116 protein-coding genes, 2 pseudogenes and 1 other annotated feature (2 of these 119 running past the window's edge) are annotated in these 115,343 nt (G+C 41.1%); of the genes and pseudogenes, 98 read left to right on the top strand and 20 right to left on the bottom strand.

Annotated elements, in window-relative coordinates:
- Window positions 1-1,520: the 3' portion of a pyruvate oxidase gene (locus tag LF822_RS04830; protein WP_253922811.1), read on the top strand. Its footprint begins 202 nt before the window's first position; only the last 1,520 of its 1,722 coding nucleotides appear in the window; the start codon falls outside the window, past its left edge; its stop codon occupies window positions 1,518-1,520.
- Between the two features lie 91 nt (window positions 1,521-1,611).
- Here the strand turns inward: LF822_RS04830 and rnjA are convergent, their stop codons facing one another.
- The gene (rnjA, locus tag LF822_RS04825) at window positions 1,612-3,279 is read right to left on the bottom strand and encodes a ribonuclease J1 (protein ID WP_253922810.1); all 1,668 of its coding nucleotides are present in this window, start codon (window positions 3,277-3,279) and stop codon (window positions 1,612-1,614) included.
- A gap of 3 nt (window positions 3,280-3,282) precedes the next feature.
- Complete coding sequence (locus LF822_RS04820; protein WP_253922809.1) at window positions 3,283-3,492, bottom strand: DNA-dependent RNA polymerase subunit epsilon; 210 nt, start codon at window positions 3,490-3,492, stop codon at window positions 3,283-3,285.
- 421 nt (window positions 3,493-3,913) lie between these two features.
- Between LF822_RS04820 and LF822_RS04815 the strand changes: the two genes are divergently transcribed.
- Complete coding sequence (locus tag LF822_RS04815; RefSeq protein WP_371925827.1) at window positions 3,914-4,687, top strand: Cof-type HAD-IIB family hydrolase; 774 nt, start codon at window positions 3,914-3,916, stop codon at window positions 4,685-4,687.
- A gap of 42 nt (window positions 4,688-4,729) precedes the next feature.
- Here LF822_RS04815 and def read toward each other — a convergent pair whose 3' ends face one another.
- A complete protein-coding gene (gene def, locus LF822_RS04810) occupies window positions 4,730-5,284 on the bottom strand; it encodes a peptide deformylase (protein ID WP_253922808.1) in 555 nt (184 codons plus the stop codon).
- A 181-nt stretch (window positions 5,285-5,465) separates the two neighbouring features.
- Between def and LF822_RS04805 the strand changes: the two genes are divergently transcribed.
- The 6 genes and pseudogenes from LF822_RS04805 to lpdA all read left to right on the top strand — a co-directional run bounded on the left by LF822_RS04805 (window position 5,466) and on the right by lpdA (window position 11,367).
- Window positions 5,466-6,128, top strand: a complete 663-nt coding sequence (locus LF822_RS04805; RefSeq protein ID WP_253922807.1) for a YkyA family protein — start codon at window positions 5,466-5,468, stop codon at window positions 6,126-6,128.
- A gap of 444 nt (window positions 6,129-6,572) precedes the next feature.
- The gene (gene pdhA, locus LF822_RS04800; RefSeq protein ID WP_253923466.1) at window positions 6,573-7,616 is read left to right on the top strand and encodes a pyruvate dehydrogenase (acetyl-transferring) E1 component subunit alpha; all 1,044 of its coding nucleotides are present in this window, start codon (window positions 6,573-6,575) and stop codon (window positions 7,614-7,616) included.
- 3 nt (window positions 7,617-7,619) lie between these two features.
- Window positions 7,620-8,597 (top strand): alpha-ketoacid dehydrogenase subunit beta, encoded by a 978-nt coding sequence (locus tag LF822_RS04795; RefSeq protein WP_253922806.1) that lies wholly within the window; start codon window positions 7,620-7,622, stop codon window positions 8,595-8,597.
- A 28-nt stretch (window positions 8,598-8,625) separates the two neighbouring features.
- Window positions 8,626-8,793 (top strand): annotated as a pseudogene (locus LF822_RS23015) (biotin/lipoyl-containing protein); the annotation flags it as partial.
- A 228-nt stretch (window positions 8,794-9,021) separates the two neighbouring features.
- Window positions 9,022-9,954 (top strand): annotated as a pseudogene (locus LF822_RS04790) (dihydrolipoamide acetyltransferase family protein); the annotation flags it as partial.
- A gap of 3 nt (window positions 9,955-9,957) precedes the next feature.
- Window positions 9,958-11,367: a dihydrolipoyl dehydrogenase gene (gene lpdA, locus LF822_RS04785; RefSeq protein ID WP_253922804.1), complete on the top strand. Its 1,410-nt coding sequence runs from the start codon at window positions 9,958-9,960 to the stop codon at window positions 11,365-11,367.
- Window positions 11,368-11,398: 31 nt separating this feature from the next.
- Here the strand turns inward: lpdA and LF822_RS04780 are convergent, their stop codons facing one another.
- The gene (locus LF822_RS04780; protein WP_253922803.1) at window positions 11,399-11,797 is read right to left on the bottom strand and encodes a hypothetical protein; all 399 of its coding nucleotides are present in this window, start codon (window positions 11,795-11,797) and stop codon (window positions 11,399-11,401) included.
- 302 nt (window positions 11,798-12,099) lie between these two features.
- Here LF822_RS04780 and LF822_RS04775 point away from each other — a divergent pair, with 302 nt between their 5' ends.
- Complete coding sequence (locus LF822_RS04775) at window positions 12,100-12,414, top strand: hypothetical protein (RefSeq protein WP_253922802.1); 315 nt, start codon at window positions 12,100-12,102, stop codon at window positions 12,412-12,414.
- On the opposite strand, the gene LF822_RS04770 is transcribed toward LF822_RS04775, so the two are convergent.
- On the bottom strand, window positions 12,361-13,890 hold the full coding sequence (locus LF822_RS04770) for a glycine betaine uptake BCCT transporter (protein ID WP_253922801.1): 1,530 nt from the start codon (window positions 13,888-13,890) through the stop codon (window positions 12,361-12,363). The two genes, LF822_RS04775 and LF822_RS04770, sit on opposite strands and share 54 nt — an antisense overlap.
- A gap of 591 nt (window positions 13,891-14,481) precedes the next feature.
- Between LF822_RS04770 and LF822_RS04765 the strand changes: the two genes are divergently transcribed.
- Complete coding sequence (locus LF822_RS04765) at window positions 14,482-15,324, top strand: polysaccharide deacetylase family protein (protein WP_253922800.1); 843 nt, start codon at window positions 14,482-14,484, stop codon at window positions 15,322-15,324.
- Between the two features lie 192 nt (window positions 15,325-15,516).
- Window positions 15,517-15,630 carry a GapA-binding peptide SR1P gene (locus LF822_RS04760; protein WP_253922799.1) on the top strand — a complete coding sequence of 38 codons (114 nt, stop codon included), beginning with the start codon at window positions 15,517-15,519 and terminating at the stop codon, window positions 15,628-15,630.
- A 28-nt stretch (window positions 15,631-15,658) separates the two neighbouring features.
- On the opposite strand, the gene LF822_RS04755 is transcribed toward LF822_RS04760, so the two are convergent.
- The gene (locus tag LF822_RS04755; RefSeq protein WP_253922798.1) at window positions 15,659-17,128 is read right to left on the bottom strand and encodes an aminotransferase class I/II-fold pyridoxal phosphate-dependent enzyme; all 1,470 of its coding nucleotides are present in this window, start codon (window positions 17,126-17,128) and stop codon (window positions 15,659-15,661) included.
- Window positions 17,129-17,264: 136 nt separating this feature from the next.
- Here LF822_RS04755 and LF822_RS04750 point away from each other — a divergent pair, with 136 nt between their 5' ends.
- The gene (locus LF822_RS04750; protein WP_253922797.1) at window positions 17,265-18,224 is read left to right on the top strand and encodes an NAD(P)H-dependent flavin oxidoreductase; all 960 of its coding nucleotides are present in this window, start codon (window positions 17,265-17,267) and stop codon (window positions 18,222-18,224) included.
- Between the two features lie 16 nt (window positions 18,225-18,240).
- Window positions 18,241-18,522, top strand: a complete 282-nt coding sequence (locus LF822_RS04745) for a UPF0223 family protein (RefSeq protein ID WP_253922796.1) — start codon at window positions 18,241-18,243, stop codon at window positions 18,520-18,522.
- A 207-nt stretch (window positions 18,523-18,729) separates the two neighbouring features.
- Here the strand turns inward: LF822_RS04745 and LF822_RS04740 are convergent, their stop codons facing one another.
- Window positions 18,730-19,356: a YktB family protein gene (locus LF822_RS04740; RefSeq protein WP_253922795.1), complete on the bottom strand. Its 627-nt coding sequence runs from the start codon at window positions 19,354-19,356 to the stop codon at window positions 18,730-18,732.
- Between the two features lie 179 nt (window positions 19,357-19,535).
- Between LF822_RS04740 and LF822_RS04735 the strand changes: the two genes are divergently transcribed.
- Both LF822_RS04735 and LF822_RS04730 read left to right on the top strand, forming a co-directional pair.
- Window positions 19,536-19,724 (top strand): hypothetical protein, encoded by a 189-nt coding sequence (locus tag LF822_RS04735; protein ID WP_253922794.1) that lies wholly within the window; start codon window positions 19,536-19,538, stop codon window positions 19,722-19,724.
- Window positions 19,725-19,818: 94 nt separating this feature from the next.
- Window positions 19,819-20,637, top strand: coding sequence for an inositol monophosphatase family protein (locus tag LF822_RS04730; protein ID WP_253922793.1), 819 nt, complete (start codon window positions 19,819-19,821; stop codon window positions 20,635-20,637).
- A gap of 15 nt (window positions 20,638-20,652) precedes the next feature.
- On the opposite strand, the gene LF822_RS04725 is transcribed toward LF822_RS04730, so the two are convergent.
- On the bottom strand, window positions 20,653-20,826 hold the full coding sequence (locus LF822_RS04725) for a DUF5325 family protein (RefSeq protein WP_253922792.1): 174 nt from the start codon (window positions 20,824-20,826) through the stop codon (window positions 20,653-20,655).
- Window positions 20,827-20,965: 139 nt separating this feature from the next.
- Here LF822_RS04725 and LF822_RS04720 point away from each other — a divergent pair, with 139 nt between their 5' ends.
- Window positions 20,966-21,346 (top strand): YlaH-like family protein, encoded by a 381-nt coding sequence (locus tag LF822_RS04720; RefSeq protein WP_253922791.1) that lies wholly within the window; start codon window positions 20,966-20,968, stop codon window positions 21,344-21,346.
- A 33-nt stretch (window positions 21,347-21,379) separates the two neighbouring features.
- Here LF822_RS04720 and LF822_RS04715 read toward each other — a convergent pair whose 3' ends face one another.
- Window positions 21,380-21,583 (bottom strand): YlaI family protein, encoded by a 204-nt coding sequence (locus LF822_RS04715; RefSeq protein ID WP_253922790.1) that lies wholly within the window; start codon window positions 21,581-21,583, stop codon window positions 21,380-21,382.
- A gap of 130 nt (window positions 21,584-21,713) precedes the next feature.
- Between LF822_RS04715 and LF822_RS04710 the strand changes: the two genes are divergently transcribed.
- The gene (locus LF822_RS04710; RefSeq protein WP_253922789.1) at window positions 21,714-21,998 is read left to right on the top strand and encodes a hypothetical protein; all 285 of its coding nucleotides are present in this window, start codon (window positions 21,714-21,716) and stop codon (window positions 21,996-21,998) included.
- A 25-nt stretch (window positions 21,999-22,023) separates the two neighbouring features.
- On the opposite strand, the gene LF822_RS04705 is transcribed toward LF822_RS04710, so the two are convergent.
- The gene (locus tag LF822_RS04705) at window positions 22,024-22,608 is read right to left on the bottom strand and encodes a YhcN/YlaJ family sporulation lipoprotein (RefSeq protein ID WP_253922788.1); all 585 of its coding nucleotides are present in this window, start codon (window positions 22,606-22,608) and stop codon (window positions 22,024-22,026) included.
- Between the two features lie 94 nt (window positions 22,609-22,702).
- Window positions 22,703-23,197 (bottom strand): hypothetical protein, encoded by a 495-nt coding sequence (locus LF822_RS04700; protein ID WP_253922787.1) that lies wholly within the window; start codon window positions 23,195-23,197, stop codon window positions 22,703-22,705.
- Between the two features lie 90 nt (window positions 23,198-23,287).
- Between LF822_RS04700 and glsA the strand changes: the two genes are divergently transcribed.
- From glsA to LF822_RS04640, 12 genes are all read left to right on the top strand, one after another.
- The gene (glsA, locus tag LF822_RS04695; protein WP_371925852.1) at window positions 23,288-24,217 is read left to right on the top strand and encodes a glutaminase A; all 930 of its coding nucleotides are present in this window, start codon (window positions 23,288-23,290) and stop codon (window positions 24,215-24,217) included.
- A gap of 83 nt (window positions 24,218-24,300) precedes the next feature.
- Entirely contained in the window at window positions 24,301-24,582 is a 282-nt protein-coding gene (locus LF822_RS04690) for an Fpa/YlaN family protein (RefSeq protein WP_371925826.1), read from the top strand.
- A gap of 164 nt (window positions 24,583-24,746) precedes the next feature.
- Window positions 24,747-25,937: a putative lipid II flippase FtsW gene (gene ftsW / locus LF822_RS04685; RefSeq protein WP_253922785.1), complete on the top strand. Its 1,191-nt coding sequence runs from the start codon at window positions 24,747-24,749 to the stop codon at window positions 25,935-25,937.
- Window positions 25,925-29,368, top strand: coding sequence for a pyruvate carboxylase (gene pyc, locus LF822_RS04680; protein ID WP_253922784.1), 3,444 nt, complete (start codon window positions 25,925-25,927; stop codon window positions 29,366-29,368). Before ftsW ends, pyc begins: the two co-directional genes overlap by 13 nt.
- A gap of 468 nt (window positions 29,369-29,836) precedes the next feature.
- Entirely contained in the window at window positions 29,837-30,772 is a 936-nt protein-coding gene (cyoE, locus tag LF822_RS04675; protein WP_253922783.1) for a heme o synthase, read from the top strand.
- 81 nt (window positions 30,773-30,853) lie between these two features.
- Window positions 30,854-31,921: a cytochrome c oxidase subunit II gene (gene coxB, locus LF822_RS04670; RefSeq protein WP_253922782.1), complete on the top strand. Its 1,068-nt coding sequence runs from the start codon at window positions 30,854-30,856 to the stop codon at window positions 31,919-31,921.
- Between the two features lie 35 nt (window positions 31,922-31,956).
- The gene (ctaD, locus tag LF822_RS04665; RefSeq protein WP_253922781.1) at window positions 31,957-33,825 is read left to right on the top strand and encodes a cytochrome c oxidase subunit I; all 1,869 of its coding nucleotides are present in this window, start codon (window positions 31,957-31,959) and stop codon (window positions 33,823-33,825) included.
- The gene (locus LF822_RS04660) at window positions 33,825-34,445 is read left to right on the top strand and encodes a cytochrome (ubi)quinol oxidase subunit III (RefSeq protein ID WP_253922780.1); all 621 of its coding nucleotides are present in this window, start codon (window positions 33,825-33,827) and stop codon (window positions 34,443-34,445) included. Before ctaD ends, LF822_RS04660 begins: the two co-directional genes overlap by 1 nt.
- 5 nt (window positions 34,446-34,450) lie before the next feature.
- A complete protein-coding gene (gene ctaF, locus LF822_RS04655; RefSeq protein ID WP_253922779.1) occupies window positions 34,451-34,774 on the top strand; it encodes a cytochrome c oxidase subunit IVB in 324 nt (107 codons plus the stop codon).
- 165 nt (window positions 34,775-34,939) lie between these two features.
- Window positions 34,940-35,839, top strand: a complete 900-nt coding sequence (gene ctaG / locus LF822_RS04650; protein ID WP_253923464.1) for a cytochrome c oxidase assembly factor CtaG — start codon at window positions 34,940-34,942, stop codon at window positions 35,837-35,839.
- A gap of 79 nt (window positions 35,840-35,918) precedes the next feature.
- Window positions 35,919-36,374: a DUF420 domain-containing protein gene (locus LF822_RS04645; RefSeq protein ID WP_253922778.1), complete on the top strand. Its 456-nt coding sequence runs from the start codon at window positions 35,919-35,921 to the stop codon at window positions 36,372-36,374.
- Window positions 36,375-36,491: 117 nt separating this feature from the next.
- Window positions 36,492-37,034, top strand: coding sequence for a GNAT family N-acetyltransferase (locus LF822_RS04640; RefSeq protein WP_253922777.1), 543 nt, complete (start codon window positions 36,492-36,494; stop codon window positions 37,032-37,034).
- 47 nt (window positions 37,035-37,081) lie between these two features.
- On the opposite strand, the gene ytvI is transcribed toward LF822_RS04640, so the two are convergent.
- On the bottom strand, window positions 37,082-38,140 hold the full coding sequence (gene ytvI / locus LF822_RS04635; protein ID WP_253922776.1) for a sporulation integral membrane protein YtvI: 1,059 nt from the start codon (window positions 38,138-38,140) through the stop codon (window positions 37,082-37,084).
- A gap of 106 nt (window positions 38,141-38,246) precedes the next feature.
- Window positions 38,247-38,615, bottom strand: coding sequence for a YugN family protein (locus LF822_RS04630; RefSeq protein WP_253922775.1), 369 nt, complete (start codon window positions 38,613-38,615; stop codon window positions 38,247-38,249).
- A 215-nt stretch (window positions 38,616-38,830) separates the two neighbouring features.
- On the opposite strand from LF822_RS04630, the gene LF822_RS04625 reads away from it, so the two are divergent.
- The 4 genes from LF822_RS04625 (at window position 38,831) to LF822_RS04610 (ending at window position 40,561) form a co-directional block, all read left to right on the top strand.
- Window positions 38,831-39,259, top strand: coding sequence for a CBS domain-containing protein (locus LF822_RS04625; RefSeq protein WP_253922774.1), 429 nt, complete (start codon window positions 38,831-38,833; stop codon window positions 39,257-39,259).
- Window positions 39,260-39,356: 97 nt separating this feature from the next.
- Window positions 39,357-39,728 carry a YlbD family protein gene (gene ylbD / locus LF822_RS04620; protein WP_253922773.1) on the top strand — a complete coding sequence of 124 codons (372 nt, stop codon included), beginning with the start codon at window positions 39,357-39,359 and terminating at the stop codon, window positions 39,726-39,728.
- A gap of 73 nt (window positions 39,729-39,801) precedes the next feature.
- Window positions 39,802-40,236 carry a YlbF/YmcA family competence regulator gene (locus LF822_RS04615; protein WP_253922772.1) on the top strand — a complete coding sequence of 145 codons (435 nt, stop codon included), beginning with the start codon at window positions 39,802-39,804 and terminating at the stop codon, window positions 40,234-40,236.
- Window positions 40,237-40,285: 49 nt separating this feature from the next.
- Window positions 40,286-40,561 carry a YlbG family protein gene (locus LF822_RS04610; protein WP_253922771.1) on the top strand — a complete coding sequence of 92 codons (276 nt, stop codon included), beginning with the start codon at window positions 40,286-40,288 and terminating at the stop codon, window positions 40,559-40,561.
- Window positions 40,562-40,639: 78 nt separating this feature from the next.
- Here LF822_RS04610 and LF822_RS04605 read toward each other — a convergent pair whose 3' ends face one another.
- Window positions 40,640-41,029, bottom strand: a complete 390-nt coding sequence (locus LF822_RS04605; protein WP_253922770.1) for a DUF7147 family protein — start codon at window positions 41,027-41,029, stop codon at window positions 40,640-40,642.
- A gap of 344 nt (window positions 41,030-41,373) precedes the next feature.
- On the opposite strand from LF822_RS04605, the gene rsmD reads away from it, so the two are divergent.
- A complete protein-coding gene (gene rsmD, locus LF822_RS04600; RefSeq protein ID WP_253923463.1) occupies window positions 41,374-41,922 on the top strand; it encodes a 16S rRNA (guanine(966)-N(2))-methyltransferase RsmD in 549 nt (182 codons plus the stop codon).
- 12 nt (window positions 41,923-41,934) lie between these two features.
- Window positions 41,935-42,417: a pantetheine-phosphate adenylyltransferase gene (coaD, locus tag LF822_RS04595; protein ID WP_253922769.1), complete on the top strand. Its 483-nt coding sequence runs from the start codon at window positions 41,935-41,937 to the stop codon at window positions 42,415-42,417.
- Between the two features lie 4 nt (window positions 42,418-42,421).
- On the opposite strand, the gene ylbJ is transcribed toward coaD, so the two are convergent.
- Window positions 42,422-43,531, bottom strand: a complete 1,110-nt coding sequence (gene ylbJ / locus LF822_RS04590) for a sporulation integral membrane protein YlbJ (RefSeq protein ID WP_253923462.1) — start codon at window positions 43,529-43,531, stop codon at window positions 42,422-42,424.
- 253 nt (window positions 43,532-43,784) lie between these two features.
- On the opposite strand from ylbJ, the gene LF822_RS04585 reads away from it, so the two are divergent.
- Window positions 43,785-44,576, top strand: a complete 792-nt coding sequence (locus tag LF822_RS04585) for a patatin-like phospholipase family protein (protein WP_253922768.1) — start codon at window positions 43,785-43,787, stop codon at window positions 44,574-44,576.
- 2 nt (window positions 44,577-44,578) lie between these two features.
- On the top strand, window positions 44,579-45,592 hold the full coding sequence (locus LF822_RS04580) for a SepM family pheromone-processing serine protease (RefSeq protein ID WP_253922767.1): 1,014 nt from the start codon (window positions 44,579-44,581) through the stop codon (window positions 45,590-45,592).
- A gap of 154 nt (window positions 45,593-45,746) precedes the next feature.
- Here the strand turns inward: LF822_RS04580 and LF822_RS04575 are convergent, their stop codons facing one another.
- Entirely contained in the window at window positions 45,747-46,961 is a 1,215-nt protein-coding gene (locus LF822_RS04575; RefSeq protein WP_253922766.1) for a nucleotidyltransferase, read from the bottom strand.
- Window positions 46,962-47,193: 232 nt separating this feature from the next.
- Between LF822_RS04575 and LF822_RS04570 the strand changes: the two genes are divergently transcribed.
- The 4 genes from LF822_RS04570 (at window position 47,194) to LF822_RS04555 (ending at window position 49,341) form a co-directional block, all read left to right on the top strand.
- Window positions 47,194-47,718 (top strand): YceD family protein, encoded by a 525-nt coding sequence (locus LF822_RS04570; protein ID WP_253922765.1) that lies wholly within the window; start codon window positions 47,194-47,196, stop codon window positions 47,716-47,718.
- A gap of 43 nt (window positions 47,719-47,761) precedes the next feature.
- Window positions 47,762-47,935 carry a 50S ribosomal protein L32 gene (rpmF, locus tag LF822_RS04565; RefSeq protein ID WP_253922764.1) on the top strand — a complete coding sequence of 58 codons (174 nt, stop codon included), beginning with the start codon at window positions 47,762-47,764 and terminating at the stop codon, window positions 47,933-47,935.
- Window positions 47,936-48,041: 106 nt separating this feature from the next.
- The gene (locus tag LF822_RS04560) at window positions 48,042-48,809 is read left to right on the top strand and encodes an enoyl-CoA hydratase/isomerase family protein (protein WP_253922763.1); all 768 of its coding nucleotides are present in this window, start codon (window positions 48,042-48,044) and stop codon (window positions 48,807-48,809) included.
- Between the two features lie 61 nt (window positions 48,810-48,870).
- Window positions 48,871-49,341 (top strand): RsfA family transcriptional regulator, encoded by a 471-nt coding sequence (locus tag LF822_RS04555; protein WP_253922762.1) that lies wholly within the window; start codon window positions 48,871-48,873, stop codon window positions 49,339-49,341.
- Between the two features lie 50 nt (window positions 49,342-49,391).
- Here the strand turns inward: LF822_RS04555 and LF822_RS04550 are convergent, their stop codons facing one another.
- A complete protein-coding gene (locus LF822_RS04550; RefSeq protein WP_371925825.1) occupies window positions 49,392-49,871 on the bottom strand; it encodes an N-acetyltransferase in 480 nt (159 codons plus the stop codon).
- 152 nt (window positions 49,872-50,023) lie between these two features.
- Here LF822_RS04550 and LF822_RS04545 point away from each other — a divergent pair, with 152 nt between their 5' ends.
- The 39 genes from LF822_RS04545 to pyrE all read left to right on the top strand — a co-directional run bounded on the left by LF822_RS04545 (window position 50,024) and on the right by pyrE (window position 93,747).
- Window positions 50,024-50,890 carry a 2-dehydropantoate 2-reductase gene (locus tag LF822_RS04545; RefSeq protein WP_253922761.1) on the top strand — a complete coding sequence of 289 codons (867 nt, stop codon included), beginning with the start codon at window positions 50,024-50,026 and terminating at the stop codon, window positions 50,888-50,890.
- The gene (locus tag LF822_RS04540) at window positions 50,887-51,267 is read left to right on the top strand and encodes a DUF3397 domain-containing protein (RefSeq protein WP_253922760.1); all 381 of its coding nucleotides are present in this window, start codon (window positions 50,887-50,889) and stop codon (window positions 51,265-51,267) included. Before LF822_RS04545 ends, LF822_RS04540 begins: the two co-directional genes overlap by 4 nt.
- Before the next feature lie 88 nt (window positions 51,268-51,355).
- Window positions 51,356-52,981: a bacillithiol biosynthesis cysteine-adding enzyme BshC gene (gene bshC / locus LF822_RS04535; protein WP_253922759.1), complete on the top strand. Its 1,626-nt coding sequence runs from the start codon at window positions 51,356-51,358 to the stop codon at window positions 52,979-52,981.
- A 158-nt stretch (window positions 52,982-53,139) separates the two neighbouring features.
- On the top strand, window positions 53,140-53,571 hold the full coding sequence (gene mraZ / locus LF822_RS04530; protein WP_253922758.1) for a division/cell wall cluster transcriptional repressor MraZ: 432 nt from the start codon (window positions 53,140-53,142) through the stop codon (window positions 53,569-53,571).
- A gap of 22 nt (window positions 53,572-53,593) precedes the next feature.
- Complete coding sequence (gene rsmH / locus LF822_RS04525) at window positions 53,594-54,571, top strand: 16S rRNA (cytosine(1402)-N(4))-methyltransferase RsmH (protein ID WP_253922757.1); 978 nt, start codon at window positions 53,594-53,596, stop codon at window positions 54,569-54,571.
- On the top strand, window positions 54,568-54,936 hold the full coding sequence (ftsL, locus tag LF822_RS04520; RefSeq protein ID WP_253922756.1) for a cell division protein FtsL: 369 nt from the start codon (window positions 54,568-54,570) through the stop codon (window positions 54,934-54,936). The genes rsmH and ftsL overlap by 4 nt, the downstream gene beginning before the upstream one ends.
- 21 nt (window positions 54,937-54,957) lie before the next feature.
- A complete protein-coding gene (locus LF822_RS04515) occupies window positions 54,958-57,090 on the top strand; it encodes a penicillin-binding protein (protein ID WP_253922755.1) in 2,133 nt (710 codons plus the stop codon).
- Between the two features lie 83 nt (window positions 57,091-57,173).
- A complete protein-coding gene (locus tag LF822_RS04510) occupies window positions 57,174-59,099 on the top strand; it encodes a stage V sporulation protein D (protein ID WP_253922754.1) in 1,926 nt (641 codons plus the stop codon).
- Window positions 59,100-59,183: 84 nt separating this feature from the next.
- On the top strand, window positions 59,184-60,659 hold the full coding sequence (locus tag LF822_RS04505; RefSeq protein ID WP_253922753.1) for a UDP-N-acetylmuramoyl-L-alanyl-D-glutamate--2,6-diaminopimelate ligase: 1,476 nt from the start codon (window positions 59,184-59,186) through the stop codon (window positions 60,657-60,659).
- Window positions 60,659-62,017, top strand: a complete 1,359-nt coding sequence (locus LF822_RS04500) for a UDP-N-acetylmuramoyl-tripeptide--D-alanyl-D-alanine ligase (RefSeq protein WP_253922752.1) — start codon at window positions 60,659-60,661, stop codon at window positions 62,015-62,017. Before LF822_RS04505 ends, LF822_RS04500 begins: the two co-directional genes overlap by 1 nt.
- Before the next feature lie 25 nt (window positions 62,018-62,042).
- Complete coding sequence (mraY, locus tag LF822_RS04495) at window positions 62,043-63,029, top strand: phospho-N-acetylmuramoyl-pentapeptide-transferase (RefSeq protein ID WP_253922751.1); 987 nt, start codon at window positions 62,043-62,045, stop codon at window positions 63,027-63,029.
- Window positions 63,026-64,375, top strand: coding sequence for a UDP-N-acetylmuramoyl-L-alanine--D-glutamate ligase (gene murD / locus LF822_RS04490; RefSeq protein WP_253922750.1), 1,350 nt, complete (start codon window positions 63,026-63,028; stop codon window positions 64,373-64,375). Before mraY ends, murD begins: the two co-directional genes overlap by 4 nt.
- Window positions 64,376-64,434: 59 nt before the next feature.
- Window positions 64,435-65,538 carry a stage V sporulation protein E gene (gene spoVE, locus LF822_RS04485; RefSeq protein ID WP_253922749.1) on the top strand — a complete coding sequence of 368 codons (1,104 nt, stop codon included), beginning with the start codon at window positions 64,435-64,437 and terminating at the stop codon, window positions 65,536-65,538.
- Window positions 65,539-66,330: 792 nt separating this feature from the next.
- Window positions 66,331-67,140: a cell division protein FtsQ/DivIB gene (locus tag LF822_RS04480; RefSeq protein WP_253922748.1), complete on the top strand. Its 810-nt coding sequence runs from the start codon at window positions 66,331-66,333 to the stop codon at window positions 67,138-67,140.
- 353 nt (window positions 67,141-67,493) lie between these two features.
- The gene (gene ftsA, locus LF822_RS04475) at window positions 67,494-68,786 is read left to right on the top strand and encodes a cell division protein FtsA (protein WP_253922747.1); all 1,293 of its coding nucleotides are present in this window, start codon (window positions 67,494-67,496) and stop codon (window positions 68,784-68,786) included.
- Window positions 68,787-68,856: 70 nt separating this feature from the next.
- Window positions 68,857-70,008 carry a cell division protein FtsZ gene (gene ftsZ, locus LF822_RS04470; RefSeq protein ID WP_253922746.1) on the top strand — a complete coding sequence of 384 codons (1,152 nt, stop codon included), beginning with the start codon at window positions 68,857-68,859 and terminating at the stop codon, window positions 70,006-70,008.
- A gap of 317 nt (window positions 70,009-70,325) precedes the next feature.
- The gene (gene spoIIGA, locus LF822_RS04465; protein WP_256521508.1) at window positions 70,326-71,267 is read left to right on the top strand and encodes a sigma-E processing peptidase SpoIIGA; all 942 of its coding nucleotides are present in this window, start codon (window positions 70,326-70,328) and stop codon (window positions 71,265-71,267) included.
- Window positions 71,268-71,286: 19 nt separating this feature from the next.
- Window positions 71,287-72,003: an RNA polymerase sporulation sigma factor SigE gene (sigE, locus tag LF822_RS04460; protein WP_253922744.1), complete on the top strand. Its 717-nt coding sequence runs from the start codon at window positions 71,287-71,289 to the stop codon at window positions 72,001-72,003.
- A gap of 83 nt (window positions 72,004-72,086) precedes the next feature.
- Window positions 72,087-72,866, top strand: a complete 780-nt coding sequence (gene sigG, locus LF822_RS04455; RefSeq protein WP_253922743.1) for an RNA polymerase sporulation sigma factor SigG — start codon at window positions 72,087-72,089, stop codon at window positions 72,864-72,866.
- A 101-nt stretch (window positions 72,867-72,967) separates the two neighbouring features.
- A complete protein-coding gene (locus LF822_RS04450; protein WP_256521506.1) occupies window positions 72,968-73,264 on the top strand; it encodes a YlmC/YmxH family sporulation protein in 297 nt (98 codons plus the stop codon).
- Between the two features lie 33 nt (window positions 73,265-73,297).
- Window positions 73,298-74,089 carry a peptidoglycan editing factor PgeF gene (pgeF, locus tag LF822_RS04445; protein WP_253922742.1) on the top strand — a complete coding sequence of 264 codons (792 nt, stop codon included), beginning with the start codon at window positions 73,298-73,300 and terminating at the stop codon, window positions 74,087-74,089.
- 21 nt (window positions 74,090-74,110) lie between these two features.
- Window positions 74,111-74,779, top strand: coding sequence for a YggS family pyridoxal phosphate-dependent enzyme (locus LF822_RS04440; protein ID WP_253922741.1), 669 nt, complete (start codon window positions 74,111-74,113; stop codon window positions 74,777-74,779).
- A 23-nt stretch (window positions 74,780-74,802) separates the two neighbouring features.
- The gene (locus tag LF822_RS04435) at window positions 74,803-75,261 is read left to right on the top strand and encodes a cell division protein SepF (RefSeq protein ID WP_253923459.1); all 459 of its coding nucleotides are present in this window, start codon (window positions 74,803-74,805) and stop codon (window positions 75,259-75,261) included.
- Between the two features lie 3 nt (window positions 75,262-75,264).
- Window positions 75,265-75,534, top strand: coding sequence for a YggT family protein (locus tag LF822_RS04430; RefSeq protein WP_253922740.1), 270 nt, complete (start codon window positions 75,265-75,267; stop codon window positions 75,532-75,534).
- Between the two features lie 85 nt (window positions 75,535-75,619).
- Entirely contained in the window at window positions 75,620-76,393 is a 774-nt protein-coding gene (locus LF822_RS04425) for a YlmH family RNA-binding protein (protein ID WP_253922739.1), read from the top strand.
- Between the two features lie 85 nt (window positions 76,394-76,478).
- Complete coding sequence (locus LF822_RS04420; RefSeq protein ID WP_253922738.1) at window positions 76,479-77,021, top strand: DivIVA domain-containing protein; 543 nt, start codon at window positions 76,479-76,481, stop codon at window positions 77,019-77,021.
- A gap of 52 nt (window positions 77,022-77,073) precedes the next feature.
- Window positions 77,074-77,293: a binding site (T-box leader), on the top strand.
- Between the two features lie 48 nt (window positions 77,294-77,341).
- Entirely contained in the window at window positions 77,342-80,092 is a 2,751-nt protein-coding gene (gene ileS, locus LF822_RS04415) for an isoleucine--tRNA ligase (protein WP_253922737.1), read from the top strand.
- Between the two features lie 472 nt (window positions 80,093-80,564).
- Complete coding sequence (gene lspA, locus LF822_RS04410) at window positions 80,565-81,038, top strand: signal peptidase II (RefSeq protein WP_253922736.1); 474 nt, start codon at window positions 80,565-80,567, stop codon at window positions 81,036-81,038.
- Window positions 81,035-81,943 carry an RluA family pseudouridine synthase gene (locus LF822_RS04405; RefSeq protein ID WP_253922735.1) on the top strand — a complete coding sequence of 303 codons (909 nt, stop codon included), beginning with the start codon at window positions 81,035-81,037 and terminating at the stop codon, window positions 81,941-81,943. Before lspA ends, LF822_RS04405 begins: the two co-directional genes overlap by 4 nt.
- A gap of 158 nt (window positions 81,944-82,101) precedes the next feature.
- Window positions 82,102-82,644, top strand: coding sequence for a bifunctional pyr operon transcriptional regulator/uracil phosphoribosyltransferase PyrR (gene pyrR, locus LF822_RS04400; RefSeq protein ID WP_253922734.1), 543 nt, complete (start codon window positions 82,102-82,104; stop codon window positions 82,642-82,644).
- Window positions 82,645-82,778: 134 nt separating this feature from the next.
- Complete coding sequence (locus tag LF822_RS04395) at window positions 82,779-84,164, top strand: solute carrier family 23 protein (protein WP_253922733.1); 1,386 nt, start codon at window positions 82,779-82,781, stop codon at window positions 84,162-84,164.
- Between the two features lie 133 nt (window positions 84,165-84,297).
- On the top strand, window positions 84,298-85,203 hold the full coding sequence (locus LF822_RS04390; RefSeq protein WP_253922732.1) for an aspartate carbamoyltransferase catalytic subunit: 906 nt from the start codon (window positions 84,298-84,300) through the stop codon (window positions 85,201-85,203).
- The gene (locus LF822_RS04385) at window positions 85,178-86,470 is read left to right on the top strand and encodes a dihydroorotase (protein WP_253922731.1); all 1,293 of its coding nucleotides are present in this window, start codon (window positions 85,178-85,180) and stop codon (window positions 86,468-86,470) included. The genes LF822_RS04390 and LF822_RS04385 overlap by 26 nt, the downstream gene beginning before the upstream one ends.
- Window positions 86,451-87,545: a carbamoyl phosphate synthase small subunit gene (locus LF822_RS04380; protein WP_256521499.1), complete on the top strand. Its 1,095-nt coding sequence runs from the start codon at window positions 86,451-86,453 to the stop codon at window positions 87,543-87,545. Before LF822_RS04385 ends, LF822_RS04380 begins: the two co-directional genes overlap by 20 nt.
- Window positions 87,538-90,738 (top strand): carbamoyl-phosphate synthase large subunit, encoded by a 3,201-nt coding sequence (carB, locus tag LF822_RS04375; RefSeq protein WP_253922730.1) that lies wholly within the window; start codon window positions 87,538-87,540, stop codon window positions 90,736-90,738. Before LF822_RS04380 ends, carB begins: the two co-directional genes overlap by 8 nt.
- Complete coding sequence (locus LF822_RS04370) at window positions 90,738-91,499, top strand: dihydroorotate dehydrogenase electron transfer subunit (RefSeq protein ID WP_253922729.1); 762 nt, start codon at window positions 90,738-90,740, stop codon at window positions 91,497-91,499. The genes carB and LF822_RS04370 overlap by 1 nt, the downstream gene beginning before the upstream one ends.
- Complete coding sequence (locus LF822_RS04365) at window positions 91,499-92,404, top strand: dihydroorotate dehydrogenase (protein WP_253922728.1); 906 nt, start codon at window positions 91,499-91,501, stop codon at window positions 92,402-92,404. Before LF822_RS04370 ends, LF822_RS04365 begins: the two co-directional genes overlap by 1 nt.
- Window positions 92,391-93,131, top strand: coding sequence for an orotidine-5'-phosphate decarboxylase (gene pyrF / locus LF822_RS04360; RefSeq protein ID WP_371925823.1), 741 nt, complete (start codon window positions 92,391-92,393; stop codon window positions 93,129-93,131). Before LF822_RS04365 ends, pyrF begins: the two co-directional genes overlap by 14 nt.
- A complete protein-coding gene (gene pyrE / locus LF822_RS04355) occupies window positions 93,118-93,747 on the top strand; it encodes an orotate phosphoribosyltransferase (protein WP_253922727.1) in 630 nt (209 codons plus the stop codon). Before pyrF ends, pyrE begins: the two co-directional genes overlap by 14 nt.
- Before the next feature lie 652 nt (window positions 93,748-94,399).
- Here pyrE and LF822_RS04350 read toward each other — a convergent pair.
- The gene (locus LF822_RS04350) at window positions 94,400-96,109 is read right to left on the bottom strand and encodes an Rqc2 family fibronectin-binding protein (RefSeq protein ID WP_253922726.1); all 1,710 of its coding nucleotides are present in this window, start codon (window positions 96,107-96,109) and stop codon (window positions 94,400-94,402) included.
- Between the two features lie 109 nt (window positions 96,110-96,218).
- Between LF822_RS04350 and LF822_RS04345 the strand changes: the two genes are divergently transcribed.
- From LF822_RS04345 to spoVM, 14 genes are all read left to right on the top strand, one after another.
- Complete coding sequence (locus LF822_RS04345; RefSeq protein ID WP_253922725.1) at window positions 96,219-97,100, top strand: YicC/YloC family endoribonuclease; 882 nt, start codon at window positions 96,219-96,221, stop codon at window positions 97,098-97,100.
- A 69-nt stretch (window positions 97,101-97,169) separates the two neighbouring features.
- A complete protein-coding gene (gene remA, locus LF822_RS04340; RefSeq protein ID WP_253922724.1) occupies window positions 97,170-97,433 on the top strand; it encodes an extracellular matrix/biofilm regulator RemA in 264 nt (87 codons plus the stop codon).
- 12 nt (window positions 97,434-97,445) lie between these two features.
- On the top strand, window positions 97,446-98,066 hold the full coding sequence (gene gmk / locus LF822_RS04335) for a guanylate kinase (RefSeq protein WP_253922723.1): 621 nt from the start codon (window positions 97,446-97,448) through the stop codon (window positions 98,064-98,066).
- Window positions 98,063-98,290: a DNA-directed RNA polymerase subunit omega gene (gene rpoZ, locus LF822_RS04330; protein WP_253922722.1), complete on the top strand. Its 228-nt coding sequence runs from the start codon at window positions 98,063-98,065 to the stop codon at window positions 98,288-98,290. Before gmk ends, rpoZ begins: the two co-directional genes overlap by 4 nt.
- 91 nt (window positions 98,291-98,381) lie before the next feature.
- Window positions 98,382-99,584 (top strand): bifunctional phosphopantothenoylcysteine decarboxylase/phosphopantothenate--cysteine ligase CoaBC, encoded by a 1,203-nt coding sequence (gene coaBC / locus LF822_RS04325; protein ID WP_253922721.1) that lies wholly within the window; start codon window positions 98,382-98,384, stop codon window positions 99,582-99,584.
- Window positions 99,584-101,995, top strand: a complete 2,412-nt coding sequence (gene priA / locus LF822_RS04320; RefSeq protein ID WP_253922720.1) for a primosomal protein N' — start codon at window positions 99,584-99,586, stop codon at window positions 101,993-101,995. The genes coaBC and priA overlap by 1 nt, the downstream gene beginning before the upstream one ends.
- 18 nt (window positions 101,996-102,013) lie before the next feature.
- Complete coding sequence (fmt, locus tag LF822_RS04315; protein ID WP_253922719.1) at window positions 102,014-102,958, top strand: methionyl-tRNA formyltransferase; 945 nt, start codon at window positions 102,014-102,016, stop codon at window positions 102,956-102,958.
- Window position 102,959: 1 nt separating this feature from the next.
- Window positions 102,960-104,306 (top strand): 16S rRNA (cytosine(967)-C(5))-methyltransferase RsmB, encoded by a 1,347-nt coding sequence (gene rsmB, locus LF822_RS04310; protein WP_253922718.1) that lies wholly within the window; start codon window positions 102,960-102,962, stop codon window positions 104,304-104,306.
- A gap of 29 nt (window positions 104,307-104,335) precedes the next feature.
- Window positions 104,336-105,103, top strand: coding sequence for a Stp1/IreP family PP2C-type Ser/Thr phosphatase (locus LF822_RS04305; RefSeq protein ID WP_253922717.1), 768 nt, complete (start codon window positions 104,336-104,338; stop codon window positions 105,101-105,103).
- Window positions 105,096-107,183, top strand: coding sequence for a Stk1 family PASTA domain-containing Ser/Thr kinase (gene pknB / locus LF822_RS04300; protein ID WP_256521714.1), 2,088 nt, complete (start codon window positions 105,096-105,098; stop codon window positions 107,181-107,183). The genes LF822_RS04305 and pknB overlap by 8 nt, the downstream gene beginning before the upstream one ends.
- A gap of 12 nt (window positions 107,184-107,195) precedes the next feature.
- A complete protein-coding gene (gene rsgA / locus LF822_RS04295; protein WP_253922715.1) occupies window positions 107,196-108,077 on the top strand; it encodes a ribosome small subunit-dependent GTPase A in 882 nt (293 codons plus the stop codon).
- Window positions 108,078-108,080: 3 nt separating this feature from the next.
- Entirely contained in the window at window positions 108,081-108,722 is a 642-nt protein-coding gene (rpe, locus tag LF822_RS04290; RefSeq protein ID WP_253922714.1) for a ribulose-phosphate 3-epimerase, read from the top strand.
- Between the two features lie 246 nt (window positions 108,723-108,968).
- Window positions 108,969-109,619, top strand: a complete 651-nt coding sequence (locus LF822_RS04285) for a thiamine diphosphokinase (RefSeq protein WP_253922713.1) — start codon at window positions 108,969-108,971, stop codon at window positions 109,617-109,619.
- 47 nt (window positions 109,620-109,666) lie between these two features.
- Window positions 109,667-109,747 (top strand): stage V sporulation protein SpoVM, encoded by an 81-nt coding sequence (gene spoVM, locus LF822_RS04280; protein ID WP_101843841.1) that lies wholly within the window; start codon window positions 109,667-109,669, stop codon window positions 109,745-109,747.
- A 42-nt stretch (window positions 109,748-109,789) separates the two neighbouring features.
- On the opposite strand, the gene rpmB is transcribed toward spoVM, so the two are convergent.
- On the bottom strand, window positions 109,790-109,978 hold the full coding sequence (gene rpmB, locus LF822_RS04275; protein WP_253922712.1) for a 50S ribosomal protein L28: 189 nt from the start codon (window positions 109,976-109,978) through the stop codon (window positions 109,790-109,792).
- 233 nt (window positions 109,979-110,211) lie between these two features.
- Between rpmB and LF822_RS04270 the strand changes: the two genes are divergently transcribed.
- A complete protein-coding gene (locus LF822_RS04270; protein ID WP_253922711.1) occupies window positions 110,212-110,574 on the top strand; it encodes an Asp23/Gls24 family envelope stress response protein in 363 nt (120 codons plus the stop codon).
- A 34-nt stretch (window positions 110,575-110,608) separates the two neighbouring features.
- Entirely contained in the window at window positions 110,609-112,273 is a 1,665-nt protein-coding gene (locus LF822_RS04265) for a DAK2 domain-containing protein (RefSeq protein WP_253922710.1), read from the top strand.
- 60 nt (window positions 112,274-112,333) lie between these two features.
- On the opposite strand, the gene LF822_RS04260 is transcribed toward LF822_RS04265, so the two are convergent.
- Entirely contained in the window at window positions 112,334-113,602 is a 1,269-nt protein-coding gene (locus LF822_RS04260; protein WP_253922709.1) for an NCS2 family permease, read from the bottom strand.
- A gap of 196 nt (window positions 113,603-113,798) precedes the next feature.
- On the opposite strand from LF822_RS04260, the gene sdaAB reads away from it, so the two are divergent.
- Both sdaAB and sdaAA read left to right on the top strand, forming a co-directional pair.
- Window positions 113,799-114,461: an L-serine ammonia-lyase, iron-sulfur-dependent subunit beta gene (sdaAB, locus tag LF822_RS04255; protein ID WP_253922708.1), complete on the top strand. Its 663-nt coding sequence runs from the start codon at window positions 113,799-113,801 to the stop codon at window positions 114,459-114,461.
- A gap of 27 nt (window positions 114,462-114,488) precedes the next feature.
- Window positions 114,489-115,343: the 5' portion of an L-serine ammonia-lyase, iron-sulfur-dependent, subunit alpha gene (gene sdaAA / locus LF822_RS04250; protein WP_253922707.1), read on the top strand. Its footprint extends 30 nt past the window's final position; 855 of the gene's 885 nt are visible here — the first part of the coding sequence; the start codon lies at window positions 114,489-114,491; its stop codon lies off the right edge, out of view.

The raw sequence follows: 115,343 nt of genomic DNA, 5'->3' as shown, positions 1-115,343 counted from the left end.
AACTGGGGGTATGTATGTCTATTGCGGGTCCCGGGGGAATACATCTTCTCAATGGATTGTATGACGCCAAAGCGGATAAGGCTCCCGTCTTAGCGATTGTAGGTCAGGTGAATAGTGAGGAAGTAGGGACCGGTGCTTTTCAGGAAATAAATTTAGAAAAAATGTTTGACGATGTTGCCGTGTTTAATAAAAGGGCTCAGACTGAAAAGCAGCTGCCAGATCTATTAAACCAGGCCATTAGAGAAGCCTATACTCATAAAGGTGTAGCAGTTCTGGTTGTACCTGATGACCTGTTTGCAAAAAAGCATTCCTACGACGTGAAGCTGACTTCTAAAAGCTACTATCGTCCTGAAATCAGTCCTCAGCCCCGTCATCTGGATGAAGCAAAAACACTGATCCAAAATGCAAATAAACCTTTAATTCTAGCGGGGAAGGGAGCCTCAGAAGCAAAAACTGAATTAATTAATTTTGCTGAAAAAATAAAGTCCCCGATTATATTAAGTTTACTGGGGAAAGGGGTTATACCCGATCATCATCCTTATTGTCTCGGACAGCATGGTCAGCTGGGTACAAAACCCGCCTACCATGCTATGAAAGAATGTGACCTCCTTATTTTGGTCGGCACGCAGTTTCCTTATCGTGACTTTCTGCCTGATGAAGTGAATGCTGTTCAAATTGATAATAAACCAGAGCACTTAGGGAAATATTACCCTATCACAGTAGGGTTGGCGGGGGATGCTAAAGAAACCCTTGACAAGTTAACTTCCATCATACCTGAAAACGAGGACGCCTCTTATCTTGAGAAATACCAAGAAAAAATGAAAAAGTGGAGTGTTTCACTTCAGGAAGACAAACGTTCTTCAAAAGAGCCGCTGCATGCACCTCAAGTGATGTATCACCTTGAAGAGGTGATGAAGCCTAATGCAGTCATATCAGCGGACGTAGGGAATGTGACAGTATGGGTATCACGTTATCTGCCATTAATTGATCAACGTTTCCTTATATCAGGGTGGTTAGCAACCATGGGAAGCGGACTGCCCGGCGCACTTGCAGCTCAGAAGGCTTATCCTGAGCGTCAAGTAGTGGGGATCAGCGGTGACGGTGGTTTTTCAATGGTGATGCATGATTTCGCAACTGCGGTACAGCAGCAGCTTCCAATTAAGATGGTGGTCTTAAATAACAGCAAAATAGCGATGATTAAATATGAGCAGGAACAGTTGGGACATCTTAATTATCAGACAGATCTGGGAGATGTGGATTTTGCCAAATTCGCAGAAGCGTGTGGGGGAGAAGGTTATCGAATAGAAACTTATGAAGATTTATCTACAAAAATGAAGCAGGCTTTTCTATCGAAAAAACCTGCAATTATTGATGTCGTCATTGAAGATCAAGCCCCTTTACCTGGTCATATTGATTATCAGTCAGCTGCCAATTTTTCTAAATATATTATTAAAAACTTTTTTGAATCAGGGGATTTGGATCTCCCTGATATGAAAGAAGCGGTCAAGCGTTTATATTAAATGACTCTTTCCAAAAGAGGTTCTGATTTGACGCATACTGAATAATAGAAAAGCACTCCGCATTATTTAGCGGAGTGCTTTTTCCTTTGAATTATACTTCCATTATAATCGGAAGAATCATTGGGCGGCGTTTCGTTTTCTCGAATAGAAATGGTGCAATTGTGTCTGTTATTTCGTTTTTAATTTCCGACCACTGTGTAGTCTTACGCTGCATTACTTTATCAACATGTGTGCTGACCAGCTTCTGGGCTTCTTTTATAAGATCTTCTGATTCTCTCATATATACGAAACCACGAGATATAATATCAGGTCCGGAAGCGATTTTGAATTCCTTCATATTGATGCTGACTACAACTATTACGAGACCCTCTTCAGAGAGGATGCGGCGGTCTCTTAACACGATATTTCCAATGTCGCCAATTCCGCTTCCGTCAACATAAACGGAGCCTGAAGGGACTTTGCCTGCGATCATGGCTTCATCTTTACCTAGTGCAAGAACATCACCATTATCCATCACAAAGCAGTTCTCAGGGTCGAGTCCGCAATCTTCACTTAGCTTCACGTGCTCTTTTAACATGCGGTATTCACCATGAATTGGCATGAAATATTTAGGCTGAATGAGACGAAGCATAAGCTTCATTTCTTCTTGACTTCCGTGACCGGATGTATGAATATCGTTCAGCGGTCCATGAATAACATCTGCTCCGGCGCGGTACAGCTTGTTAATTGTTCGGCTGACACTGATCGTGTTACCAGGGATTGGGGAAGAGGAAAACACGACAGTATCTTTAGGCTGAATTTGAATTTGCCGGTGTGTACCATTTGCAATTCTTGATAATGCAGCCATAGGCTCACCTTGTGATCCTGTACACAGGATAGTTACTTCATGAGCAGGAAAACGATTAATCTGATTGGCTTCAATAAACGTATCTTTAGGGGCTTGAATGTATCCCAATTCCTGCCCGATTCGAACAGAATTCTCCATACTTCTGCCAAACACGGCAACTTTACGATTATACTTCACCGCCGATTCTATTACTTGCTGCAGGCGGTAAATATTCGATGCGAAAGTTGCGAATATTAATCTTCCTTCCACGCGGGTGAAAATATCTTCAATACTCTGGCTTACGACTTTTTCGGACTTCGTAAATCCAGGGACTTCACTATTCGTGCTATCAGACAATAGTGCAAGCACACCTTCTTTACCAAGTTCAGCCATACGTGCAAGGTTTGCTGGTTCTCCAACAGGGGTGAAGTCGAATTTGAAATCTCCAGTGTGTACAACATTACCAGGAGGAGTTTTCACTACGACACCATAAGAATCAGGGATACTATGCGTCGTACGGAAGAAAGAAACTGATGTTTTGCGGAATTTAATTACATCGTCTTCCTGAATAGTATGCATTTTAGTGCTTCTAAGCAGACCGTGCTCGTCCAGCTTGTTGCGAAGTAAACCTGCAGCTAATTTCCCGGCATAGATGGGAATATTAACTTCACGCAGCAGGTAAGGAATACCTCCAATATGGTCTTCGTGACCGTGCGTAATAAACAGGCCTTTTATTTTGTCTTCATTTTGAATGAGGTAAGTGTAATCCGGGATAACATAATCAATTCCCAGTAATTCGTCTTCAGGAAATTTAATTCCTGCATCAATGAGGATGATTTCGTCTTGGAATTGCACAGCGTATGTGTTTTTACCGATTTCACCTAGTCCGCCAAGAGCGAACACGGCAGTCTGATCATTCTTTACAAACTTCATACGTTATACATTCTCCACTTTGAAATCTTCATTTTGTTTCTCATATTCCAAATGTTCCTCATTTAACACCTGGATATATTCAATATTCAATTTCTTTTCAAATAACTTCTCACGTACTTCTCTCTCTGAGCCCGCTTCTACATACATCGCTGATGTACGTTCGCGAACAGGAACTTCCTGAGAAAGCTCCTGATACAAAACTTTGTAAATCATTCCTTAATCTCTCCTAACTAGATATAATTTCCATTTGAGTTCTAAATTTAATGATAGCACGAATTATTAAATGTAATCGTAGACAAACACTTCTGGTGAAAATTAGTCATATTCCGCTATATGACGTAAAAATTTAAGCATAGCTCTTACGTTCCATGATCTTTTTCCAACGTTTCCGAAGCTTTCTTCTTAGACGCTTCATCATGTGCATCCATCTCCTTTCACCGATGAAGAAAGACACTAAAAACGTTAAACCGCCCAATCCCTGTTACCTATAGTATAATACGGATTGCTATAGAAAGAAACATTTAGGCATGATCAATTTGTTTTTATCTTTCGTAAAACTTCTCAAATATATCCGCTCATGCTAAAGTATAGCCAGTGTGTAATATATGTTATTGGAACTTTTGGAGGGGATTAGATGATGAGAAAGATTGCTTTTTTTGATATTGACGGTACATTGCTGAATCATGATAAAGAGCTTCCTGCCGAGACGATTCAAGCTGTTAAAGAGCTTCAAAATAATGGGGTTTACTGTGCAATTGCTACAGGGCGTGCTCCTTTTATGTTTGAACAAATAAGAGATACGCTTGGAATCGATTCCTTTGTAAGCTTTAACGGACAATATGTCGTTTTTGAAGGGCAGACTGTTTATACAAACCCGCTGCCCCATGAACAGTTAGAAAATCTATATTTAGATGCTCAATCTCATGGGCATCCGATGGTATTTATGAATCACAAAGGAATGAGGGCCTCGGAGCCTAATCAACCGAGCATTGATGAAAGCTTAAGCTCTCTTCATTTTAAATATCCACCTGTCGATGAAGAGTTTTATAAAAATAATGAATTATACCAGTCATTAATTTTCTGTAAGGGAAATGAAATCGATCATTATAGAGATTATCATCAACATTTCGATTATATTCGCTGGCATGAATACTCTTGTGATGTACTGCCTGGCGGGGGTTCAAAAGCTCAAGGTATTACTCAGCTGATAAATGCTGCCGGTCTGAAAATTGAAGACACCTATGCTTTTGGAGATGGTTTAAATGACATTGAGATGATACGTGATGTAGGAACCGGTGTTGCTATGGGAAATGCAGTAGATGCTACGAAGCAGGTGAGTGATTACGTTACTGATGATGTAGCAGATGGCGGACTCGTAAAAGCGATCTATGAATTAAAGCTCTTGTAATTGAAAGAAAAGCCTGTTCCTACTCGAACAGGCTTTTCTTTATCAGCGGTCAACAGCTATGGCACCATCAGGCTCTTTAAAAGGGTTGTCGTCATCAATATGATCGTAAAACATTATACCATTTAAATGATCAATCTCATGCTGAAAGACAATGGCTGCAAAGTCCTTAAGTCTAAGCTTTACTTCATTACCTTCTAGGTCCGTTCCTTTAATCGTGATTCGGCGGTACCTTGGTACATATCCAGGTACTTCCCGGTCAACCGAAAGACATCCTTCTCCTGTAGACAGGTACGTGCGCTCTACTGAATGACTGGCGATTCTTGGGTTGAATAAACCGTAGCTGAACAGTTTGTCGTTTAAATCATAAAAATGTACAGCCATCATGCGTTTATTCACATTTATCTGCGGCGCAGCAAGACCAACTCCAGGGCGGAGACCGTACCTTTCACAAACTTGCTCATCCTGGCTGTTTTTTAAGTACTTCAGCATCTCTTCCAGTGTAGCTTTATCTTCATCAGAAGCAGGCAAAGCTACTTCTTCGGTAACTTTTCTTAAAGCGGGATGACCTTCCCGGACAATATCTTCCATCGTGATCATTTTCGACATCCTTTCTGTAGACACATTCCAAATTAGTTTAACATAGAAGAATAAACATTTGACTCACATATTTATTATTTAAATAATACTTCCAATCCTTTCAATTTGACCCTTTTTATTATAATATTGATGGTACGATTTAGAAAATACATAGCAATATACGATCATGAGGGGGAGACACGTGCGTTATTTAAAGACCTTCACGCTGTTTGGGGCTGCAATTTTTATTATGACCGGCTGCTCCAGTCAGTCACCTGAGGAACAAATGTATGAGCACATGGAAGAAGCGGTAAGCTTAGAAGAAGAATTCAGACAACAGCAGGATCCGCTTCAGGAGTTAGAGCAGGAAGAGGAAGAGATCTATAATCAAATTATAGAGATGGATTCAGAAGAAATGGAAGATATACAAGAGTTGTCTTCTGAAGCGGCTTCTATAGTAGAAGAACGAAAAGAGCGGATTGATACTGAGAAGGAAAGCATCGATGAAGCTAAGGAAGAATTTGATGAAGTGGAATCTCTTATCAGCGATTTAGAAGAGGAAGAAGCAAAGGAGCAGGCTGATGAGTTAGTCGATGTTATGAACAACCGTCACGACTCTTATCAGACATTATATGAGGCTTACCAGAGGGCATTAGATTTAGATAGTGAGCTTTATGAAATGATGCAGGAAGAGGATTTAACTAAAGATGAACTTCAAGGAAAAGTAGATGAGATTAATGAAAGTTATAATGAAGTAATTGAAGCCAATGAAGTTTTTAATGAATATACAACAGAATATAATGATGGGAAAAAAGAATTCTATGATGCAGCCGACCTCGATGTGAATTATGAGGATGCTGAGTAATAGTAAAACCAGCTGCTTGAGAACAGCTGGTTTTTTTATTTGCATCTTCATTTAAAAAAACGTAAAATTAATACAGGTCAAAAATATGAGTAGTACAGTGTCGCGATGATCGATTGAATCATAGGTGCCTTTGAGCAGTAATCTCTCTTAGTTGTCTTTGTGATTATTTAATTACCGAGTTATTGACGGCTGGGAAAGATTGAGCTAAACTACAGTAGGAAATTACATTGTACCAATTAACAATTTACTGAAATTGTAACAGTTACACTCGAAAACCTGCTAGGATTAATAAAGTTTGGTTACGGGTAAAACCTTAAGAGGAAATCGGTACAGGTTTTTTACTTTTTTGGGAACGCTAAATTCAGCATCCAAATTTTAAAAATAGAAAGGAAGAGGTGGATCACTTTGAAACGAGTTCTCGAGAACATCGAAAATCAGTTTGAAATGTTTCAAATCCTTAATGAAAAAGGCGAAGTCGTTAATGAAGACGCTATGCCTGATCTATCCGACGAAGATTTAAAAGAAATTATGAAGCGTATGGTTTATACAAGAATTCTAGACCAGCGTTCAATTGCACTTAACAGACAAGGACGTCTAGGGTTCTATGCTCCTACAGCTGGACAGGAAGCTTCACAGCTGGGGAGTCAATTTGCTTTGAAGCAGGAAGACTTTATCCTTCCTGGTTACCGCGACGTGCCTCAATTAATCTGGCAAGGGCTTCCTTTGTATCAAGCATTTTTATTCTCACGCGGACATTTCAAAGGAAATCAAATGCCTGAAGGAGTAAACGCAGTCAGCCCGCAAATTATTATCGGAGCTCAAATTACACAGGCTGCTGGTGTTGGTCTTGGATTTAAGAGACGCAAAGAAGATGCAATTGCAATTACTTATACAGGTGACGGCGGTGCTTCTCAAGGGGATTTCTACGAAGGAATTAACTTTGCAGGTGCTTTTGGTGCCCAGGCGGTATTCGTTGTGCAAAACAACCAATTCGCAATTTCTGTACCAGTTGATAAGCAGTCAGCTGCCCAAACTATCGCACAGAAAGCTGTTGCTGCTGGTATCGAGGGGATCCAGGTAGACGGCATGGATGTTCTTGCTGTATACGCTGCTACTAAAGAGGCCCGCCAGCGTGCAGTAGATGGTGAAGGTCCTACATTGATTGAGACAATGACTTACCGTTATGGACCACATACGATGGCCGGAGACGATCCAACACGTTATCGTACAGAGGATATGGACACTGACTGGGAAGAGAAGGATCCAATTGTACGCTTCCGTAAATTCCTTGAAGCTAAGGATCTGTGGTCTGAAGAAGAAGAAAATAAAGTAATCGAACAAGCGAAAGAAGAAGTTAAAGCAGCTATTAAAGAAGCGGATAATACACCTAAACAAAAGGTAACTGACCTTATGGATAATATGTACGAAGAGCTTCCTTCAAACTTGAAAGAACAGTATGAAGAATACAAGGAAAAGGAGTCGAAGTAGATCATGGCACAAATGACAATGATTCAAGCCATCACTGATGCGATGCGCACAGAACTAAAAAATGATGAAAACGTGCTTGTTTTCGGTGAAGATGTTGGTCAAAACGGCGGCGTATTCCGTGCGACTGAAGGTCTTCAAGATGAATTCGGCGAAGAACGAGTATTTGATACACCGTTAGCTGAATCCGGAATTGGCGGTATATCAATAGGACTGGCATTAACAGGGTTCCGCCCGGTACCTGAAATTCAATTCTTTGGTTTCGTATATGAAACTATGGATGCGATCAGCGGACAGATGGCACGTTACCGCTACCGTTCAGGGAACACTCGTCCAATGCCAATTACTGTTCGTTCTCCTTTTGGCGGTGGTGTACACACACCTGAACTCCATGCAGACAGTCTTGAAGGCTTGATGGCTCAACAGCCTGGACTTAAAGTAGTTATTCCTTCAAATCCTTATGACGCAAAAGGACTTCTTATTCAGTCCATCCGCGACAACGACCCGGTTATCTTCCTGGAACACATGAAGCTTTACCGTTCCTTCCGTGAAGAGGTGCCTGAGGAAGAATACACGATTGAACTTGGAAAAGCAGAAATCAAACGCGAAGGTACTGATGTGACCCTTGTTGCGTATGGTGCTATGGTTCACTCATGCCTTAAAGCTGCGGAAGAGTTAGAAAAAGACGGTGTTAGTGCTGAAGTGATCGACCTTCGTACAGTGTCTCCAGTCGACTATGAAACAGTTTTAGCTTCTGTAGAGAAAACTAACCGTGCCGTAGTAGTTCAGGAAGCACAGAAACAAGCCGGAATCGCTTCAAATATTGTTTCTGAAATTCAAGAAAAAGCTATCTTACATTTAGAAGCACCAGTCCTTAGAGTGACCGCCCCTGATACTGTTTATGCGTTCACTCAAGCTGAAGAAGTTTGGCTTCCAAACCACAACGATATCGTAGAAAAAGTAAATAAAGTAGTTAATTTTTAATCATCTCTAATAATAGGAGGTAATACCTGTGGCGTTTGAATTTAAATTACCTGACATTGGTGAGGGTATCCATGAAGGTGAAATCGCTAAATGGTTTGTTAAACCGGGCGATGAAGTAAAAGAAGACGATGTCCTATGTGAAGTACAAAATGACAAAGCTGTTGTAGAAATCCCTTCCCAGGTTGATGGAACTGTTAAGGAAATTCACGTAGATGAAGGTGAAACAACAACTGTAGGTACAGTGATCATTACGATCGACGATGGTTCTGAAGATTCAGCTGATGAATCTCAAGAGGAACAAAAAGAAGAGCCTAAAGAAGAAAAAGAAGAAAAAGAAGAAAAAGAAGAAGCCCCTAAAGAAGAAGCGGATGATAAGAAGGAAGAACAGCCTGCAGCTGAAGCGGAGGATGAAGACGCTGATGATGACAAGCGTGTGATTGCGATGCCTTCTGTAAGGAAATATGCACGCGATAACGATGTAGACATTCGTAAAGTACAAGGATCCGGTAAGAATAGCCGTGTACTTAAAGAGGATGTCGACAGTTTCCTAAGCGGAGAGCAGACATCTGCTACTAAAGAAGAAGCTTCTGAAGACAAACAAGAATCAGCATCAGCTGAAACTGGTGAGCAGCAAGCACCTGCAGCAGGCGAAGCTTATCCTGAAACTCGTGAGAAGATGAGTGGAATTCGTAAGGCAATCGCTAAAGCGATGGTTAATTCCAAGCATACTGCTCCTCACGTTACGCTTATGGATGAAGTAGACGTTACTGAATTAGTCTCCCACCGTAAGAAATTTAAAGCAGTAGCAGCAGAGCAGGATATTAAACTAACTTATCTTCCTTATGTTGTTAAAGCACTCGTTTCAACACTTAAGAAGTATCCAGTCCTAAATACTTCTCTAGATGACAATACGGATGAAATTATTCAGAAACACTATTATAATATTGGTATTGCAGCTGACACGGACAAGGGACTTCTTGTACCTGTAGTTAAAGATGCTGACCGTAAGTCAATCTTCTCTATCTCTAGTGAAGTAAATGAATTGGCTGTGAAAGCTAGAGATGGTAAGCTGGGATCAGACGAAATGAAAGGTGCATCTACAACGATCACCAATATTGGTTCTGCAGGCGGTCAATGGTTTACACCTGTAATTAATCACCCTGAAGTAGCTATTCTTGGAATCGGACGTATTGCAGAGAAACCAGTTGTTCGCGATGGTGAGATTGTTGTAGCTCCAGTACTTGCAATTTCCTTAAGCTTTGACCACCGTATGATTGACGGTGCGACAGCTCAACATGCAATGAATAACATCAAGCGTTTACTGAACGATCCACAACTTATTATGATGGAGGCGTAAAGTATGGTAGTAGGAGATTTCCCAATTGAGTTAGACACATTAGTAGTAGGAGCAGGACCTGGAGGCTATGTAGCTGCCATCCGTGCTGCTCAAACAGGTCAAAAGGTTACGATCGTTGATAAAGGTAACCTTGGAGGCGTTTGCTTAAATGTCGGCTGTGTACCTTCAAAGGCACTTATTCAAGCTGGTCACCGCTTTGAACATGCTAAAGGCGCAGATGACATGGGCATCAAATCTGAAAATACAACTGTTGATTTCTCTAAAGTCCAGGAATGGAAAAGCGGGGTAGTTGACAAGCTTACAGGCGGTGTAGAAGGCCTGTTAAAAGGAAACAAAGTAGATATCGTAAAAGGTGAAGTTTACTTTGTAGACAAAAACACAGTACGTGTTATGGATGACAAGAACTCACAAACTTACACGTTTAACAACTGCATTATTGCGACGGGTTCTCGTCCTATTGAGATTCCATCTTTCAAATTTTCAGACCGTGTCATCGATTCCACAGGTGCTCTGGCATTGACTGAAGTTCCAAAGAAAATGGTTGTCATCGGCGGAGGGTACATTGGTACTGAGTTAGGTACAGCCTATGCAAACTTCGATACGGAAGTAACCATCCTTGAAGGAACTAAAGACATTCTCGGAGGATTTGAAAAGCAGATGTCTTCATTAGTTAAACGCCGTCTTAAGAAAAAAGGTGTAGACATAGTAACTAACGCTATGGCTCAAGGCGTAGAAGAAACAGATGATGGTGTAACCGTTAAATATGAAGTAAAAGGCGAAGAAAAATCAATTGAAGCTGATTATGTACTTGTTACTGTCGGTCGTCGTCCAAATACAGACGAAATCGGTCTGGAAGAGCTGGGCCTTGAGATTAGTGACAAAGGCGTTATTAAAATTGATAAACAGTGCCGTACCAGTATCGATAACATCTATGCGATCGGTGACATCGTTGATGGACCTCCGCTTGCACACAAAGCCTCATATGAAGGTAAAATCGCGGCTGAAGTTATTGCGGGAGAAAAATCCGAGATTGACTATCTTGGTATCCCTGCAGTGGTTTTCTCTGATCCAGAATTGGCTTCAGTGGGATACACGGAACAGGAAGCTAAAGATGCCGGATATGACATAAATGCTTCTAAGTTCCCATTTGGCGCTAACGGACGTGCCCTTTCTCTTAACGATAGTGATGGTTTTCTTAAACTCATCACACGTAAAGATGATGGTCTTGTGATCGGTGCTCAAGTTGCAGGTCCTAACGCAAGTGATATGATTGCTGAATTAGGGCTGGCTATTGAAACAGGTATGACAGCAGAAGACTTGGCGCTTACCATTCATGCTCACCCGACTCTAGGTGAGATTACTATGGAAGCTGCTGAAGTTGCGATGGGACAGCCTATTCATATAACAAAATAAGTCATAAAATAAACTCCTAAGCCTTGTGGGCTTAGGAGTTTTGGTTATTTGTTATAGCTACTGTATTTTCCAGGGTATCTATGATGTCAGTCGGACTCGTATTCTTACCTGTTACTGTTTGAATAGGTTTTCCATCTTTATATATGATTAATGCGGGTAATTGATCACTTGTAATATCTATATCACTCGTATGGACTGTAGACTCCTGGAACGAAAGATATTCCTCTTCTTCTTGATTTGTTTTCCAATTTAAGAGGGCGGACATGTATTCATTAGCCTGTTCTTCATCATCTTGGTGAGTATAAAGGTTTATCTCGTAGCCGGAAGGTTTAGCACTGATGACCTTGATATTTTCACCGCTGGACGTACAGCTGGATAACAGGCTTATACATAAACAGGATATAAGTATGTTTATGACAAATCGTTTCATTCCGTTCCACTCCTTCTATATCTAAAAGTGTATCAGAGGGATTGGAGAATCTGTTTGTTGTTATCTAATTGTTACGATAATGAAAAAGCGCTGTTTCCTGTTTAACTGTATTGTTATTTACATTATATCTATGTAAAAAGGCTGTTGAAAAACTTAGCCGGAATTAAGAGTTTAGTTTCTTGAACGGAAAGCCTATTCGGTTTGCGACCCCCGTGACCTCTCCTGACTGCTTTGCCAGCAGCTGTGTGGTCGATTTTTTCGTTAAAAGTAACTAGCTTGCCCCATTGAATTAAGGAGTCTGATTGAAAGACTTTGCTCTTGGTCAGGCAATGAATATTTACACTTATAGTTTCTCGACAGTTTTTTTGTGGACTGCAGGCATACATTCAATTTCATTGGCAGGACAAATGGATTTATCATATGATGTTGAGTGTAGCTTCGCAGATTCAAAAGAATGGCAAGGGGCCGGCGGTTCCCGGCGTCAGGACAACAATTGCATGAAACCGCTGTTTTTCGAAAAGCTGAAAAAGGCTGCCCTCCATACTGGAGAGCAGCCTTTTAGTTTATTTTTTCTTAAGCCCAACTCTTTTTCCTTCATTCTGAAATTCCTTAAATAAGGAGATACACATGAGGATCATGATAAACGTAAATGGAAATGCAGCTATAATTGCTGCTGTCTGTAATGAATTCAAACCGCCCTGCCATAATAGAATAGCAGCAGCTCCTGCTTGAATAATACCCCACACAAACTTAACTTGTAAAGAAGGGTTTAAGCTTCCATTCGTTGTCTGCATCCCTAATACAAAGGTGGCAGAGTCAGCAGAGGTAATAAAGAATGTGCTGATTAATAATAGACCAATGATGGTCATTACGCCTCCAAGCGGGATATGCTGAAGGGTGGAGAATAAAGCAACTTGTTCACCTAATTCACTTACGTCTGAGTAAATATCTACACCCTCGAAGAATTCAAGGTTGATTGCTGTCCCTCCAAACACAGAAAACCACAGCGCACCAAAGATTGTCGGTACAAGGAGTACACCTGAGATAAACTCCCGAATAGTACGGCCTTTGGAAACACGGGCAATAAACGTACCTACAAATGGTGCCCAGGAAATCCACCATGCCCAGTAGAAAATCGTCCAATCGGCAACCCACGTATCATCTTCTGAGAATGGGGTCATCCTAAAGCTCATATAAGGCAGATCGCGAACGTATAAACCGAAAGTGGATGTAAAATAATCCATAATAAAGTTTGTCGGTCCAGCAAATAGGAGGAAGAACATAAGCAGTAAAGCTAATACTATATTTGTATTACTTAAATACTTAATTCCCCTGTTCAGCCCCGTCATAGCCGAAGTCATAAACAGTATGGTTACTATTACAATAATAATCAGCTGCAACGTAAATGTATTTTCTATCCCATCAAATGAGAAGGATAAACCACTGGCGATTTGAAGGGCTCCCAGCCCAAGGGAAGTAGCTACACCGAAAATTGTAGCAAATACAGCGATAAAGTCTACTGCTGTTCCAATTGGCCCTTTAACTTTTTTTTCACCGAGCAGAGGGGTAAGAGCTGCGCTGATAACACCTGGAGCACCTTTTCTGAATTTAAAGTAAGCCAGGGCGAGAGCTAATACTGCGTAAATCCCCCATGGATGGAAGCCCCAGTGGAAGAAGCTGTACTTCATCGCTTCTCTTGCGGCTGTCTGCCCCTGCCCTTCCGTATCTAAACCAGGTGGTGCATGGAAGTGAGAGAGGGGTTCTCCAGTGCCCCAGAATACAAGTCCAATACCCATTCCGGCACTAAACAGCATGGCGAACCATGTGATATAAGAGTATTCAGGCTCGTCCTCTTCTTTTCCTAATTTAAGCTTTCCGTATTTAGAAAAAATTAAATAAATAGCAAAAATAAGGAATCCGGTGGCTGATAGTAAGTAGAACCAACCAAATTTGTCTGTTATGAACCCTTGCACGTTTGTTGTAACATCAGAAAGGTTCGCAGATTGCAGCATAGAGTCAGGGAGTATTCCCCAAACAATAAATAGAAGAGCTGCAACAACAGAAATGTAAAACACTTTCGAGACTTGTTGCATACCAAACATCCTTTCTTGAGTTTTCGGGTGCTTATGTGGTGATGTATTCCCGGATATGTCCGTACCTTCAAGTGAACTGACATCTCACTTTTCATTGTGGTCACCAGTTTGTACATAAGACCCGTTTTTAAGTTGAAGCTTAGTTTCTAATAAATAGCGCGGCGTATATTTATTATTCGCCGCGGCTAATCATTCATGCGCTATATTCAAAAGGAGGACTTAGAATATAGGTTAAAATGAACCATGTAGAGGAATATTGTTGAACATTGATAAGGGTTGAAAAGTGAGATGATGGTACCAATAGTTATAATACCCACCCTCATATGAAATGAAACAATTGAAGTGTCGAACCTTGTTGAATTGTTTCAGGATGTGCACGAACAAAATAAAAAAGCCCTTCAACTACAGACCATTTAACAGGATAAATCTTTTCCTGAGCCGGTGTCAACAATTTTGAATTAAGAAAGTAATGTGGTTCATAAGTCACAATTTCACATTATACCCGAATATTTTTAATTATGATAGTGAAAAAATGAACATTTACTTTATAATAAGAAATATACATATTTAGTAAATTAGGGGGATCTTTGGATGGGAAGGATTTTAAGTTTATTGTTGGCCTTGGTAATATTAGCGAGCTGCAGTGATGGGCAGGCGCAGAAAAGTAATGCGAATCAAGAAGATGAAGGTAATACCACTGAAGAGAACGAGGAAACAGATGAGGAGAATAATAATGAAGAAAGTACCGATCAAAAGAAAGAAGAGGAGGAAAGTGACGAAGTAGAAGAAGATCAAGAGCCGGAACCTCGATACATAATGAATGAAGCATGGTCTTTTGAACCAATTGACGATGCTGCAAAAGATGTTGTTTTGTTAACTTTTGATGATGCTCCAGACAAATATGGGCTGGAAATCGCACAAACTCTGCATAAATTAAATGCTCCGGCGATTTTTTTCGTAAATGGTCACTTTATTGATACTGAAGAAAAACGAAAGGTATTAAAAGAAATACATGAATTAGGTTTTCCAATCGGAAACCATACGATGACCCATGCGTCTTTACAGGAAATCTCTGAAGAGGAACAAGAGGCAGAAATTCTAGACTTGAATGACGAAATCGAAGAAATAACAGGTGAGCGTCCGAAATTCTTCAGGGCACCTTTTGGTCAAAACACGGAATTAACTGAGCAGATTGCTGAAGATGAAGAGATGCTGTTAATGAATTGGACATATGGGTATGATTGGGAAGCAGACTATCAAGATGCTGATTCATTGGCTGATATTATGGTAAACACTGAATTACTAGTACCCGGGGCTAACTTGTTGATGCACGATCGGGAATGGACGGCAGAAGCAGTGCCGGAGATAGTAGATGGGTTTAAAGAAAAAGGATATGAGTTATTGGACCCTGATTATATTCAAATAGAAGAATAAATGCTGAAAAAGAATGGTGTAACTGCCGTTCTTTTTTTTATTGGTCAGTCATATATTAAAGAAAACCACTTAATAGTATGACACATTTTATAAAAAGTTATACTAAAAGGGTTGTAATTTTTATTGTGACATATTAAAATAAGCATACAGTGAAAGCGAATACAAAAATTAAAAAAAGGATGGGATGTAGAAATGGGTACGATCGTCTGCCAGGGTTGTCAAAAGGTAATTGAGCATTTTGAAAATGAAAAAGTATCTACTCTTTACAGTAAATGTCCTTCTTGTAATAAACCTTCGAAAAAGTAAAAAAAACTCTCCAGCCGGAGAGTTTTTTTTATTTAAAGGCACGATGCTCTTTGATGACCTGAATTGTTTCTAATGTATCATCTTCTAAACCCTGGACGGGGAGGCCCGCCTCAATATTCTCATTAATGTAACTAATGTTTTCTTTGGTAATAATTTCACCTGGTATAAATATAGGTATGCCCGGTGGGTAAACCATAAGAAATTCCGCACTTATGCGGCCTTCTGATTCAGCGAAAGGAATTGTTTCAGTGGATGAATAGAAGGCTTCTCTAGGCGATAAAGCTAATAAAGGTATATCGGGAACACTAACTTGTATTTCATGTAAAGTAACTTCTGAAATTGATTCTGAAGCTAATTGACTCAATGATTCGATTAAACTATTGACCTCTTTTAGAGTATCACCTGAAGTGATGATACACAGAATGTTGTATAAGTCGGATAGTTCTACTTCAATGTTATAATGTCTCCTTAGCCAGACTTCTGCATCATAGCCAGTTATTCCTAATTGTTTAACTGAAATAATCAGTTTCGTAGGGTCGTAATCAAAGGCAGCTGGTGAACCTAATAATTCTTCTCCCACACAATATAACCCTTTAATGTGATTGATGTTCCCTCTTGCGTACTCTGCGAGTTTGATTGTCTGTTCTGCCAACTTTTTTCCATTAACAGCTAAATGCCTGCGTGCTGCATCTAAAGAGGCAAGTAATAAATAGGAAGTGGACGTTGTTGTTAACATAGAGAGTACCGTCTGTACGCGCTCATGTGTTACTAGACCATCCTTTAGATTTAATACTGAGCTTTGAGTCAGTGCGCCCCCGAGCTTGTGAACACTGGTTGCTGCTAAGTCTGCGCCTGCCTGCATTGCGGAAGCTGGAAGCTTGTCATGAAAATGAATATGCACGCCATGGGCCTCATCGACCAGGACAGGCATAGTAAAACTGTGTGCAATTTGAACAATTTGATTTATATCGGCTGTCACACCGAAGTAAGTCGGATTGATGACAAGCACTGCCTTAGCGTCAGGATGGGCTTCGCAGGCATGCTTTACAGATTCAGGGGTGATTCCATGAGAGATGCCCAGCTGTTCATCTAAGGCAGGATGGACAAATATTGGAACTGCGCCCGAAAAAATAATTGCAGAGGTTACCGATTTATGAACATTCCTCGGTACTATAATTTTGTCCCCGGGATGACAGACACTCATGACCATTGTCATGATAGCTCCTGAGGTACCTTGCACGGAGAAGAAGGTATAATCAGCTCCAAAAGCATCGGCAGCCAGTTCTTGAGCGTCCTTTATTAAACCGTGAGGATGATGCAGGTCGTCTAATGGTTCAATATTAATTAAATCCATTGCCAGGGATTGGCTGCCCATAAACGAGGCGAATTCTTGATCCATCCCTTTCCCTTTTTTATGCCCGGGAATATGAAATTGAATAGGGTTATTAGCTATATGATTTTTAAGCCCTGTAAATAAAGGGGTTGTTGTCTGATCCATACTGGTCCACCTCTTTGAAATAAGTAAGATTCACGGATAAAAGCAAGTGAATTATAGCAAAGTTCGAGGAAAGTAGCTAGCTTTTTAATAGAAAGCAACTTCATGATAAACTTTAATAAAAGGAGAGTGATCATAAGTGAACTGGAAAACGAGAATAACAGATCTGCTGGAGATCAAGTATCCTATTATACAAGGAGGATTAGCTTATTTAGCATACAGTGAATTAGCTGCGGCTGTGTCTGAAGCCGGTGGACTTGGGCAGATTACGGCAATGAGTATGAATGATGAAGACCAGCTGAGGGAGGAAATACATAAAGTGCGAGCGGGAACGGCCAATCCCTTTGGTGTTAATTTTGCCATCGGCCAGCATGGCAGGCTCTATCGTAAAATGGTAGAGACCGCTATTGAAGAAAAGGTGCCGGTCATTTCCATAACAGGAGGCAACCCAGAGCCCATTCTGGAAATGGTGAAAGGAACGGGTATTAAGGCTCTTGTACTTGTCGCTGCCAAACGACAGGCGGTAAAGGCTGAAAAGCTGGGAGCTGATGCGGTAATGGTTGTAGGACAGGAAGGCGGGGGACACATAGGACGTGAGGACGTCAGCACCTTTGTTTTAACCCCCCAGGTAGTTGAAGCTGTCAGTATCCCTGTTATCGCCTCAGGCGGCATTGGCGACGGTCATGGTTTAATGGCTTCTCTGGCTTTAGGGGCGGAAGGAATAGAAATGGGGACAAGGTTTATTGCCACTAAAGAATGTGTTCATGCTCATCATTCCTATAAAGAAGCTTTAATACAAGCGGATGAAAACTCTACAATTGTAATTAAACGTTCTCTTGGTTCTCCCGCAAGGGCATTAAGAAATAAGTGGACCGAACAAATTGTAAAATATGAAAAAAATCAGCCAGGTTATGAATTTTTGCGGCCGTATATAAGTGGGCATACGAATAAAAAGTACATTTACGATGGAGAAGATTTACTTGGATTCGGGTGGGCCGGTCAAGTAGCAGGAAGAATTCATGATGTTCCATCAGTAAATGAACTTTTTCATCGAATAATAAGTAGAGCAGAATCTATTCGTAATCAATGGAGCAACTAATGAGGGGAGTGTTACGGTGGGTTATCAGTATCCTATCGATGAAGCATTTTGGTCGAAAGAAGAAATCGTAGATGTTGTGAATTTTTATTCCATGATTGAGCAGGCATACGAGTCTAGTGTTAAAAAAGAAGATTTGATCAAGTCTTATACAAGGTTCAAGCAGGTGGTCCCCTCTAAAAGTGAGGAAAAGCAGCTGTTCAGCCGGTTTGAAAAAGAATCAGGTTATTCTGGTTACCGAACGGTTAAGAAAGCAAAAGACTTGTCGGAAGGTCAGCGGGTGAAAATGAGTAAATCATAAAGTGTCTAAAGCTTGCAGAGAAGGTCTAATACTCTCTGTAAGCCTTTTTTGTATACTACAGATAAAGAAATGGCAACAGTCATTCGAATAGTACGGAAGAATGTTTCTAGGAAACAACCCGTTATCCTGGTCGAATGGCGGAACTCACTATAAAATAAGGCTGTCGATTTTCTCGACAGCCTGAACAGAACCTGGTAAAGGATTTTTTTATTTCGTATATCGATATAGAGGCTGAAGTGTTTCAAATGTCCAGCGGCATAAGTTGATGAATTGATCGCCATCTCTAAGACGATCGTCATCTCTGTTAAGTGTTAAGCCGCACAGAAGCTCGGCTTTTTTAACATCTTTGAGCCTTTCAAGCATTTGTGTAAGCTTTTTACTGTCTACTTCATTATGAGGAAGAGTATCTGGTTTGGTATGGTCTATTGACCAGACAAAATGGTCAGGAACTGAAGACAATACTTGTTTTTTATTCTTAAGCAGTGTTTTGGCGAAGTCTTCCTTTATAGGACTTTCATATATCACTGCAAACCAAATGAAAACGTGGGTCCCCCACATACCAACCTGAAAATGAGGAAGCTTCTTATATCCTCTCTTGTTTGCGGCTATGGCAGCCCATGTATCATTTGGGGGATTGGTCGTTCTTCTGGCATGCTTAGCCACGTGAACGAACATTTCGTCTCCAGTCATGGCGGTAAGATCTGGAGCTAAATCTGAAGCGATGGCTTCTAGTTTTGGGGAAACATTGTCTCTAAGAGCTTCCATCCGTTCTTCTAACCCGGGGATTGAAAATACTTCAAAATCTTGTTGTGTAAAACCAGTAAAACTACTCATTTATCTCAACTCCTATTTAATCTACACAAAATTTTAACACAACGAGTAAAATGGATTAAGTAATGTGTTTAGAAGGTTTTAGTAATGCGAAAATGGGTTATAAATAAGTAATCTTATCGAAACTTCAGGAGCTTATGGTCATATATATAACTAAGGGTTGAAAAAGGGAGGAAAGACCAGTGAAACACGTTATGGAGGCATTGCGTAAAAGAGAAGCTGAAGAAAGGCTCCCCGTAATCCGCATGGAGATTGACTACGAACTGGTAACATTGCACGACGCTATGGAAGCGGAGGACAAGGAACAGATTGATAGATGTAAAGTTCGTTTATCAGAGCTTCATAAGCAGCTCATGGAATGGTCTGGGTAATAAGGGCACCGCTCATGGCTGCTCTTTTTTTGTTAATTCCTCATTATGTTGATATGATAAAGAAATACTATGTGTGAAGGAGCCGGACTAGTTTATGGAAAGTAATACGAGAGATCATCTTTTCGAAAAGGCTAAAGAATTCGTATATGAGGCAGGTCAGCGTATTAAAGATCAAATTGATCAGCCTAGAAAAATTGAAACAAAATCCAATCCAAACGATTTAGTAACAGAAATGGATCAGAATACAGAAAAGTTTTTTGCGGAAAGCATAAGAAATGAATTTCCTGAACACCGTCTGTTTGGTGAAGAAGGATTCGGGGATGATATCAAAGACCTGAACGGCATCGTATGGATAGTCGATCCGATTGATGGAACGATGAATTTCGTACACCAGAAACGTAATTTTGCTATTTCAGTCGGTATTTATGAAGATGGTGTAGGAGAAATTGGTGTGATTTACGACGTAATGGGAGGAGCTTTATACACGGCAGTCCGTGGTGGAGGAGCGTTTAAAAACGAAACTCCAATGAAAATGAACGAGACAAAAGTGCTGGAAGAAACAATATTAGCTTTAAATACAACGTGGTTAATTCCAGAAAATCCTCATGTAGAACACAAAGGCGTCGAAGCACTCGTTAAGAGAATTCGCTCTACGAGGTCCTATGGGTCCGCTGCATTAGAATTTGTTTATGTTGCAGAAGGGATTATAGATGGGTATTTAACGATGACGTTAATGCCGTGGGACATTGCAGCCGGCAGAATCATTGTTAATGAAGCAGGAGGCATTGTTACGACTGCAGACGGCGAGGAGCTGGACATGCTGAATAAAACAACCGTGCTCGCCAGTCATCCCGATATTCATAGTGAGATCGTTGAGAATTATGTAGATCTTAAACAACGAAAAAAACGCTGATTGTTCAGCGTTTTTTTATGTTCCCTGCTGTCTTTTTTTAGAGATCCCAAATCCCATAAGACCAAATCCAGCTGCCAGAAACAAAAAGGCCAGCCAAAATATTTCCTGCCCCAGTGCAAACCCTACAGAGATAAATGCTAAAATGACAAAGAAAGCCAGTACAATTGAATTCCAATTAATATTTTTCATAATTTCACCCCTACGCTCATTTATTATAAATGAATTTGATCGTAATGAAAACGATTGTAGTTATTTTATAAGGTAGCATTATTGATTTACATTTAGTATGATATGAAAAGGACAATACGTGCAGATAGGGGGGGACTGTATGACTGATATGTCGACATTAGAAGTTCCGGCTGATTTATGGCCGATCGCTGATTTGTTTTTTAGCGGGTTAGGGAACGAAGTAAATTTAAATGATGAGGGAGAAGTGTCTATGCTTTTCCGTTCATTTTTGTGGCTTTATCTCGTGACGGCTGCATTAGCGATTATTACCTTTAAGCTAGGTTTTGCGAGAAAACTGCCTGTATTAAAAAATATAGTGGTATATTCTGTACTTATTATTGGCACATTTTTATTAACCTTGATACTGGGATTGAATTTACCAGTTGCCGAAAGCCTGCTTGTTGCAGCACTGATTTTAGGAATTTACCGGCTGCGGTTACATAAAGAACGAAGTGCCCGCCAGCAAGGTCAACAATTATAAAATCCCCAAAACCGAGAAGGCTTTGGGGATTTTCTACGTCAAATGTTTTTCCTTTTTGATTTCTCTATTGAATTGGAAGCGGCCAGTGCTTATTCTTTTTTCTGTATTAACTTTAATACGCTCATAGCAAGATGGACACATATAAGTGGTGATCTTGCGGTTGCGAAGTCTCTTAGCCTGTAAACAATAGCTGTCAATCGTTTCAATGGAATCACAAAGTACACATTTTACACGCATAACGATCACCCCTTCTTGATATTTCGTACTCTTATCATATCACGAAATGAATGAACACGCATTTAAGGTTTTAAGTGAATTGGTTAAGGGAAGACTTTATTTATACAGCAGTTAAAGAAAGGATGATAGTGTGAAGAAACGTTGGATTATTTCTGCTATAGGAGCTGCAGCAGGTGGGGCAGCAGCATATTTCATGAAAGACGAATCAAAACGACAACAAGTGACTGACAAAGCTAAATCATTGCAGGGACGTTTTAAAAAGAAAGAGGATCTGCCGATTGAAGAAGCGGGGCAGCCTGAACTTTCAGATAATGAAAACGCAAAAATGGTTTCTGAAGGATCTCAGTTCGGGGTTCAGTACTATAATGATCTAACCGAAAAGGAAAGAGAAATCATTGAAAAAAGCAACAGCTAAATCCCTATAGGATTTAGCTGTTTTTTTAGTGATCAGAGGATTGGTCTTTTTGTATGTCATCCATTTCCTGTTGGTCTTCTTCTGGAATAGATTCTTTACTTTGGTCGTCATCCGAAGGCACTTCTTCTACAGGTCCCTCTGGTAAATAACGGGCAATAATCTGGCTTAATTCATCAGTAACTGCTTCTACTGGATGCCCTTCAGACATCTTTTCACCTAAGTCTCTTATACGTTCTACACCGTCAGCATCAGCAATAATTACTGCATTCTTCCCATCAGGATCATCTTCGAGTGCCTCGGCTACAGAGTATTTAATAACACCGACTCGTGATCGATCTAAATCTTTATCTACGTCGATCCCTACAACTGCATATCTGCCTGCGACTAAAGCCGTGGCGTCATAAACGTCAGGGACTTCTACTGCTAATTTAGCCAGGTGCCTGGCGGTTTCTTGATTTGTCTTCTCTTCAGGCTCGACGGGATCTGAATTCGTAACATACTGCATATTTGAGTCTGTATTCTGCGGTTTTTCCTGCAGCAAAGAATCACCCTCCTGCTGCTGACATGCCGCCAGAAAAATTAATCCGGTTAGAAGTATTACACGTTTCATTAGGAACCCTCGCTTCTTTTTGTATAGTTTGCGGAGTTCCTGGACATTTATACAGAAAAAGACAGCATTTGAAGCTGTCTTTAAAAGATGAATTTTATTGAAAAATGATTTCTTTGATTCCAGTCAACGGGATTTGATGTTCACCTTGATCAACGAAATATAAATGTACGGGACCATCTTCTTTTAATGGTTTTCCATCCTTAGAAAATAATAATAAACCTTCAGCAAAGCGGTCGGCATTTACAGAATGGTTTCCATCCTCGGTTACGAGTACAGCCTCTGTAACAGACGACTCCGGTTCGCTGTTATGAATAAAAGGTTTAATAGGCATCATAAATGATTCCGTAAATATCCTCTCTTTTTCTTTTCGGTGTAAGCTTTTATTAACCGGAGGGTTCAGCTTCTGTTGATATACTTCACGATCGAACCGCTGGGCTTTCTTTTTTAAATCACTTTCGATTTCTACGTCTGCTTCTCTGGTTTCCGGGTGGAATACTTCGTCGTAGCTTTTCTTACGGTCATCAAAAATCCAGACCGTAGGATCTAAAGTGATAGGGAATTTTACTTTTCCTTTAATTTGAACGATCAAAAGGGGTGCCACCTTTCTAAATTAAATTGTGTGCCATACACAGAATAGCAAATAATGAAGCCGATTTCACTATAAGGAGTTGTTAAGGTGATAGAAAAACTTGATGAAAATACACTCGAAAGCTGGCTGGACAACGTAAGAGAATACGCATTTGACGGTCATGTAGCAGATTATATACCTGCATTATCCAAGCAGAATCCCGAAAAACTGGCTGTATCTATTTATTATTTAGATGGAGAATGCGTTTATGCCGGGGACCATCAAGAGTGCTTCACTCTTCAAAGTATCTCTAAGGTGATTTCGCTTGCCCTTGCGCTTATTGATAACGGAGAAGAGTATGTATTTCAAAGGGTCGGGATGGAGCCTTCTGGAGATCCTTTTCATTCTATTTACAGACTGGAACAGCACAGACCTTCTAAACCGCTGAACCCTATGATTAATGCTGGAGCACTCGCTGTAACTAACATGATCAGAGGGCAGAATGCTGACGAAAAAGTAGGACGTTTGTTAAGCTTTATGCATGAAATGACTGATGACCGAACCATTAATATAAATGAAGCGGTGGCGGAATCAGAATTTCAATCTGCTTATTTAAATCGGTCGCTCCTTTATTACCTGCGGCAGCATGACGTTATTAAAGGTAATATTGAAGAAACCCTGGATGTGTATACGAAGCAATGCTCCATTGATGTGAATGTATGTCAATTGTCCCGGATAGGAGCTTTGTTTGCTAATGAAGGAAGGGATCTGCATTCAAACAGGCAGATTATCCCTAAACATTTCGCGCGAATATGCAAGACGTTTATGGTAACCTGCGGTATGTATGATGCTTCAGGTGCTTTTGCCATTAAGGTAGGAATTCCAGCCAAGAGCGGAGTTTCAGGTGGAGTGATGGCTTCGTTAAATCATTTTGGGGGGATTTCGGTCTACGGTCCGTCTCTGGATAAAAAAGGAAATAGTGTAGTTGGTCTAAAATTACTAGAGATTTTATCTAATCGTTATGACTTATCAATATTTTAATAACGGTTTTATTCAGTTGTTGCATTTTTTTGCGCAAGACGATACTATTAATAGAAGATAGAATGTAAACGGAGGGGATCTTGATGTTGTCTGATGTGGCTGTGGATCACCAGGAAAAGGCCTACGCCCTTCTAAAAGCTGATGCTGATAAAATTTTACGTTTAATAAAGGTGCAAATGGACAATTTAACTATGCCTCAATGTCCATTATATGAAGAAGTTTTAGATACACAAATGTTTGGTCTTTCACGTGAAATTCATTTTGCTGTTCGACTGAATTTAATCAGTGAAGAAGAAGGCAAGTCTATTTTAGATAATCTTGAAAAGCAACTCAATGTCTTGCATGAAGCTGCTCAGAATTCATGAGAGACAAACTCAAATTGCGACAATATTTGTTGCGGTTTGAGTTTTTTTATACAAAAATGTGAAGATCACTGACGGATTCTATGAATCTAGTATGATATTACGACAAAAAAGAAGGTATTTGAAGATGAAACAAGAAATTTATATGTTAGTAGGGATGAATAATTATGATGCAGCGATTAAAAACCTATGACTTCACCTTATTGTTTGCACCCATTGCATTGGTGGCATTTGGTAGTCTGATGATTTACAGTGCAAGCATGGTTTATGGACCAGTCCGGTTCGGGGTAGACAGTAATCATTACTTATTTAAGCAGATCCAATGGGTTTCTGTGGGAATAATACTTATGCTCGTTGCATCCGCCTTTCCTTATCGGCACTTAAAGAGAATGTCCAAAGTGTTGGTGTTAGTAATGATTATTTCTTTAAGCGGCCTGTTCTTTTTTGGGACTACGGTTAATAATGCACAGTCGTGGTATAACCTCGGCTTTATGAACTTTCAGCCTGCGGAATTTGCTAAATTAGGATTAATTATTTATTTAGCTTCTGTTTATGCAAAAAAACAAAGCTATATTGATGATTTTACGAAAGCGGTTATGCCGCCGCTCATTTTAACAGGCTTTTTATTAGCTTTAATTGTCCTTCAACCCGATATCGGGTCAGCTGCTGTGTTAGGAATGATCGCCACAGTTGTTATAATGAGCTCGGGAATCAGGTGGAAACATATCTTAATTTTGGCCAGCGTTACTGGAGGTGTGCTGCTGCTGGCTGCAACTCAAATGATTACCGACGAGCGGATCCAGCGTTTTACTGGTGCCTATGAACCCTTTAATACTCCGGATTCCGACGGGTATCAGCTCGTTCAGTCCTATGTTGCTATAGGTACGGGCGGTTTATTTGGTGAAGGGCTGGGACAAGGGGTTCAAAAGCTAGGATATCTGCCCGAACCACATACTGACTTCATTATGGCCGTAATTGCAGAGGAGTTAGGCTTTATCGGTGTAATAATTACAGTAGGCCTTCTGGCTTTAATAATCTTGAGGGGGCTTTATATTTCATGGAAGTGTAAGGATCCATTTGGTGCATTATTAGCCCTCGGGATTTCGTCGATGTTTGCTATCCAGTCATTTATAAATCTTGGGGCCATGAGCGGTCTCCTGCCTATTACAGGTGTGCCTCTACCATTAGTAAGTTACGGGGGTTCATCGCTGCTTATCATGATGCTTGCTTTAGGTGTGCTTAATAACGTTGCAAGAACTGTTAAAGCAAAAGAGTCAGAAAAACAAAAAACGTATGAACCAATTAGACAGCCTGTTCATCGTACAAATAACCAAGGAGTGAAATCATGGCAGAATTGAAGAAGATCAATAAAGTTCTTGTCGCCAATAGAGGCGAAATTGCAATTCGTGTATTTCGTGCATGTACAGAGTTAAATATTCGTACTGTTGCTGTTTATTCTCAGGAAGATACCGGCTCTTTCCACAGATACAAAGCAGATGAAGCTTATTTAGTTGGAAAGGGAAAGAAACCAATCGATGCTTACTTAGATATCGAAGGGATTATTGAGGTTGCTAAGAGTGTAGATGTCGATGCGATCCACCCGGGATATGGGTTCCTCTCAGAAAATATCCACTTTGCCAGGCGCTGTGAAGAAGAAGGTATTACTTTTATCGGTCCTACCAGCCAGCATTTAGATATGTTCGGTGATAAAGTCAAAGCAAGGGATCAAGCTATAGCCGCAGATATTCCTGTAATTCCTGGAACCGACGGACCGGTTAATGGACTTGATGAAATACGATCGTTTGGTAATAATCATGGGTATCCTATTATGATAAAAGCTGCCATGGGCGGCGGCGGACGTGGAATGCGCATTGTTCGGAGTGAAGAAACTTTACAAGAAGGCTATGACCGGGCCCGTTCTGAAGCTAAAGCGGCGTTTGGCAGTGACGAAGTGTATGTAGAAAAATTGATTGAAGAACCTAAACATATTGAAGTACAGATCTTAGGGGACTTCGACGGTAATATTATTCATTTGTTTGAACGTGACTGTTCAGTACAGCGCCGTCACCAGAAAGTAGTCGAGGTGGCACCGAGCGTCTCTTTAAATGAATCTCTAAGAGAAACAATTTGTGACGCTGCTGTAAAACTGATGGATAATATTAAGTACGTAAATGCAGGAACGGTGGAGTTCCTCGTAACAGGGAATGATTTTTATTTTATAGAAGTAAATCCGCGTGTCCAGGTTGAACATACCATTACAGAAATGATTACAGGCGTAGACATAGTCCAGTCCCAAATTATGATTGCAGAAGGATATAATCTTCACGACCATCCTGTCTCTATCCCTAAACAGGAAGAAATCATCACTCACGGTTATGCTATTCAGTCACGGGTGACAACAGAAGACCCGCTAAATAACTTTATGCCGGATACAGGTAAGATTATGGCTTACCGAAGCGGCGGCGGCTTCGGGGTCAGACTTGATGCCGGAAATGGTTTTCAAGGGGCTGTGATTTCTCCTTTTTATGATTCGCTGCTTGTTAAGCTTTCTACGTGGGCGCTGAGTTTCGACCAGGCCGCTCATAAGATGGTAAGAAACTTAAAAGAATTCAGGATCCGTGGAATAAAAACTAATATTCCGTTTTTAGAAAATGTCGTTCAGCATAAGCAGTTCCTCTCTGGAGAATACAACACAACGTTTATCGATCGTTCTCCTGAGTTGTTTGTTTTTCCAAAACGAAAAGACCGTGGCACGAAGATGTTAACTTATATTGCTGACCGTACAATTAATGGATTCGAGGGGCAGGGAAATCGTAAGAAACCAACCATTCCTACTCCGAGAATTCCAAAAGTGAAGCACTCAGAATCTATTCCAGAAGGAACGAAACAAATTCTTGATAAAGAAGGTCCGGAGGGATTAGCATCCTGGCTTAAGAATCAGAATGATGTTCTCTTGACTGATACGACGTTTAGAGACGCCCACCAGTCATTGTTAGCGACCCGGGTAAGGACGAAGGATCTGCAGACAATTGCTGAGCCTACAGCACGCTTGTCGCCTGATCTGTTCTCATTAGAAATGTGGGGTGGGGCAACCTTTGATGTATCCTATCGTTTTTTAAATGAAGACCCTTGGGAGAGACTATTGAAATTGAGAGAAAAGGCACCAAATATACTCTTCCAAATGCTTTTGAGAGCGTCGAATGCGGTGGGCTATAAAAACTACCCCGACAATCTCATTCGAGAATTTGTGGAAAAAAGCTCAAATGCAGGAATTGATGTGTTTAGAATCTTCGACAGCTTAAACTGGGTTGAAGGGATGAAGCTCACGATTGATGCTGTCAGGAAGAATGATAAAGTAGCTGAAGCAGCAATGTGTTACACGGGGGATATTCTGGATTCTTCAAGACCTAAATACGATCTGCAATATTACAAGAAAGTGGCTAAAGAACTGCAAGAAGCAGGAGCTCATATTCTTGGCATTAAGGATATGGCCGGTCTCCTAAAGCCTGAAGCAGCTTATCAACTAATATCCTCCTTAAAAGAAGCTATAGATATTCCGATACATTTACACACTCATGATACAAGTGGTAATGGAATCTTTACTTATGCAAGAGCTGTTGAAGCAGGGGTTGATGTAGTCGATGTAGCTGTGGGAGCTATGGCAGGATTAACATCCCAGCCAAGTGCAAACAGTCTTTACTATGCAATGGAGTCCAAGGAACGCAAGCCCCGTATAAATATTTCGGCATATGAGGAATTAGGTCATTACTGGGAGGATACTAGAAAATATTATACTGATTTTGAAAGTGGAATGATGGCCCCTCATACAGAGGTCTATCATCATGAGATGCCCGGCGGCCAATATAGTAATTTGCAACAGCAGGCTAAGGCTGTCGGACTGGCTCATCGCTGGGACGAAGTGAAACACATGTACCGACGGGTAAATGATATGTTTGGGGATATTGTCAAAGTTACTCCTTCCTCAAAGGTGGTGGGAGACATGGCCTTATTTATGGTTCAAAATGACTTGAATGAAGATGACATTTATGAGCGCGGCGATTCATTGGCTTTCCCGGATAGTGTTGTGGAATTATTTCAGGGCTTTCTCGGCCAGCCTTACGAGGGATTCCCTGCTGAACTGCAGCGAATTATCCTAAAAGGGAGAGAACCTATCAATGTAAGACCTGGAGAGCTTTTGGATCCTGTAGATTTTAATAACCTTCAAGAGACTTTGTTTCACAAACTCGGCAGACAGGTAACCAGTTTTGATATGATCAGCCATGCTCTCTATCCAAAAGTATTTATGGACTATCAGAAGTTTATTGAAGAGTTCGGTGATATGTCGGTCCTTGATACTCCAACTTTCTTCTATGGTATGAGGTTAGGAGAAGAAATTGAGGTGGAGATTGAACAAGGAAAAACGTTAATTGTAAAACTTGTGTCAATCGGTGAAGCACAAAAAGATGGAACGCGGAACGTTTATTTTGAATTAAACGGGCAGCCTAGAGAAGTTGTAATAAAAGATCAAAATATCACTTCTGCTGTAGAAGAACGTCCTAAAGCAGATAAATCCAATGAGAAACATATAGGCGCAAGCATGCCTGGTACTGTAATCAAAGTTATTACTGAAATTGGTGAAAAGGTTAAGAAAGGTGATCATCTTATGATTACAGAAGCAATGAAGATGGAAACCACAGTACAGGCACCCTTTGACGGTGTAATTAAAAATATATACATTCATAATAACGAGGCGATTCACGTCGGTGACTTGTTAATTGAGTTTGAATAAATTAGTGGTAAGAAGCTTGTAGAGGAACCCTCATCTCTGCAAGCTTCTTTTGTATGGCTGTCAGGCGAATACAATCCATTTTTACGGACGAACGACCGGGACTTTTCGTAATATTCATTGCGGAATTCCTGGTCCCTGCTATTCGACATTGCTTATTATTTTACTTTAAAAGTAATAACAACATAATAGGAGAATAAGTAAAAGGGGAAAGAAAGGGTAAACATAAATACTAAAAGCCCTTGCATTGTTTAAATAACTTTGCTAGAAATATATAGGTATGAATCTTTACTGAGAGCTTCACAATTTTGTCACAAAAAAATAAAATTGTAATGTAGAAATAGATAGAACGATGATAACATGGTACAATTATTTTGATGTTTCTTGACAAGGTTACATTTTTTACAAGAAACGAAGAATGCTTTTGAAGTGAAAGTTTCAGCGAGCAGTAGAAGGAGGGAAGATATCTCTATGGACAATCCTAGAACAGTTGATACAACAGCAACACAGGTCATGAACGCGGCTGTCCGTGAAACCTCATTACTGGCTGATATTAAGAGTTTAATAAAAGTTGGTATTATAAATTCAAATCTTATCACGACTTTTACCGGGTTTTGGCTGGCTGTATATTATACGGGAGCCAGTTTTACAGATCAATGGTTAACCTTCTTGCTGACTATGCTCGGAACCGCTTTCGTAATTGCTGGTGGCTGTATTTTAAATAACTGGTATGATAGAGACATCGACCATTTAATGTCGAGAACTGAAAGCAGACCCACAGTAACTGGGTCTATCCCTTTAAACGTTATAAAGTGGATGGGGATTGGTGTTTCCTCCGTTGGTATTGTGGTTTTATCTTTTACTACGATTCCCGCAGCACTATTTGGAGCGTTTGGCTGGTTTACCTACGTTGTCCTGTATACGATGTGGTCAAAGAGGAAGTATACAATTAACACAGTAATTGGCAGCTTCTCTGGAGCAGTGCCGCCTTTGATTGGCTGGGCAGCTGTAGAACCAAGTTTACAATTAGAAGCGATTATGTTGTTTCTTATCATGTTTATCTGGCAGACTCCTCATTTCTTAGCATTAGCTATGAAAAAGAAGGATGAATATAAAGCGGCAGGAATACCAATGCTTCCTGTTGTCCATGGTTTTCGTATGACAAAAAGGCAGATAGTTATTTATGTAGCATGTCTGCTTCCTTTACCAATTTATTTAGCATCACTTGGAACCGTGTTTCTGGTTGTTGCCTTTGCTTTATCTCTAGGTTGGCTGATCTTGGGTATCGCAGGGTTCTTTATGAAAGATGACTATAAATGGGCAACCTGGATGTTTGTTTATTCTCTAAATTATTTGACTATCCTGTTTTTAACAATGGTATTAGTAACACTTCCGTTATTTTATTAATGAAACTGGCTCATGATGTCATGGGCTGGTTTCTAATAATATATAGTTTTTCATTAAAAAGAGAAAGAGAGGTATTACTTAATGAGAGGTTGGATGGGAAAGTTCCGGTCATTCTTCTTGTTTGGCGCACTAACCATTCTGTTATCAGGGTGTGGGGTGGATAACCTTAGTGCACTAAAACCTAAAGGGTATGGCTCGGATTTATTATTTGATCTTATGATGATCAGTATCGCTATCATGCTGTTTGTATTTGTAATAGTAATGGCGATCTACACGTTTGTACTTATTCGTTATCGTCAGAAGAAAGGTCAAGAAGACTTTATTCCTAAACAAACTGAGGGAAATAAAGCTCTTGAAGTGATCTGGACAGTTATTCCAATCATTCTATTATTAGTATTGGCAGTACCAACTGTACAAGCTACTTTTGACCTTGCTGATGAGTCCACTAAAGGTGATGACGGAGTTACGACAATTGAAGTAACCGGAAATCAGTATTGGTGGCATTTCAGCTATCCGGACGATGAAATCTCTACAAGTCAGGATCTCTATATTCCTACTGGTGAAAGAGTATACTTAGATATGAAATCGAGTGATGTCATCCACTCCTTCTGGGTACCTTCTATAGCAGGGAAAATGGATACAAACCCTGGAGATAATGACAACACTATGTACTTAGAAGCATATGATGAAGGCGTTTACTGGGGCCATTGTGCTGAGCTCTGTGGAGAGTCTCATTCCTTAATGGACTTTCGTGTTATTGCTGTGAGCCCTGATGAATACGACCAGTGGAAAGAAGATATGCAGAATGTTGATCCTGAAGCAGATGCGGAAACAGCGGACGCACAGGAAGGGCAGGCTTTATACGAAGATAATTGCATGAGCTGTCACGCGATTGGAGATGGTGCTGCAGGGCAGGGTCCTAATTTAACCAACTTTGCCAATCGAACGAAGATCGCAGGGATCTTAGAACCAACCAAAGAAAATTTAGAATCCTGGATCGTTAACCCTGAGGAAGTTAAGCCGGGAAATCAAATGCCTGCTAACTTAGTATCAGAAGATGAAGCAAGTCAAATTGCTGAATATTTAATGGAGCTTGATCATTCAGATATAGGGTCAAATGCTTCCGATGAAGAAGTAGAAGAAGAATAACACTACATGTGAAGGCTTTAAAGGGAGGTTAAAGCGTGAGTACTGCAATGTCACAAAATCGTGGGCTCGGCGCTGCGATTTGGGATTATCTAACAACAGTTGACCACAAAAAGATTGCACATCTTTATTTGGTTTCTGGCGGACTGTTTTTCTTAATCGGCGGGCTTGAAGCGATGTTAATACGTATACAGCTGATGCAGCCAGATAATAATTTTATTTCAGCTGGCTTATACAATGAAATGATCACTATGCATGGTACAACCATGATTTTTCTGGCTGCCATGCCGCTTATCTTTGCGTTGATGAACGCAGTGGTTCCTTTGCAAATAGGAGCCAGAGACGTAGCATTTCCATTTTTAAATTCTCTCGGATTCTGGCTGTTTCTGTTTGGAGGAATTATGCTTAACGTTTCGTGGTTTACCGGAGGAGCTCCGGATGCCGGCTGGACAAACTATGCCCCTTTATCAACCGTTTCACCTGGTCATGGGGTTGACTACTATGTCATGGGGCTTCAAATTTCAGGAGCGGGGACATTAATCGGTGGTATTAACTTTCTTGTAACTATAGTTAATATGCGTGCTCCTGGAATGACGTACATGCGTATGCCTTTATTTACTTGGGCTTCCTTTGTAACAAGTACATTAATTTTATTTGCATTTCCTGCTTTAACTGTAGGATTGTTCCTTATGATGTTCGACCGCATGTTCGGCTCAGTATTTTTTGATACAGCTGCAGGTGGAAACGCCATCATTTGGGAGCATTTATTCTGGATTTTTGGACACCCTGAAGTTTATATCCTGATATTGCCGCTGTTCGGCGCCTTTAGTGATATATTCTCCACGTTCTCGAAGAAGCGTTTATTCGGATATTCTGCGATGGTTTTCGCCACCGTACTCATTGGGTTCCTTGGCTTTATGGTATGGGCCCACCACATGTTTACCGTTGGTATGGGACCAATTGCTAACTCCATATTTGCAGTTGCGACGATGGCCATTGCTGTCCCGACTGGGATAAAGATCTTTAACTGGATGTTTACGATGTGGGGCGGTAATATTCGAATGACCTCAGCTATGCTTTGGTCAATCGCATTTATTCCTTCTTTTACTATTGGAGGAATGACTGGTGTAATGCTGGCAGCAGCTGCAGCAGATTATCAATACCATGATACTTATTTTGTCGTTGGTCACTTTCACTACGTTATTGTAGGAGGAGTCGTGTTTGGATTATTTGCCGCTCTTCATTACTGGTGGCCGAAAATGTTCGGTAAGGTACTAAATGAAAAATTAGGCAAGCTGGCTTTCTGGCCCTTTTTCATTGGCTTCCACTTAACATTCTTTATTCAGCACTTCCTTGGTTTAATGGGAATGCCACGCCGTTACTGGGTATTCCTGGAGGGGCAGGGTCTGGAAGCAGGAAACATGATCAGTACCATTGGTGCGTTCCTAATGGCACTGGGTACGATTATATTCATAATCAATGTAGTTTACACTGCAGTGAAAACTGAAAAAGTCAGCGGGGATCCGTGGGACGGCAGAACACTTGAGTGGTCTATTCCATCACCGCCGCCGCATTATAACTTTGTACAAACTCCGCTGGTTCGCGGACTTGATCCGTTATGGGTTGAGAAAAGTGAAGGTAAGAAAGGTATGACTCCTGCTGAACCTTTAGGTGATATTCATATGCCGAACGCCTCTATTTTACCTTTCATGATGTCATTAGGCTTGTTTATTGCCGGCTTTGGATTTATCTATCAAGTGGATGATAAAGGCTGGTTAGCTCTTGTATTTATCGGAATGGGTATTACACTCGGCTCCATGCTTACCCGCTCACTTAAAGATGATCTGGGTCACCACATTCATAAGGCTGATCTTGAAAAAGATATTGAAAAGGGGGCTGGTCAATAATGAGTCATGAAGATGTATTGAACCCTAAACAATTGCCACATGATCCAGAAAAAGCCACCCTCGAGGGTAAAAATAAATTTGTAGGTTTTTGGTTCTTCTTAGGTGGAGAAACTGTACTATTCGCCTGCTTGTTTGGAACATATTTAGCTCTGAACCGTTCAACATCCGGCGATAACACACCTGAACATTTATTTGGACTTGAGTTAGTTTTTATAATGACCATGCTTCTGTTAACAAGCTCGTTGACGAGTGTTTATGCGATGTATCATATGAAGAACAATGATTTTAGAAAGATGCAGATCTGGTTAGGCATTACTGTAATATTAGGACTCGGATTTTTAGGTTTTGAAATTTATGAATTTGTGCATTATATTCATGAGTACGAATTTACATTTCGTTCTTCCGCTTTTGGATCAGCCTTCTACACGTTAGTAGGATTTCACGGAGGTCACGTGTTATTTGGTTTAAGCTGGATTGTAGCGTTAATGATTCGTAACTCTAAACGCGGTATTAATCTCTACAACGCCCCTAAATTTTACATCGCCAGCTTATACTGGCACTTTATCGACGTTGTCTGGGTATTTATCTTTACCGTTGTTTACTTGATGGGAGTGGTATAAAAATCATGGCCAATCACTCAAATATGACCCAAGAGCAGAATAAGTTTGTTAAAAAACAGCACAAAGAAGAGATGAAACAGCAGGTTATCAGCTTTGCATTAATGATTCTCTTTACACTTATTGCATTTGGAATGGTATTGCTTGAAATCGGTTCAGTATTTCTAGTACCAACCCTCCTGCTATTAGCTGTCATCCAAGTTTTGTTCCAGCTCTATTATTTCATGCATATGAAGAATAAAGGACATGATATGGTAGCTGTAATGATGTATGGCGGCTTAAGTGTAGCCATTCTTACAATCATCACATTCACTACAATCATCTGGTGGTAAAAGTAAGAGACCGGGACTCCGGTCTCTTTTTTGCGGTAAATACTGGAGCTGCATGGTTATGTCTAATTTATGAACAATTAAAAAAACTGATGAGGAAGGCTCGTTTTTTCCTGAAAATTTCGTTAGAATAGAAAAGAATCCTTTAGAAAATGAGGTGTGATGCCTGTGTGGTTAGAGCTGCAGATTTTTGGATTTAGGGCTTTGTGGAGTCCTTTCTATTTACTCTTTATACTTATTATTTCAGCGCTCTATTTTTATATAACCGGTCCTAAGCGTAAACAGAGTGAAGAACGACCTACCGTCAGCCAGCAGACTATGTTTTACGGGGGAATGCTTTTACTTTATATCATAAAAGGGTCTCCTGTCGATTTACTGTCCCATATTATGTTTACAGCCCACATGACTCAAATGGCACTGTACTACCTGCTGTTTCCTATTTTAATCATTAAAGGAATACCGGTCTGGATATGGCACAAATTATTTGCTGTTCCGGTGCTATCGTCTATCTTAAGATTAATGACGATGCCTCTTCTGTCTTTAATCGTATTTAATGGAATTTTTTCCATTTACCACATGCCTGTTATTTTTGATTATGCGAAATCAGATGAATTGGCTCATACCATTATTACCAGTTTTATTTTACTTACAGCTTTCTTTATGTGGTGGTCTGTTTTCAGCCCGATAAAGGAAATGGATCGGTTAAGCCCGATTCTGAAAATAGGGTTTATCTTTGCAAACGGAGTTTTAATTACACCTGCATGTGGACTAATCATTTTTGCAGGTACTCCTTTATACGAAACCTATACAGAGTCAGGTGCGTGGATGCAGGCTATGAGTCTCTGTGTGCCTTCAGAAGTATTGGCTGGATTGTCTAATTCATTAAGTGGTCCTGAATATTTCACGCCTATGCCTCTTGTGGAGGATCAGCAGTTGGGCGGTATTATTATGAAAATTACTCAAGAGATTATTTTTGGTGTGATTATTGCCTATATCTTCTTCAGTTGGTTTAACCGCGAAAGAGATACGATTGACCCGCTTCCATCGAACGTACAAACAGAATCTTAAAGTCAGTGGGGAAGTCTTTCATTTATAAGTCCGACTTTCTTTTCTGCATAATTGATCTTTGAATGAGGGGAAAGTAAACATGCCGTTATTACCTACCTTAAGCACTATATTTATTGTGGTCAGTGCTGTTCTTGTAGCTATTGGCTGGGTGTTAATAGCAAGAGATAAACGAGCAGCCCACAAACAAACGATGGTGGCTGCTGCTATAAGCGCACTGACCTTTTTTATTATTTATCTTAGTCGGACCGTGATTGTTGGAAACACGAGTTTTGGTGGTCCAGATGATATTAAAGTTTACTATACAATTTTTCTTATCTTCCATATTATTCTTGCTACTACCGGAGGAGTATTCGGACTTGTTACGTTACGAGTTGCATTCAAACGGAACATTGCTAAGCATCGTAAAATCGGACCCGTCACAAGCGTAATCTGGTTTTGCACGGCTGTAACAGGTGTATTCGTTTATCTGCTGCTGTATATTATTTACGACAGCGGCACAACGACTAATATGATGAGAGCAATACTTGGGGTGTAAAACAGTCAGTTTTTAAGAGCTGGCTGTTTTTTTATAAAAATTTGTTTAATCACTAGTATAAACAGGAATACAAAAATGTATGGCTGGTTAATACATAAATAGAAAGGGAGTAGAATGATGCAATTATTATCTGCTCGATTAAAATATATCCCCATAACCATAGACCTGGCTCAGACGATCATGAAGAACCCTCTTGCATTTTATTATAAGTACCAGCTTCCATGGAACCGAAGCTGGCCGCACGATGGATTAAAGGCGATGCTGCCGTTCTATGTAGAATCCCTGGAAGAGAATCCCGACTGCCTTGGGTTTGGACCTTGGATTATTATGGACGCTGATGAAGAGCGAGTAATAGGAGATATTGGATTTAAGGGTATACCAGATGAAGAAGGTAATGTGGAGATCGGCTATCACGTAGTGGAAACTGAACGCGATCAAGGGTTCGCTACAGAAGCCGTGAAAGCGATGTGTTCATGGGTATTTAAGAACGAAAAAATTAAAAGTGTGGAAGCTCAATGTGGTAAATCTAATGTTCCTTCCCAAAAAGTACTGATTAATAATGGTTTCTCACAGACGAATTCAGACAGAGAGATGTTTATTTTTAAAAAGGTCAAGCAGAAAGAAGATCAAAAAAGCAGAGAACCAAGGAAAGAAATTTAGAAAACCGCCTATCTTTTTAACTAAAAAAGATAGGCGGTTTTCTTTATCTACAGCTTAAAGTTCCATCGGATAATTCCTGCTTCTTTTGCTGAGTTAAAAGCAATGACGAGCAGGGGTCCTAAAATGAATCCCATTAATCCTATTAACTGAAGTCCAATGTACATTGCAATAAGGGTAGCTAATGGGGAAAGTCCAATATGTCGTCCCATCACCTTTGGCTCTACAGTTCTGCGTATAGCCAGGAGGATTATTGCCAGCACAGCCAGCTGTCCACCTAAAGCGACATCTCCAATAATCAACATATATAAAGCCCATGGTCCTAATATGACAATGGAGCCTATAATTGGGATGAAGTCTACTACCCAAATTATTAAAGACATTACAATCGCCACTTCAGGGGTAATGAAAAATAAACCAATTAAACAGACGATAAAAATAATAATACTTACAAGAAACTGAGCTTTTAAAAAGCCGAATACTACGTAGGATAAACGAGCATTCATAAACTTTACTTTTTCAGAAGTGGATTCTGTGAGATTTCCATGCATTTTATCTTTTAACCTGGGAAATTCAAGCATAAACAGAAACAATGCAATTAAATAAACGAGAAAGCTGATCAAATACTCTGGGACTTTAGCAGCGAATGCAGCAATGTTGCTGAGTTGAAGCTTCTCACTTAGAGTTTGAGCCGTATTATCAATCGTATTCTGTAACTCATCAGAAACCTTCTCAACGAATTCAGTCGGCATGTTCTGAGTGAAACTGTTCATATTACTTTCCCAATTTATGAGTACATTGTTAATTTGATTGATGTATGTAGGTGCGTTGTCTGCGAGTTCGACAAGCTGTGTAATCGTGCGAGTCACCGCGTAGGTACCTAATAATCCAATCATAATCACAAATAACAAAAAAACGATAGTAACTGACATTTTCCTGTTCAACCTAAACCTAAATTGCATCCAGCGTACTGCCGGGTTTAAGAAAAGGGCGGTGATTAAAGCAAAAATTAATGGAACGGAAACAGGCAGTATGAAGTAACCTGCTATTATTCCCAAGATTCCTAATAGTAATATTATCCACTGTCTTTTTGATAAATAGCGGAACAAGGTAATCGATATCCCCCTTCTTACTTACAAGTAGAGCTGTTTTTTTCTAAAAAAAGCCGCTCACCTGAGCAAGGTGTGCGACTCTTTCGTATAGGGCAGCTGAACTCTATGACTGCTGGTACTGAACTAATGATTCTTTTAAGTTTTGTATTGATTTCGTAGCTCTTTCGATTAAATTTGATGAAAAATCTTCCTGCTCGCCGTACTCAACTCCGTGTGGATAATAATGCTTGCCCAAAAGAGGTGTTACTAATTGTACAACTGCGTTTCCGCGGTCGACATCGCCTTCAATAGCATAGCCTTGAACCCGAATGTAATAGGTTACGTTTTTATCAGGGGCGTCAATTTTATAATCATACGTCACTCGTTCGTAATCCCATGACCCCCCTAAAATAAATCCATTGCTTTCCATAATTTGGGTCAGTGGCTGCAAGTCTACAACCAGACCTTCAATACCAGTACCTTCAAGCTTCATATCTTCCACCTCGCAAATTTTATGTATCTTGTCTCATTTTATTATGAACAGCGACAAGTTTCAATTGATTAAGACCAGGAACAGAACGCGTTTTCTTTACCATTATGACAGGGATTCTCATTTATTATACTATAAATTTTCTTCTGATGCATGAGTGAAAATCTCCTTTATGGTTATACTAACCTTTGATATTGATTTAATAAAGGAGGATCTTTATGAAAAAAGTAAGAGACATAATGAGTACGGACTTATCAGTCTGTCAATCAAGCAGCAGTTTGTTTGATGCGGCAAGCATGATGAAACAGAAAAATGTTGGTGCTGTACCAGTTTGTGATGAAAATGGACAGCTGATGGGTATGGTTACAGATCGTGATTTGGCTGTTCGCGGATATGCTAATCATAGTGCTGATTCTACACCAGTTCAACAAGTAATGAGCGACCATCTATACAGTGTTACTCCTGATACAACGCTTGAAGAAGCTAGTCAGATGATGGCTGAACATCAAGTAAGGCGTCTCCCGGTGGTAGAAAGCGGGAAATTAACGGGAATGATTTCTCTCGGAGATCTATCAAATGAGAAGCTTTCTGATGAAGCGGCAGGAGTCGCTTTACATGAAATTTCAGAGAGACCGGAACTGCATTAGCAAAGGCGGCCGCCTGTGGCCGTCTTTATTATTTTGAACAACTTACGATGGCCTGCATAGGCTATAATGTAGTCTATGCAGCGAGGTGTGAGGGTTTATGAGTGAACACAATCTGCATCCAAGTGTTCAAAAGTTTAAAGAGTTTGTTAAACGTCATCCTTCTATTAAAGAACATATCAGAAAAGATCATAAGAAAATGCAGCATTACTATGAAAAATGGATGATATTAGGTGAGGATGATCCTTATTGGGATGGACTCGCGGACGACAATCACAAAGAGCGGATGACGAAAAAAGAGTGGATGAAGCAGTTTGGCGATTTGCTGCAGGAAATAAACTGGGAAGATGTGTCCAAACACATCGATGATTTAAATGGGGCAATCGGGGAAATCCAGCAGCTTATTTCGAATGTACAGCAGGAAAAACAAATCTCGGATAGACGCCATCCGATGAAATTTCCTTATTACTAATCATTCAGGCAGATGGAATTTATATTTCATTCTGCCTTTCCTTTTGATATGATTAGAGTGGAGGTGTACATCTATGTTAGCCACTATGGAAATTGTAGATCTATTAGATCGATCAGAAGCCATTGGTCAAATGATTCTTGATTCTGACGTTATGACTGATTATCAGGAAGCAAAAAAGCAGTTGAATGCAGATGAAGAAGCTCAAAAGTTAATTCGCAATTTTAATAATATAAAAGATCAATATGAGGATGTTCAGCGTTTTGGACGCTATCACCCTGATTATAGTGTTATTATGAAGCAAGTCCGGAGTGTTAAGCGCGAAATGGACATGCACGAGAAAGTTGTTCAATTTAAGAAAGCAGAACGGGAAGTTCAGAGACTTTTGGATGAGGTCAGTCAAAGTGTTGCTTTTAGTGTAAGTGAGCAGATTAAGGTTCCCCGGAATGGAATGGTTTTCGATTCTGGATGCGGGTGCGGGAGCGGCGGCGGTTGTGGATGTGCCTCTTAATATAGATTTCTGTCCTGTAAATAATTAATTTAAAAAGTAGGGAATATATATGAGAACTAAACGCCAGGGTCTTATCGTTTATTTTCAACATATGAAAAATATCAGGCAAATAAAAAAGCACGGGCATCTAATTCACGCTTCTAAAAAGCAGAAGTATGCTTTACTTTACGTTGATCAGGAAGAGGCCGAATTCAAAATGGAAAAGTTAGAGCGTCTTCCATTTGTCTCTCGAGTTCTTCCATCACATAAACCTGATATCCGCACAAATTATGAAAATGCCAAGCCTGATAAAGCAAAACAGTATGATTATAAGATGGGAATTTAAAGAAAGCGTTCGTCATGGCGACGAACGCTTTCTTAGTGTTCCAGGAAGATGTAAAATAATAATGATTTCAGGCAGTAATCACGTTAAGGGAGCTAGTTTTTTGTGTGTTCTTAAGATACCGATCAAATAGCTGTAATATAATTCGGTTTCAGGAAAAATCGAAGAGGGTTTAACCGTATACTCGATGATGGAATGTCCTGACTTTTCAACCATAGATTGGAACATGGCAAACCTTTGATTAGTTTTTTCATGGGGGTTCGGTATGCCCTCTCTGCAAATATAGATCGGCTGAAACTTATTTTGAATGTCAGGTTTCATAATAAGGGCGAGGGAAGCAGCTGAAAGTCCTGATTTCTCACTATAAAACGCAAGGGCATGCTGAATTCTTTCGGGCATTCGACTTCCCAATTCGATAAGCTCGTACAGATCTGTGTATCCTTCCCCGAGTTCAATGAATTTTTGTCTCATAAGTTCTCCTCCTGAATAATTCTTTCAATGATTCATCTTCTGTTACTGTAGCATCTAACAGGAACAAAGGGAAATAGAAGACAAAAAAATAGGGCTGTCCAATAACGGACAGCCCTTCTTTTTGCTTTCATACGTATAAGCAAAAAGCAAAGGGAGAGGAGAAACCGGTAGAAGAACTTATGGGGAAATAAGTCTTCACCGTTTCCAGAAGCAATTGACCTGCTTCTGTTACAAGTATGACCATTCTGGAAGATTTTATACGATATTTCTTCTATTCATTCAAAAGTTTCCTGCCTGCACTTTTTTGTGGTAGGATAATTGTGAATGTAGAGAGGGGGCTGATGATGAGAGTTATTGCAGGAGATTATAAAGGAAGACAGTTGAAATCTGTACCTACCCACAAAACGAGACCGACAACAGACAAAGTGAAAGAATCTGTATTTCATATGATTGGTCCCTATTTTGATGGTGGTGTTGTGCTGGATTTATTTGCCGGCAGCGGGGGCCTTGGGATTGAGGCTTTAAGCAGAGGGGTAAATCACTGTATATTTGTAGATCAGCAATCTAAAGCGATAGGAACGATTTACGAGAATATTAAGCTGTTAAAGCTTGAAGATCAGGCTGAAGTATTTAAAACTGATGCATTACGTGCGTTGAAGGCAGCAGGAAAGCGGGAGCTGCAATTTAATTACATATTCCTTGATCCTCCATATAAAAAATTCTCTTATGAGGATTTAATAGCAGAAATTTTAAAATATAATCTTCTGGCTGAAAGCGGGATAATAATCTGCGAGCACGATGCTTCAGAAATTATCCCTCACCAAGTGGAGCAGTTAAAATTAATGAAAACAGAGAATTATGGAAGTAATATAGGTGTATCAATTTTTAAGTAGGGGGTTCATCAGATGACAAGATTAGCTATATGTCCAGGAAGTTTTGACCCAGTAACTTATGGACATATCGACATTATTCAGAGAGGGGCGCAGGTGTTCGACCATGTAACAGTAGCGGTTTTTAATAATCAAAGTAAATCTCCGTTATTTAATGTGGATGAACGGGTGTCGCTGCTTCGGGAAGTCCTTAAGCATTTTGATAACGTATCAGTAGATGCTTGTGAGGGTTTATTAATGGATTATGCCGAAGAAAAAAACGCTCAAGCTATAATCCGCGGATTAAGAGCCGTCAGTGATTTTGAATATGAAATGCAAATTACATCAATGAATAGGAAGCTCAATCAGAAGATCGAAACATTTTTTATGATGACGAACAATCAGTATTCTTTTTTAAGTTCTAGTATAGTAAAAGAAGTAGCTAAATACCGTGCTAACATTTCTGATTTAGTTCCTCCGCCAGTGGAAGATGCACTGAGAAAAAAATACGACAGCTAAGCAGTTACACTTGTGACTGCTTTATTTTCTGATGAGATAAGATAAGGGCTGAAGCAATTGTGAGTATCGTCAGGATTGGTCCATACATATACATGAATTCCAAGTATGAATGATTATGCTGTGCTGTTATATTTGAGACGTTAATCGAATTGGAGCTGGCGATATTCGTCATTCGGTAGAGTGTTGTAACGAGCAGAGCTGCTGCCAGTCCATGGATAATACGAGCAAAGAAATATGGAGCAAACCTTATATCTGTGTCAGCGAGAATGCTTGCAATCTGAGCCTGTATAGAGAAACCGTGAAAGCCCAGCATAAAACTCGCCAATCCGAGTTGAATTAATAAGGGAGCATTAGATGAAGTAACTTCTCCAATTCCTGTCGTAAGTTCCAGTAAGCCTGTTAATAAAGGAAACTGCAGCTCTGCAGGTACTTGAATGAGTTGAAGAATAAAGAATGAAAACTCAAGAATTACACTATGCTTAAGCAGTCCCGTTAACACTGAGAACATAATAATAAAACCACCAACCAGCAGAAGGGTCTGTACGGATTGTATAACTGCATCCCCAAGCAGTTTACCAAAAGGTCTTCCATCTTCCTCACGTGCTTTATGAACAGCTGTGAATGCGTCCTTTATAGAAAAAGAAGCTGTGCGATAGTGAGACCTTTCATCCTTATATCCATAAAACTTCATCAAAAACCCAACAACAATACACCCTCCATAGTGAGAGACTGCTAATAGTAAGCCTAAACCAGGGTCTCCAAAAAAACCTACACTTACTGCACTGAGAATAAACAACGGGCTTGAAGCGTTCGTAAAAGCAACAAGTCGTTCAGCTTCAATCCTTGTAACTTGTCCACTTTTACGTAATTCTCTTGTCCACTTTGCCCCTGCCGGGTACCCGCTGGCCATTCCCATTACCCATACAAACCCGCCTGAACCAGGCACATTAAATAGAGGGCGCATAATTTTTTCAGATAATACTCCCACTCCGTGAACAACCCCAAGCCCGAATAAGAGTTCAGCAACAATGAAAAAAGGGAGCAGAGATGGAAAGACGATCGACCACCAAAGATTCAACCCCTTCGTACTTGAAGCGAGCGCAACGTCAGGCATTTGGATTAGGGAAAAAGTTATATATATAATAAATGCAGTCAGGAAAAAAGTCTTTAAATATGGCAGCTCAATCACCCCGCTTTGTTTTCGTTTTCTGTACTTCTAAAATCATCCATAGTAAAATATATAAGAGATTTCATCACTCTTACCTATTTGTACGCTCATAAGTACACTGCATATTCCATAAAATAAACTAAGTTATATTTAATTACATGAATTGTACAGGGTTTAATAACTCCAGGGGGAGATAAGTGTGGAGCATCCGAAGATTGGTCTTGCACTAGGATCAGGAGGGGCGCGCGGGTTCGCTCACTTAGGCGTACTTAAAGTATTAAGGGAATATAATATTCCCGTCGATATGATCGCCGGGAGCAGTATGGGTGCTCTGGCAGGCTCGTTATATGCATCAGGACAAACAATTGAAGATTTGTACAAACTTGCCTTAACTTTTAAACGGAAATACTACCTTGATTTTACGGTTCCTAAGATGGGATTCATTCAGGGGCGTAGAATTAAGGAGTATATCCGTTTATTTACGTTTGGGAAAAATATTGAAGAATTTAAGGTACCTATGTCTATAGTCGCTACTGATCTGGCTGCCGGAAATAAGAAAGTTTTCCGGTCTGGACCTGCCTGCGAGGCGGTTCGTGCCAGTATTGCCATTCCCGGGATATTTGTACCTGAGAAAATTAACGGACGATTATATATTGATGGAGGCGTTATCGACCGTGTCCCGATTTCAGTAGTAAAGGACATGGGGCCGGACATTATCATTGCCGTGGATTGTACTCATACACGAGCTGAGCCATCCATTCATTCTATTTATGATGTTATCATTCAAAGCATAGACATTATGCAGGATGAATTAGCTTCTGTCACAGGGACTGCTTCCTATACGGACTTTATTATTCGTCCTGATGTCGAGCGTTTTAGCTCTAGGGCTTTCACTGATTTAGAAGAGATAGTAGAAGAGGGTGAAAAAGCAGCGGCTAAAGAAGTCGACCGCATCCTAGAAAAGATTAGAGACTGGAAGGGGTCCACATAACTATGAAATCAAATAAAAGGGTAATCATCACCGGAATTATTGCCATCCTCATTGTAGCTTTTTTAGGAGCTTATCGTCTGCCTTATTATATTTACAAGCCAGGCACAGCAGATGCGCTTGAACCGTTTGTAGAGATTGATGATTCTTTCCCAAGCGAAGGTGATATGCACTTAGTAACCGTTCGCGGAGGACAGGCAACGCCGATTCAATGGGTGTTGTCCCAGGTAAGACCTTATCACGAAGTTGTTCCTTTAGAGCAGGTTCGACCGGAAGGAATTTCCGAGGATGAATACTTTCATGCCCAGCTGCAATTAATGGAATCCTCTCAGGAAGCAGCAAAAGTAGTAGCTTATGAATCAGCGGAAAGAGATATTACTGTTGATTATGAGGGAGTGTTTGTCGTTCAAGCTCTAGAAGGTATGCCGGCAGAGAAAGAATTAGAGGCTGGAGATGAAATCCTTAGCGTGAATGGCGAAGAAATAGAGGAATCAGATGAATTAGTCAGCTATGTTGAAACCCTTGAGGAAGGGGATGTAGTTACTTTGACAGTAAAACGCGGGGACGAAACACTTTCAAAGGAGATTGAAGTGGCTCCTTTTCCAGATGATGAGAGCAGAGTAGGCGTAGGAATTTCTCTTGTCACTGATCGTTCTGTTGAAGTAAGCCCTGAAGTTACTGTTAAAAGCGGTGATATAGGAGGCCCTAGTGCAGGATTAATGTTCTCCTTGGAAATGTATGATCAGTTAACAGAAGAAGATATAACAAAAGGCCGTGAAGTATGCGGTACTGGTGAGATTAACTACGAAGGTGAAGTTGGAAGGATCGGGGGTATTGATAAAAAGGTAGTAGCAGCGGATCAAGAGGGCTGTGATGTATTTTTTGCTCCTAATGAGGGAGAAGCTGAAGGTTCCAACTATGAAGTGGCTGTAGAAGCTGCCGAAGACATAAATACTGAAATGGATGTAGTTGCAGTGGACACGTTTGATGATGCATTAAAGTATTTAAATGAAAATTAAAAGAAATTTATTCTTTATCGGCTTTCGGGCTTTTGAAAAAGCATGGATTGTACACTGAATAGCGGATAAAAATAGAAAAACGTGGATAAAATGCACATAAAAGCCGAGATGCATGAGCGAAAAAACCGTTTCCTTATTAAAAGGAATCGGTTTTTTAATGAATGAGCAAGGGAGGCCCATATTCTCTCTTTAAATGTTCTTGCCGGGTTATAGACGGGAGCGGATTGAAATAAGCAACGGTTGCCCGTTCTTCAGCTTCGATCATCCCGCAGTCCAGCTGCTGAGGCTGAGTTATTAATTTTTCATTGAATTTCTTTTTATTCAGGTTTAAATATTCTCTGCCAGTAGAATTCATACCTATAACTCGTACATAAGGGACCTGATCAGCGTTTAAATACTTTGATGCTTCCTCTTTTTTTAGTCCTGTCAACAGATGGACACATAATCGCTGAAGACGGGTCCATGTATAGCGTTTTGTTTTTACCCGGTTCATGAAATCATGAAAAGAGACGGCTGATTTTACAGCTTGCTTAAAACGATATTCTAACCCTTCATCCATTCCATGAATCTCCCGCAAGTCTGTTTCAGAAGTCGTCATTAATTTATAATGAAGTAAATCAAAGTAAATTTCCCAATCATGCCACAAATTTGTTTGGTTATAATAATTATTAAGCTCATTAATTGCTGCTTGAGGAAGTGCTTCTGACGCATAGGTGGTAATATCATTGCTTTTCAAAATTTCTTTTCGGAGACTGGTGGCACTTGCCATACGGCCTGTTATCATCGTATCGTGATAATTGCTTTCCATTCTTTTTATAGTAAGAGGCTCAATCGCTGGAGCATATCTTTTGATTTGCTTCACATAGCTGTAGCCTAAAATATTATTAGGAGCAGAAAAGTCAAATTCATTTTCTGAAATACCTATGGATTCATTTGCTAACCTGGCAGCGTTTGGATAAGAGAGTCCTTCGTTTAGACCTGTTTTAAGAGACGCTTCATAGTCCTGCTGATGTTCGTGTAATTCTGCATGGGCTCTAAGAAAAGGATCAATTCTTCCATTTTCACTGCCGAAGCAGATGGAATCAACTTGTAAAGCGGAAAGGCTGAGGACGGCCCCCTTGCTGAAGAAGTCACTGTGCTGCACGGCAAATATGTAAGGGAGCTCTAATACGATATCGACGCCTGATTGAAGAGCGGCTTTTGCCCGATGCCATTTATCCATAATGGCTGGTTCCCCCCGCTGGAGAAAATGACCGCTCATCACCGCAGCGATACAGTCTGCTTTAGAGGATTGTCTGCTCTGCTCTACATGGTAGGCGTGTCCATTGTGAAATGGGTTATATTCGACGATAATGCCACAAGCTTTCATGTATAATCCTGCCTCCTTGATTGATTAAGGAAAATTAGTTATGATGGGAGAGCTGTCCCGCGTTTATCTTCCTTATTTTAGCATGCCGTTAAGACCTTTGTAAGTTGAGAAACGAATTCTTTTCTAATAAAATAAAGAAAAGGTGTCATCCGCAAAACATCTGTAAAGAAAAAATATTGACAAATAGTTAAATTACTTTTAAAATAACTCTTGTTGCCATGAGGTGAAAATTATGAAATTTCCTCTACAGAAACTTAATCAATCCGGTGATGATCCGTTTAAGTTTGAAGAAGAAGTCGACGTTACTGAATTAGAGGATATGAAAAATGACATTCGTAAGATATCCCCTGTTCATGTTGAAGGTGAAGCTGTAAAATTCGGTGATGACATTACTGTAGCTTTTACAGCGGAAGGAGAAATGACACTTCCTTGTGCCAGAACGTTAGTCGATGTTCCTTATCCTTTTCAAATCAAAGGACACGAACAGTTCAATGTTTCTCCTTATTATGAAGAGGAAGGTGAAAGCGAAATTCACCCGGTTCGTGGAGAAGTTCTTGACTTAACGCCATATATCAAGGAAAATATTCTATTAGAGGTTCCAACCCGTATATTTTCAGATGATCCTGAAACCCAGGAGCAGGCTCTTACAGAAGGTAAGGGCTGGCAGGTGATTACAGAAGAACCGGAGGATGAAAAAATAGACCCTCGCATGGCTAAGCTGCAATCATTATTAAATGAAAAAGAAAACAAAGATTAAGGGAATAGATTTCCTCTTGTCAAATTTAAAGGAGGTGTACAACATGGCAGTACCTAAGCGTAAGACATCCAAAAAGGTTAAAAACCAACGTCGTACTCATAAAAAACTACACGTACCTGGCATGGTAGAATGTTCAAACTGTGGGGAGTACTCAAAACCACACCATGTTTGCAATTCTTGTGGACAGTACAACGGAAAGCAAGTTATTGCTAAGTAATGAAAGGTATTGAAGAGTCTGAATTAACCATTCAGGCTCTTTTTTACATTCCGGCCTATCAGCAGCATGGAACGCAGCTGTAGATTGAAGAAGAGAGGTGAATGGATTGGAGAAGATTATAACAACGTTGGATGCTCGGGGAACAGGAACAATCCTGCTGAATCGATACGACAAAATGAATGCGGTTACACGCGAAATGTGTGAAGGTTTATTAAAGGCTGTCTTAGACTTTAAAGCAAATCCGAATCTTAAGTGTCTGGTGATCACAGGTGCGGGTCAGCAATCATTCTGCGCCGGAGGAGATTTGCTTGAACTGCATGGAGACCTGACAGAAGAAGAGGCTTACACTCGATTAATTCCAATGAAGCAGGTGCTTTATGAACTGGCTGTCTTTCCACTTCCTACATACGCTTTCTTAAATGGCGACGCAAGAGGCGGAGGCTGCGAAATTGCTACTGCCTGTGATTTCCGCTATGGAAAACATGACGGAAAATATGGATTTATTCAAGGGAAATTAGGAATTACACCGGGGTGGGGCGGCGGTGAATTATTGTATAGAAAAATCAGCGCCGATCGAGCTGCTCACTGGCTGATGGATTCAGAAATGTACGACTCAGAGAGAGCCTATCAAATTGGATGGCTGCATAAAATAGTGGCAAAAGAGCACTTAACCCCTGACTATTTACTTTCCCCCTTCTTAGAAAAAACACAAACCCAGTTAAAGATTTTTAAATCCCAATTACTACGCAGTCTCCCGTTTACTGATTTATCAAAAGAGATGGATGAGGAGGTTAGAAGATGTGCATCACTCTGGGAATCTGAAGAACATATTAAAGCTGTGAAAAATTTTATAAGAACAAGAAAAAAGTCTTGAAGTATAGTCTATCAATCTCGATGTTTGCATAACTATAAGCAAACCATAGAGGAGGGATAGAATGGACGCCCCTAGGCAGGATGCATGGAAAAAGGAAGAAGACGAATTATTAGCAGATACAGTGCTCCAATACATTAGAGAGGGTCATACACAGCTGGAAGCTTTTCAAGAGGTGGCTAGACAATTAAACCGTACTCCAGCTGCTTGCGGGTTCAGGTGGAATGCCACGGTTCGAAAGAATTACCAGAAGGATATAAGGCAGGCCAAACAGGAAAGAACACAGCACCGTCATGCTCTAACTACTTCAGCATTGTCAAAAAATACTTCCATCTCGCTTGATGATGCCATACTTTTTTTAAAAGAGATGAAGCAGCACTCCCACCATGATCAGCAAGAGCTCCAAACGAAGCTATACCAGCTCAGTGAGGAAAATGTTAGATTAAAGAACCAGATTAAACAGTGGGAAGAAGCATGGTCGGAAATTGATAAACTAACCAATTGGGTGAAAAATAGATACCAAAGCTCTTCCTGATTAAAAAGGCCACTACAGCAATTGTAGCGGCCTTGTATGTTTATTTTAATTTAAGATTCTCTTTCTTCTACCCCGCTCGGCATCCATATTAATGGGTTTTCTCCTAAATCACGTTCCATATCGTATTTAGCTTTATGGAAGTTCATTTTTTCCCAGAAGTCATCAGATTTTACCCGGGGATTTGTTTTGATTGGCAGTTCAAAGCTTTTGGCAAAATCGACCAGTGCTTTCCCATAACCCTGTCCACGGTAGTCAGGCAGCACTTCAAGCTTCCACAGTTCTAAGTAGTCATGCGGAGGTTCGAAGTAATGATCGTATTTTTTTGAAACACGATAAAGACTCATTCTGGCTGCTAAAGCGTTTCCATAATAAATTCCGAAAAACGGAGATTCGCTGTCATTCTCCACTATGTTACTTTGAAGGTCTTCAAACATTGCAAGTTCCTGATGTCCATATTCTTTAAAACGTTTAAACTCCTCCAACGTTTTATAATTCACTAGAAGAGGTTGAACTTTTATTTTAGTCATCATAAATGAATTCCCCTTTCCAAACTCTTTCTCTACCGCTATTATAATATAAAAATATTCAGAATGAAATGAACAATTGCTTATGTAAATTTGTTCCCCTTTGGAATCGTAAATTTGCTACAATAAGAAAAAAGACTCTTAAAGGGAGGGACAGCATGAAAATAGGTATAGTCGGAGGGGGAGCGGTCGGATTATTAACAGCCCTTCATCTATCTAAGCAACATGAAACAGCTCTGTTTGTAAGAAATGAACTGCAGAAAAGAGAGCTGAATAACAAAGGTATACGTTGTAACAAGCTGCATGCTGAGGTAGAGGCGTTTACGGATGCAGCTTATTTTAATGATCAGGATCTTCTTATAATTACTGTAAAACAGTATGACGTCCCCGCTGTCCTCGAGCAGCTGCCACCTTCACTTCCAGTTCTATTCCTGCAGAATGGAATGTCACACCTTGACAGCCTTGAGCCGCTGTCTAATCCGTGTGGTGTTGGAGTGGTAGAGCATGGTGCAGTCAGAATCTCTAATTATGAAGTCAGTCACACCGGGAAGGGTGTAATTTACTTAGCTGATTTTCATAACTTTTTAAAAGGTGAAGAATTAGCTGAGGAGCTTACTGTCGAAGGCTTTAAATTTCTATACCGTGAAAACTACTGGAGCATGCTGGCTGAAAAAGTCGTTATTAATACTGTGATTAATCCGCTTACTGCACTATTTAACGTGAAGAATAAGGAGATTTTATTAAATCCACACATTTACGAATTAGCTGAAAAACTATGTTTAGAAGCATGTGAGGTGCTCGATCTTTCCTTTGAGGAACAGTGGAAGAGAGTGCTTCGGGTTGCTGAAAGGACTGGGGAAAATCAGTCCTCTATGTTAAGAGACTTGTTAGAACACCGAAAAACCGAAGTAGAAGCAATTTCCGGATATATTTTAAAAAAGTCGGATGGCAGAGCTTTATACCACTTCTTTGTAGTCAATGCCATTCATGCATTAGAGTTAAAAAGTAAAGGAGAGTCTTTATGAGTAATGTGCTGATATACATAACAGCTTTTATTATGACAGCTCCTTTGTTTATCTTAATCGTCCTCTACTTTCTTACAAGGAAGTGGTACAGAAATAAAAAGAAAGCAGTACATCAAACAGCCCAGCTGATGGTGCCCGTATTAATAGCAGCTGTATATGTATTAATGATGGTCTTATTTGGAAACGGATTCTTCCCATGGATTATTGTATTGTTACTTGGACTATTGAGCCTTGCACTTATTGTGCAATACAAACTGTCTGAAGAGCTTCGATTTATTAGAGCATTTAAAGGGTTTCTAAGATTAACCTTTTTACTATTTATGTTTGTGTATGTAGGCCTGACAACGTATGGCCTTATTGACCGCCTGCTTTTGTAATAAACAGATTAGGTGAACTTCTTTTAATATTTCTGTACAATACATAATGGTACATACCAACCTCTGAAGTAGAAGGAGAAGTTCATAAATGCGTATAGAATCAATAAGCCTGCCAGTTAACAACCCACTTATTGCTGATTACAAAAATAATTTCAAAAAAATAGAAGATAAATTCGAATATAATCCAAGTGATGGGCATGTATGGAAGCAGCGGTCAGATTATATATCCTCCCACACTTATAATAGAGACGGGCTTGTTGAAGTGCTGACCGCCTTAAATGATCGCTATGGAGCTTCAGAACCTGTTTTCGCCAATATAAATAAATTAAAAAAAGAACAAGCATCTGTAGTAGTTGGCGGACAGCAGGCTGGTCTGTTGACAGGGCCGCTGTATACCGTTCATAAGATCATTTCTATTCTTCAACTAGCCCGACAGCAGGAAGCTGACCTCGGTGTTCCTGTAGTTCCCTTGTTCTGGATTGCAGGAGAGGATCATGATTTCGCTGAAATTAATCATATTTTTTTAAACAAGAATAAAAAAATGGAAAAGATTCAAGCTGAGACCAGTGTTAATGAGAGGAAATCTATAACGGACTTGGAATTTAATCAGAAGGACATTGAGAATTGGCTGGGAACTGTATTTCATAATTTGAATGAAACGGAGTACAGCCTGGCTTTATATCACCGCTTAAAAGAAATGATACAATCTTCAGGCAGCTACAGCGATTTTTTCGGTAAGCTTATTCATCAGTTGTTTCCATCTGAAGGACTGATTCTGTTAGATGCCCACGATCCTGAAATACGTAAATTAGAATCCCGTTACTTCGCGGAGATGATTGAGCATAACGAAGAGATTGCAGAGGGTGTCTACTCTATGGAACAAAAAAACAAGCAGCAGGGCTACCCTCTTGAGTTAGATACTTCTATTGAAGATGCTCACCTTTTTTACCATGATCAAGGCGAACGGGTTCTATTAGTTAGAAATGAGACCGGCGGGTACACCGGCAAAAAAGGAGAAATCACTCTTACGAAACAACAATTGATGACGACCGCAGAGAATCAGCCGTGGCTCTTGAGCAATAACGTAGTTACACGTCCGTTAATGCAGGAATGTCTGCTTCCTGTGCTTGCTTTTATCGGCGGGCCTGGAGAAATAACCTATTGGTCTGCACTAAAACCTGGATTTGACGCTTTAAACTTAGAAATGCCTCCCGTTGTTCCAAGATTATCGTTTACTCTATTGGATAAAAAGTCTGAACAGCGGCTTGATAGACTGGAAATAGATATGAAAGAAGCAGTTGAGGAGGGAACGGTAGGCAGAAAGCTGTCCTGGCTGTCCTCAACAGGGGTGCCGCCTCTTAATGATCTGGCGGAAGAAGTAAAGAAAGAGATGGAGACCATTCACCAGCCGCTGAAACAAAAGGCTGCTGAATTAAGTCCTGAGCTTGGAGAGCTTGCTCAAAAAAATTTGAAATATATTCACCAGTCGGTTGAGTTTCTTGAAAAAAGGATGAATAAACATCTAGAGGATAAATACAGAGACCAACTGGCGGTATTTGATGAGCTTAATCTACTGCTGCATCCTAACAATGGACTGCAGGAGCGGATGTGGAGTGTTGTCCCATGGCTTAATAATTATGGAATGGCGCTGTTTGCCGAGCTGAACGCCCGTCAATTAACTTTTGAATCGGGTCACTATGTAGTAAAGGTTTAATATTCCCCCCACCATCCCCCACTTCAAAAATTAAAATAAAATTGATAAATTCCTGCTATCGACGGCAGGAATTTTTTTGTTTTTAACGAATATTTAAATATGAGTGGTGAAAAGTGGAGCGATGTGGTAGGCTGAAATTAGAAAGTGGGGTAAACTCTATGTTCATGGGAGAATTTCAGCACAGCATCGATACGAAGGGACGAATTATAGTCCCATCTAAATTCCGAGATGAGCTGCAGGAAGGTTTTGTGCTTACGAGGGGTTTAGATCAGTGTTTATTCGCCTACCCTATGAACGAATGGAAGCAGTTAGAAGAAAAGTTAAAAAAGCTTCCATTAACTAAAAAAGATGCCCGGGCTTTCACGCGTTTTTTCTTATCAGGTGCAGTAGAGTGTGAAGTCGATAAGCAGGGAAGAGTAAATATCCCGCCCCCACTTAGAACGCATGCTGAACTGGATAAAGAATGTGTAGTTATTGGAGTATCTAACCGAATTGAATTCTGGAGTAAAGATCTTTGGGAGAAATACTTTGAAGAATCTGAGGAATCCTTTTCCGAGATTGCAGAAAATATGTTAGATTTTGATATTTGAAGAATATGAAACGAGTGAGATTATGTTTGAACATTACAGCGTTTTAAAATCAGAGACAATTAAGCAGCTACATATTAAGCCGAACGGCATATATGTTGATTGCACGCTAGGCGGCGGAGGACATTCCGAAGAAATTGCATCAAGATTAGAAAGCGGCCGGTTAATAGCATTCGATCAAGATATTCACGCATTAAACGCTGCGAAAGAACGATTGAAAACCTACAGTGAAAAAATAACCTTTGTTCATGCTAATTTTAGACAGCTTGAAGAGAAGCTGGACGAACTGGGGATTTCTGAAGTAGATGGCATCTTATATGATTTGGGTGTTTCTAGTCCACAGCTTGATGTGGTTGATCGTGGTTTCAGTTATCATAATGACGCCCCGCTGGATATGAGAATGAATCAATCAAGTGAAATATCAGCATGGCATGTGGTGAATGAATGGCCTTATGAGGATCTTGTAAGGATTTTCTTTAAATATGGTGAAGAGAAATTTTCTAAACAAATTGCCAGAAAAATAGAGGCGGCAAGAGAAATCTCAACGATTGAAACAACTGAACAACTGGTAGAACTCATAAAAGAAGGAATACCGGCGCCTGCCAGGCGTAAAGGGGGTCATCCAGCAAAGCGTATCTTTCAAGCTATTCGTATTGCTGTTAATGATGAACTTGGTGCTTTCTGGGATACACTGCATCAGGCGGCGAGAGTCGCAGCTGTGGATGGAAGAATTGCTGTCATTACATTCCATTCACTGGAGGACAGATTATGTAAGCAAGCTTTCAAAAAGTGGAGTACGAATCCTCCCCTCCCTAAAAATATTCCAATGATACCAGAAGAAAAGCAGCCCCCGTTTAAATTAATTACTAGAAAACCAATAGTTGCAAATGACGACGAATTAGACGATAACCGCAGGTCCAGATCTGCAAAACTTAGAGTCGTGGAAAAGATAAAACCATGGTCAGACTCATTTATATTTGAAGAAGGGTGGAAGCAGACATGAGCTTAGAAAGAGCGAGGAAGCTGCAGCAGCCTGTGGAAAGACAGCAGGAGCAGAAGCAGGTTAAAGTTAAAGTTCAAAAGAAACAGTGGATTAGTACAGGCGAGAAAGTTTTATATTCTATGGCGACAGGGCTGGTAGTAATTGCTTCCGTTTTTATGGTGCAATTCACTTCTACAACTGATACACTTAATCGTGACATTCAAAATATAGAGCAGGAAATTTCTCAGCAGAAATCTGACAATGAGAACATTGCTTATGAAGCAAAAGAACTGAGTAATCCAGACCGCATCTTGCAAATTGCTAAAGATAATGGTCTTGAAATGCAGAATGCTGAAGTTAAGCAAGCGGGTGTCGTTGGAAACTAATAGAAACTAGGTGAACTCTTTATGAAAAGCTCGAATACCCATAAAGGTGCCGCGATTCTGATATTACTTTTCTCAACGATATTCTTAGTTATTACAGGTCGATTCTTATACATTCAGTCCACCGCAGAAATCGAAGGTGTAAATTTAAATGAATGGGCCGAGGAGGCGCGGACGAGTTCGTATTCGCTGGACGCCGACCGAGGCAATATTTATGATAAGAATGGTATGCTTTTAGCTTACGACCGCCCTACATATAAGATATATGCGGTGGTCGATCCTGAATATTCCAGATCAGAAGAGGAGCCTGAACACGTGACGAACCCGGAAGAAACGGCGTCTGTGCTGGCTCCTTTATTGAATATGGAAGAAAGTAATATCGAAGAGAGAATTACAGAGGCACAGGAAGAGGGAAGGTTCCAAGTAGAATTTGGGAGCGATGGGCGTAACCTTTCACAAGAACAAAAAGAAGAGATTGAAGATCAAGAGCTGCCCGGGGTTGATTTCGAAGAGGAGTCTAAACGTTATTATCCTAATGGAACGTTTGCTTCCCACATCATTGGATTTGCCCGTAACGAGGATGGCCATATTACCGGGGTTTCCGGAGTCGAACAGCAAATGGAAGATTATTTACGTGAAGAAAAAGGAGAAATTTCTTACGAGCGTGATAAATATGGTACTAAGCTTCTGAATCCTAACGAGGTATTACAAGAACCGGATGACGGGGAGGATGTACACTTATCGATTGATCAAAAAATCCAAACCTTTTTAGAAGACGCCATGGCGACAGTTGATGAACAATATGAACCAGAGAAGATTATGGCGGCTGTAATGGATCCTAAAACCGGAGAAGTCGTCGCTTTAGGAAATCGCCCCAGTTACAACCCTAATGACCTGGGAGAAGTTGATAATTGGTATAACGACATTATTGCGGACTCCTTTGAACCAGGATCCACAATGAAGATGTTTACATGGGCTTCTGCTATTGAAGACGGTGTATATAACGGAGATGACACGTTTGAATCTGGTTCTTATGAAGTGTCGGGCACTACGATTCGCGATCATAATCGTGAGGGCTGGGGAGATATTTCGTATGATGAAGGTTTCGAGCGGTCTTCTAATGTGGCAGCAGCCAAGCTGGGGTATGAGATGGTAGGACCAGAAAAGTATAGAAAATATCTATCTGACTTTCACCTTGATCAAAAATCAGGGATTGACTTACCAAACGAAGGCGAAGGAAGTATCCTTTATGATTATCCGATTGAGCAGGTAACCACTGCATTTGGACAAGGAACTACGACAACGCCCCTTCAGTTAATGACCGCAGCTACAGCAATTGCCAACGATGGTAAGATGATGCGTCCTTACACGTTGTCAAAAGTAACATCAAGTGAGAATGGGGAAATTATAAACGAGAAGGAACCTGAAGTTATTGATGAGCCTATTTCAGCTGATACAGCCAGCAAAATGAGAGATTTACTTGGACGTGTGGTGTCAGGTGAAAATGGTACAGGGGCTCCGTTTGAATTAAATGATTACTCTTTAGGCGGTAAAACAGGTACAGCTCAGATTCCAAAGGAAGGCGGAGGCTACCTGACCGGTAAAGAAAACCACATATTCTCGTTTCTTGGTATGGCGCCGGTGGAAGATCCAGAGCTTCTTATGTATGTGGCTGTGAAACAGCCTAAATTAGATGATACCGAAACTGGATCGGAGCCTGTTTCCTATATTCTTAAATCCGTAATGGAAAATAGTCTGCATTACCTTGATATCAACCCTGATCAAAATGACGATCAAGAAGTTGAAGAAATTGAAATGAAAGATTATGAAGGAGAAAAAACTTCTGAAGCTGAAGAAGAATTAAAGGAAAATTTCAATAAAGTTACAGTAATAGGAGATGGAGATGAAGTAACGGCTGCATTACCTGAAGGTGGGACAAATCAGCTGAGTGACCAGAGGGTTCTCCTTGTTACTGATGAACCTAAAATGCCTGATATTACAGGATGGTCGTTACGTGACGTTCAGAAGCTAGCTGAGCATTTCGATCTCCAGATTGAGGCTATGGGTGACGGCTATGTTGACCAGCAAAGTATTAAGGAAGGCTCGGAAATTAAAGAAGAAGGTTACTTAGTGGTTGAGCTATCCACGCCTGAGTAACCACTTAAGACAGTGTTCTATTCGTTTTCAGATCGCATATAGTGATACAAGCTTACTCTATCGATTTTAAAGGAGTTATGGATATGAGAAGAGTATCACAAGTGATCGTAAGAAAGCGATTAGTCGCTGTCTTTTTTGTGGCTTTAGTTATTTTTACAGTAATTGTAGGGCGATTAGGATATGTGCAGTTCGTACTGAGTGATTTTTTAGTTGAGCGGGCGGAACAGTCCTGGGGCAGGGATATTACCTTTGAACCGGAACGAGGAAAGATTATGGACACAAATGGTGAAGTTTTAGTTGGTAATCAATCAGCTCCAACTGTTATGGTCGTACCAAGGCAGGTTACTGATCCTGAAAAAACAGCTGAACAGCTTGCTCATATTCTTCAGATGAGTGTGGACAAGGCTTATTCACATGTAACGAAACAAGTTTCAATTGAACGATTACATCCTGAAGGCCGCAAAATCTCTGAGGAACAGGCAGATGCCATTCAAATGCTGGATATAGCCGGGGTATATATAGCGGAGGATTCAGAAAGATATTATCCAAATGGTGCTTTCTTATCCCACGTATTAGGCTTTAGCGGAATTGATAATCAGGGCCTGCTGGGTTTAGAGTCTTATTACGATGAAGAATTAAAAGGGGAGCAGGGGGCGTTGTCTTTTTTCTCGGATGCAAAAGGGAAGCGGATGCCGGATATTGCAGATACATACACTCCCCCGGTAGATGGTAAGAATTTAAAGCTGACGATCGATTATAACGTACAGTCTATTGTGGAAAGAGAACTGGATATGGCTGAAGCAAAGTATAATCCGGATGGTGCTGTAGCTATTGCCGTTGATCCAAAGACCGGTCAAGTTAAAGCAATGGCTTCAAGGCCAAATTTCCATCCTGGCAATTATCAGGATGTTGAAGCTTCCGTTTATAATCGGAATTTACCTGTATGGAGTACCTACGAACCAGGTTCAACATTTAAGATTATCACCCTGGCTGCAGCTCTTGAAGAAGGATTAGTTGATCTGGAGGAAGAACATTTTCACGATTCTGGTTCGGTTAAAGTAGGGGGGGCGACTCTTCATTGCTGGAAGAGTGGCGGCCATGGTGATCAGACGTATCTGGAGGTTGTTCAGAATTCCTGCAACCCTGGTTTCGTTCAGCTGGGTGAACGATTAGGGAAGGAGAAATTGTTTGAATACATCGAACAGTTTGGGTTTGGTAATAAAACCGGCATTGATCTTGAAGGGGAAGGCAGTGGAATATTATTTAAACCAGAACAGGTTGGACCAGTAGAACAGGCAACCACTGCTTTTGGGCAGGGTGTTTCCGTGACTCCCATTCAACAGGTTATGGCTGTAGCCGCGGCAGTAAATGGAGGGTACTATTATGAGCCGTATGTGCAGGAGGCATGGCTGGACCCGGTCAGCGGAAAAGTGCTGGAAGAAAAGAAACCGAACATGATCAAGCAGGTTATATCTGAAGAAACTTCAAAAGAAGTACGTGAATCATTAGAAAGTGTAGTTGCCAAAGGAACAGGTCGAAGTGCTTATGTAGAAGGATATCGAGTGGGGGGGAAAACAGGAACAGCGCAGAAAGTAGGCGAAGATGGGAAATACATGAGTAATAATCATATTGTTTCTTTTATCGGCTTCGCTCCTGCAGATGATCCTGAATTAGTAGTTTACCTTGCCATCGATAACCCTAAAGATACCGTTCAATTTGGTGGTGTTGTTGCAGCTCCGATAGTAGGTGCAATTATGGAGGACAGCCTTAGGACATTAGGCGTAAAAGAACGTAAAGATGGATTAGACAAAGAATATGCATGGCCGGAGGAGCCGCTGGTAGAAGTACCGGACGTGACCGGTATGGAACGTAAGGAAATTAGAGAGGTGCTGACTTCCCTGCATGTTGAATCCAGCGGAGAAGGAGATACAGTGGTATCACAAGCTCCTGAACCTGGTGTAAAAGTTCCTGGAAATTCAACGATTCGCTTATATTTTAATGATGATTGAGTTTTCTAAATTCAGGAGAATACCATACAGGTTTGCGATTTTTTGCTATAATGGAAAAGAATGTGGACAGTTAGGATGGTATGAATGAAAATTACTAAATTACTTGAATCAATCCCTTATTATAAAGCAAATCAATCAATTGATGAACTTGAAGTCAGCGGAGTATCCATGGATTCTCGATCTGTTGGCTTAGGTGATGTTTTTGTATGTATTATTGGCAATGAATCTGACGGACATGATTTTGTGCACGCCGCTATTGATCAAGGTGCTGTACTAATTATTGCTCAAAGAGAATTAAATATAGATTTTCCAGTAGTGACCGTCAATGATACTACAAAAGCGTTGGCTATGATTTCTTCAACATTTTATAATTATCCAACGAATCAAGTTCATACCATAGGTGTTACTGGTACCAACGGGAAGACAACTATCACGTATTTACTTGATGAAATCTTCACCTTAAATAAACATACAACCGCTACGATCGGTACGATTCAAATGAATATAGCGGGAAACTCATATCCAGTTAAAAATACAACACCTGATGCGTTATCTTTGCAGCAAAGCTTTAATCAAATGCTTAATTACGGAGTGGATACGGCGATTATGGAAGTTTCTTCCCATGCGCTGGACCAGGGCCGTGTCTATGGGTGTGACTTTGATGTGGCTGTATTTACAAACTTAACGCAGGATCACTTAGATTATCACGAAAATATGGACGATTATCTTCGTGCTAAGTCCCTATTGTTTGCCCAGCTTGGTAACGGTTATAATATGGAGCGGGAAAAATTCGCTGTTATTAATCAGGATTCACCCTTCGCTCATAAACTTATCCGTTCAACAGCTCAGCCGGCGGTTACGTACGGTATCGACTCGAATGCGGATATTATGGCTAAACAAATAGCTCTGCACGAAAAAGGAAGTTCCTTTGTATTAACCACCCCTATGGGAGATGTATCTATCGAAAGTCCTCTTATGGGTATGTTCAGCGTATATAATATGCTGGCGTCGGCTGGTGCGGCACTTGTTTCAGGCGTAAGCCTGCCAACGATAAAACAAGCCTTTCGTCAGACTAAAGGAGTACGGGGCCGCTTTGAGCCTGTTCTAGAAGGACAGCCGTTCGGAGTCGTTGTTGATTATGCACATACCCCGGATTCCCTTGAAAACGTACTAAAAACAATGAAAGAGTTCTGTAAAGGTAAGATTCGTGTCGTTGTTGGCTGTGGGGGAGACCGTGATCGTACAAAGCGCCCATTAATGGCTGATGTAGCAATGGCATACGCGGATCAGGCTGTCTTTACTTCTGACAATCCTCGTACAGAAGATCCGCAGGTCATCTTAAACGACATGACTGCACATTTAAGTGAAGACTATATTGTTGAAGAAAATAGAAAAAAAGCTATCGAGCTTGCGATTTCTCATTCAGCTGATGGAGATATGGTATTAATCGCAGGGAAAGGTCATGAAACATACCAGGAAGTAAACGGTGTCCGCCATGACTTTGATGATCGGGAAGTAGCGAGAGATATATTACTGAAAGTTAAGGGGAATCAAATGTAATGTTTACGGTAAATGAATTATCCGCAATCTTTTCTAAAGGAAGAGGAGCAGCCCATGACGCCATTCCAATAAAAAGCGTAATGACAGACACACGTGTTGAAAAAAAACAAAGCCTCTTCATCCCCCTGCTGGGTGAGAACCATGACGCCCACGGCTTTCTAATGGAAGCTATTAAAAAGGGAGCTGTGGCAGCCCTTTGGCAGAAGGACCACGATTTACCCAGGGAAATTCCAACTGAATTTCCTGTATTCTTCGTCGAGGATACTCTCCAGGCTTTACAGGAGACGTCCTCGTTTTATTTGCGTAAGGTCAATCCAACTGTGATTGGAATTACCGGCTCAAATGGGAAGACAACAACGAAAGATTTAACAGCTTCGGTTCTGCAAGTGAAGTATCGAACACATAAAACTGCAGGGAATTTTAACAACCATGTGGGGATGCCTTTAACGATTCTCTCCATGCCTTTGGATACAGAAGTAGCTGTATTGGAGATGGGGATGAGCGGCGCTGGTGAAATTTCATTATTATCAAAATTAGCAGAGCCGCGACATGTTGTGATTACCAACATAGGCGAGTCTCATATTGAATATTTAGGTACTCGAGAGGGGATTGCTAAGGCTAAGCTCGAAATTCTTGAAGGCTGGGGCGGCTGCTCCTTTATTTATGATGGCGATGAGCCTTTGCTTAGCGATTATTATAAGACACCAGGAGCTCTTGCGTGCGGATTCTCTTCATCCAGGAACGATGTGGTCATTACTGACGTTGTCCTCGAAGAAAACCGCAGCTTATTTACTATTGGCAGCCAGAGATACGAACTGCCGGTGTCAGGTAAACACAATGTGAAGAACGCTTCTTATATTATAGCGTTAGCTGCGAAAATGGGTCTTACTTCTGCTGAAATCCAAGCAGGTTTTCAGCAGCTTCAGATGTCTGGGATGCGTTATGAGAAGCACGTTGGCAAGGAAGGCTCGTTAATAATAAATGACGCTTACAATGCCTCTCCAACTTCTATGAAAGCAACGATAGAAATGATTATTCAGTTGACTTCGAAGAAGAATAAAATATTGATCTTAGGAGATATGTTTGAGCTCGGCTCTCATGCAGATCAGCTGCACAAGGAAGTCTCATCTGTTATTACCAGCGAAATTGATGCAGTTTATACGATTGGAAGTCATGCCGGTCAAATTCTTGAAGGTATTAAAGAGAATAATACAGAAATTGAATTAAAGCATTTTAAAGAAAAAAGTTCGCTGGGTCAACACGTATCTCAGCAATTAAGTGCTGATACGGTCGTTTTAATTAAAGCTTCAAGAGGTATGAAGTTAGAAGCGCTATTAAACGATCTATTAAACGAGTGAGACGGCAGCGAAGGAGGAAGCATACATGAACGACTATATTCTATTACTAACTATGGCGCTATCATTCTTACTTACAGTCGTGATTTCGCCTGTAATTATTCCCTTTCTAAGAAGACTTAAATTTGGTCAGAGCATTAGAGAGGAAGGGCCTCAGTCCCACCAGAAAAAATCCGGGACTCCCACAATGGGCGGAGTAATGATTTTAATTGCTATAACTATAACTACACTGATTTCTTCCTATTGGTTTATTGAAGAGCCAAGTCAAGTACATATATTTCTTGTTCTTTTTGTACTGATTGGATATGGGCTGCTTGGATTTTTAGATGATTATATTAAGGTAGCTTTAAAAAGAAATTTAGGATTAACTTCTAAGCAGAAGATGCTGGGTCAGGTTATTATCGCAATCGTTGTCTATTTTATTCTAGAGCAGAATGGTTTTTCTACTTACATTGAAATTCCCGGCACGACGATGCAGCTGGAACTTGGCCTTGGTTATGCTCTGCTGATTCTAATTATGCTTGTCGGGGGTTCAAATGCTGTTAACCTGACAGATGGACTCGACGGGTTATTGGCTGGAACCGCAGCTATCGCATTTGGAGCGTTTGGTATTCTAGCATGGATTACGGGAGGGAATGCGGAGGTTGCCGTGTTCTCGCTAGCTGTAGTTGGAGGGCTGCTCGGCTTCCTTGTTTTCAATGCTCACCCCGCAAAAGTATTTATGGGGGATACCGGTTCTCTGGCATTAGGCGGAGCTATCGCTGTAGTAGCCATTTTAACTAAGCTTGAGCTGCTGCTGGTGATCATCGGTGGGATCTTTGTCATTGAAACATTGTCTGTTATTCTACAGGTAGCTTCCTTTAAAACGACCGGAAAAAGAATTTTTAAAATGAGCCCGCTTCACCATCACTATGAGCTTAAAGGCTGGTCGGAATGGCGAGTGGTTACTACGTTTTGGGCTGTAGGATTTTTATTTGCTATATTAGGAGTTTATATTGAGGTGATGTTCGGGTGAAACGATTAGACAGAAAAGCCTTTCCCTATACTAAAGTTTTCGTATTAGGTCTGGCTAAGAGCGGCACGGCCGCTTCACACTTATTACTCGACAGCGGTATTGAAGTAACGATCAATGATTTAAAAGCAGATGAAAACAGTCCGGAGATCAAAAGCTTAAAAGAAAAAGGGGCCCATGTCTTTACGGGCAGTCATCCTCTTCATCTATTGGATGATATAGAAGTTGTTGTTAAGAATCCAGGTATTCCTTATGAGAATCCTATTATTGAAGAGGCAGTAAATAGAAATATACCCATTCTGACGGAAGTGGAATTAGCAGGTCAACTGCACAAAGGGAATCTTATTGGAGTAACGGGTTCTAATGGAAAAACCACAACGACGACTTTAATTTATGAGTTTTTAAAAGCCGACCGTTCGCCTGTTAGAATTGCAGGGAACATCGGAGAAGTCTCCTGCGAGGTGGCCCGATCTACTACAAATGAAGAAAGTATGGTAGTTGAACTGTCATCCTTTCAATTGATGGGTATTGATAAGTTCACCCCAAATATTGCTGTTCTGCTGAATTTATTTGAAGCTCATCTCGATTATCATCATAATGTTGCTAATTATCATGGAGCAAAAGCCAATATTATTAAAAACCAGCAGGCTGATGATTATTTCGTTTATAATGCTGACGATCCGGCTATTGTTCCTTACCTGGAGAATGCGTCCTCCACGCTCGTTCCCTTTTCTATGAAAACAAAGACAGAGGGAAGCTGGGCTGATGATGAAGCCATCTATTTTAAAGATGAAAGAATTATGAGCTTAGGCGAAATCGTTCTTGTAGGCAGGCATAATTTGTCAAATATTTTAGCAGCTGTTGCTGCTGCCAAGTTAAGCGGGGCTGCCAATACTGCGATTAAAAACGTTTTAACTGTTTTTAATGGTGTCGAACACCGTATGGAATATGTAACCAAAAAAAATAATATTTATTTTTACAATGATTCTAAAGCGACGAATATTTTGGCCACGACAAATGCACTGGAGGCTTTTCAACAACCTGTAATTCTCCTTGCAGGAGGGCTGGACCGCGGTAATGAATTCGATGAATTAATTGAGCCGCTTCAACAGATAAAAGGTCTCGTTGTATTTGGCGAAACTGCGCAAAAAATTGCTGATGCAGGTGAAAAAGCAGGCGTTTCTTCTATTCAATTCGTAAACGATGTATCAGAAGCAGTTCAAGCAGCATATGCAATCGCAGATAAAGACGACGTTGTGCTTTTGTCGCCTGCATGTGCGAGCTGGGATCAATATAAAACGTTTGAAGAAAGAGGTCATATGTATAAAGAAGCTGTGCATAAGCTGTAATAAGGGCTTATCGTACAAGCTGAAAGCCCTGGTTTCCAAGTGGGAGGTAGGGCTTTTTTATGCAATCAAATGAACAAAAGCCGGATATCTGGCTGATCATTACCATATTAAGTCTGTTAATGATTGGAATCGTGATGGTTTACAGTTCTTCAAGTATATGGTCAGAATATAAATTTGACGACTCCTGGTTTTACGCAAAACGCCAAACCCTCTTTGCTTCTCTAGGTCTAATAGCTATGTTTACGTTATCAAAAATTCCTTATTTTGTGTGGTATAAGCATGCCAAATTAATTGTGCTCATCTGCCTTGTCTTCCTGATTCTTGTATTGATACCTGGCGTTGGTATGGTGCGCGGAGGGGCGCGGAGCTGGATAGGGATCGGAATGTTCAGTATTCAGCCTTCGGAATTTATGAAGCTGGGTCTTATTATTTTCCTTGCCAAATTCCTATCGATGAGACAAAAGAGAATTGTTTCTTTCCAGGAAGGCTTTCTTCCTAGTTTAGCAATTATTCTCATTCCTTTTGCTCTCATTATGCTTCAGCCTGATCTCGGAACGGGTGTAGTTATGGTAGGGACTTGTTTAGTGATGATGTTTGTAGCCGGGGCTCGAATCGCTCACTTTATGCTTATCGTTGCTGGCGGTGTAGCAGGAATGGCAGGCTTAATCGCATCTGCTCCCTATAGAATTCAAAGAATTACTGCTTTTCTTCATCCGTGGGAAGACCCATTAGGGAGCGGGTTTCAAATCATTCAGTCATTGTACGCTATTGGACCAGGCGGACTGCTTGGGTTAGGTCTTGGGAAAAGCATGCAGAAATTCTTCTACCTGCCGGAACCGCAGACTGATTTTATTTATTCCGTTCTGGCTGAAGAATTAGGGTTTCTGGGTGGTGCCCTCGTTTTGATTCTATTCTTTATCCTATTATGGAGAGGCGTGAGAGCAAGTCTTCATGCTTCAGACTTATTTGGAAGTCTGCTCGCCCTCGGAATTGTTGGAATGATTTCGATTCAGGTTATGATTAATGTAAGTGTTGTCACAGGGTTGATACCTGTTACCGGAATAACACTTCCTCTCATCAGTTATGGAGGGTCCTCTTTGACTCTGACTTTGGCGGCTCTCGGTTTACTTCTAAGTGTCAGCCGTTATTCCAATGAAACGTAACTGCACACCCAGTGTGCGGTCAGGCTGTTGAAAAAGCTTGGATGGATGTACAAATGGTATCTCATAGTTCCTCCATTAGAATCTAGAGAAAAGGAATAGGAAAAAAGCGCAGCTTTTAAACGGGACAGGCGGAAAGTCTCCAGGATCTTTCCTGGCTGCTCGTCCCGCAGGAGTCGTCGCATTTTCCGTTCCTTTTAAACAAAAGAAGCTCTCGGAACCATCCCAAGGACATCTTAGCCGCCACTTGGTTTAGTAATCAGTTATCGAAAAAGGGTTCTAGGAAACGGCGAGACTCCTATGGGATAGACGAATCAGGTGTGACCCCGGAGGGCTATAAAGGCCCGAGGAGGCACACCATTCTCCCATGGAAAGGGAGTCGTTTCCTAGGACCCTTTCCTCCAAATCCTGCAAGGAATGTGTACACACTTTCAAGATGAAAGAGAAAAGATGGTTTCTCAACAGTCCGACCGCACACCCAGTGTGCGGTTTTTTTGTTTTAGCTGGAAGAAGATTTTTATAAGGTAGTTCTTCATAGATACAAGTGTTACCACTAGAAATCCTTTTAATAATATGCCAGGTTTACCTCTAAAGTTTATGTGGTATTATCAATTTGGGTGTTTTATAAATTCATCCACTTTTAGTCTATAAAAATAACTTAATAATCCTGTAAAACAATTAGATTCTCTTACATAAATAGGCGTTTATCTGTGATATAATGGGAGATATGCAGGAGTGGAGAGAAATCGCCCTGCGATAATATAATGGAAATGGCAACAAGGAGAAATGCAAATCATGCCAGAAAAAAAAGTTGTTTCCATAGAGGATCGAATACCCAAATTAAAACAAGTACGAAAGAAAAAAGCGAACCGAAGATTAATCCAATACTTATCAGTGTTATTTCTTCTTATATCGATTGTCGTCTATTTACAATCTCCCTTGAGTCATGTCAGCAAGGTAGAAATAGAAGGAGACCGGTTTATTAATGAGGAAGAGATTCGGGAATTATCCGGTGTGACGTCCACGGCCAATATTTGGCAGGTCGATCCAGCGGAAGTTGAGGAAAAAGTATCACAGCATTCTCAAGTAATGGATGTGAAGGTGAACAGGGATCTTCCCAGTACGATAGTGGTTGAAGTTGAGGAGGCTGAACGTATCGGATACATTCAGTCAGATGGTCAATTTCAGCCTATTTTAGAAAACGGAGAAAAGATCGACTCAAGTGAACAGCTTCCAGGTGGCGATGCTCCAATTTTAAAAGGGTTTAATGAATCTACGTACTTAGAAGAAATGTCCAAGCAGCTAAATGATATTCCAAAAAGTATTTCGAGTCTTATATCTGAAGTTCATTACACACCGGACGATGAAAACCCTTATTTAATCACACTTTATATGAATGACGGGTATGAAGTACAGGCTTCGATAAGAACTTTTGCAGAGAAAATTACAGCTTATCCATCGATCGTCTCCCAGATAGAAGAAGGTGAGAGAGGTATTATTCACATCGATGTAGGGGCTTATTTTGAAGCTTATCCAGAGTCAGAGGATGATGAAGAGTCTGCTGAAGGGGAAAGCGGTGAAGAAGAGGATGACAGCGAAGAGTGATTTTTTCTTTTTATCTGTATATTCTCAAAATTTGTCTGTTGTGGTTTGGCCAGGATTTGATACACTTTAGAAGGAAAGAATACACGAGTGACAAATTTACATTCAACCGTTGCAGCAGTAATATTTTCTTGTCCTTAAATGTCTCTTTAGTAAAACAGGAGGACGATTCACAATAATTCCAAAAATAGTAAGAATATGAATTGGATTTGGAAATCAATTGTATGCGTAATGAAGAAGACGGTTTACGGTCTTTATCAATTCATTTACGTTTATATTGCAATGATTGTTTTTTTGTAGTAAAAACGATATGATTTTAAGTACTTATATGGCTTGTAACAGGAGGTGCGTCACTGGTGAATCAAAATGAAATTTTAGTGAGTTTAGATATTGGTACTAGCAGGATCAAAGTCATTATTGGAGAAATAATGAATGATTCTTTAAATATAATCGGCGTAGGATCGGCTAAGTCTAATGGAATGAAAAAAGGTGCGATTGTAGACATCGACCAAACCGTTCAATCTATTAAGTCAGCTGTGGAACAGGCAGAACGTATGGTGGATATGAAAATCGACCGTGTCGTCGTCGGTGTAAATGGCAATCATGTACAATTACAGCCCTGCCATGGAGTAGTAGCTGTATCAGCGGAAAATAGAGAAATTGGTGATGAAGATATTGCAAGAGTTATTGATGCTGCCCAGGTAGTGTCTGTACCCCCTGAACGGGAAATTGTAGATGTTATACCTGAACAATTTGTCGTAGACGGTCAGGACGAAATTACCGATCCCAGAGGAATGATCGGGGTACGTCTTGAAATGGAAGGCATGATTATTACATGTGCTAAAACAGTATTACATAACACATTAAAATGTGTTGAAAGGGCAGGTTTGGAAGTTTTAGATGTGTGCCTTCAGCCGTTGGCAGCAGGCACAGTCTCCTTATCAAATGATGAAACCAATCTTGGTGTTGCATTGGTCGACGTCGGCGGCGGATCTACGACGGTTTCCATTTTTGAGGAAGGTTATCTCAAGGGGACAAGTCTTCTTCCTTATGGCGGAGACAATTTAACTAAAGATTTGTCTATTGGGTTGAGAACCTCCACAGAAGAGGCAGAAAATATTAAACTTGAATACGGACATGCTTTTTTCGATGATGCCAGTGAAGAGGAAACATTTTCCGTCACAATAATCGGAAGTAATCGTCAACAATCATTCAATCAGCTCCAAATCTCTGATATGATTGAGGCAAGGCTTGAAGAAATTTTTGTTTTTGCGGCTAAAGAACTACAGCGTATGGGTGTGACGGATCTTCCGGGCGGTTTCGTACTGACTGGAGGAGCTATGAATATGCCGGGTGTGCTTGAATTGGCACAGGATGTTTTCCATTCAAATGTACGACTGGCCATCCCTGATTATTTAGGTGTACGTGAGCCGCAATATACAAGTGGTGTAGGAATATTGCAATTTGCTTACCGTAATGCGAGAATACAAGGAAAAGAGTTATTTCCTTCTGTATCAGCAGAGTATGAACAGCCTGCTCCTCAAAAGCAGAAGCGGGTTTCTAAACAGCAACCAAAAGAGCAGACTAGTAAGCCGAAAGAGAAAAAAGAATCAGGCTTTTCTAATTTATTAAAGTATTTCTTTGACTAATATGAAGGACTTAATAAACGAATAGTCGATTATGAATCTTGTAATCTTGTAGAAATAGGAGGAACGGACGATGTTAGATTTTGATACAAGCATGGATCAATTAGCAACGATTAAAGTAATAGGTGTCGGCGGCGGAGGAAGCAACGCCGTTAACCGTATGATTGAACATGGTGTGCAGGGCGTGGAATTTATTGCTGTCAACACTGATGCTCAAGCATTAAATCTTTCTAAAGCGGAAGTAAAAATGCAAATTGGCGGTAAATTAACGCGCGGGCTGGGCGCCGGTGCCAACCCTGAAGTCGGCCGGAAAGCCGCTGAAGAAAGTAAGGAACAAATTGAAGAAGCACTTCAGGGAGCAGACATGGTATTTGTTACTGCAGGTATGGGCGGCGGTACAGGTACGGGTGCAGCTCCGGTTATAGCAAATGTAGCTAAAGAGCTTGGAGCGTTAACGGTAGGTGTTGTAACTCGTCCGTTTACCTTCGAAGGTAAAAAACGATCCACGCAGGCGGCAACAGGAACAGACAGTCTAAAAGGCAGTGTAGATACTTTAATTGTTATTCCAAACGACCGTCTGCTTGAAATTGTTGACAAAAACACGCCTATGCTTGAAGCCTTCCGTGAAGCAGATAACGTGCTTCGTCAGGGTGTCCAGGGTATCTCGGACCTTATTGCTGTACCAGGTCTTATTAACGTTGACTTTGCGGACGTGAAGACCATCATGGTGGACAAAGGCTCAGCTCTAATGGGCATTGGTATTGCTACAGGTGAAAGCCGAGCGGCAGAGGCAGCAAAAAAAGCAATTTCTTCACCGCTGCTTGAAACTTCAATTGATGGCGCGCATGGTGTCTTGATGAACATCAGCGGAGGCACTAATTTAAGTCTTTATGAGGTCCAGGAAGCTGCAGACATTGTTACATCAGCTGCCGATCAGGAAGTGAATGTAATCTTCGGTTCTGTGATTAATGAGAACTTAAAAGATGAAATCGTAGTCACAGTTATTGCTACAGGATTTGATGAAGCACAGATTGCGCAAGGGAAGCAGAAGCCCCGCCAAAACCCTGTGAATCAAATGAAGCCTAATCATGTAGAGCGTTCCAGAGAGGAACAGGCTCAGCCTACTACTAGAGAACAACAGGCGCAGCCTAAACCGAATGCAGGGAATGAAGAAGATACGCTGGATATTCCAACTTTCCTTCGCAATCGTAATCGCCGTCGCTAACAGCTAATAAGAGAAAGATCACAACCCTGGTTGTGGTCTTTTTTAAATTTAGTAGATGCACCCAATACCCCCTTCTGCAAAGCCTTTCTTAAAAATCACAGCTTCGGTTGTGATTTTTTTATGGAATTGAGTAGACACCATTTAACAAAAATAGCCTGCCTCCTAATCATGTTTTGACAGACTTTTCAAAGGACGAGAACTATACTTTTTTTATAGGCTGTGTTAAATGGTGATGTTGATATTTAGTGCTGGTCCATTGTCCTACATGTAAGAATGTTGTTTTATTCAAAAATATCAACACCATGGTTTGACAGAACTTGTTTATAAATACTGACGAGGGGTGGGGGAGAATTTATCTCGATGCAGTTTGGGCACTTAATTTTTTGATGGATGGGATGATTCTGTATTTGACCCAGGGGATCACAAGAGCGAAAACATCTAATCTTCGAATACTATTAGGTGCGTTTGTCGCCTCTTGTATTGTACCTGTAACTGTACTGATGCCTGATTTCTGGATGGCCACAATAACAGGGAAATTTTTCTATTCTTTACTCATCATTGCTGCTGCATTCACCTTTGTTTCTATAAGAACTGCATTTATTCAATGGTTAACCTTTTACTTTGTCACCTTCGCCATAGGGGGAACGCTGGTCGGCATTCATTTCTTCTTAAACAATCAGGTGCAGATTAATCAAGGAGAAATCATAACACTCTCGACTGGCTTTGGCGATCCGTTTAGCTGGATCTTTGTTTGTATAGGTTTTCCTCTCTCCTGGTTGTTTACAAAGTGGAGGATGGAACACGTTCAGGCCCACCGCTTAAAAACAGAGGATTTATACCGAGTGAAAATTGAATTCAACGGAAATTCAATTGTTTGTACAGGCTTAGTAGACAGCGGGAATCATTTGATCGATCCTATTAGTAAGAAGATGGTTTTCTTAGCGGACTGTCACGTTTGGAGAAATTTCTTTAATAATGATATGGTTACGAAACTGACAGGTGAAGAGCAGATGGAAGGTATTGAGAATTTAGAGGAACCATACCGATCAGCCGTACGTTTAATACCCTATCAAGGAGCTGGTACGGGCGGGCAGTTAATGGTTACTTTTGTCGTAGATCACATAACCGTATATACTTCTGATGGTGATTTAGTTGTTAAAAAGCCACTGCTAGGAGTTCAAGCTCACGATTTAACGGTTGACCAGATGTACCATATTTTGATTCATCCACACGCTGCGATTAAGGGTATTTCTGCTTAGCAGAGGGGGAGTTGGCTAAATGAAATTATCTTTTAAGTTGAAGTTCTGGCTTTATAAATTAGCAATTAAATTAGGAATTAAACAAAAAGAAATTTATTACATTGGCGGCAGTGAGGCGCTTCCACCTCCATTAAGCCGTGAAGAAGAGAAGGATCTGCTTGAACGGCTTCCAAAAGGAGATAAGGCAGCAAGAGCAATGCTCATTGAAAGAAACTTAAGATTAGTTGTATATATTGCCCGGAAATTCGAAAATACTGGCTTAAACATAGAAGATCTCATTAGTATTGGTACAATTGGATTAATTAAAGCAGTTAATACGTTTGATCCCGAGAAGAAAATCAAACTTGCGACCTATGCCTCAAGATGCATTGAAAATGAAATACTCATGCATCTAAGAAAAAGTAATAAACTAAAAACAGAGGTATCCTTTGATGAACCGCTAAATGTAGACTGGGATGGTAATGAACTTTTATTATCCGACATTCTAGGAACAGAAGAAGATTTAATTACGAAGGGCATCGAAAAGAAAGTAGACAAAAAGTTATTAAAATCTGCGCTGGAGCAGTTAAATGATCGGGAAAAAGAGATTATGGAGCTCCGTTTCGGGCTGATTGGAAAAAAGGAAAAAACACAAAAAGATGTTGCTGATATGCTGGGTATTTCGCAATCTTATATTTCAAGACTCGAGAAAAAGATTATTAGACGTCTTCAACGCGAATTTGATAAAATGGTGTAATTTTTAATAATATAACAATGCATAAAATTCCCTCCCAAGGAGATACTGAAAATGGAAATCAGCTTCTTGGGAGGGTCTTACTTTTGACACGACATAAAGTAGAAATATGCGGTGTGGATACTTCAAAGCTTCCTGTACTTAAAAACAAAGAAATGAGGGCCCTGTTTGAGCGGTTGCAGTCCGGTGACCGTGACGCAAGAGAAATATTGGTAAATGGAAACTTACGCCTGGTGCTTTCCGTCATTCAACGCTTTAACAACCGTGGAGAGTACGGAGATGATTTATTCCAGGTCGGCTGTATTGGATTAATGAAGTCAATTGATAATTTTGATTTAAGCCATAATGTTAAATTCTCCACTTATGCAGTACCTATGATTATTGGCGAGATCCGACGTTATTTACGGGACAATAATCCGATACGTGTGTCCCGTTCCCTGAGGGATACTGCTTATAAAGCGCTGCAGATGAGAGAACAAATGATTAGTGAAACCTCAAAGGACCCAGCTCCTCACGAAATTGCTGAGAAAATGGGGATTCCTCATGAGGACGTCGTATTTGCGATGGATGCGATTCAAGACCCTGTCTCGCTTTTTGAACCGATCTATAATGACGGGGGCGACCCGATTTATGTAGTAGATCAGCTGAAGGACGATCGTGAAAAAGATTCGAACTGGCTTGATGAACTTTCATTAAGAGAAGGCATGAAAAAACTAAATGACCGAGAAAAATTAATTTTAACTAAACGGTTTTTTCAAGGTAAGACTCAAATGGAAGTCGCTGAAGAAATAGGAATATCACAAGCACAAGTCTCTCGTCTTGAGAAAGCAGCAATCAAAGAAATGAATTCATCTATGTTTCAATAATATGTTAAAACACTGCTGAACATTCAGCGGTGTTTTTTTATTCGCTTCTGATAAGAAAGCGTCAGCCTTTTTGTGCATATACTTTACAAGGAGGGATTAAATTGAAAATTTCCGAGCTTCAGGTTAAAGATGTCATTGCGATGGAAACAGGAGAAAGACTAGGTTATATTACTGATTTAGATATTGACAGTCAGAGAGGTCAGTTAAAAGGGTTAGTATTAACGTTAAAAGGGAAGGCGATGGGGCTCTTTGGGAAAGACGAAGAAATGGTCATTCCATGGAACCAGATTGTTAATATTGGAGCGGATGTTATTCTGGTGAAAAAGACAGGATACCATCCGAGGACGAAGGATCAAAAGTTCGAATCCCAGGATAATGATAGGAAAAAGAGTGAATAATGTGGTAAAATGAAGGGAAATTGAGGTGGTAGTATGACCGAACCCTTCCAAGCTAGGACGTTAAAGCAGTTAAGCTGCTTTAACGAAGATGAAGTAACAGCTGGAATAACGAGCAGAAACGACGGGTATAGTGAAGTTCCGTACCAGTCTTTAAATATGGGACTTCACGTATCAGATGATCATGAGCTGGTGATTAAAAACAGAAAAGCATTAGCTGTAGAACTGGATATTCCCCTTGAGCAATGGGTGATGGGTGAACAGGTCCACGGAGTAAATATTCACCTCGTTTCGAAAGACGATCTGGGAAAAGGCGTATTTAATCCTGAGGATGCCCTCAAAGGAATAGATGGTTTACTAACGAACGAAAAGAATATTTTACTTACAGCTTTTTATGCTGATTGTGTTCCTTTATTGTTTTTTGAGCCGGAAAGTAAATGGGCAGGAATAGCTCATGCCGGCTGGAAAGGCACTGTCCATGAAATCGCCCGCCGTATGATCGAGAGGTTAGATGAGCAGGGTGCGGAGCGTTCAAAAATAAAAATGGTGATCGGTCCCTGTATTTCGAGGACGGACTATGAAGTTGATGATTATGTAGTGAACCACATTGATGACAAATTTAAAGATAAAGTAACTGAAAGAACTGAAAAAAATAAGTTTAAATTAGACTTAAAAGAGTTAAATAAACTAATAGCGGTTGATGCCGGCATGTTAGAAGAGAATATTCAAGTATCCGGTTATTGTACTTACAATGATAGTGAATTATTTTTCTCCCACCGTCGAGACAGCGGTCGAACAGGCCGTATGCTTGCTTACATTGGCCGGTAAGATAGATTTAGGAGGTTACATATGAGTGTAGCAGCACAACTAACTGAGATGAAACAGGCAATTCAGGAAGCCTGCAGAACATGCGAGCGTAACCCTGAAGACATTAGAATAATTGCGGTTACAAAATATGTATCCATTGAGCGTACTATTGAAGCTTTAGAAGCAGGAATTAGTGACTTAGGTGAAAACCGAAGAGAAGAATTCTTGAACAAGTACGAATCTATAGGAGAACGTGCGACATGGCACTTCATTGGATCATTACAATCGCGTAAAGTAAAAGACGTGATCCATCAGATTGATTATCTTCATTCACTGGATCGTAAATCTTTGGCAAAAGAGGTGCAAAAGCGTGCTGAACGCACTCTGCCCTGCTTTGTTCAAGTGAACGTCAGCGGTGAGGAGTCCAAGCAGGGACTGCCTCCGGATGAAGTAGAAAGGTTTATTGAATCATTACAAGCCTATGATAAAATTCATGTAGTCGGATTAATGACAATGGCACCGCATGTTGAGCATGAAGAAGAGCTAAGAGCTGTATTTAGGAAGCTGAGGGCGTTGAGAGATATTATACGGGATAAAAATATGCCTCACGCACCTTGTGAGCACCTTTCAATGGGAATGAGCAACGATTTTGCCATTGCAATAGAAGAAGGAGCTACTCATATAAGAGTAGGGACAAGCCTGGTAGGTTAACTAAAGAAATTGAGGTGAGGATGTTGAGTATGAAAAACAAACTAAAATCGTTCTTTACATTAGAAGATGAATATGAATACGAATACGTTGACGAGGAAGCTCCGGAGGAAAGAAGAGAAGAACCGAAAGCAGGGCCGCAAAGAAGTAAACAGGCACCGGAGCATCAGAATATAGTCAGCCTGCAGAGTGCAAAAAGTTCATCTAAAATGGTACTGAGTGAACCTAAGAATTATAATGAGGCTCAGGAAATAGCTGATCAGCTTGTGAACCGTAAAGCTATAGTCATTAACTTACAGCGTGTCGACCATCATCAAGCGAAAAGAATTGTGGATTTTTTAAGTGGGACAGTTTATGCTATAGGTGGTGACATTCAAAAGCTAGGTGCTCAAACATTTCTTTGTACTCCGGAAAATGTTGAGATTTCAGGTTCTATTTCTGAAATGCTTATGAATGAAGATGATGATATAAATAGAAGGTGGTAACTGATGGCGTTTTTGTTTGAAATTTTATTCACAGCATTAAATCTCTATAGTTGGATTCTAATTATTTATATTTTACTTTCATGGTTCCCAGGGGCTAGAGAATCCAGATTCGGTGAGGTTTTGGCCAAATTGGCTGAACCATTTTTGGAACCTTTCAGAAAGATTATACCGCCGCTTGGTATGATTGACATCTCCCCTATAGTGGCCATTCTTGTTCTTCGTTTTGCGGCCTCGGGGCTTGAAGAGCTTTATCGTATGATCGTATCATTATAAGACTGGAGAACAGATTAGATGCAGGACAGCCTCTTATCTGTTCTTTTTTATTAGTAGAAGGTGCACAAGTGTAAGAGGTGAAAACATGGATATATATCAACATTTTAGAGATGAAGAAAGGCCGTTTATTGATCACATCATCTCTTTGCAGAGTGATGTGGAAATGCGTTTTCAAAGAAAAGAGACTGACTTTTTAGATCCCAGGGAACAATTTATTTTTAGAAATCTTATGTCTTCTCGTTCGGACTTAACATGGGGCTTGTCTGACTTTAAAGAAGGATCAGAAAGAAAGCGTGGGATTATTGCGCCGGAATATGAAGTTATCCGTAAAGAAGATTTTTCAATTGTTTTGTTACAGGCTGAATATCACGACAAATTTATGAAGCTTGAGCACCGTGATGTGCTCGGTTCCTTTATGTCACTTGGTATAAAGAGAGAAAAGCTTGGAGATCTCATCGTCCAAAATGGAACGATACAAATTGTAGTTGCTTCTGAAATTAGTGATTACATAAGAATGAACTTTAATTCAGTTAAGAAGGCAAATGTTCAATTTACTGAAAAGCCTTTGAGCAGTTTATTGAAAAGTAACGAGGATTGGAAGACAAACGACACAACGGTCTCTTCTCTAAGACTGGATGTCATATTGAAAGAGATTTATGGCATATCCAGAAAAAAAGCTTCCATGTTCATAGACGCTGGACACGTGAAGGTTAATTTTAGAACCGTTGATCAATCATCATTTTCATTAGAAGAAGGTGATTTAGTTTCATTACGCGGAAAGGGAAGGAGCCGCCTGATGGAAATCCACGGTACGACGAAGAAAGATAAATATAGAGTAACCGTTGCAAAGCTAAATTAATTCCACCTGCAAGGCAGGAAAAATGAAGAACATGTCGAAACTAGTAATAATAGATAATTGCGAGAATTTTTAGGAGGTGGCCGGTGTGGCATTAACACCATTGGATATTCATAATAAAGAGTTTACACGCGGATTCAGAGGTTATGATGAAGATGAAGTAAATGAATTCCTGGATCAAGTCATAAAAGATTATGAAATTGTCATTCGCAAGAAAAAGGAGCTTGAGCGAGAAGTAGAGCAGTTGAATGAACGCGTTGGCCACTTTAATAATATTGAAACCACATTAAATAAATCGATATTGGTTGCTCAGGAAACGGCAGAAGATGTGAAGACAAACGCCGCAAAAGAAGCGAAGCTTATAGTGAAGGAAGCAGAAAAGAATGCCGACCGTATCATTAATGAAGCTTTATCGACTTCCCGGAAGCTTTCAGTTGAAGTGGAAGAAATGAAAAAACAGGCAAAAGTATTTAAAATGAGACTGCGGATGCTTGTTGAAGCTCAAATTGATATGATAGATAATGATGACTGGGACCAGCTGCTTAATACACAGTTTCCACACGGAGAGCCCGAACAGGTAGAAGAAAAGGAAGATACAAAGGAAGAAGAAAAAGAGTACGCTGAGAAATAAAACTTGACGTCACGGCAAAAATTACATATAATTCATTAACACATATGAATAAATGTATGCGTTGATAGGGAAAGTACTCCATGAACCTGGCAGCAGGAAGCGATTCGGTGATGGTGAGAGACCGAAGCAGGACATTGCAGGAAAATCCCCCTGGAGCAGCTATGTTGAATGAAAAGTAAATGTAGCCGGGTCATTCACGATACGAATAAGAGGAGTACATCAGTTTAACTGATGCATTTAGGGTGGTAACGCGAGACCTTCTCGTCCCTTTTAGGGATGGGGAGGTCTTTTTTGTATAGAAGTATGAAGGAGGATTTAATATGAATTATAAAGATACGCTATTAATGCCAAAGACAGATTTTCCGATGCGTGGTAATCTGCCGAATCGTGAACCGGAAATGCAGAAGGCCTGGGAGCAGGAGAATATTTATAAACAAGTTCAAGAGCGTACAGAGGGACGCCCGCTTTTCGTGCTTCATGACGGCCCCCCTTATGCGAACGGAAGCTTACACATGGGCCATGCGCTTAATAAGACACTGAAAGATTTTATCGTCCGTTACAAATCGATGTCAGGGTATCACGCTCCTTATGTGCCAGGATGGGATACTCACGGGCTGCCGATAGAATCAGCGCTTGCTAAGAAAAAAGTAGACCGTAAGAAAATGTCACTTGCCGAATTTCGTGAAAAATGTGCGGAATATGCTTTAGGACAGATTGATAATCAGCGTCAGGAATTTAAGCGCATGGGAGTGCGGGGAGACTGGGAAAACCCATATATTACATTAAATAAAGACTTTGAAGCAGAACAGATTAAAGTATTTGGAGATATGGCTAAAAAAGGCTATATTTACAAAGGATTAAAGCCTGTGTTCTGGTCTCCATCTTCTGAATCAGCATTGGCTGAAGCGGAAATTGAGTACCAGGATAAACGCTCCCCGTCTATTTATGTAAGCTTTAAAGTTACAGACGGTAAAGACCTTTTAGAAGGCGGCGAGAAGTTTATCATCTGGACGACTACCCCATGGACGATCCCGTCAAACCTCGCTATTGCCCTGCATCCTGCCTATGATTACGCTGTCGTGAAGGTCGATCAGGAGAAGTTTATCGTGGCTCATGATCTCCTTGAGGATGTTGCTCAAACGATGAATTGGGAAGAGCATGAAGTCGTTCAAGTTTTTAAAGGTAAAGAAGCAGAACGAGTGAAAGCCACACACCCTCTCTATGATCGTGACTCGCTGGTCGTGTTAGGAGATCACGTGACCACTGATGGAGGAACGGGTTGTGTTCATACAGCACCAGGCCACGGGGAAGATGACTTTTGGGTAGGGCAGCAGTACGGACTTGGCGTGTTATGCCCGGTAGACAATAAAGGTGTATTTACGCAAGAGGCACCAGGCTATGAAGGTTTGTTCTACGATAAAGCAAATAAAAACATTACCGATCATTTAAAAGAAGCCGGGGCTCTTCTGCATTTAGAGTTTATTACTCACTCCTACCCGCACGATTGGAGAACGAAGAAGCCGACCATTTTCCGTGCTACGGATCAATGGTTTGCGTCTATTAAAGATTTTCGTGAACAACTACTCGATGAAATAAATCGAGTGGAATGGACACCGAAATGGGGAGAAACCCGACTTTATAACATGGTTCGTGATCGTCAGGATTGGTGCATTTCCCGCCAGCGTACCTGGGGAGTTCCAATTCCCGTCTTTTATGGTGAAGATGGCACACCGATCATTACTGATGAAACCATTAATCATGTAGCGGGACTTTTTAGGGAGCACGGGTCTAATGTCTGGTTTGAAAGAGAAGCCAAAGATCTTCTTCCTGAAGGATTCACATCTGAACATAGTCCAAACGGGATCTTTACAAAAGAAAATGACATTATGGACGTCTGGTTTGATTCCGGTTCCACCCATCAGGCTGTTCTTCAGCAGCGGGAAGACCTGCAGCGCCCGGCCGATCTTTATCTTGAAGGTTCCGATCAGTACCGCGGCTGGTTTAACTCCTCGCTGTCTACATCTGTAGCCGTTACAGGAAAAGCGCCGTTTAAAGGCATTTTAAGTCACGGCTTTGCTTTAGACGGCAATGGTCGCAAAATGAGTAAATCACTAGGAAATGTTATGGTTCCGGATAAAATTATGAAACAGCTTGGAGCCGATATTATCCGTCTATGGGTCTCTTCTTCAGATTACCAGGCGGATGTGCGAATCTCTGATGATATTCTAAAGCAGGTTGCAGAAGTATATCGTAAGATCCGTAATACGTTTCGCTTTCTGTTAGGCAACCTTCATGATTTTGATCCCGTAAAGGATGCAGTAGCTGCTGAGGATCTGCAGGAGGTTGATCAATATATGCTTCACCGCTTGAATCATTTGATTCAAGACGTGCATCAAGCTTATGAAACGTATGAATTTTCAACGGTGTACAACAAAGTGCATAATTTCTGTACGATTGACTTAAGCTCGTTCTACCTTGATTTTGCGAAAGATATTTTATATATCGAATCGGAAGATCATCCGTACCGACGCAGTATTCAAACAGTTTATTACCAGATTTTAACTTCACTGGTGAAATTAATGTCACCAATTCTGCCGCATACAACAGATGAGGCATGGAAGTTCATTCCGGGCATAGAAGCTTCAAGTGTTCAGTTAACGGATATGCCACAAGCTGCAGAGAGTGCTGAGCAGGCTATGGTGGACAAATGGGATCATTTTATGGAAGTTAGAGATGATGTTCTTAAAGCCCTTGAAGAAGCTAGAAATGAGAAAGTCATCGGTAAATCGCTTGATGCGAAAATTACGATCATTCCTAAAGATGACAAAACAAGAACTATCTTAGAATCAATTTCTAACCTGCATCAGCTATTAATCGTTTCTGAGGCACAGCTGGAAAATGAGAATGCAGAGGCTAAGGAATATGATTATGTAAGAGTAGCTGTGCAAAAACATACAGGGGAGAAATGTGAGCGCTGCTGGGTATCTTCTCATGATGTAGGAAAAGATTCTAATCACCCTGAACTGTGTCAGCGTTGTGCGACAGTAGTACAGAAACATTACGTATTGTAATGTGTAAGAGGTCGGTACAAAACTAAATAGAACATAAAATAATCCGAATGATTTTGTAGAAATCAGTTCGGATTATTTATGTTAAAGAGAATTCACCCTATCGCTCCGTCAAAATGCTTCGCTTTCCGTGGGCACGGCCTTAAGATTCATCAGAAAGCAATCCTCCGGGATCTTCGGCTCGTGCTGTTCCCACAACAGTCTTCGCATTTTGATTACGCTAATCATCTGCGTTTATACTCTCCTTCATCTGGGCCATGAAGGCAGTTTTCTTTATTTTCTGAGTTAAACTTTAATAATCCATTTGTCTTGACCATGAAATTGAATGTAATCCGACAGAGTATAAAATAAAACTTTCGAGAATTTTCTCGATGGTCTGAGCACCGTCAATATTTTTGACGGTGCTTTTTTATCAAGCGCCGTGTTGCTGGATGTGGTACAATAGCAAAGGAAAATAATACTTGGAGGACCCATTATGTATATTTATTATCTTTTTGCAGCGGCAATTATCGTTATCGATCAATTAACGAAGTGGATTGTCGTTCAGCAGATGGAATTACGTGAATCGATTCCAGTCATCGAAAACTTCTTTTACATAACGTCTCACCGAAACACGGGAGCAGCGTGGGGAATTCTGCAGGGGCAGATGTGGTTTTTTTATCTTATTACAGTCATAGTGATTGGAGTAGTCATTTATTATATGAATCAGTATGCGCAGGTAAGCCGGTTCGTTGGAGCAGCCCTCGCTCTCATACTGGCTGGCGCAATCGGTAACTTTATTGACCGCTTATTTCGTAAAGAAGTTGTGGACTTCCTGGATTTATATTTGGGATCCTACAATTATCCGATTTTCAATGTGGCGGACTCCGCACTTGTAGTAGGGGTTATTTTTGTTATGATCGCCACACTGGTAGATGAGCGCAAAAAGAAAGGAAGTACAGCGTCATGAATGAAGAATATAAAGTACAAGATAAAGATGAATCCCAACGAATAGATAAACTTCTCTCTGATGTCATAGAGGATGTCTCAAGGTCTCAGATTCAGTCCTGGCTTAAAGATAAGTACGTAGAGGTGAATGGTGAGTCAGTGAAAAGCAACTATAAGGTGCAGGCCGGGGATGTTATAAGCTGGAGAATTCCTGAAGTTAAACCTCTTGAGATGGAAGCCGAGAATATTGAACTTGACATTATTTATGAAGATTCCGATGTAATTGTCGTTAATAAACCGTCCGGGATGGTCGTACACCCTGCTGCCGGCCATGAGCATGGTACGCTGGTCAATGCCCTGCTGTACCATTGTAATGATCTCTCAGGTATTAATGGAGTAGAACGACCCGGCATCGTGCACCGTATTGACAAAGATACGAGCGGGCTGCTCATGGTTGCTAAAAATGATAGAGCACATGAGTCTCTAGTGAAGCAGCTGATGGATAAATCAGTGGAAAGAAAATACGTGGCCATTGTACATGGAACTATTTCACATGAATATGGTACGATAGATGCGCCGATCGGCCGCGATCCTAAAGACCGACAGCGTATGGCGGTGGTTGACGGGGGCCGGGAAGCAGTGACTCATTTCCAGGTGCTTGAACACTTTAATGATTTTTCATATGTCGAATGTAAGCTTGAAACTGGAAGGACTCATCAGATTCGTGTTCACATGAGGTATATTAATCATCCGTTAGCAGGTGATCCTAAATACGGACCTAGAAAGACTTTGGATATAGACGGACAGGCCCTGCATGCCAAATCACTTGGTTTTACCCATCCCGGAACGGGTGAGTGGAAACTTTTCGAAGCAGAACCGCCCAATGAATTTAATCGAACCTTAGATGAATTACGCAGCAAAGATTGACAAACTTCTCTTAGTCTGTAATAATCCTATATAAGAATTTAAGTCCTTTAACAACAGTCCCGTGAGGCTGAAAAGGTAACGGAATGCACATGAATTGTGTATAAAGCCCTTTTCTGCCCTTATGTAGAAAAGGGCTTTTTATATGGAGGTCTGCAGCTATGGAGAAAAAAGCAACGGTATTGGATGAAGCCGCTATACGACGTGCGTTAACAAGAATTTCTCATGAAATTATTGAAAAGAATAAGGGCGTCGAAGACCTTGTTTTAGTAGGTATAAAAACAAGAGGTGTGCCAATTGCAGACCGCCTTAAGGAAAAAATTGAAAGTATCGAAGGTCAGTCTATTTCAGGTGGAGAGCTTGATATTACTTTATACAGAGATGACCTGGAAAATAAAAGCCATGAAATAGATCCTGATGTTAAAGAAGCTCATATATCAGCTGACATAACACATAAAAAAGTTATCTTAATAGATGATGTATTATATACAGGACGGACAGTGCGTGCAGCAATGGATGCACTAATGGACCATGGACGTCCTTCTCAAATACAGCTCGCTGTCTTAGTAGACCGGGGTCACCGGGAACTGCCGATAACTGCAAATTATGTTGGAAAAAATATACCTACTTCCCAGGACGAGGTGGTAACAGTAGAGCTTTCTGAAACAGATACCCGTGATGAAGTGATAATTTACGAAAAATAAAATAGAATCTTACTTTTTAATAAAGTCCAGTGAGGCTTAAAAGGTCGGAAGTATGATGCGTGTCAGGTGATACGTATACCTCTTTGCGAACTTTTAAGCAAAGAGTTTTTTTATGCTTAAAGGGAGGAATCATCATGAAATCAATAGAAGCAGCAGTAGGCATCAGAGAAATACCAAGCGCGCCCAAGTGGCTGGCTCTAAGCTTTCAGCATTTATTCGCCATGTTTGGAGCAACCATTCTTGTCCCGTTTTTAACAGGTCTTCCGCCTGCCGTCGCACTAGTATCGAGCGGATTTGGTACTCTCGCTTATCTGCTCATAACCCGTGGCCAGGTGCCAGCTTATTTAGGATCAAGCTTCGCTTTCATTTATCCTATTATGGAAGTATCTAATACCCATGGGGTTGCAGGAGCTATGATCGGCAGCTTTTTAGCAGGCCTTGTGTATGGTGCTGTGGCTCTCCTAATAACTATATTTGGAATGAACTGGATTATGAAGCTTCTGCCTCCTGTTGTTGTAGGACCGGTAATTATCGTAATTGGCCTCGGATTGGCTTCTACAGCAATTGAAATGGCTATGTATGAGTCCGGGGACGGAGAAGTTTACAGTGCCACTCACTTTACTGTGGCACTGGTCACCCTGGGCATTACGATCTTAGCTACCGTCTTTCTAAGAGGATTCTTAAGCTTACTTCCTATTTTAATCGGGATTGCAGGAGGCTACGTATTTGCACTAAGTCAAGGGATAGTAGATACGAGTGAAATTGCTGCAGAATGGACAGCAGTTACAAGCGCTCAATCAATAGGAAGTTTCTTTTCTGCTATCTTTAGAATGCCCGAATTCCTCATTCCTTTTGTAGATTTCTCCCCGGCGGCTGTATTCAGCTGGCAGATTGTTTTTCTTATGGTGCCTTTTGCTCTCGTAACGATTACGGAACACATTGGAGATCAAATGGTGTTATCCAAGGTGGTAGGCAGGAACTTTCTAAGAAATCCAGGGTTGAACCGCTCTATTCTCGGTGACGGGGCAGCAACTGTTATTGCTTCCTTCTTAGGAGGGCCCCCGAACACGACCTATGGTGAGAATATTGGAGTTTTAGCGATCACGAGGGTTTACAGCATCTTTGTTATCGGCGGCGCTGCCGTATTCGCCATATTATTCGGATTTATTGGAATGAGCACCGCGGTGATCAGTTCCATACCGCCGGCGGTAATGGGGGGAGTTTCTATACTCCTCTTTGGTACGATTGCTTCGAGCGGCTTACGCATGCTGATCGATAATCAAATTGATTTTGGTGAGAAAAGAAACCTTATTATTTCGTCCGTAATCATGGTGCTCGGAGTAGGCGGAGCTTTCATTGAGTTAACAGATGGAGTAGAAGTACAGGGGATGGCGCTGGCAGCGATCATTGGTGTACTGCTGAATCTGATTCTTCCAGGCAAAGAAAAAAGCCAGGGGAACGGTCGTATGTTTGAAGAACCTGCAGTTGAAGATAGTGATCAATCAACAGGAGCAGCTTAACTAAACAAGACGCGTTTTAACAAAGTCCCGTGAGGCTTTAAAAGGTGTACTTGGGCTTAGCTTATTCGTGACGTTTAACGAATGAAGCACCCCCGGACACCGGGGGTGCTTTTTTTAAAAAGGAGATGAAAACATGCAGCATTTATTATCAATGAATGAATTGAGTGCTCTGGACATTCAGGCGTTTTTCTCAAAAGCAAAAAAGATTAAGTATGGTGAAGAGCAATGGAGCGCTCCTAACGCGTTCGCGGCCAATATTTTTCTTGAACCGAGCACGCGTACGAAAAACAGCTTTTATATTGCAGAGAAGCGTCTGGGGATTGATGTGATAGATGTAAATGGAGCAGATTCCAGTCTGACAAAAGGAGAATCATTAAGAGATACCTTAAAAACATTAGAGTCGATTGGAGTGAAGCTGGCCGTGTTGAGGCAGTCAGAAGAAGGAATCTTAAGTGAACTGACAGAAAACCTCGACTTATCCATCATTAATGCAGGGGATGGGATCGGAGAACACCCTACTCAATGCCTGCTTGATTTGTTTACCATCTCTGAAGAGTTCCGCTCCTTTGAAGGCCTGAAAGTCACCATTGCAGGAGATGTGAAGCACAGCCGGGTGGCTAGATCAAATGCCTTTGCCTTAAAGAAACTGGGAGCTCAAGTATCGTTTGTAGCTCCTGATGCCTGGAAAGATTCGGCGTTAGGAGACAGCTATATCACGATGGATGAAGCGGTTGAAAGAAGCGATGTTCTCATGCTGCTTAGAGTTCAATGTGAGCGTCATGAAGAGCCCGCAGAGTACGAAGATTACTTAAGTACCTACGGGCTGACTAACGCTCGAGAAGCCAGAATGAAACATGGCAGCATCATCCTTCATCCAGCGCCGGTAAACCGAGGGGTTGAAATTGATTCAGCTTTGGTGGAATGCCCTCGTTCGAGGATTTTTCAGCAGATGAAAAACGGTGTTGTTGTCAGAATGGCCATTATTCAAACACTTTTACAGGAGGAATGTGTAAATGTCACTGCTTATAAAGAATGCTAAGCGAGTAGAAAACGGAAGATTTGTTAACTGTGAAATTTTAATGGACAACGGTGTAATTAGAAAAATTGCTGATACAGTCAATGACGAGGCAGAGAAAGTAATCGATGCCGGAGGGCAGCTCTTAACGCCCGGGCTTGTCGACGTACACATACATTTACGGGAGCCCGGTGGAGAAGCAAAGGAAACGATTGCGACGGGAACCTTAGCTGCTGCTAAAGGCGGGTTCACTACGGTATGTGCTATGCCTAATACACGACCTGTGCCCGACAGCGTTGAAACGATGGAAGCACTCATGAATAAAATTGAAAAAGATGCGGTCGTCCGTGTTCTGCCTTATGCTTCGATCACAACCAGGCAGCTGGGTAAAGAAATGGTGGACTTTGACAAGTTAAAACAGTCAGGGGCCTTTGCTTATACGGATGACGGAGTAGGGGTGCAGGAAGCTGGGATGATGTATGAGGCAATGATACAAGCATCACGGCTCAACAAGGCGGTCGTTGCTCACTGTGAAGATAATTCACTAGTTTATAACGGGGTTGTTCACGAAGGAGAGGTCAGCCGCAGCTTAAACGTTCCGGGCATTCCAAATATCGCTGAATCGGTGCATATAGCAAGAGACGTACTGTTAGCTGAAGCTGCAAACTGTCATTATCATGTCTGTCATGTTTCTACAAAGGAGTCGGTCCGGGTCATTCGTGATGCAAAAAAAGCAGGGATTCATGTGACAGCAGAAGTTACACCGCACCACCTGCTGTTAAATGAAAACGACGTAACAGAGGATGATGCATTCTTTAAAATGAACCCGCCGCTGCGGTCCAAAGAAGATCAAGAGGCATTAATTGAAGGACTTCAAGATGGCACAATTGATTGCATCGCGACAGATCACGCACCGCACACCGAAGAAGAAAAACAATCCGGGTTAATCGAATCACCATTCGGAATTACAGGACTCGAAACAGCTTTTCCCTTACTTTACACAAATTTAGTTGAGAAAAAAGGTTGGAGCTTAGAAGAGCTTATTAACTGGCTTACTGAAAAACCAAGTCAATTGTTCAACTTACCATATGGAACACTTCAGGAAGGTGCACCAGCAGACGTAACCTTGATTAACCTGACAGAGGAGCGGCAGATTGACCGTTTTCAATTTGAATCAAAAGGTAAAAACACACCATTTCACAATTGGAAAGTAAAAGGATGGCCTGTATTAACCATCGTTAACGGAGAAATCGCATGGAAGGAGAATTCAAATGAAGCAGCTCGTACTTGAGGATGGCACCACTTTTATTGGGAAAGGTTTTGGCAGTGATACTGAACGTTTCGGAGAAGTCGTATTTAATACAGGGATGACAGGATATCAAGAGGTGATTTCCGACCCATCCTACTGCGGGCAGATCGTAACCTTTACTTACCCTCTAGTAGGGAATTATGGTATCAACCGCGATGATTTTGAAACGGTAAATCCGGCGATATTAGGGGTAGTTGTTAAGGAGCATTGTGACCATCCTTCCAATTTCAGAAGTGAAGAAACACTTGATGAACTTTTAAAAGCGAAGGGGATTCCGGGGATCAGCGGCATTGATACGCGTAAGCTCACGAAGATAATTCGCAAACACGGAACTATGAAAGCAGTGATTACCTCGGCTGATCGTCCAGTTGACGAAATCGTCGAAATGATGAAAGATACTCCGCTCCCTGTCGATCAAGTAAAGCAGGTATCAACAGTTAAGCCTTATGTCGTTCCAGGAAGAGGAGACCGGATTGTATTAATTGATTTTGGAATGAAACACGGAATCCTTCGAGAATTCACTAAACGTAACTGCCATGTTACCGTTGTTCCTTATCATACGACGGCAGAAGAAATTTTAAGGCTGAAGCCGGACGGAGTAATGCTTTCAAACGGACCGGGGGATCCAAAAGATGTACCAGAGGCGATTGAGACGATCCGGCAGCTTATGGGCCAGGTACCCATATTCGGAATCTGTCTTGGGCATCAGTTGATTGCCTTAGCCGGAGGAGCGGATACTAGTAAAATGAAGTTCGGACACCGCGGAGTTAACCAACCGGTAAAGGATTTACGTTCTAATCAAACAAGAATCACATCTCAAAACCATGGCTACGCCGTAAATGCAGCTTCAATACAAGCAACTAAGCTGAGACTCACCCAAGTGTCGTTAAATGATGACACAGTCGAAGGGCTGGAACACTCTTCAGCAAATACATTCAGCGTGCAGTACCACCCTGAGAGTTCTCCGGGTCCGGACGATACTTCTTATTTATTTGATGAGTTTTTACAGCGTATAAAGCAGGAGAAGAGTAAAAATAAGGAGGCTCTTTATGTCTAAGCGAACAGATATACAGCGTATACTAGTAATTGGATCAGGACCGATTGTCATCGGGCAGGCAGCGGAATTCGATTATTCCGGAACTCAGGCTTGTCAGGCCCTGAAAGAAGAAGGGTATGAGGTTATCCTCGCTAACTCAAACCCAGCAACGATTATGACCGATCATACTTTTGCAGATAAGGTGTATATGGAGCCTTTAACGCTTGAATTTTTAATGAAAATTGTTCGTAAAGAAAGACCAGATGCTATTCTTCCAACCCTCGGCGGACAAACAGGTTTGAACTTAGCTGTTGAACTGAGTGAATCTGGTATTCTCGAACGCTATCAGGTCGACTTGCTGGGTACACCGCTTGATGCGATTCAGAGAGCAGAAGACCGTGAGAAATTCCGTTCCTTAATGCATCAAATGGGACAGCCTGTTCCGGACAGTGAAATTGTAAATACAGTAGAAGAAGCCGTTCAGTTCGCAGACCGGATTGGTTACCCCGTGATTGTACGCCCAGCCTACACGATGGGAGGAGCCGGGGGCGGCATGTGTGATGATGAAGCGCAGCTGAGGGAAATTTCACGCAGCGGCATATCATTATCTCCCGTGAGCCAATGTTTAATTGAAAAAAATATCGCCGGCTTTAAAGAAGTCGAGTACGAAGTCATGAGAGATACAAATGATCAGGCAATTGTTGTATGTAACATGGAGAATTTTGACCCTGTTGGTATCCATACCGGAGATTCGATTGTGTTTGCTCCATCTCAAACTCTAAGTGACCGTGAATATCAGATGCTGCGAAATGCGTCCCTTGAGATTATTCGTGCGTTAGAAATTGAAGGTGGTTGTAATGTCCAGCTCGCACTGGATCCAGACAGTTTCCAGTATTATGTAATTGAAGTGAATCCGAGAGTCAGCCGTTCATCTGCTTTAGCTTCCAAAGCTACAGGTTATCCTATTGCCAAAATGGCTGCTAAAATTGCTGTCGGCATGACTTTAGATGAAATTAAAAATCCTATTACAGGCACAACATACGCCTGCTTCGAGCCAGCCTTAGACTACGTTGTAGCCAAAATTCCCCGCTGGCCATTTGATAAATTCGCTAAAGGAAATCGTAAACTCGGTACACAAATGAAAGCTACAGGAGAAGTGATGTCAATTGGCCGCTCGATTGAAGAAGCGTTACTAAAAGGTGTCCGTTCCTTAGAGGGTGAAAACGATGACCTTTATGTGAGCTCGATAGCAGACCTTTCTGTTGAAGCGTTATTTGACAGGATGAAGAAAGCAGATGACGAGCGCTTGTTTATTTTAGCGGAAGCCCTTAGGAAAGAAGTGTCGTTAAAAGAAATACACAATGCCACGGGGATTGATTATTTCTTCCTTACTAAACTGCAAAATGTCATAAGACTGGAACAGTTAATTAAAGAAGAGGGCTGGAATAGAGAGACTGTTAAAGAAGCTAAGGAAAAAGGTCTTTCCGATGGCCAAATTGCAAGAGTACTGAATGTTAGTGAAATGGATGTTATGAGCTTCAGACAGGAACATAACATTCGGCCTGTATATAAAATGGTTGATACCTGTGCCGGGGAGTTTGTGTCAGAGACCCCGTACTTCTACAGCACGTATGAGGAAGAGAATGAGTCTGTAGTCTCACCTGAGAAGAAAGTGCTGGTCATCGGATCGGGTCCGATTCGGATCGGACAGGGAGTGGAGTTTGATTACGCTACCGTCCACTCGGTCTTAGCCCTGAAGGAACTTGGATACGAAGCTATCATTATGAATAACAATCCTGAAACGGTTTCTACAGATTTTAGTGTGTCAGATAAACTTTATTTTGAACCTTTAACTTTAGAAGACGTCATGCATGTGATTGACATTGAAAAGCCTGAAGGCGTGATTGTTCAGTTCGGCGGACAGACTGCAATCAACCTGGTCGAAGGACTTAACCGGTGTGGAGTTTCCATTCTAGGAACAACTATGGAAGCCATTGATCAAACGGAAGACCGGGACTTATTCGAGCAGCTCCTTAATAAACTGGATATTGCAAAGCCGGGAGGAGAAAGTGTCACGAGTGAAGCAGAGGCTGTTAAGGCAGCAGCCGACATCGGCTATCCGGTCGTCGTTCGACCTTCTTATGTCCTGGGCGGACGGGCTATGGAAATCGTGTACTCAGAAGAAGAGCTGAATATATATATGGAAGAAAACGTAAGAGTGCACAATGGCCACCCAATCTTAATCGATAAGTATTTAACAGGAATGGAAATCGAGGTGGACGCCATTACCGATGGAGAAGACGTTCTCATTCCAGGAATCATGGAGCATATTGAAAGAGCTGGTGTCCACTCAGGGGATTCTATGGCGGTTTATCCTACTCAGCGTTTAAAGGAAGAGCTTGAGCAGCAGTGTGTCGACGCTACACTGAAAATCGCCAGAGAGCTGAACATGAAAGGGCTAATCAATATTCAATTTGTCATATTAGATGAAACAGCTTATGTGCTGGAGGTTAACCCGCGGGCAAGCCGAACTGTACCATTTTTAAGTAAAATTACTGGAATTACAATGGCTCAGCTGGCTACGAAAGTAATATTAGGACAAACGTTAAAAGAACTGGGCTACTATTCTGGAAGAGCGGAAAAACCTGATGGCGTATATGTGAAAGTGCCTGTATTCTCTTTTGAGAAGCTAAGAAGTGTGGACACAACACTAGGACCCGAAATGAAGTCCACAGGCGAGGTCATTGGATACGACCAAAGCTTGGAGAAAGCATTATATAAAGGTATGACAGCAGCTGGATTGAAAATACCTACAGAGGGATCTGTGTTGTTAACTGTAGCTGATAAAGACAAGGATGAAATGCTTGATATTGCAGAAACTTTTCACCAGCTTGGCTTTCAGCTTATTGCTACAAAAGGGACAGCTCAAGCAATTGAAGCAGCTGGTATACCTGTAGAAGCTGTAGGGAAATTAGGTTCAGAGCAGCGGGATATTATCGATTTAATCCGTAATGGAGAAGTTCAGTTTGTCGTAAACACGTTAAATAAAGGCCGTCGTTCCCGTTCAGATGGTTTCTTAATCAGACGGGAAGCCGTTGAACATGGAATCGCCTGTTTAACGAGTTTAGATACAGCTAAAACTATTGTTGAGGTTATCGATGCAATGACCTTTACAGCACGTACCATCGATAAGAAGGAAGCGGTGTTCGTCTAATGATTAGAGAATGGATGCGGATTGTCAACCATCAGGAGATTGCGGAAAAAACTTACCTGATTGAATTAGAGGGTGAAATTAGTACGCTTGTGAAAAGACCGGGGCAGTTTGTACACGTTCAAATTAGTGAGCAATACTTCTTACGACGCCCGGTATCTATTGCTGATGTAAGTCCCGTAAAAGGCACAATCACCCTTTTATATAAGGTGATGGGGGATGGAACAGAAGCTCTCACATATAAACAATCTGGTCAATCACTCGATATTGTTGGTCCGGGAGGAAACGGCTTTCCGGTTCATCAGCAAAGAGGAGAACAAGCTCTTCTTGTCGGGGGCGGAATTGGCATCCCTCCTCTGTATTATTTAGCTAAGCAGCTTACAGCAAAAGGGGTTTCTGTGAAAAGTGTGTTAGGCTACCGCTCGGAATCAGATTTGTTTTATGTCGATGAATTTCAATCATTAGGGGAGGTCCAAATTACTACAAATGATGGAAGTGTTGGAGAGCAGGGGTTTGTAACTGATGCTCTCCCTCCGCTTAATTCCATTGATTATTACTACACGTGCGGACCGACTATAATGTTGAAAAAAGTAAAAGAAGAACTAATAAATGTTCCCGGTTATATTTCTATTGAAGAGAGAATGGGATGCGGAATCGGAGCCTGCTTTGCGTGCGTACTTGAAACCTCTGAAAGCTGTGGGAAAGGTTATGTAAGAGTATGCAGCGACGGGCCAGTTTTTCGACCGGAAGAGGTGATTTTATAATGGATTTAAGTATAAATATACCTGGGCTTAACCTGAAAAACCCGGTAATGCCTGCATCTGGATGCTTTGGATTCGGGAAAGAATTTGCACAGTTCTATGATCTCTCAGAATTAGGAGCAATTATAATTAAAGCTGCTACAGGGGAGAAGAGGTTCGGTAATCCAACTCCACGGGTAGCAGAAACTGCAAGTGGAATGTTAAACGCAATTGGCCTGCAAAATCCAGGTGTCGATGGCATTATTGAACATGAACTCCCTTTCTTAACACCTTATAAAACACCTATTATAGCCAACGTAGCCGGAAGCACGCTTGAGGAATACGCCGATGTTGCTGCGAAAATATCAAACGGAATGGTGCAGGCGCTGGAGGTTAACATTTCATGCCCCAATGTAAAAGAAGGGGGTGTTCAATTTGGAACAGACCCGGAGCTTGCATACGAAGTAACGAAAAAAGTAAAGCAGCAGACGGACCTTCCTGTATACGTCAAACTATCTCCTAACGTAACGGATATTGTTTCAATGGCCAAATCAGTGGAACAGGCGGGAGCTGACGGACTTTCCATGATTAACACATTGACTGGTATGAAAATAGATCCGAGGTCCAGAAAGCCGATCATCGCCAATCAGACAGGAGGATTGTCTGGTCCTGCTATTAAACCGATTGCGATTCGAATGATTCATCAAGTTTATAAAGAAGTTAAACTTCCGATTATTGGCATGGGCGGAATTGAAACAGCAGATGATATTATTGAATACTTGTTAGCCGGCGCGAGTGCAGTAGCTGTAGGGAGTGCCAATTTTAAAAATCCTGCGGTTTGTGTGGACTTAATCCATCAGCTGCCGGAGACTTTAGACAAGTATGGGTTTACATCTGTACAGGAAGTGATTGGAGGTGCTCATCATTAAAAGTTTAAAAAGTTTAGCGGAGATCTATGTAGCACTGGATTTTGAAGATAAACAGCAAGCTCTTAGTTTTTTGCAAAATAATAACTTAGCTGGTATTCCCGTCAAGACAGGGATGGAGCTTTTCTATAGAGAAGGACCTCGTATCATTCATGATCTTAAGGAAAAAGGGCATCCGGTTTTTCTGGATTTAAAGCTTCATGATATCCCACAAACGGTTAAAAGAGCCATGAAGAACCTGGCTTCTTTAGGCGTTGATGTCGTAAATGTCCATGCCTCGGGCGGGAAAGAAATGATTCAAGCAGCCAGAGAAGGCTTACGCGAAGGAAGTATCAACGAGAACAGCCGTCCTGTTTTACTGGCTGTTACTCAGCTGACATCGACAGATCAAAATATGCTTACTAATGAATTACTTATTCCGCATTCAGTAAAAGAGAATGTTGCTCATTTAGCAGAACTGAGCAGGGCAGGTGGAGCGGACGGGGTTGTATGCTCCGTAGAAGAAACAAAGATTGTAAAACAAGTGTGCGGTTCTGAATTTCTAACTCTCACCCCGGGCATCAGACAGCAGAATGAAACGAACCACGATCAGAAAAGGGTGGCCAGTCCCCATAAAGCGGGCGGAGAAGGTACAGACGCTATAGTAGTTGGAAGAAGCATTACACAGGCACAATCCCCTGAAACAACATATAAACAAATAAGGGAGGAATTCCTAAATGGACAGCAATAATATATCTACATTACTGCTTCAAATTGGAGCTGTACAGGTTAACCCGAAGCAGCTCTTTACATGGACGTCTGGACTGAAGTCCCCGATTTACTGCGACAATCGTATGACCATGTCTTATCCAGAAGTGAGGGAACAAATCATTGATCAGATGGTCCAGCATATCGAAGGGCTCAATGAAAAGGTGGATATGATTGCAGGCTGTGCCACAGCGGGTATTCCCCATGCTGCCTGGGTTGCGGATCGCTTGAATCTCCCTATGGTTTATGTACGGGGAGAAGCGAAGAAACACGGAAAGGGAAATCAAGTGGAAGGGGATTTAACGCAAGGAGAAAACATAGTAGTGATCGAGGACTTGATCTCTACAGGTAAATCCTCAATAGCTTCCAGTGATGCCCTGCGTGAAAGCGGCAAACACGTAGTGGAGATTGTGTCTATTTTTAACTATAATTTGTTAAAAGCCCGGCAGGCTTTTGAGGATAAAGATTACAACTTCTATTCCCTGGCTGACTATGACGAATTAATTGAACAGATGAAAAAGGACAATGAGTTAACGGAAGAAGATTATAGTAAACTAAGTGAATGGAGCCATCGCCCTGATATGTTTACAAACTCTTAATGTAAATTCGATTTGCTCAATCATAGGATTATTAGTACGATAGTAATATTAATAAACTATGGTGATGCTTATGAAATCCAGGAAACATTCCTTTTTTATAATGACAAATGCACTACTAGGTATAACGACATGTATGGTTTATTTGTACGTTTGGATATCTCTTACGTTTATGGAACCTATGTTGTCATGGCAGCCTCTGTTGGGATTTGCTGCCTGCTTTGTCCTGTTCTTTTTATGGAATAAATGGTTATTGAAAAAAGAACGCTCCCGTTACTGGGCACAGGCTCTATTTTCTTATTTAACTGCAATTGTAGTGTTTATCTATTTCCTGAGCCGGTAAAAAAATCCTTTTTCGATAAATGATCAATAAACCCATAAGCATTTATGAGGTCCTTTTCCACAAGGCTATATGCTCCAGTGGTTCCGAGAGTCTCTTTTGATTAAAAGGAACTGAAAACATGACGACTTCTGCGGGACAAGCAGACAGGAAGGGCCCAGGAGGTCACAGATCGAGGAGAATTTCCGCCTGACCAGCTTAAAAGCGACGCTTTTTTCATGATTCTAATGGAGGAATCATGTAATACCATGTGTACACCCATCCAGGCTTTTTCAACAGTCTAAAAATCCACTAGCTCGTAGTGGATTTTTTGTGTTATTTATCTTTAAGCCGTATAACTTCTTCAGCGTCAGGAGTTACATAAAGTGTTTGCTGGTCATCATACGTAACGTATCCCGGTTTTGCTCCAGAGGGTTTTCTAACGTTCTTAATTAATGTGTAGTCTACTGGAACGGAAGATGACTGACTGTACTTACTGAAGTAGGCAGCAAGTCTGGCAGCTTCGAATAGAGTTGATTCAGTCGGGTCACTGGCTTTAATGACCACGTGAGACCCTGGAATATCTTTTGCATGAAGCCAAATGTCAGTTTTATGAGCAATGCGGTTGGTTAAATATTCATTTTGTTTATTATTCCTTCCTACGTATATAGGCGTACCGTCACTTGACTGGTATGATTCTGGTGATGGTTTGGAAGGTTTCTTTTTTGATTTTTTTGCAGGAGTTCTTTTCTTTAAGTAGCCCTGTTCTCTTAGTTCTTCACGGATATCTTCAATATCTTCTTCCCGGGCAGATTCTACTTGCTGAATCAGGCGTTCAAAGTATTCAATCTCGCCGTATGCTTTCTTGATTTCCTGCTGAATAACTTGTTTTGATTTTTTTAACTTTTGATACGTTTGAAAATAATTCTGGGCGTTTTCACTCGGTGATTTAACAGGGTTTAATTCTATCGTCAGCTCAGATTGGTCCGGGTCATAGTAATCTACAACTGTAACAGCAGCATCACCAGATTTGACGAGATGCATGTGAGCAGTAAGCAGCTCTCCCATTTTTTGATAATCATCCGCAGCTTCTGATTTTTTTAACGTCGTTTCATGTTTCTTTAATTTTCGTTTGTTTTTATCCCGCTCATTTTTCAAAAAACGATAAAGGTCCCCAGCCTGCTGTTTGACCCGGTCGCGTTCAGCCTTTCCAGAATAGAACTTATCGAGCATTTCGCTTACAGTAGTAAAGCTCTTCGATTCCTGTTGAACATGGGTAAGGGGCAGCACATAAAACTGCTCGCGGTCCCCAGTGAAAACCGACGGGGTATATCGATGATGAGTAAGATGTTCGCGGACGTTCTCATAACTTGCTTTATAGTCATCAGAAGAGCCTAAATGAGCTCGAAAAGCAATTTCTTTTGTAATGGCGGGAGAAAAGCCCATCACATGATTTAATATTTGCTGGTCGATCCTGCCCGAATTGAAATCCAGCTTTTTAATTAACTCTTCACCTGTTAATGACACGGGGTCAATTTTCCCTTGAGAAGGGGGAAGTTTATATGGTTGTCCAGGCATAACTGTACGATGGCGGTTTTGAGAAGGAGGCAAATGTTTAATGCTGTCTACTATATGCCCCTGCTCGCTGTCGATCAATAAAATATTTGAATGTTTTCCCATAATCTCTACAATTAGTGTTTTGATCGATTCATCACCAATTTCATTACGGGATCTTACATGGAGCTTGACTATACGTTCCATCTCAATTTGTTCTATATCCTCAATAAAGCCACCGACTAGATGCTTTCTAAGCAGCATACAAAGCATTGGCGGTTCTTTAGGGTTCTGATACTGATCGTTCGTTAAATGAAAGCGTGCATAGCTCGGATGAGCTGATAACAATAAAGTATGTTTAATACCATTACGTCTAATGGTAAAAACAAGCTCTGTTTCAGTCGGCTGATAAATCTTTACAATTCTTCCCGATTGGATGGAACCTGTTAATTCATGAGTCACCGCACGGGTTACGACGCCGTCAAATGGCATGGTAATCACCTCTCTAGTCTTGTCAGTATAGCAATGATTCGCTTCCTTGTGAACAAATTTGATAAACTAAACTTGTTATAAACTTTATTTTAATTGGACGTGATGGAATATGATTCGGAGTATGACAGGGTATGGCAGAGAGGAATTAAATGTAGAAGGTGTCAAAGGGACATTGGAAATTCGAAGTGTGAACCACCGTTTCTTTGATTTTTCACCAAAAATCCCCCGTTCCCTGCTGTTTATGGAAGATAAATTAAAGAAGATTACAGGGGATGTAGTAAAAAGAGGACGCATCGATTGTTTTCTCAATTTAGAGGGGGAAGGTCTTACATCTTTAGGGCTTCAGGTGAATGAGGATCTCATCCGCCAATATAAAGAGCAGCTTCACATTTTAAAAGGCAAGTATGAGTTGACGGGTGAAATCTCTATTGATATGGTAGCTAAGTTGGATCACGCGTTTTCTATAACAGAGACTCCAAAACTCAGCAGCGGCTTAACATCAGCCGTCGAGAAGGCAGCGCAGAGGGCATTAGAACAACTGTTGTCCATGCGGGAAAGTGAGGGAGAACAGCTTAAAGTAGATCTTCTCCAACGACTGCAGTCGTTGGAAAGTATCGTGAATCTCATAGAAGCTAAGCGGGACTCTGTTATTAATGAGTATAAAGAAAAAATAGTACAAAGAATTGAAAATTACACAAAAGAAGCACTGACTGAAGATCAACAAAGAGTGTATCAGGAAGTCGCACTTTTAGCGGAAAAAGGAGACATTTCAGAAGAAGTGACCAGACTTTACTCCCATATTACACAGTTTCATACCCTTTTAAAACAGGGTGGAGTTGTTGGCCGTACACTTGACTTTATTGTGCAGGAGTTTCACAGAGAAATAAATACCATTGGGTCAAAGTCGAATGATCCGGAACTGTCCAACCAGGTGGTTAAAATGAAGAGTGAAATAGAAAAAATTAAAGAACAAGTACAAAATATTGAATAACAATTGAGATTTCTATTGTTTTTTTCATATAATAGGATTAGATTAGTGTCTTAGAAGGAGGAAGTTTTGTTGAGTTTAAGGTTAATTAACATCGGTTTTGGTAATGTGGTATCTGCCAACCGTATCATATCTATCGTTTCGCCTGAGTCTGCACCTATTAAACGTATTATTACCGTTGCAAGAGACAATAATAAATTAGTAGATGCTACATACGGCCGGAGAACCCGGGCTGTTATTATTACTGACAGCGATCACGTTGTATTATCTGCTGTCCAGCCTGAAACAGTGGGGCAGCGCGTATTAAGTAATGATGAAATGTCAGATGATAACTAGGAGGATCCATTCGTGATAAAGGAAAAGGGCATTTTATTTATTTTATCTGGACCCTCTGGTGTAGGTAAAGGAACAATAAGGAAAGCTTTATTTGATCAGTCTACAGATTTAAGGTATTCCATTTCAATGACAACCCGTGAGCCCCGGGAAGGAGAAACAGATGGAGTGGATTACTTTTTTAAATCACGGAATGAGTTCGAAAAGTTAATATCTGAAGGACAATTGATTGAACATGCAGAATATGTCGGCAATTATTACGGAACTCCCCGCCAGTACGTGGAACAGACTCTTGAAGAAGGAAAAGACGTCTTTCTTGAAATTGAAGTGCAGGGAGCTTTAAAAGTAAGAGAGAATTTTCCACAAGGGGTATTTGTATTCCTTATCCCTCCATCGTTAGAGGAATTAAAAGATCGAATTGTCAGCCGGGGAACAGAAACGGAAGAAAAAGTGAAGAACCGGCTGCTGGCGGCTAAAGAAGAAATCGACATGATGGATGCTTATGATTATGTTGTAGTCAACGATCAGGTTGATTCCGCAGTTAATAAAGTGAAAGCAATCGTAGCAAGTGAACATTGTAAACGAGAGCGCGTGGCACATCAGTATAAAAAAGCATTGGAGGCTGATCAATCATGATGTTAGAACCATCTATTGATTCATTGCAGAAGCAGATCAAATCGAAATATACATTAGTAACTCTTTCAGCGAGAAGAGCCCGGGAATTAAAGCAAGGAAGTGCACCTATGATAGACAATCCAATCTCAAGTCAGCAGGTGGGTGTAGCACTGGAAGAGATCGATTGTGGGAAATTAACGTATTCTCAAGCGGAGAACATTCAGGAAAGAACGGAAACTACGTAATGTATTCGTCACATACCATCATCAAAGCCGCGCTTACTTAGGATAAGGCGCGGCTTTTCGTTATTAATTGTTGAGGAAGGGATAGGTTCCTATGCTTTTAAACAAAAAAGTCGTATTAGGTGTGTCAGGAGGTATTGCAGCATATAAAGCCGCCGCATTAACGAGTAAATTAGTGCAGTCAGGAGCAGAAGTTAAAGTGATCATGACTGAAAATGCAAAAAAATTTGTAGCTCCTACAACCTTTCAGGCATTATCACGCCAGCCTGTATATTCAGATACTTTTATTGAACAGGATCCAAAACAAATCCAGCACATTGATGTAGCGGACTGGGCGGATCTGTTCTTAATTGCTCCAGCAACTGCCAATATAATCGGAAAACTGGCGAATGGGTTATCGGATGATATGCTGTCTACTACATTATTAGCTACCGAGGCCCCTGTCTATATAGCTCCGGCTATGAATGTGCACATGTATAGTCATCCTTCCGTCATTAAAAATTTAATGCAGTTGGACAATTGGGGATTTAAATTTATCGAACCCGGGGAAGGGTATTTGGCTTGTGGATATGTAGGCAGAGGGAGGCTTGAAGACCCGGATACTATTGTACGCATTCTTGAGAACGAAGAAGACAACCAGGGGCTTTTAACCGGAAAAAGGGTGCTGATTACAGCCGGTCCTACCCAGGAGAAGATTGACCCTGTCCGCTACTTTACCAATCCCTCAACAGGAAAGATGGGCTTTGCTTTAGCTCGCCAGGCATCAAAAATGGGAGCTGAAGTAACTTTAGTTTCTGGCCCTGTAAATTTAGAGACTCCTCCGAATGTGAAGAGAATAGATGTAGTTTCAGCTGAAGAAATGTTTGAAGCAGTGACGAATGAATTCTTACGCCATGATATTGTCATAAAGTCCGCTGCTGTGGCTGATTACAGACCTAGGCATTCATACGATTTCAAAATGAAGAAAAAGCCGGGAGATTATGCTGTAGAGATGGAGAGGACTAGAGATATTTTAATGGAGCTTGGGAAGGTGAAGCAGAATCAATATTTAATTGGTTTTGCAGCTGAAACCAATGACGTAGAACATTACGGAGAACAAAAATTGGTCAAAAAGAACTTAGATGCGATCGTTATGAATAACGTATCAGAAGATGGCGCTGGTTTTGCCTATGATACTAACGCATCTATTTATTTAACTAAGACCGGTAAAAGGTTGGAGCTTCCTTTAATGTCAAAGGACGAGCTTGCAAAGAAAATACTTATAGAGACTGCCGGGGAAATTACGGGTGATGTCTAATGAGTATCGCTAAAATTATCGTGGATGTGCCTTCACAAAACACGAACCGATTGTTCGATTATGGTATTCCTGATCATTACGCTTCCGTCATCCAGCCTGGTGTGAGAGTCATTGTTCCATTTGGACCTAGGAAAGTTCTAGGTTATGTGATTTCTCTCGCTGAGTTTAGTGATTTTAAAAAAGTAAGAGATATAGAGGATGTTCTTGATATTGCTCCTGCACTAACCCCGGAGTTACTTCAGATAGGAAAATGGTTATCGCGGCAGACTTTAAGCTTCTATGTATCTTGTTTACAGGTTATGCTTCCTCAAGTATTAAAGGCAACGTATCGTAAAGAGCTTTGGAAGCTTACAGAAGAAGACCTCCCTGAAGAGCTGGCTGAACTATTTGCCGGTCGGGAGACCATTGAATATAAGGAATTTGAAAAGTCAGGTGTAAGCTATCAGCAGCTGCGTCATTACGTTGATGAAGGCTTAGTTGATGTCCATTATGAAGTGAAGAGCCGTGAAACGACAAAAACGACTTCGATGGTGGAACCGGTGTTAGATCCGGTTGAGCTGGAAGAGAAGTTAGTGGACCTGTCAGCTCAGGCTAAAAAGCAGAGAGAGGTTATCGAATATTTTATTGATCAACAAGAGCCTCTACCGAAAAAAGAATTACTCAGCATAACAGAAGCGTCTGCATCTTCACTTAAACCTTTGCTGAAGCAGGGAGTACTTAAAGAGTATAAACAGGAAGTCTTACGTGACCCTTTTTCACATCGAGAATTTGAAAGAACTCAGCCTTTTCCTTTAACGGAGGAACAACAGGAAGCTATCACACCTGTGCTGCACACGCTGGAAGAGGAAAAACACGAGGTGTTTCTTCTCCATGGGGTCACCGGCAGCGGAAAGACTGAAATATATCTGCAATCTATTCAACAGGTCTTAAATCAAAACAAAGAGGCGGTTATGCTTGTGCCGGAAATCGCTCTCACCCCCCAAATGGTCGAACGATTCAAAGGCCGGTTTGGCTCAAAAGTCGCAGTTCTCCACAGCGGGTTGTCCGCAGGTGAGAAATATGATGAATGGAGAAAGATTCAAAGGCATGAGGTCAAAGTAGTCGTAGGAGCCAGGTCGGCGATCTTTGCTCCTTTCACTAATTTAGGAATCATCATTATCGATGAAGAACATGAAGCAAGCTACAAGCAGGAAGATAGAACACGCTATCATGCAAGAGATGTAGCAGTCGAAAGAGGGAAAATTCACTCCTGCCCCGTTATTCTCGGCAGTGCGACTCCCTCACTCGAAACATATGCCCGGGCGGCTAAAGGTAATTATTCTATGCTTACATTAAAGAAGAGAATGAATGACGCCTCCATGCCCTCAACTGAATTAGTAGATATGAGAAATGAGCTGCATCAAGGTAATCGTTCCATGTTTTCCCGGGTTCTGCTTGATAAGTTAAAAGAAAGAATAGAACGCGGCGAGCAGTCTGTGTTGTTTTTAAACCGCAGAGGGTATGCAACTTTTGTTATGTGTCGAGACTGTGGACATGTGAAAGAATGCCCTCACTGTGATATCGCCCTTACTTATCACCGCCGCCAGGAGAGGCTGAAATGTCATTATTGCTCTTATGAAGAGCCGATGCCCAGTCAGTGCCCAGAGTGTGAAAGTAAAACGATTCGATACTTTGGGACGGGAACTCAAAAAGTAGAGGAAGCGCTGCAGGAGCTTATGCCAGAGGCGCGGGTACTTAGGATGGACGTCGATACAACCAGGAGAAAAGGAGCACATGAGCGATTATTAAATGACTTTGGAGACAAGAAAGCCGACATTCTACTCGGCACCCAGATGATTGCCAAAGGTCTTGACTTTGCCAACGTCACTTTAGTGGGAATTCTTGCGGCGGATGCTCTGCTGAATCTGCCTGACTTCCGTGCCGCAGAAAAAACATTTCAGCTTTTAACTCAAGTAAGCGGACGGGCAGGCCGTCATAAATTGGCAGGAGAAGTTATTGTGCAAACTTATAATATGGATCATTATAGTATTCAGCTTGCAAGTGAATATGACTATGAACAGTTTTTCAATGAAGAAATGAAATTAAGAAAAGCGTTCAAGTATCCGCCATACTATTTCCTGACGTTGTTTACCATTTCGCACCCCAACCAGTTAAAGGTCCAGGAAGTTACTCAGAAAATTGTAGTATATATGCGGAATAAATTATCTGAAGAAGCTGATGTTTTAGGTCCAACCCCGTCAGCACTCACACGGATCAACAATAGATATCGATATCAATGCATGGTAAAATATAAAGACGAACCCGAACAGCATAAGTTAATACAGCGAATTTTACACTATTATGAAGATGAATTAAAAGAAGAAAACGGACTGCAGATAAATGTAGACTTTCAACCGTACCAATTAATGTAAGGAAGGAGTATATACATCATGACACGAATTGCATTTATGGGAACACCTGATTTTGCTGTTCCCGTGCTCAGGCAGCTTGTTGAGCACAACTATGAAGTAGTAGTCGTCGTAACACAACCGGACCGCCCTAAGGGCCGAAAGAAAACGTTAACTCCTCCGCCGGTAAAGCAGGCCGCTGAAGATATGGAAATCCCTGTGGTCCAGCCAGAAAAAATCAAAAACGAATATGATCAAGTGTTACAGTACGAGCCGGAATTAATCGTGACGGCAGCTTTTGGTCAAATTCTTCCTGAAGCTCTTTTACAATATCCAAAGCATGGATGTATCAACGTTCATGCTTCACTTTTACCGGAGCTGCGGGGAGGAGCGCCCATTCATTATTCTATTATTGAAGGAAAACCTGAAACCGGAGTTACCATTATGTACATGGTCAAAAAACTCGATGCTGGTGATATACTGACTCAAGTTAAAGTGCCTATTGAAGATAATGACCATGTGGGAACTCTTCATGATAAGCTGGCCAGAGCAGGCGCAGATTTATTAATGGCAACCTTACCCCCGCTTCTTGCAGGAGAAATAACACCAGAGAAACAACTAGAAGAAGAGGCGACCTTTGCTTCAAATATAAAACGAGAGCAGGAAAAAGTAGACTGGTCTATGGACCAGCAGGCTATTTATAATCACATTCGTGGAATGCATCCATGGCCTGTAGCTTATACATATTGGAATGGAAAACCGTTAAAAATATGGTGGAGTGTTAAAGTGAATCAGACATACGCCCAGCCTGCAGGAACAGTCGTAGATTTTCACGAGGATGGTCTCGTAGTTGCTTCAGGAGATGGGAAGGCCATTAAGATAACTGATCTTCAACCCTCAGGAAAGAAACGAATGAATGGGCAGGCTTTTCTAAATGGGGCAGGGCAAGCCATGCAGATTGGTGATCGACTGGGGGAGCAGGACTAATATGACAAAGTACCAGCTTAGAGAATCAGCATTAGAACTACTAACACGTATAGGTGAACAGGGCGGATACAGTCACGTCCTGTTAGATCAGGAAATGAGAAAACATCGGTTAAGCCAGAAGGACGGGGCGCTTTTAACTGAAATTGTATACGGGACTCTTCAAAACAAGCTGAAAATTGATTATCAAATCCACCCCTATATAACTAACCAAAAGAAACTGAAGCCATGGGTAAAATGGCTGCTCTACATGTCTGTTTATCAAATGCTTTATTTGGAGCGTGTCCCCGATCATGCGGTCATCCATGAGTCAGTGGAAATCTCCAAGAGAAAAGGGCATAAAGGGATTTCAAGTTTGGTGAATGGTGTACTTCGAAATGTACAGCGTAACGGCGTCAAAGATACCGAAGCGATCACTGACCCTCTAGAGAAGCTCTCCATTGAAACGAGTCACCCGGTTTGGCTTGTGAAGCGCTGGGTGAGACTATATGGGATGGATTTAACGAGAGGCATTTGTTTTCAGAACCTTAAACACCTGCCCATGTCTGTACGGGTACAGACTCTTAGAATATCGAGGTCGGAAGCAGCAACAGAATTGAAATCAAGAGGCATAGTTGCAGAAGAAAGCTTATTCTCCTCGCAGGGCCTTCTTATTACCGAGGGCCGCATATTAAATGATCCTCTGTTTAAGAAAGGGCTTGTTACTGTACAGGATCAAAGCTCAATGCTTGCAGCTGAAATGATGGATTTAACTCCTGGAGATGCAGTACTGGATGCCTGCAGCGCACCTGGTGGAAAGACTACTCATATAGCTGAAAAATTAAGTGACCGAGGAGAAGTGACGGCTTATGACCTGCATAAGAAAAAAGCTAACCTTGTTAAGGAAAAAGCAGAGCTGCTGCAGTTAAGTTCAATTAAAGCAGATCAAGCGGATTCGAGAAAACTCGGACAGGTCCACCAGGAAGAGTCATTCGATCGAATTCTGCTGGATGCTCCATGTTCAGGACTCGGGGTGTTAAGAGGAAAGCCGGACATAAAATATCATAAAAAAGAACAAGATATTTACGATCTGCGCACTATACAAGACAGCCTGCTCGTTAGTCTTGCGCCGCTTCTTAAAAAAGGAGGCAAGCTGGTTTACAGCACTTGTACAGTAGACCAGCATGAAAACGAAGGAGCAGTAAAAGAATTTTTAAATCAGAATAAAGATTTCACTGTTGATTCTTCCTTTGTCGAAGACCTGCCTGACTTCTTAAAAGATTCAACGGGTATCAGCGAATATGGATTGCAGCTGTTTCCCCAGCAATGGGATACAGACGGATTCTTTTTAACCAGGTTAGTGAAAAGGTAACGTGATTTGAAAGAGATGGGGTGTAAACCATGATTGGCATTTTTTTATCAGATCAAGGAAAAGTCCGTAACCATAACGAAGATGCAGGCGGCATTTTTCACCATGAAAAGAACCAGGTTCTCGCTGTAGTGGCGGACGGGATGGGAGGTCACAAAGCCGGTGATGTAGCCAGTCAGCTGGCAGTCTCCACTTTACATAAGAAATGGAACGAGACATCATACATTTTACAGCCGGGAGAGGCAGAAAAGTGGATGAGAAATGCCATTACCGAAGTCAATCGCGAAATTCTGCACCACTCCAGGGAAAATGAAGAATGCAGAGGTATGGGAACAACCGTTGTAGCTGCTTTATGCAATAATCAGTTTACTACAATAGGCCATATAGGAGACAGTCGGGTGTATTTAGCGAACGGGGACGGATTTGTAAGAATTACAGAGGACCATTCTCTCGTTAACGAATTAGTTCGTTCAGGCCAGATCTCCGAAGAGCAGGCCGAAACTCACCCAAGAAAGAATGTCCTGCTCAAAGCATTGGGAACAGATGAAAACGTTTCACCGGATATTAGGACCTTGGAGTTTGAAGAAGGAGACAGGCTCTTGTTATGTTCTGATGGTTTAACAAACAAAGTACAGGAGCACGAGTTAAGCAGGCTGTCAGAATACAATGGGAATTGGCAGGATTTTTGTCAGTCTTTTATTAATTTAGCTAATGAGCGGGGCGGAGAAGACAATATTACCATGGCTGTCGTTCAAAACAGTGATACCTCATTGAAAGAGGGTGTTGATTGTGATGAATAATCGTCTCCTCAACGATCGTTATCGTGTAAAAGAAATGATCGGTGGAGGAGGTATGGCCAATGTTTACCTTGCCCATGATTCAATTCTTGATCGAGAAGTAGCCATAAAGGTATTACGCCTAGAGTATGGAAATGATGAAGAATTTATAGCAAGGTTTCACCGAGAAGCACAATCGGCCACCAGTTTATCGCATCCTAATATAGTAAACATATACGATGTAGGAGAAGAAGAAGATATCTATTACATGGTTATGGAATTTGTGGATGGGATGACGCTGAAGCAATTCATTCAACAAAAGAGCCCTATTGAAACAACAGAAGTAATTGATATTATGAGGCAGGTCACCTCAGCGATTACTCATGCCCATGATAACGGGATTGTCCACCGGGATATTAAACCTCAAAATATACTCATTGACCATTATGGACACGTGAAGGTGACAGATTTCGGCATAGCTATGGCTTTAAGCGCGACTGCGTTAACTCAGACGAACTCCGTTCTGGGCTCGGTACACTACTTATCTCCCGAACAGGCGCGGGGCGGTATGGCCACAAAGAAGTCCGATATCTATTCACTGGGGATTGTCTTTTTTGAATTATTAACCGGGCGACTTCCCTTTTCGGGTCAATCTCCAGTTTCTATAGCATTAAAGCATTTACAGCATGAGACTCCTTCATTAAAGAGATGGATTCCAGATCTGCCTCAAAGCGTAGAGAATGTAGTATTAAAGGCCACCACAAAGGACCCTTTCTACCGGTATGAATCTGTGCTGGAAATGGAAGAAGATTTAGATACAGCTCTCGAGCCCTACAGAATCAATGAGGAAGTATTCGCGATACCCGAGAATGAAGAGGAAGAAAAAACAAAAGCAATTCCTGTTATTACTGATGATAGTTTTGCCGGACAGGATGAGGATGCTACAATTGTTCATGATGCGACCCAGCAGTTTGACGCAAAAGCTTTAGAGGAAACAAAAAAAGAAGAAGTCGTGAAAAATGATAAGAAAAATAAAGAGAAGAAACCGAAAGAAAAGAAACCAAAGAAAAAGAAACGGTGGCTTTTATGGCTTACTATCATTTTTTTCGTATTACTTTCCGCCGGGATTGCTGCCATTTTTATTGTTCCAAGTCTTCTGCAGCCTGACGACGTAGAGATGGTAGACGTGGAGGGTATGGAATACGAAGAGGCGTATAGTGAACTTTCTGACTTGAATTTAGAAGTGAAGAGAGAAGCTGTCTTTTCTGATGATGTAGAAGAAGGGTTAGTCATAAGAACTGACCCTGAGGCCGGAAGAGTCATAAAAGAGGAATCACGTGTAACGGTATATTCTTCTAGAGGGAAAGAGCGAATAGAATTCGAGGATTATGTCGGCCAAAATTATGATGACGTCAAGACAGATTTAGAAGATCAAGGTTATCAAAGTGTACTGGCTATTGAACAAACTTCCGACAGACCTGAAGGGGAGATTATTGAACAAATTGAACCTCAGGCAGGAGACGATGTCATTATTGAAGAAGAGCGCGTCATTTTTCAAGTGAGTACAGGACCGCCTTCGATAACTTTAAGACCATTAGAAGGGGAGACCGAAGAGGAAGCCAGGGATTACTTAAGTGATAATGGACTTGAGGCCTCTGTGTCAGAAGAATATTCTGATGATGTTCCTCAAGGTGAGGTGATACGTCAGGAGCCTGGATCACTTACCGAGGTTGATGAAGGATCAACGGTAGAGCTGGTTATTTCTTTAGGAGCGGAAGAGGAAGAAGAAGAAGAGCAAGAGGAAGAAGAAGAAGAAGAAGAGTCCTCTGATAATGATGAAGAGCAGGAAGAAGAAGAGGAAGCTCCCAGGGAAGAAACTGTAGAAGTTGATGTACCTTTTAACAACGACTCAGACCAAGAAGAGCAGCAGGTTCTGGTGTATGTAGAGGACATGAACAACGAAATTTCCGAAGTCTATAGTGAAGAAATGATTACTGAAGATACAACTATGGAAATTGATTTAACAATTTCTCCTGATAACGATGCTGCGTATAAGGTCGTAATAGAAGATGAAGTAATTGAGGAAGAAAATGTTTCATATTAAGTAGGTGAATTAATGGCTACAGGTAAAATTGTCAAAGCCCTAAGCGGATTCTACTATGTTTTACATGAAGGAGAAGTTTACCAATGCCGGGGCAGAGGTGTATTCCGCAAAAAGAAAATTACTCCGCTGGTAGGGGATATTGTAGAGTTTCAAGCAGAAACATTGAAAGAAGGCTATATCCTATCCATTGAAAAACGAGCGAATGAGTTAGTGAGGCCTCCTATTGCTAATGTAGATCAAGCATTAATAGTAGCTTCCGTATCAAATCCTGAATTTAATCCTTTGCTGCTTGATCGATTTCTCGTTCTCGTGGAAGCTAAAAGACTTGCTCCAGTAATCGTGATTTCCAAAATTGATCAAATCAACAAGGAGCAGGAAGCAAAAATTAAAAAATATCAGGAAATCTACCAAAAAATTGGTTATCCTGTACTTTTATCTGCCATGGACGATCAGCATATGACGAACGATATTGAACAACAGCTGGCGGACAAAACAACAGTGATTGCCGGGCAGTCAGGCGTTGGGAAATCCTCCCTGCTTAACTTACTTGACCCTTCTTTAGATATCGAAACAAATGAGATTTCTGAGAGTCTTGGAAGAGGAAAGCATACGACGAGACATGTGGAGCTTTACAAAATAGCCGGGGGGCTTGTGGCTGACACACCTGGATTTAGTTCATTAGAATTCGGGGACTTGGAGTTAGAAGAACTGAGTGAGTGTTTCCCGGAATTTGTTGCTGTACAGGAGCATTGTAAGTTTCGTGGGTGCATTCATTCTAAGGAACCTAAATGTGCAGTAAAAGCAGCCGTTGACAATGAAACAATAGCCAAGCATCGATATGAACATTATTTGCAGTTCGTTGACGAAATAAAAAACCGAAAGCCGAGGTATTAAAGCATGACAAAAATCGCACCTTCGATATTAGCTGCAGACTTTGCAAATCTGGCGAAGGAAATTAAAGATGTGGAACAAGGCGGGGCAGACTATATTCATGTAGATGTTATGGACGGTCATTTTGTCCCTAATATTACGATAGGCCCTCTAATAGTAGAGAGCATCCGCCCTCATACGGATTTACCACTGGATGTCCATTTAATGATAGCCAATCCGGATCAATTTATTGATTCATTTGCTAAAGCTGGTGCGGATATTCTTACGGTTCATCAGGAAGCATGTCCCCATCTTCACCGCACGGTTCAACTTATAAAGAGTTACGGAATAAAGGCGGGGGTAGTGATTAATCCGGCTACGCCAGCTGAGACTCTCCTCCCTATATTAAAGGAAGTAGATTTAGTTCTTTTGATGACCGTCAACCCCGGTTTTGGCGGGCAGGCCTTTATACCCGAAGTTCTTAATAAAATAGAGCAAATCGCAAAATGGAGAAATGAGTATAACTATCAATATGAAATTGAAGTAGACGGTGGTGTTAATGATCAGACCGCAGAAGAATGCATTACCGCTGGAGCGGACGTATTAGTGGCAGGAAGTGCGATATTCAATCAAGAGGATCGGAAAGCTGCCATAGCTTCAATTAAGTGAAATGCCCGGTAATAAAGTGAATACTTACTAATCACTTTTTGTAGTAAACCTCCGGTAAAGGAATGAAATATTCCTCCGGATATTTGAGACAGAGCAAGAAGAAATGGGGACAGCCCGTTTTCCGCAGGGAACGGCGGGCCTTCTCATTTCAATGAAATGACTAAATGGAGGCTCGGAAATAGTCAGCACTATTTATGAGTCTTTTTTTTATACAATCGCCAGTTCTTGATAAGGAGGGGCAAATCAATGACAATTTATGCAATCGTAGGAGGAGGGCCTAAGGCTTATATCCCGGATTTATCAAGTTATGATAAAGATGATATCTTCTGGATAGGTGCAGATCAAGGGGCCGAAGTCATTCTTGAACACCATTTACCTCTCCATGCTGCAATCGGTGATTTCGATTCAGTAAATAAGTATTCACTAGAACTTATAAAGGAAAATACCGAACATTTAAGCATTCATCCAGGTGAAAAAAATGAAACCGATCTTGAGCTTGCTATTCAATACGCCATTCAGCAGGAACCTGATGAGATCATTTTTTTTGGCGTAACGGGCGGACGGATGGATCATACGCTTATAAATATCCAAATTCTTTATCCATTAAGAAAAAATCATATTAAGGCACAAATTGTTGATTTACAAAACCAAATGGAATTGTTTACTAAAGGCACGCATACAATAGTGAGAAATGAAGATTACCCATTTATATCTTTCGTGCCAGTGACACTGGACGTGTGGAATATGAAGCTTCAAGGCTTTTACTATCCATTAGAGAATACCCACTTGAATTACGGCTCAACCTTGTGTATATCAAATTATTTGATTAAAGATGAAGGTACTTTTTCTTTTAGTCAAGGCATACTGTTAGTAATAAGAAGTAAAGATATCATTTAATAGAGGTTTTATGGCACTCATAGCTTTATATGTTGAGGAGGACGCTCATGAAATTTTATACGATCAAACTCCCACGTTTTCTCGGAGGAATGGTACGGGCTGTCATTGGAACGTTCAAAAAAGATTAACAAAAAAAGCACCCGGCGGAGGGTGCTTTTTTTGACGTTCAATTATACGCGGGTAACTTTACCTGATTTTAGATCACGAGCAGATACATAAACTTTCTTTGGCTTGCCATCCACTAGAATACGTACTTTTTGCACGTTAGCTTTAAATTTACGTTTATTAGCGTTCATCGCGTGGGAACGGTTGTTACCAGTACTTGTGCGACGACCTGATACGACACATTTACGTGACATGTAGAATCCCTCCTGTTACATACATCTTAAAATACTTAATTAATGTACCATATAGAACAGCTAATTGCAATAAACAGGGCAATATAATATCAAGAATTTTCTCTTGACAGATAACCTTAATTGTTACAAAGTATAATAGGGGTCTGAGTGTTGTTATACTATAATGCATAAGCGCTGACCGGTGTGTGTTATAATTAGTCTGCGAAGGTGACGAGTATAAAGGAGGATTCCTAATGTCCATTGATCTTCATAATCAATTTGGCCACATAACTATAAGTAATGATGTAATTTCTACCATTGCAGGTGGAGCAGCAGTAGAGTGCTATGGCATTGTTGGTATGGCATCTAAGAATCAGCTTCGTGATGGAATTGCCGAAATGCTGAGGCGTGAAAATTTCTCAAAAGGTGTCGTGGTCAGACAGGAAGAGGACCATGTACACATTGATATGTATATAATTGTAAGCTATGGAACGAAAATATCAGAAGTAGCTCACAACGTACAATCACAAGTTAAATATGCGTTAAATAAAAATGTAGGCTTATCAGTTAACTCTGTCAACATCTATATTCAGGGTGTTCGAGTAACGAAGGACTAGAAAGCTTCTGGTGTAGTTAAAGGAGGAAGTAAGTGTGACGGTTCGAGAGATAAACGGTACTAAACTAGCTGAGATGGTGCTTCAGGGGGCTCAACATTTGAAAGCTAATTCTCAAATGATTGATGCTTTGAATGTATTTCCAGTCCCAGATGGTGATACCGGTACAAATATGAATTTATCGATGACGTCTGGTGCAGAAGAGGTAAAGAAAATTACCGAGAATCATGCCGGAGCTGTGGGACAAGCACTGGCTAAAGGACTGCTTATGGGGGCACGGGGGAATTCAGGTGTTATTCTATCCCAATTGTTTAGAGGTTTCTCTAAGACGTGTGAACAAAAGGAAGCGCTAACAACAAAGGATCTGGCTGAAGCTTTTCAAGGTGGAGTTAAAACAGCTTACAAAGCGGTAATGAAGCCGGTAGAGGGAACTATTTTAACAGTAGCGAGAGAAGCAGGTGAAGCTGCTGAAACAATCGCAGCTCAAGAGGATGATGTAGTTGCCTTTATGGAAGGTGTGACGAATGCAGCGAAGGAATCGTTAAAGAGAACACCTGACCTTCTTCCTGTATTAAAAGAGGTAGGGGTTGTAGACAGCGGCGGCCAAGGTTTGCTGACGATCTATGAAGGCTTTCTGGCTAATCTAAAAGGGGAAGACATGCCTGAGGCAGGTTCATCCTCTGTATCTATGGATGAGATGGTAAATGCAGAGCACCATAAATCGGCGCAGGATTTTATGGAGACAAGTGAAATTGAATTTGGCTACTGCACAGAATTCATGGTGAAATTTGAGCAGGATAAACTGGAACAGAATCCTTACGATGAAGAGCAATTTCGTGAAGAGTTAAGCCGTCACGGAGATTCACTGCTGGTGGTTTCAGATGAAGAATTAATTAAAGTTCATATCCACGCAGAGTATCCCGGCGAAACAATGACACTGGGGCAGCGGTACGGCAGCTTGATTAATATGAAAATCGAAAACATGAGAGAGCAGCACACTTCCATTGTAGGTGATAAGAAAAAAACAAAAGCTAAAGAGCTCTCGGAATACGGAATAGTAACAGTAGCTATGGGAGAAGGAGTTACCAGGTTGTTCGAAAGTCTTGGGGCTGATGTGGTTATTCAAGGCGGACAAACTATGAACCCAAGTACAAAGGATATATCAGATGCAATCGATCAGGTGAACGCTAAAAATGTGCTGATTCTTCCCAACAACAAAAATATAACGATGGCTGCTGAACAAGCTGCTGAATTAGCTGAAGCTGATGTCAAGGTTGTCGCTTCTAAGACTATTCCTCAAGGAATGAGCGCCCTCTTAGGATTCAATCCGGACACAGATTTACAAACGAACTACGAGGAAATGACCGGGTTAATGAGTCAGGTGAAAAGCGGTCAGGTAACGTATGCTGTCCGTGATACTCAAATTGAAGGCTTATCGATCGAAAAAGGGCATTTTATGGGTATTTACGAAGGTGATATTAAAGCTACAAAGCAAAGCCAGTTTGAGACTGCAAAAAATCTTCTGGATGAGATGATCGATGAAGATGAGGATGAAATTGTCACCATTATCAGCGGTGAAGAGGTATCTCAGGAGGAACAGGATGAGCTGGAAGCTTATTTAGAGGAGCGGTTTGAAGATATTGAAGTAGAACTTCATTACGGCGGGCAGCCGATTTATTCATATATAATTGCTGTTGAGTAATAGAAAAAGCAGAGCACCTAGACTACCCAGGGCTCTGCTTTTTTCTCTGTCTCTATGTGACTAGTGTCCGATGGAGCGGATGATAAATTCAACGAGAAAGACCATGGCAATTAATACGACTGGAGCTGAGAGCTCCCTTTGCTTACCGAGAGCGAACTTTACAATGGGATAAGCGATGAACCCAAATGCCATTCCGTCTGCAATAGAATAAGTGAAAGGAATCATCACAATGATCAAGAATGCCGGCATAGCATCAGAAAGCTGGTCTAATGGAATCTCTTTAATGTTCTGGACCATTAAAGCTCCTACAATAATTAGTATTGGACTGATTGCTGTAGAAGGCACCATGGAGATCCAGGGTGTTACGAAAATAGTAGCCAGAAATAGAATGGCCATTGTAAGGCTTGCTCTTCCTGTTTTGCCTTCGGAGGCAATTACAGCTGCACTCTCGGCTGAAGATACGGTTGGTGAAGTCCCGAAAAATCCGCAGCTTAAAGCGGAAAATGCTGAAGCTCGGTAAGATTTCTTGAATTTGTGCTGCTGATTTAACATATCCAGCTGCCCGTGAATCAATCCCATATTTTCAAATATAAGCACAATTGCTAAGGGAAAGACGGCCATCCAAAAACCAAACTCAGTAACTGCTCCAAAGGAAGGAATAAATACCCAATTATGCTCACCTGCTGAGATACCTGTTCCCGGTCCCTCTAACAGTCCGGTGAAATGAGCAATAATTGTGCCCGCTACCATTGTAATGAGGAAGTTGCCCGGTACATTTTTAGCGAATAGGTACACCGCTATAAATAAAGTAAGCAGGCTAGTAATGACCAGTGGTGAAGAAGGATCACCCAGCGTGATAAGAGAGTGCTCTCCGCGTACAACCAGACCGCCTTTTTCTAATCCAATTAACGTAAGAAACATTCCGAGTCCTACAGTAATCGCGTGCTTAAGAGCGTCAGGAATGGCGTGTTTCAGCCAATCTCCCAGGCGCGTATAAGCTGTGATTAAAAAAAGCAGAGAAGCAAACACCACTACGGCTAAACCTTCTTGAAAATCCATTCCTTTTCCTTCGATTATGGAGTAAGCAAACAAGGCATTTACTCCCATACCTGGAATTAAGACCATAGGTGCATTTGCATAAAAAGCCATGATCAAACAGCCGGCTGCACTGGCAAGAATGGTAGCAAGCATTCCGTTCTCTAACGGAAGCCCGGCATCCTGCAGAATCTGACTATTAACAGCGACGATATAAACAGTCGTAAAATAGCCAATTAACCCTGCAATTAGATCTTTCCGAAAGCTAAACTGAGAATTATGCTGTTTAAGCATCGTATTCTCCTCTATGAAATTATCCCTCTCCCGCCCGGTTATCTCATAACCCACAAATATATATTTTACTCTTTCTCAGATAGATAATCAATATTGCCTGCAATAATAATGTATTTTCCTAGAAATATGGTAAAATAAATAACGGTAATTAGTATCTCGAAAGCGTTTACTCATTAATAGTAAGGATGGGGATCGTATGAAGTATAGATCAGTATTCGATATAATAGGACCGGTTATGATCGGTCCATCCAGTTCACATACGGCAGGTGCTGCAAGAATAGGGAGAGCTGCCAGGCATTTGTTCGGAAGGGAGCCTGTATACGCGCACGTGCATTTATATGGTTCGTTTGCCCAAACCTATAAAGGTCATGGAACAGACGTTGCTATTATAGGTGGTCTGCTGGACTTTGAGACGGATGATACACGGATAAGCTCATCAATTGATATAGCTGGACAAAAGCAGATGGAAATTCATTTTTATGAAGAGGAAGCTCAGACAGATCACCCTAATACTGCACGTCTTGTCATTGGCGATGATGCTGGCGAATTAGAGCTCGTTGGAATATCTATAGGTGGTGGTAAGGTAGAGATTACTGAATTGAATGGATTTGAGCTGCGTCTTTCAGGCAGTCATCCTGCTATTCTATTAATTCACAATGATCGCTATGGCGCTATTGCTTCAGCTACTTCAATTCTAGCCAGCCACGAAATCAATATCGGGCGGATGGAAGTATCCAGAAAAGCACAGGGGGAACAGGCTTTGATGGTTATTGAAGTAGATCAAAATATTGAGGATACAGTCTTAAATGAGTTGGAGCGAGCGGATCATATTATACAGGTTGCGCGGATATCAGATTAATTTCGCTTTGGATAAGGGGGACAGGTCATGTTTAAGAATATTGCTGAATTAGTAGAACGAGCTGAAAGTGAAAGCTTATCTATCTCAGAAATAATGATTCGTCAGGAAATGGAAGTGAAGCAGTTAACACGCGAACAAATTTTCCGTCAGATGGAAAGGAATTTAGAGGTGATGGAAAAAGCGATTGAAGATGGATTAAAAGGGGTGAAATCTCACAGTGGTCTCACCGGTGGAGATGCTGTTCTCATCCAAAATTACATGCGGGAGCACGAGCCTTTATCAGGGCATTTATTAATGGATGCGGTAAGTAAAGCAGTAGCTACTAACGAAGTGAATGCTGCTATGGGCACGATTTGCGCTACTCCTACTGCCGGGAGTGCCGGCTGTGTTCCGGGGACACTTTTTGCAGTGAAAGACAAATTAAATCCCAGCCGTGAACAGATGGTCCGCTACTTATTTACCTCCGGGGCTTTTGGTTTTGTGGTGGCTAACAATGCCTCAATATCCGGTGCGGCCGGCGGTTGTCAGGCGGAAGTGGGATCAGCAGCGGGAATGGCTGCCGCTGCAATTGTAGAAATGGCCGGAGGCACTCCTCAGCAATCTGCGGAAGCTATGGCAATTACTTTGAAAAACATGCTTGGATTAATTTGTGATCCTGTAGCAGGTCTAGTTGAGGTTCCTTGTGTAAAAAGAAATGCGATGGGTGCTTCTAATGCAGTCGTAGCTGCAGATATGGCGCTGGCCGGAGTTACGAGCAGGATCCCATGTGACGAAGTAATTGATGCCATGTATAAGGTTGGACAACGAATGCCGTCTGCTTTTAGAGAAACGGCACAGGGAGGTCTTGCCGCCACATTAACAGGCAGGAAGCTTGAAGCCAAA

The organism is Halobacillus sp. A5, from assembly GCF_024189315.1.
GTDB lineage: Bacteria > Bacillota > Bacilli > Bacillales > Halobacillaceae > Halobacillus_A.
Note: the sequence above shows the minus strand (reverse complement) of the source record. Positions and strands in the feature narration are given on the sequence as shown.

Coding starts and splice junctions, on each gene's coding strand:
- rnjA (WP_253922810.1), bottom strand. CDS start 3,279: ATGAAGTTTGTAAAGAATGATCAGACTGCCGTGTTCGCTCTTGGCGGA.
- LF822_RS04820 (WP_253922809.1), bottom strand. CDS start 3,492: ATGATTTACAAAGTTTTGTATCAGGAGCTTTCTCAGGAAGTTCCTGTT.
- LF822_RS04815 (WP_371925827.1), top strand. CDS start 3,914: ATGATGAGAAAGATTGCTTTTTTTGATATTGACGGTACATTGCTGAAT.
- def (WP_253922808.1), bottom strand. CDS start 5,284: ATGATCACGATGGAAGATATTGTCCGGGAAGGTCATCCCGCTTTAAGA.
- pdhA (WP_253923466.1), top strand. CDS start 6,573: ATGTTTCAAATCCTTAATGAAAAAGGCGAAGTCGTTAATGAAGACGCT.
- LF822_RS04795 (WP_253922806.1), top strand. CDS start 7,620: ATGGCACAAATGACAATGATTCAAGCCATCACTGATGCGATGCGCACA.
- lpdA (WP_253922804.1), top strand. CDS start 9,958: ATGGTAGTAGGAGATTTCCCAATTGAGTTAGACACATTAGTAGTAGGA.
- LF822_RS04780 (WP_253922803.1), bottom strand. CDS start 11,797: ATGAAACGATTTGTCATAAACATACTTATATCCTGTTTATGTATAAGC.
- LF822_RS04770 (WP_253922801.1), bottom strand. CDS start 13,890: ATGCAACAAGTCTCGAAAGTGTTTTACATTTCTGTTGTTGCAGCTCTT.
- LF822_RS04765 (WP_253922800.1), top strand. CDS start 14,482: ATGGGAAGGATTTTAAGTTTATTGTTGGCCTTGGTAATATTAGCGAGC.
- LF822_RS04760 (WP_253922799.1), top strand. CDS start 15,517: ATGGGTACGATCGTCTGCCAGGGTTGTCAAAAGGTAATTGAGCATTTT.
- LF822_RS04755 (WP_253922798.1), bottom strand. CDS start 17,128: ATGGATCAGACAACAACCCCTTTATTTACAGGGCTTAAAAATCATATA.
- LF822_RS04740 (WP_253922795.1), bottom strand. CDS start 19,356: ATGAGTAGTTTTACTGGTTTTACACAACAAGATTTTGAAGTATTTTCA.
- LF822_RS04730 (WP_253922793.1), top strand. CDS start 19,819: ATGGAAAGTAATACGAGAGATCATCTTTTCGAAAAGGCTAAAGAATTC.
- LF822_RS04725 (WP_253922792.1), bottom strand. CDS start 20,826: ATGAAAAATATTAATTGGAATTCAATTGTACTGGCTTTCTTTGTCATT.
- LF822_RS04720 (WP_253922791.1), top strand. CDS start 20,966: ATGACTGATATGTCGACATTAGAAGTTCCGGCTGATTTATGGCCGATC.
- LF822_RS04715 (WP_253922790.1), bottom strand. CDS start 21,583: ATGCGTGTAAAATGTGTACTTTGTGATTCCATTGAAACGATTGACAGC.
- LF822_RS04705 (WP_253922788.1), bottom strand. CDS start 22,608: ATGAAACGTGTAATACTTCTAACCGGATTAATTTTTCTGGCGGCATGT.
- LF822_RS04690 (WP_371925826.1), top strand. CDS start 24,301: ATGTTGTCTGATGTGGCTGTGGATCACCAGGAAAAGGCCTACGCCCTT.
- ftsW (WP_253922785.1), top strand. CDS start 24,747: ATGATGCAGCGATTAAAAACCTATGACTTCACCTTATTGTTTGCACCC.
- pyc (WP_253922784.1), top strand. CDS start 25,925: ATGGCAGAATTGAAGAAGATCAATAAAGTTCTTGTCGCCAATAGAGGC.
- cyoE (WP_253922783.1), top strand. CDS start 29,837: ATGGACAATCCTAGAACAGTTGATACAACAGCAACACAGGTCATGAAC.
- coxB (WP_253922782.1), top strand. CDS start 30,854: ATGAGAGGTTGGATGGGAAAGTTCCGGTCATTCTTCTTGTTTGGCGCA.
- LF822_RS04660 (WP_253922780.1), top strand. CDS start 33,825: ATGAGTCATGAAGATGTATTGAACCCTAAACAATTGCCACATGATCCA.
- ctaF (WP_253922779.1), top strand. CDS start 34,451: ATGGCCAATCACTCAAATATGACCCAAGAGCAGAATAAGTTTGTTAAA.
- LF822_RS04645 (WP_253922778.1), top strand. CDS start 35,919: ATGCCGTTATTACCTACCTTAAGCACTATATTTATTGTGGTCAGTGCT.
- LF822_RS04640 (WP_253922777.1), top strand. CDS start 36,492: ATGCAATTATTATCTGCTCGATTAAAATATATCCCCATAACCATAGAC.
- LF822_RS04630 (WP_253922775.1), bottom strand. CDS start 38,615: ATGAAGCTTGAAGGTACTGGTATTGAAGGTCTGGTTGTAGACTTGCAG.
- LF822_RS04625 (WP_253922774.1), top strand. CDS start 38,831: ATGAAAAAAGTAAGAGACATAATGAGTACGGACTTATCAGTCTGTCAA.
- ylbD (WP_253922773.1), top strand. CDS start 39,357: ATGAGTGAACACAATCTGCATCCAAGTGTTCAAAAGTTTAAAGAGTTT.
- LF822_RS04615 (WP_253922772.1), top strand. CDS start 39,802: ATGTTAGCCACTATGGAAATTGTAGATCTATTAGATCGATCAGAAGCC.
- LF822_RS04610 (WP_253922771.1), top strand. CDS start 40,286: ATGAGAACTAAACGCCAGGGTCTTATCGTTTATTTTCAACATATGAAA.
- LF822_RS04605 (WP_253922770.1), bottom strand. CDS start 41,029: ATGAGACAAAAATTCATTGAACTCGGGGAAGGATACACAGATCTGTAC.
- rsmD (WP_253923463.1), top strand. CDS start 41,374: ATGAGAGTTATTGCAGGAGATTATAAAGGAAGACAGTTGAAATCTGTA.
- coaD (WP_253922769.1), top strand. CDS start 41,935: ATGACAAGATTAGCTATATGTCCAGGAAGTTTTGACCCAGTAACTTAT.
- ylbJ (WP_253923462.1), bottom strand. CDS start 43,531: ATGCCTGACGTTGCGCTCGCTTCAAGTACGAAGGGGTTGAATCTTTGG.
- LF822_RS04580 (WP_253922767.1), top strand. CDS start 44,579: ATGAAATCAAATAAAAGGGTAATCATCACCGGAATTATTGCCATCCTC.
- LF822_RS04575 (WP_253922766.1), bottom strand. CDS start 46,961: ATGAAAGCTTGTGGCATTATCGTCGAATATAACCCATTTCACAATGGA.
- LF822_RS04570 (WP_253922765.1), top strand. CDS start 47,194: ATGAAATTTCCTCTACAGAAACTTAATCAATCCGGTGATGATCCGTTT.
- rpmF (WP_253922764.1), top strand. CDS start 47,762: ATGGCAGTACCTAAGCGTAAGACATCCAAAAAGGTTAAAAACCAACGT.
- LF822_RS04555 (WP_253922762.1), top strand. CDS start 48,871: ATGGACGCCCCTAGGCAGGATGCATGGAAAAAGGAAGAAGACGAATTA.
- LF822_RS04550 (WP_371925825.1), bottom strand. CDS start 49,871: ATGATGACTAAAATAAAAGTTCAACCTCTTCTAGTGAATTATAAAACG.
- LF822_RS04545 (WP_253922761.1), top strand. CDS start 50,024: ATGAAAATAGGTATAGTCGGAGGGGGAGCGGTCGGATTATTAACAGCC.
- LF822_RS04540 (WP_253922760.1), top strand. CDS start 50,887: ATGAGTAATGTGCTGATATACATAACAGCTTTTATTATGACAGCTCCT.
- bshC (WP_253922759.1), top strand. CDS start 51,356: ATGCGTATAGAATCAATAAGCCTGCCAGTTAACAACCCACTTATTGCT.
- mraZ (WP_253922758.1), top strand. CDS start 53,140: ATGTTCATGGGAGAATTTCAGCACAGCATCGATACGAAGGGACGAATT.
- rsmH (WP_253922757.1), top strand. CDS start 53,594: ATGTTTGAACATTACAGCGTTTTAAAATCAGAGACAATTAAGCAGCTA.
- ftsL (WP_253922756.1), top strand. CDS start 54,568: ATGAGCTTAGAAAGAGCGAGGAAGCTGCAGCAGCCTGTGGAAAGACAG.
- LF822_RS04515 (WP_253922755.1), top strand. CDS start 54,958: ATGAAAAGCTCGAATACCCATAAAGGTGCCGCGATTCTGATATTACTT.
- LF822_RS04510 (WP_253922754.1), top strand. CDS start 57,174: ATGAGAAGAGTATCACAAGTGATCGTAAGAAAGCGATTAGTCGCTGTC.
- LF822_RS04505 (WP_253922753.1), top strand. CDS start 59,184: ATGAAAATTACTAAATTACTTGAATCAATCCCTTATTATAAAGCAAAT.
- LF822_RS04500 (WP_253922752.1), top strand. CDS start 60,659: ATGTTTACGGTAAATGAATTATCCGCAATCTTTTCTAAAGGAAGAGGA.
- mraY (WP_253922751.1), top strand. CDS start 62,043: ATGAACGACTATATTCTATTACTAACTATGGCGCTATCATTCTTACTT.
- spoVE (WP_253922749.1), top strand. CDS start 64,435: ATGCAATCAAATGAACAAAAGCCGGATATCTGGCTGATCATTACCATA.
- LF822_RS04480 (WP_253922748.1), top strand. CDS start 66,331: ATGCCAGAAAAAAAAGTTGTTTCCATAGAGGATCGAATACCCAAATTA.
- ftsZ (WP_253922746.1), top strand. CDS start 68,857: ATGTTAGATTTTGATACAAGCATGGATCAATTAGCAACGATTAAAGTA.
- sigE (WP_253922744.1), top strand. CDS start 71,287: ATGAAATTATCTTTTAAGTTGAAGTTCTGGCTTTATAAATTAGCAATT.
- pgeF (WP_253922742.1), top strand. CDS start 73,298: ATGACCGAACCCTTCCAAGCTAGGACGTTAAAGCAGTTAAGCTGCTTT.
- LF822_RS04440 (WP_253922741.1), top strand. CDS start 74,111: ATGAGTGTAGCAGCACAACTAACTGAGATGAAACAGGCAATTCAGGAA.
- LF822_RS04430 (WP_253922740.1), top strand. CDS start 75,265: ATGGCGTTTTTGTTTGAAATTTTATTCACAGCATTAAATCTCTATAGT.
- LF822_RS04425 (WP_253922739.1), top strand. CDS start 75,620: ATGGATATATATCAACATTTTAGAGATGAAGAAAGGCCGTTTATTGAT.
- ileS (WP_253922737.1), top strand. CDS start 77,342: ATGAATTATAAAGATACGCTATTAATGCCAAAGACAGATTTTCCGATG.
- lspA (WP_253922736.1), top strand. CDS start 80,565: ATGTATATTTATTATCTTTTTGCAGCGGCAATTATCGTTATCGATCAA.
- LF822_RS04405 (WP_253922735.1), top strand. CDS start 81,035: ATGAATGAAGAATATAAAGTACAAGATAAAGATGAATCCCAACGAATA.
- pyrR (WP_253922734.1), top strand. CDS start 82,102: ATGGAGAAAAAAGCAACGGTATTGGATGAAGCCGCTATACGACGTGCG.
- LF822_RS04395 (WP_253922733.1), top strand. CDS start 82,779: ATGAAATCAATAGAAGCAGCAGTAGGCATCAGAGAAATACCAAGCGCG.
- LF822_RS04390 (WP_253922732.1), top strand. CDS start 84,298: ATGCAGCATTTATTATCAATGAATGAATTGAGTGCTCTGGACATTCAG.
- LF822_RS04385 (WP_253922731.1), top strand. CDS start 85,178: ATGTCACTGCTTATAAAGAATGCTAAGCGAGTAGAAAACGGAAGATTT.
- LF822_RS04380 (WP_256521499.1), top strand. CDS start 86,451: ATGAAGCAGCTCGTACTTGAGGATGGCACCACTTTTATTGGGAAAGGT.
- carB (WP_253922730.1), top strand. CDS start 87,538: ATGTCTAAGCGAACAGATATACAGCGTATACTAGTAATTGGATCAGGA.
- LF822_RS04370 (WP_253922729.1), top strand. CDS start 90,738: ATGATTAGAGAATGGATGCGGATTGTCAACCATCAGGAGATTGCGGAA.
- LF822_RS04365 (WP_253922728.1), top strand. CDS start 91,499: ATGGATTTAAGTATAAATATACCTGGGCTTAACCTGAAAAACCCGGTA.
- pyrE (WP_253922727.1), top strand. CDS start 93,118: ATGGACAGCAATAATATATCTACATTACTGCTTCAAATTGGAGCTGTA.
- LF822_RS04350 (WP_253922726.1), bottom strand. CDS start 96,109: ATGCCATTTGACGGCGTCGTAACCCGTGCGGTGACTCATGAATTAACA.
- LF822_RS04345 (WP_253922725.1), top strand. CDS start 96,219: ATGATTCGGAGTATGACAGGGTATGGCAGAGAGGAATTAAATGTAGAA.
- rpoZ (WP_253922722.1), top strand. CDS start 98,063: ATGATGTTAGAACCATCTATTGATTCATTGCAGAAGCAGATCAAATCG.
- coaBC (WP_253922721.1), top strand. CDS start 98,382: ATGCTTTTAAACAAAAAAGTCGTATTAGGTGTGTCAGGAGGTATTGCA.
- priA (WP_253922720.1), top strand. CDS start 99,584: ATGAGTATCGCTAAAATTATCGTGGATGTGCCTTCACAAAACACGAAC.
- fmt (WP_253922719.1), top strand. CDS start 102,014: ATGACACGAATTGCATTTATGGGAACACCTGATTTTGCTGTTCCCGTG.
- rsmB (WP_253922718.1), top strand. CDS start 102,960: ATGACAAAGTACCAGCTTAGAGAATCAGCATTAGAACTACTAACACGT.
- LF822_RS04305 (WP_253922717.1), top strand. CDS start 104,336: ATGATTGGCATTTTTTTATCAGATCAAGGAAAAGTCCGTAACCATAAC.
- pknB (WP_256521714.1), top strand. CDS start 105,096: ATGAATAATCGTCTCCTCAACGATCGTTATCGTGTAAAAGAAATGATC.
- rsgA (WP_253922715.1), top strand. CDS start 107,196: ATGGCTACAGGTAAAATTGTCAAAGCCCTAAGCGGATTCTACTATGTT.
- rpe (WP_253922714.1), top strand. CDS start 108,081: ATGACAAAAATCGCACCTTCGATATTAGCTGCAGACTTTGCAAATCTG.
- LF822_RS04285 (WP_253922713.1), top strand. CDS start 108,969: ATGACAATTTATGCAATCGTAGGAGGAGGGCCTAAGGCTTATATCCCG.
- spoVM (WP_101843841.1), top strand. CDS start 109,667: ATGAAATTTTATACGATCAAACTCCCACGTTTTCTCGGAGGAATGGTA.
- rpmB (WP_253922712.1), bottom strand. CDS start 109,978: ATGTCACGTAAATGTGTCGTATCAGGTCGTCGCACAAGTACTGGTAAC.
- LF822_RS04270 (WP_253922711.1), top strand. CDS start 110,212: ATGTCCATTGATCTTCATAATCAATTTGGCCACATAACTATAAGTAAT.
- LF822_RS04260 (WP_253922709.1), bottom strand. CDS start 113,602: ATGCTTAAACAGCATAATTCTCAGTTTAGCTTTCGGAAAGATCTAATT.
- sdaAB (WP_253922708.1), top strand. CDS start 113,799: ATGAAGTATAGATCAGTATTCGATATAATAGGACCGGTTATGATCGGT.